This window comes from Sphingobacterium thalpophilum, assembly GCF_038396785.1.
In the GTDB taxonomy this organism is placed as follows: Bacteria; Bacteroidota; Bacteroidia; order Sphingobacteriales; family Sphingobacteriaceae; genus Sphingobacterium; species Sphingobacterium thalpophilum_A.
Genome location: NZ_CP151087.1, coordinates 1 through 115,343 on the forward strand (window position 1 = coordinate 1; position 115,343 = coordinate 115,343).

Consider the following 115,343-nt stretch of genomic DNA (forward strand, 5'->3'; position numbering starts at 1 on the left):
CGTTCCTTAACAAAACCCACTATTTAATTTATATTTAAAAACAGGATTAGAAAACAGCATAATTTGTATCTTATAAAATAAGAAAATAATTTTCTGTTTCAGTAGTTCCATCATTTTCTTCATGTTCCAAGCGGTTGCAGCTAGTAATGCATTGATTTGTGGTCCCGTTTCTCCCATGAAGTAATTTTTTGCCAGCCTAAAATCGGTTTTTAAATGTCCGATGATAGGTTCTATTGCCGCTCTGGTTCTAAATTTTTTGCGCTTTGTCTGCTTTTGATAAGCAGTGTCTTTTTTTCTTGGAGTGCTTGGGATGGAGATTTTCACGCCCTTTATTTCTGATTTTCCTCTGCCACCTCTATCGTAAAGGAGTTCTTTTGGGAGCTTTTGACCACCGGTTTCCATCTGTTCCAAAAGTGGTTCTATGGTGTGACCATCGTAAGGAGTTTGCAAAAATGCTTTAATCCCGAGAATGATTTTCTTGCCTTTGTTGGCGGTGGTTATCAAACCTACCTTATTCCCAAATTCATACTGACTATGCGCTTTTCCTTTGGCAATACATCGGGTAAAAGGCTTGTGAATGCTGTAAATTTTATCGGCATCGTTTCTTTTTTGTGTGACAACCTTGGTGTACAATGTCATTAAATCTTTATAAAATTCTTGCTGTTCTGAATTAAAATTCCGTTGCAATTCACGAATCAGTCTCATGGCGATGGTTTTGAGCTGTCTTTGAGATTTCCTTGCCGCTTTTGCCCGCTTGGGATGTTTTCCGTTGTAGGTGTTGCGCACCATTTGTTTGCTGACTTTTGTGTAGCGTTGTCTTTGTTTTATGCCTTCATTTCCGGCTATTTTGTTGCAATAATCAATCACTTTTTTGCACAATTTTGCATCGGTAGGAAAAGAGGTATTATTCTCCTGAACGGTAGTATCGGACAAAACAAAATTTGAGGTGTTCGTCTTGGCATCGTGCATTCTTACGCTGTAGGCAAAGATTTTTTCGATACCTTTTTCGCCAATTCTTTTTCGGAAATGAACAAAATTACTCGGGTCACAAGGAAATTCGTGTTCAAAGAAAACCCTGCCACAAAAATGCTGCATATAAGGATTCATGATCCAGGCTTTTTCCAACGTCTCATCGCCCAAATTATACAAATGTTTCAGTAGCAAACAACCCACCATAAACCGAATCGGATGGCTCGGATTGCCCACTTTGGAATACAAGGGCGAAAATTCTTTCTCAAAATAATTCCAATCTATTTTTTCTGAAAGTAGAACAAGTTCATGCTCGTGGTCAATAAAATCCACCAACATTGGGCGAAATAATTCTGGCTTCTTTTCTGGATTTTTCCCCAACATATTTGCAAGGTTTTAAAGCTCTAAGATACAAATTCTTGCAATAAAAAACAAGCTATTTTAAACCCAAAATACTAATAATCAGTAAATTATAGGTGGTTTAAGGAGAGACTAGCTAAGGTATATGGCAATGAAAAAACCTGGTTAGATCCATTGTTTCAACCATTGGAACGATTTTTTTATCGGGTGACAGGAATTAATCCTAGCCTCCAGATGACTTGGAAACAGCACCTCGTTGCTCTTTTGACAATTAATCTACTGTGGTTCCTATTGAGCATGGCTATCCTGATGAATATGGGACATTTGCCTTTAAATCCAGATGGGAATCCTGGAATGACTGCTGATTTGGCCTTTAATACCAGTATATCTTTTTTGGTCAACTGTAATCTCCAGCACTATTCCGGTGAATCAGGAGTGAGCTATCTAGGACAAATTTGGCTCATGTTTCTTCAATTCGTTACCGCAGGCGTGGGAATGGCTGCTGCAGTGGTTATTTTCAAAGCTTTTAGGGATAAGACAACAACACAATTGGGCAATTTTTACGATTTCTTTGTGAAGTCTTGCACCCGGATTTTACTGCCTATCTCTGTCTTGGTTGCTGCCATCTTCGTATTCCAAGGCATGCCGATGACTTTCGAAGGTAAGGACAGCATGATTACTGTCGCTGGAGATACCGTACAGGTAAGCCGAGGACCAGTAGCTGCCTTTGTCCCAATTAAACATCTTGGTACAAATGGAGGTGGTTTTTTCGGTGCGAACAGTGCGCATCCATTTGAAAATCCCAATTATTTGACCAATATGGTGGAAATGATTGCCCAGTTTATTATCCCGATGGCGATGATATTTGCATTCGGCTTTTTTATTCGCAAGCGTAAATTTTCATGGATGATGTTTGGTGTGATGACCATTGGGTTTATCATCCTGACAATACCAAATATAAAAATGGAGATGGCTGGAAATCCAGCGATCGCACAGATGGGTATTGACACGTCTATGGGCGCCATGGAGGGAAAGGAAATACGTATTGGTGCAGCGGCATCGGGGTTTTGGAGTATTGTTACAACGATGATTTCGACGGGTTCCGTCAATTCTATGCATGATAGTTACATGCCCTTATCTGGTATGAACGAACTTATAGCGATGATGGTGAATGCTTTTTATGGCGGTGTAGGCGCGGGAATACTCAATTTCTTCATTTTTATTATACTCGCCGTTTTCATTAGTGGCTTGATGGTAGGGCGCACACCAGAGTTTATGGGTAAGAAAGTTGAAGCGCGGGAAATGAAAATTGCTATGATTGTTGCTCTTGCCCATCCTTTTCTAATCCTTGTCGGTACAGCACTTGCTACAGCGTTTCCAGCCCAAGGTGCTTCTACATTGAATAACCCTGGATTTCATGGTTTTAGTGAAATATTATACGAATATACTTCATCCGCAGCTAACAATGGTAGCGGGTTTGAAGGTCTTGGAGATAATACAATTTGGTGGAACATTTCGACAGGTATCGTATTGTTACTCGGCCGCTTTATACCGATTATAGGCCCAATTGCTATTGCGGGATTATTGGCTGAGAAAAAATTTATACCTGAGGGTGAGGGAACGCTAAAAACAGATACAAGTACATTCGGTTTAATGGTATTCGCTGTGATCGCGATTATTGCAGCACTCTCTTTCTTCCCTGCGTTGGCATTGGGTCCAATTGCGGAATATTTTTCCATGTAGTACTTAAAATTAAAGAATTCTAAAAATGAGCGATCAACAAACATTGTTTCAGAAAGAACTTGTACAACAAGCTTTAAAGCAATCTTTCGTGAAGCTAAATCCTAAAATAATGTTCCGTAATCCAGTGATGTTTACCGTGGAAATCGGGACGCTGATTATGGCCGTCGTTTGTCTTTGGATAATGACTGGGGAAAAATCACAAGGTACACTTGGTTATAATTTTACGGTATTTCTTATTCTATTTTTAACCTTATTGTTTGGAAATTTTGCTGAGGCAATTGCCGAAGCCCGCGGTAAGGCGCAAGCAGATAGTCTTCGGAAAACTAGGGAGGAAACTCCAGCAACCCTGCGTGATGGTCGGGTAGTTTCGTCCGCTCAACTGAAAAAAGATGATGTTTTTGTTTGCCAGGCGGGAGATGTAATTCCATTGGATGGGGAGATTATTGAGGGATTGGCAACCATAGATGAGAGTGCAATTACCGGAGAATCAGCACCGGTGATCCGCGAGGCTGGAGGTGATAAAAGTTCAGTTACCGGTGGTACCAAGGTTTTGTCCGATCGAATTCTCGTGCAGGTAACGACAGAACCGGGGGAGAGCTTTTTGGATAAGATGATCGCATTGGTTGAAGGGGCAAGCCGCAAAAAAACACCTAATGAGATTGCATTAACAATCCTTCTGGCAGGTTTTACACTTGTATTTATTATCGTAACGGTGACCTTAAAACCATTTGCGGATTATGCCAATGTTGGTATCACCATTGCTTCGTTTATTTCACTTTTTGTCTGTTTGATTCCAACAACAATAGGAGGTCTTTTATCGGCAATTGGTATCGCGGGAATGGATCGTGCACTTCGTGCAAATGTCATAACAAAAAGTGGCAAGGCAGTTGAAACGGCAGGAGATATTGATGTCTTGTTGCTTGATAAAACTGGAACTATTACGATCGGAAATCGTAAGGCGACAAATTTTTACCCCGCAGATGGCGTCCTGAAGGAAGCTCTGGTACGTGCAGCCACATTGAGCTCCATGGCGGATGAAACACCGGAAGGGAAATCAATTGTTGAATTGGCTGGTGTCGACCCATCGAGCTATAAGATCGAAAACCCTGTATTCATTAAGTTTACCGCTGAGACCCGTAGCTCAGGAATAGACTTTGCACAGACACGTATTCGTAAAGGTGCAACAGATGCTATTCGGAATATCATTGTAAAGGCTGGAAATCTGTTCCCTCAGGAAATAGATGAACGCGTAAAGCTTATCTCTCAAAATGGGGGAACCCCATTGGTCGTTGCAGAGAATGAACAGGTTCTCGGTGTCATAGAATTGCAGGATGTGATAAAACCCGGAATTCATGAACGCTTTGAAAGGTTGCGAAAAATGGGTATCAAGACTGTTATGGTGACGGGAGACAATCCGTTGACGGCCAAATATATTGCGGAAAAAGCTGGAGTGGATGATTTCATAGCCGAAGCGAAACCTGAAGACAAGATGAACTATATCAAAAAAGAACAGCTTGATGGACGATTGGTCGCCATGATGGGGGATGGTACAAACGATGCTCCGGCACTTGCACAAGCCGATGTTGGTGTAGCGATGAACAGCGGTACACAAGCTGCAAAAGAGGCCGGAAATATGGTCGATCTCGACAATGATCCAACCAAATTGATAGAGGTTGTGGAGATAGGCAAACAATTGTTGATGACCAGAGGTACGCTAACGACGTTTAGTATTGCAAACGATGTCGCCAAATATTTTGCTATCATTCCGGCCTTGTTTATTGCAGCAATACCCGCACTTCAAGGTTTAAACATTATGCAGCTCAGTAGTCCACAAAGTGCCATACTATCAGCTGTCATCTTTAACGCAATTATTATCCCATTACTGATTCCTTTGGCATTGAAAGGAGTCGCATACAAACCTATAGGTGCAAGCGCACTGTTACGGAGAAATCTGCTTGTTTTTGGACTTGGTGGAGTACTCGTTCCATTTATTGGTATCAAGGTCATAGACCTACTGGTTTCCCTATTTATCTAATACATTTTTAATAATAAAAGCAAAGATGAAAACTCATATATATCCGGCAATAAAGATTACAATTGTTTTAATGCTCCTGCTCTCAGTGGTATATCCAGCCCTCGTATGGGCAATAGCTCAAATAGCACCCAATCATGGAAAAGGGGAAATGCTTGAGTACAATGGGCAAAAGTATTACAGAAATATTGGACAGGCCTTTACGCGGGATGATTACTTCTCGTCGCGTCCTTCAGCTGTTGGTTATAATGCTGCTGGATCGGGTGGAAGTAACAAAGGACCCTCTAATGGGGAATATCTTTCGGAAGTTAGGGCCCGTATCGATACTTTCTTAGTTCACAATCCTACTGTAAAACGCGAACAGGTACCGGTAGACATTGTTACAGCCAGTGGTAGTGGTTTGGATCCAGATATCTCCATCGAGGCCGCAAAAATACAAATTGATCGTGTTGCGAAAGCGAGAGGTATATCGGTAAATAGCCTACAGTCTCTTGTTGATGCCCACGTTCAGACGCCTTTATGGAATATGTTTGGACCTCGCAAAATCAATGTCCTTGAACTAAATATTGCTTTGGACAAGATGGTTGAAAAATAAAATTGACCTAAAGGGTTATCGATATACATTTTATAAGAACAATTTACATGAAAAAACTAGCGATGTTGGCCTGTTTACTCGCAGGGGCAACACAATTATTTGCACAGCAAGATACGACTCAAAATACCCGATTGTCTATCAGTGGTTACCTTGAAGCATATTACCTTCGGGACTTTAACAATCCACTTGGAAATACACGTCCAGGCTTTGTATATAGTCACAATAGGACGAATGAAGTAAACATAAACTTGGCACTTTTAAAAGCTGCATACGAAACAACAAATACCCGTGCAAATCTTGCTTTAGGTGTTGGTACATATATGAATGCCAACTACGGTGCGGAACCCGGAGTCTTAAAAAATATTTACGAAGCGAACGCCGGTATACGTATCTCGAAAAAACATAATTTATGGATCGATGCTGGCATATTTTCTTCCCATTTGGGCTTTGAAAGTGCTATAGGAAAGGATAATTGGACTGTAACAAGGAGTATTTTTGCGGATAATTCACCTTATTTTGAAACAGGAGCAAAAATATCCTATACATCCGCATCGGGAAAACTATTTTTAAGTGGGCTGATTTTAAACGGATGGCAGCGGATTCAACGTGTAGATGGTAGCAGTTTACCAGCATTTGGGCATCAATTGGTCTATAAACCGACAGATAAATGGACCATCAATAGTGGTTCTTTTATAGGCAGTGATAAAGCGGATAGCGTCAGACAGATGCGCTATTTTCATAACCTATATGCAATTTATCAAATGAACGAAAAGCTGGGAATCACATTCGGATTTGATATTGGAGCTGAACAAAAAGCAAAAGGTAGTTCGAAGTACAATGTATGGTACACCCCAGTGTTAATTGCACGATACGCGACGACCGAAAAATTTAGCTTAACAGCAAGAGGAGAATATTACAACGATAAGCATGGTGTGATCGTTTCTACGACTACAGAGCAAGGTTTTCAAACGTTTGGCTATTCTTTAAATGCAGATTATGCCATTCTTCCCAATGTTCTTTGGCGTACGGAACTACGTAATCTCACGAATAAAGATGCTATTTTCCTTGATCGGACAAATAAGTTGGTGAAAAATAGTGTAACGGCTGTAACAGCACTTACCGTTAGTTTTTAAAAACAATCGTTCCTGCCGTGTGTTGGATCGGCAGGAACCTTCTGAAATGAAAGGCAATAAAAATGGAAGAGAGGAAAAGCGCTGAACACTTTTTGGACCTTATTCGGAAATCGAGAAGAGGTCGCTTCAAACTTTATATCGGTATGAGTGCAGGCGTAGGAAAAACATACCGTATGTTACAGGATGCACATACCCTTTTACAGGGAGGAATCGATGTGCGTATTGGCTATATTGAGACACATAATCGGAAGGAAACACATCAATTGCTCGACGGTCTACCCCTTATCGCCCGACGCCATCTTTTTTACAAAGGCAAACAGTTGGAGGAACTGGACCTTTATGCTGTCTTGAATTCACATCCCGAGGTTGTTATTATCGATGAGTTGGCACATACAAATATTGAAGGCAGTAAAAATACCAAAAGGTGGCAGGATGTTATGGAGATTCTTGAAGCGGGGATTAATGTGATCAGCGCTGTTAATATCCAGCATATTGAGAGTTTAAACGAAGAGGTCAAAGCGATTACAGGTGTTGAAGTACAAGAACGTGTTCCCGATAGTGTTATTGATTCCGCAGATGAAGTCGTTAATATTGACCTTACTGCAGAAGAGCTTATCATTCGCCTAAAAGAGGGCAAGATCTATGACGCGTCAAAAATTCAGGCAGCGCTTCAAAACTTCTTTAAAAGCGAACATATCTTACAATTGCGTGAAATGGCTTTGAAGGAAGTTGCCTCCCAGGTTCAACGCAAAGTAGAGATTGAAGTTCAACCCCAACGATGGGTGCGAAAGGAGCGTTTCCTGGCTTGTATAAGTTCTAATGAAATAAAAGCAAAAAACGTCATCCGAAAAACAGCACGTTTAGCAGGATATTATAATAGCAGTTGGTTTTTGCTCTATGTACAGTTGCCAAAAGAGCGCGGAGATCGGATAGCCTTAAACAAACAACGACACCTGATCAATAACTTTAAACTGGCGACAGAACTTGGTGGAGAAATTATCAAAGTAGAAAGTCACAGTGTGGCAAAAGAGATCATCGCTTTGTGCGAGCTCCGCAAGATCACCACAGTTTGCATTGGAAAACCACGATTATCTCTTTTAAGGATGTTACTTGCTAAGGATACATTTAGCAAACTGCTGGCACAACTGTCGACCGAAGACATCGACCTGATTATATTGTCTTAATGATAAAGACAAATTGTGAATAAGATGAAAATAAAAACGAAACTTACCTTTGGTGTAGGATCACTTTTTCTCATGATCTTTCTACTTGCCGCACTAAGTGGTTGGTATGTAAACCGGTTAAAAAAGGATACCGCAAATATACTGACAGCGAACTACAATACGCTGCTGTACGCCAAGAATATGTTATTGGCATTGGAGGAAATTCCTGTTGAAAAAGCTGCTTTTAATAATTTCCAGATTAATCTTGACAAACAACGGAAAAATGTTACCGAAGTCGGAGAGCAGCAAACAACAAACGCAATTGCCAAACATTTTTTAAAACTGCGAGATAAGCCCTTAGATGTTACTATTGTCTCGTCTATCAGAAAGGATATTGCCTTGTTAATGGAACAAAATATGACGGCAATTTCTCGGAAGAGTATTATTGCGGATCGCACCGCCGAACATGCAATTTTGGTCATTTCATTTGCCGGGGCGCTCTGTTTTATCATTGCTTTTATATTGCTGGTCAATTTGCCGTCCAATATAGCTGACCCCATTGCAAAATTGACAGCGAGTATTCGACAGATTGCAGGACAGAACTACAAAGAGCGTATTCAGGTGCAGAGCGGAGGTGAGTTTGCCGAACTCGTCGCTTCATTTAATTCCATGGCAGAGAAACTTGAAGAATACGCTGAAAGTAAACTTGAAAAAATTTTAAAGGAAAAAAGACGAATTGAGTCTCTTGTTGATCATATGCATGATCCGGTGATAGGCTTCGACGAAGAGCGACGTGTCATTTTTGTCAACGAGGAAGCACTTCGCATCACAAATCTACATAAAGATCAACTTCTCGGAAGATCTGCTTTAGCGGTTTCAGATGAAAATGATCTTGCTAAGGATATTTTTAAAGATCTTTTTCTTCCTGTAGAAAAACGTGAAAAAAATGCTGTTAAAATTTATGCAGATGATAGAGAAAGCTATTTTGAAAAAGATGTTATCGATATCAATGTTTTGCCTACGGGTGAACTTGAGCCAAAGTTTATCGGGCAGGTGGTTATCCTAAAGAATATTACGCCATTTAAGGAACTTGATCTTGCAAAAACAAACTTCATCGGTACTGTTTCGCACGAGTTCAAAACACCTATTGCGGCGATTCAGATGGGGGTTCAATTGTTGGAAAACGAGCAAATAGGTCATCTGAATACCGAGCAGCTCACGTTGTTAAATGGAATAAAAGATGATTCTAACCGCTTGCTTCAAATAACCGGTGAACTGTTAAATATGACGCAGGTTGAAAGTGGTTCTATTCAAATTAACTTACATACGACAGAAATACAGCCTATTATTGAATATGCTATCATGGCAAATCAATTTGCTGCGAATCAAAAAAATATCCACTTTGTTATCGAGGTAGGACCTAATGTGAAAGCTATATTTGCTGACAATGAGAAAACGGCCTGGGTTCTTACAAATTTTCTTTCCAATGCAATACGTTACTCCCATGAGGATTCGCTTATTCGTATCGCAGTGGAAAACAGCGAACTTAAAACAAAATTTATCGTTACCGACAGTGGGCAAGGGATCGAGCCGAAATATCTGGATAAAATATTTGCGCGTTACTTCCGTGTGCCAGGGTCAAAAAAGGGTGGAACAGGACTTGGTTTAAGTATTAGTAAGGAGTTTATAGAAGCGCAAGGTGGCGAAATTGGTGTTGAAAGTGATTATGGCGCAGGAAGTTCTTTCTATTTTTCATTGCGTACTGCGATTTCCGATAATTAATACCATATTAAACGATTCGTATCTGTTCATACAGCACATTATGACAACATAATAAGGACGGATGAGAGGAGAACAATTTTTGAGATTATAAGTGGCGCCGGCAAGCCACTTATAATCTCAAAAATGGATTAATGGTTGACTAAAGCCATAGCACCTTCACTGTATCGTGCTCCGATATTGGGGTATTTAAGAAGTATTTCATCTATTTTTTTTAAATCATCATTCGATAATTGTACATCAAGGGCACCAACATTTTCCTCCAGGTATTTTCTTTTTTTAGTTCCTGGAATAGGAATGATGTCATTTCCCTGTGCCAGTACCCAGGCTAAAGCGAGTTGTATTGGACTACAGTTTTTATCTTTTGCCACTAGGGAGAAGTTGGCGACTAAATGTGCATTGTTCAATGCATGTTCACCTTGATTTCGAGGTAAGGTTCTTCTAAAGTCGTCCGAAGCAAGATCTTCTAAATTTAAAGAATTGGAAAATAATCCACGCGCTAGAGGCGCATAAGGAATTAAACTTATCCCCAATTTCCTTACGGTATGTAAGATTTCTTGTTCTACATCACGTGTAAGGAGCGAATATTCGCTCTGTAAAGCAGCTATAGGGTGTACGGTATTTGCTTTAATGATTGATGCGGGAGATGCTTCGCTTAAACCCAAATACCTCACTTTTCCTTCTTTAACCAATTCTGCCATAGCGCCTACGGTCTCTTCGATAGGAATATTGGGGTCTACGCGGTGCGCATAATAAAGATCTATGGTATCGATTCCAAGGCGTTTTAAACTTTTTTCTACCGCTAATTTTATCCATTCGGGCGAGCCATCGAAATAGGTGTTTGCCGTACCACTTGGACCTGCTATTTCATCTTTAAAGCGAAATCCAAATTTTGTTGCAATAAAAACTTTGTCACGGTTGGGAACAAGCACTTTTGAAATAAGTTCCTCATTGGCACCGTTGCCGTACATATCCGCGGTATCCCAAAAATTAATGCCGAGGTCCAATGCTCTTTCCAATGTTGCAATGCTCTCTTTTTCGTCCGTAGGTCCGTAAGCAAAGCTCATTCCCATACAACCTAATCCAATCGCAGAGAGTTTTTCATTTGTTGTTCCAAGATTTCTATATTTCATAATGATTACATTTTGTTCAATACAAAAGTACATATGGAACAAACGAAGCGAGTTAAGACAATCAAACAGATTGTTATACAATTCAAACAGTATTGCTTCGGACTTGGTTTGGAGACATCCCGGTTTGCTTTTTGAAGAAATTGGTAAAATAGGATGGATATTCAAATCCTAGGCTGTAGGCAATATCCGATACATTCCAATTGGTATGCAGCAACAAAGCTTTGGCTTCTTGGACCACACGGTTTGCAATATGTGTACTGGTGGTTTTGCCTGTGGCTTCTTTTACCGACCTATTGAGGTGATTGATATGAACCGAAAGCGCATGCGCATAATCTGCTGGGCTTTTCAATTGCAGGCTAAGTTGAAAGGTATTGATTGGAAATTGTCTTTCTAACAGCTCAAGAAATAGTCCCGATACCCTGGTCGATGCATTGGTATATGATCCAAAACTCGCTGCGGGACTCGATTTCATCGTTTCATGAATTAGAAGATGTAGATAACTTCGCAACATATCATCTTTATGGATATAGCTCGAGTTCATTTCAACCATCATCTTTTGGAAGATTGTAGAAATTTCTGCTAATTGTGTTTCATCCGGAAAATAAATCGGATTGCTACCTATCTTGAACAGGGGAGAGTCTTTTAGACTTTCTATCCGTTCACTATGCTGTATAAATTCTTCTGTAAATACACAATACCATCCGGATTGTTCTGAGGATTCGGGTTCCCAAGCATATGGAACAACCGGATTCGCAAATAACATGGCAGGTCTATCGATTTGTATCCACTTATCTGCGTAATATAGTTTTCCACGCCCTATGATAAGGGAGGTTTTATAAAAATCGCGGCGATTGTACGGAGAGACGACAGTACAGGATTCCCTGCTGAAAACATTGAAATGCCCAATTCCCGTATTATTTAGCGGCAAATCCAGATGAGTTAAACCTGGTTGCCTTTTGTAAAAATCTGTCACACTTTCGGCTGATTTCATATTACTAAATTAAAAAAAGAGAAACAATCCTACGTCATAAACGGATCAGTTTCTCGAAAATGAATTCGAATATTTAGTTAGCCAATGGCATTTTATTTGAACTGTTTGTGATTTTGTTACTATTTTTGAGGGTATCCAATAATTGATTTTTTATCACAAGGATATCCTTTACATATTGCGACCATGATTAAAATTTATCATAATAAAAATTGTAGTAAGAGTTGTAATGCATTGGAGCTGCTACAGCATCAAGCTGTGGATATAGAAGTACAGGAGTACTTAAACGATGTTCCGACGAGAGGCCAATTGATTGAATTATTGGGTCAACTTGCTTTAAAACCTTTGGAACTTATCAGAAAAGGAGAACCGGTCTTTCAGGAAAAATTCCAAAATCTTCACTTGACAGATGAGCAATGGATCGATGTGATGCTGGAGTATCCGATCTTGATTGAGCGCCCTATCGTTGTAAAGGACGGTGTAGCAGTAATTGGTCGACCTATCGAAAAAGTTTTAGCACTCATTGGTGCTAAGTGATGATGCTGGCTTGATTGTTGTGTTTTCCGTTGTATGAAACATTTTTTGAATATAGCTGCAGCCGTGTTGGATGTACTTAAATTTTTTTTCTAATCACTAATTTTGGCTTTTTTTTGAACGGTTAAAGATATCTCCTATGATATTATTTTAATCGACATGATTTAGTGGGTTATTTTTTTAAAGAGGCTATTTATGCTTACACCGACTTTATCAGGGTCTTGTTGGTGTATCCCATGGCTGTATCCTGGTAAAAGAATCAGTTCACAATTGTTATTTTGTTTGATTAGATTTGCATAGTGTTTGATTCGAAGCTGGTCATAGGCATCAAACCAAAATCTATCATTTATTCCCAATTTACTGTTCATTTCTTTTTCATATCGCTCGATAGGTCGATTGTAGGCGATGAATACGGTAACAGGGATATTTTTTAGAAGCGGTAAATCGGCATATTCTTTAAAAAAATGTTTTTCGCTGACTGCCAGCTCTCTTTTCATTTCCAATTTTACACCCTCACCAAGGTTTTTGTCGTTTATCATATCTGAAAGCATTTTTACCCAGAGTTGTTGGTAACCTATCTGGCTATTTGATGTTTCAGTAGCAATTGCGTCTTCTGTTTCTGTTAACATAAAATCGGTAGGATCGATGAGGACTAAGCCGGCAATTTCATCCGGATATTTAGCTGTAAACAGCCTAACAAAAGCTCCGCCCAGCGAATGCCCGACGAGTAAATAGGGCGGTTTAATTTCTAAAGCGGATAGGATTAAATGTAATTTGTCCACGACATCTTGGTCAGATTTTAAGGATGGATCAGGATCCGAATTTCCTAAGCCATTTCTGTCATAACTGAAATACGGTATATTACTCATTAATTTGGGAAAAAGGACGGAAAAATTGTTCCCGCTCATGCCGATGCCACTTTCAAAAATGACGATTGGCTCGTTGGCTTTTCTTTTTTCCAACCCCTTTACCCAATAGGATGTTCGTATACCTTTAATATTAGCCGTTTCCTGCGCATACGTTTGTATGCCCCCAATGGAAACGAAGAATAGCATGATCGTCCAGGTTTTCATATTTATTTTAAAGTTCAAATGAAAGGATGAATTTTCGCGTTTACCGTTTATTTATTAGTCCTGCAATATGTTCTTTAAGGTCATTGGTTGATTGTAGTCCAATGTCCGAAAATTGGTAATCATTTAGCATAAATTGGTGGAAGGTATCTTGTTCCAACAATATGGTTCTACCTTTTGAAAGGTTGTAAATTTTAGTGTTAATTACGCTAATATCATGGTTTTCTTGCGTAAATGCTATAAAATCAATACGATAATCATCCCGTATTAAAGTGCCCTGACCAAAATAGTCGGGGTGGTTTCTTGAGACATTTCCAGCGTAAATTTTATTCGTTTGAGCTAAAGTCATCATAGACTCCTGCGGGGTTAATTTAACGACAATATTGCAGAAAGAATAATATTCCTTGTCATGAGGAGATTTGGTTACGCTAAATGTATAAATGATATAATTATCTGCTCCGAGCGATAATGAATCTACGATCACTTTGGTTCCTAAAGCCTGATAGGGTTTGACGTGGAAGTTGAAATTTTGTAGCGGTAAAATGTTGGCCTGCGGCGGTACCTTAGTATTATCTTTTTCGAGAAAATAGTTTGAATCTTTTACTTGTCCAATACTATTTTGAGAAAAGCAAATCAAGAAGACGATCCATATTCCTATAATTCTATGCATTGTTTTTATTTTATTGGTTATCTGATCCTGTCTAAAATAAATACATAATCATGTATCATGATAGTGCTATTCGGTCAATATAGGGTTTACCTCGGTTAGTCAATATTATTTGTCGGTAAGCCCACATGCTTTTGGTGTATATGGCGTGGGCTTCTTTAGGACCCTATTTTAATGTGTTGTAGTTAACGATAAGATATTCTTTATTTGTACAATATGCCTGGTATTGTGATGAATAATAAAGCGAAATATATCTCCTAAACGGAGCTGTATCCAGTTGCTGAAAGATAGCCTAATGCGAATTTTAGTTAAATCTTTTGACCTTGCCTTATCGAGTAGATGAAGTAGTCTATTTTGCTGTTCTAAAAAAACTGGAATCGGTTCGGCGCTCTGCATAAGATTTCTGGGATCCATTTTTCGAAAAGTTTTGATCTTTTTTTCCTTATCATTTGGTAAAATAGAATTAGCAAAATAGTTTCCTAAAAAACCGCTTTTGAAATCAACATTGTGGCCAAGATTGCTTTCGGATATTTTTTTTGTGATTTCAGGTAAATAGAAACTTCCGTACAGATTCAGGTGCTGTATGCATTCGAGGATATTCCAGGACCCTTCATGAGGTCTTTTACGTAATGTCTCCTGAGAAAGGGCTTCTAGGGAATTGACAAATGACATATGTTCTTGTACTTGCTTTTCCAGTTGATCAAGTAGTTCTAATGATTTACATTTCATCTTTTTTTTGATAAAATACTCGAAAATAAATTGGAAAAAAATTGATTTAACTCAAGATTTACTGATTCTTGATAAAGTTTCGGGACTCATTCTAAGATAATTGGCGATATGCTTATTAGGAATTAGTTGAAATAATCTAGGATTTCGTTTAATGAGTCTTTCATACCTGTTTTTTGGGGAGTCCAGCAATAGATCTCGTTCTCTTTCAAGCTGCTGTAACACCAACTGTTCCAAGATAGTTATATATAAATTTGTGTTTTCTGAAGTGGAATAGATAAAATTCATAAAATCTTCCTTCTCGGCGATTAGCATATCTGTTTTCTTTATTGCCTGAATTGCATAATCCGAGTAGCTACCATGAATAAAAGAATCCATAGCTACAATGAGATCTCCATCATATCCAAAGCGAATAATCTGTTCATGATCTTCCTGAAAAATAGAGATTTTGATGCTGCCTTTTTTTATGAAATAAATCTTTGAATCAATCGAACCATTCATTTTAATGTATTCGTTCCTCCTAAAAGAAATTTCTTTTTTAAAGATGCGAGGTGATATGAGATCTAACAGCTTATGCATACACGTTGGATTTAATTGAATCATTAAAGGTCTTCGAAATTAGCGATTGTATTGCTGTTTTCAAATATTGATTATTGAGCTACAAATATCGCCAAGTTTTGACCTAATATGGGTTCCAGATTTACCGGTTGAATAATTATGTGCAGATTTACGGTATTAAATGAAAACATGGAATATGTTTTCACGATTTTACAGATTTAAATACTTAATTAAATAATTTTAGTGTGAAAAGAGTCCTTGTTATCCTGTTCATTTTGCTGGTTTCATTTTTAATAGCGGCGTTTTTTATCAAAGTCAATAAGAGGGAAACCTTGCTCTATAAGATACAGCAGTGGGTTACCTACGATACAGCAGATTGGGAAAATTATGAAAACAATAAACAGCTACTTGCCGCTGGGGCTACCGAAGTAACGACGACTGAAGTGGCAGCTGTAGAAGATGATCTATACCCGATTGATACAAATCGCATATCGCCAGAATTTAGGGCTTTAGAAATCGAAAAAATTAGAAAGACAGATTTTGGACGATTAGTAATAGCGAAGTTACCACCGGATCATGAGGATGCACAAATCGCATTAATTCATCTCACGGATCGTAAATTGACCGATGTGATAATCAATCAGAAGATTAATATTAAAGTTGGAACTTGTTTTGAAAACCCGAAAACAGCAGGTAATTATCGTTGCGTGAGTTGTATGATTTTACTTTACAATCGAGCGAAGAAAAGTTGGGTGGAGGCTCCAAACGGTGAAAATTTCTTGAAAAATGCCTATGATTTCTACCAGGTGTCTGAAGGAGATATTTGGCAAGCACGCGACTTGTCCATGAGAATCCCTTATGATTATGCGCTTGTGGAAAAATATAGTAAGTAAGATTTCTTTTAAGTAGTTAATATCAATACCGTTATGTTTAAATTTTTAAGAGAATTATTGAATACGGCAAAGGAAGGTGTGCATGAAGCCAAAGATGAACTTACTTTGAAAGCCGAAGAGGAAAAAAGGGCGGGGAGTTTAGCAAATGATAACAATATACTTCTGGATATTCCTTATGAAGAACAGTTTGGTAATGCATTAGGAGCTGCATTTAGAGTCATTGTTTTTGGGGACTGGTTTACGGTATTCGGAAGTACGGGAGATGATGGAAGTTATCCGATTCACTTATATCAATTTGGAAATTATCCCAAAATTGATCAATATAGAAGTGATTTTATCAAATTGTTAAAAAGAGATTTTGGTATAATAGATACAGACAGCTGTCTTGAATTGTTGAGTTCATATTTTACATTACTTGGAATAGAAAAGACAGGGACCGCATTGGAAGGAAAAAACAGCAAGATCGATACAGCCGTTTGGGATATCTCCAAAGTTGGGGTAAATGCCTTTGTTGTTGCTGTAGCAAGTCATATTACGACATCCGCAACGGACGTTGGATATCTATCAAAACCTGTGGCATTAGATGTTCTCAAAAAGTTGTCAGTATATGCGAAAAAGCATTTTAGTGATTGGTTGCTATTTTCCGATCAATTTATGGAAGGAGAAGATCAGGTTGGGTTAAATAGTAAAATTGGGAAATCTTACTTGAAAAGGTATATTGGATATCTTAAAGAAAAGAAAGGAAGTCCCTGGAATAATGTCGCATGGTGGAATGGTAATCATTCCGTCTGAGTGTTATCTTATGTGGCCTTCACATCCACTACATCTTACGGCTATTGATTTACGCTATCAATTGGAACAACAAATCGCTCAGAAAGGACTCCGCGACCATAGCTATCTCGAAGGATTGGATGCTATCGAGAAAGATGAAGGGGAAATTCCTATGTTCTATCTGATTTTGTGTCAGTTAATTTTTTTTGCGAAATAAATGAATTCTAAAGGCATTGTTTTGGTTTTCAGTGGTGTGTTGATCGTTGTCGTGTTGACAGAAGTCTATAAGAAAAATGTGGCTGAAAATTATTTATACGGTGTTAAAAAAAGCTATGAGATGAATGATCATTTTGAAACAGATAAATTAAGAAAACTGTCGTCACGACCCTTTCTATTTGGTATAGAAGATAATCTGTTAAATGACGAAGATTATTTTTTTGATGAAAATTATTTTTATGCTGTCGGTGGAAAGGCGGGGCAGGTAGATCCTTTAGGTTAGTGGATATCATTGAACTTCGTAGGACATCGACTCAAATTAATAATCACTATATCTGGCAAGTTGTCGTTCAATTGGATGGTAAGGGACAGTCCATTTTCAGTTTTACGCATAACTATTCCCTCTGGAATAGAAATTTCTATGTTTTTTATCAAAAAATACGAGAACTAAATCCACATGCAATCAAATCAAAATGGAGTTTGTGGACGATGTAACAAATTCAATATCAACGGTTGGATATATAGAAAAAGAAAAATGGCTAAAACTGTAATCTAATTGCTTTTGTTATCTTAAGTAAAACGTTATGGGTAAATTACGATTATTGATCATGAATGTGTTGATAGTTTTTTTTTACGGAGCTTGTCAATTCCCCCAAAGTCCAACACAATCCAGTACAAATGAATCTAAGCGCAAGGCAGAAGAATTACCTTCTAACGTAACTTTTTTTGGTGGTGGAAGATCTAAGGAAATGAATATGGTATCAGGGAAAACGGATACTATTTTTATTTCAGTCCATCAGGCGGATTCGGTTCTTATCAAAATAAAAACTCCCACGGATACAGCCAATGTACGAATTAGTCAGCTTTTTCTGCCCAATGGTTCGGCTGATGGCCCCTTTGGCCAAGAACTTGCCTATAGATTTAAAGATGTTGGCCAATATCATATTACTGTGAATGAGAATAAAATGGTAGGGAATCATTACTCAGGGCCATATGTCGTGCAAATTGTGCCAATAGTTCAATAGTGCACTTGAAATAAAAGAATAGAACAATAGTTATTCCGAGTGAAATGGATTCAGAATAACTATTGTCGCATTCAGAAATTTATTACAGCAGCCCTTCTGCTAGTATAGGATTAAAACGAGATCTTCTTTCTAGGCTACTCAACATCACCTGTGTACTTAATCGTATTATCCACGTAAAGAGCTGATTTTTTACCATCATATTTATAGTTATCCTTTTGGTAAATGTCGTTTTCGACTTTATCCAGGATAATGGTTTTTTTACTGTCATCAGGTAAAAATAATTCTACCTTTGATTTATCCTCGCTAAGGACAACAAAGGCACTAATGACAGCTTTCCTTTCTTCTTTCTCCGTTGGATTCAGGCGTAAGCCAACATTAAAGACCTGGATACATCCTTGTTTGATCTCACTCCAAGTTTGTCCCGCCGCGACTAAACAACCGTGCACATCCTTGCTGCCGCCGATCGACGGAGTTGCTTCCTTGCTTTGATCAGTTGTTTCTTTTGATTCGCTGTTCTTGGGAGCATTGTTACAGGCTGTAAAAGTAACAAGGCTCATGACTATAAATGCTAATTTTCTCATTTGAATCGGTTTTTTATATGTTCTCTCATGTTCACACAATAAATATACCATAGTCTTCTGTTTATTCATTAATCGACTTATTACGGTAGGCTTTCATCCTTTTCTTAAATATAGAGTGAAGCTCCGCTGTATAGCAGAAAAATGTGTGTAGCGTAAATCAATATTGTCATAGGACAAGTCGAATTGCTGTATAGTTTATTAATATTGTGGTGCCGCTCGATGCAATCATTTATCTCAATATATTGAACGGAATGATTTTAAGCCAGTGTAGATAGACAAAAGTATTCTTATCATTTAAAAACATCGTATTAAACGTAAAGATCGTCCTGTCAAAAATTTGGTTTCGGTTATTTTAGTTGAAAAGCCACTAGCCCATGTTTGGAAATACTGGAATGATGCTGATGCAATTATGCAATGGAATATTCCATTTGACGATTGGCACTGTCCTGCTGTTCATATTGACTTTAGGGAAGGCGGGATGTTTAATTTTAGAATGGAGCAAAAAAATAGCCGGGGGGGATTTGATTATGTAGGCGTTTACGATGAGATTATTTTGATGGAATACATTGGAAGTATCAGTGGAGGGAGAACCTGTGTTGTTGAATTTCAGGCGATTGATAACAATACGATTATCCGGGAAACTTTCGAGCCTGATACATTTACACCTTTGGAACTACAACAGTCTTTTACCGATGGGGTCTTGTTAAGTTTTAAAAAATTTATAGAAAACAAATCGCTGTAGAAGCGTGTAGCTACTGACAGAAATATAGACTTTATAGGATAAATTATGCGTGAAATAGAATCGAAAAGCGGTTATGCACCTGCAAATGGAATAAAACTTTACTACGAAATATTCGGCACAGGAAAGCCTTTAGTATTGATTCATGGCGGAGGTTCCTCTGGCTACACTGATTTTGAAGAGACAGTAAAAAGATTGCATGATCAGTACCAGTTGATTGCGATAGACCTGCAAAATCATGGAAGATCCGAACACAGAACCACTCCCGAAACCTTCGAGCAGGATGCGAAAGATATTTCGGCTGTTCTTGACTTCTTTTCTATAGAAAAAGCGTCATTTTTCGGTTTTAGCAATGGAGCGACAACACTTTTGAAATTTGCGACGATGTATCCGCACAAGGTGGAAAAGCTGATTGCTGCATCGGGAAATACCAAAAGAGAGGGGCTTTTAGATGGTTTTTTCGAAAGTATGGAAGCTTCAACGATTAACGATATACCTCCTTTTCTCAAAGAAAATTTTATGAAGCTGAACCCAGATCCAGAGAAATTTCGAAATATGTATGAAAAAGATAGCCAGCGCATGATAAACTTTAAAGATTTCGAAACGGAATCCTTAAGCCTTTTGACCTGCCCGGTATTTTTGATAGGTGGAGATCAAGATGTTGTAAAAACGACACATCTAGCTGCCATGCAACAGCAGATTCCTCATGCTCGACTGCTTATTTTACCGGCTAATCATGGGAACTATATGATGGCTGATTTTAATGGCGATGTAAATGACCAACTGATCGATTTTACACTAGGACAAATACAGCATTTTTTGGCACCCAATTGATCCCTGTTCAATCGAATAAGCTCGCGCCCAAGGTTTATCGATAATTACGCATATTACGTTCCATCTTACGTATGCGCTGTTCGTTTTTTCCGTCAACACGAGATGCAACCGCCCAAATGGCTGCGGGTATCCAACCCAGTATAGTCATCTGTAGGATCAAACAGAGAATGCCACTTAGAATCTTACCGCGTAAGAAAAACGATAACCAAGGAAGTAAGACTGCTATTAATATCATAAATAATAGGGTTATAAACATTAAAATACAAAAGTACGGTATTCACCATTAAAAATCGCGAATAATATCAACTAAAGCAAATTAAATTATTGATCTATCCTTTTGCTAAATAATTTAGTTTTCTTATCTTTAGGTGATTAAATTTAGGTATGGTAGGCAATAAAGAAAAAGAGTTGAGTTTGTTCGATTTTCAGTCGCAATTTAGCAGTGATGCTGATTGTTTAGCTTATTTATCGGCTTTGAAATGGCAAGATGGTTACAAATGTAAGAAATGTGGTTACGGGAGTTTTTGCAAGGGAATAAAAGAGCATGACCGTCAGTGCAATCGCTGCCGTTATTTGGAATCTCCTACAGCAGGCACCCTATTCCATAAGGTTAAGTTTCCTTTAGTTAAAGCCTTTTACGCAGTATACTTCATAAGTACAAACAAAAAGGGTATTGCCAGTACCGAGCTTGGCAGGAAGTTAGGGATCAAGCAAAAAGTAGCATGGTTATTCAAACGCAAAGTGATGAAAGCGATGGAGAGCAGCGGTAAATTTCCTTTGCGTGGAGTTGTGGAAGTTGACGAAACATTTGTTGGCGGTCAGGATGAAAATTCCAAAGGACGTAAAAAAGGAAAGAAGAAGCTTGTGGTGGTTGCTATAGAAAAGAAAGGCAACGGAGTTTCGCGCTTTTACGCCAAGGTGATAGACAAAGCCGATGCGATCAACTTAGGTAGCTTCATGAAGCAAAACATAGAGCCACAGGCTAAGGTGACCACCGACAAATGGACAGGTTATAAGCCGATATTGAAAGATTTCGAAAATATGGAGCGTGTCAAATCTGGTAAGAAAGGTGAGAACTTCCCAGAACTACACAGGGTTATCATGACCTTTAAAAGCTGGTTGAGAGGAATGTACCATCACGTTGGAGATCTACAGGAATATATTAATGAATATACCTATCGATTCAACAGAAGTTTTATGAAAGGGAATATTTTTGACAACCTAGTATATCGGATGATCTGCCATAAACCAGAACAATATAATATGATTATTGCTTAAAGGAATAGGTCAATTAAATTATTTTTTGTTTGTTTGTAATCTATTGATATTTAATGTGTAATGGTTTTTTCGTTGCTAGAATAGGGAAATGTTAAGAAAACTTAAAATATGCCTTCCGACAGATGATTTTTAAAATTTTGAGGAGGTGTGGCACCAATGTTGATATTCCCCTGTCGAATATTTTAGATGCAGATTACATAGAATAAATGACGGAAAACATGGGAAACAACAATAGTGTTATTGAAAATTTAGACAGCAAATATCGTGGATATCTAGAGGATGAGGGGAAATGGCTCAATGAAGGTTTTAAGAATATTTTCATCGATGGGGTACCGAGTAAAGAAAACCTGAAAACATCGGTTTATCTTATGTTACCACAAGAGATCAGAGAATATGTTGATCAGTTGTTACTCAACGATTGATTATAAAATTATAGGAATAAGTAATTCAAAGTAAAAGTTTACTAGAATCAGTTTTTTCTGATTTTAGTAAGCTTTACTTGTTTAAACGGGAGAGGGCAGACCACGTCTCCATTAAATGCCATATTCTTTCACGGTTTGGCAAATTTGCTCTTTTTGCTTTCGGCTTAATACGTTCAACATGGTAAGGATTTCTTTACCTTGAAAAGTCTCAAGCTCAAGTCTAGGCCCCAACCAATTGCTTTCAATAATACGGATATTAACGATTTGAATGTAGGGCACGAATACCAGCGCATCCAAATCTGCTAAAGCCCACATACTCCCGGTGTCCTTTTTAATCCGTTTAAAATACAATCCTTTTTTATCTGTCCGGGCTCGGATGACCTTCCTGTTGCTCTTTAGAAGAAGGAAGCCGCCGATAATAAAAGATAAGTGGAGTAACAGCATAAATAATGAAACTAAAAAGCGAAATACGTCTTTAAAGTCAAGTACCATGGCACTGAAATTCTCTTTAAATGAATCATTCGGATGATAACCGATGAAACATTTAGATATCCCCATTAAAATCAAGATACTACCGATGATAATGGATCGCCAATTGGGTAGGTAATAATTAATAAAGGTTTCACTGTCTGTGGCTGCTAATTTTCTCCTTTTCATATCTAAATATAGGGGCCTTATAAATTGACCGTATAGAAGACTTACAATTCGTTCAAAAGCATTTATAATTCGATAACTACTGTTATAAAGGCATGAAGTCTGTTTTTGAAATTATTATGAACTTGTTTATTGGTCGCGTCGAAATCCATGTTACGGAAGATTGGACCACTGCACATCTGCTATCTGGATGAGGTCGATACGAAAGAGTTGCGATACATTTGCACTATAAATCAAACTATTTAATGAAATGAATTATAACATTAGAAAGGCAAGTCTTGAGGATCTTGATCAAGCAGCGGCGTTATTCAATCTTTATCGAATTTTCTACAGACAGGAATCGGATTTGGAAAAAGCCAAAGAATTTTTGAGGGAGCGATTTTTGTACGGAGAGTCAGAAATCTTTTTGGCAATTCAGGGCGAACAAGCTGTTGGTTTTGTTCAGCTTTATAAATTGTTTCATTATACTAAATTGCAGCGACAGTGGTTGTTGAGTGATCTATTTGTGCATCCTGATCATCGGAGTAAAGGTCTTTCGGTTCGGCTTATCGATCGTAGTAAAGCCTGGTGTGAAGAGACTGGAGCTTGTGGTCTGATGCTTGAGACTGAGAAAACAAATGTTATCGGTAATAGTCTTTATCCGAGGTGTGGATTCGAATACGACGGCATGCATAACTATTATCATTGGTGGCGATAACCTTAACTGGATCGCCAGGGCACTGCTGCGCCTGGCGATCCAGTTGGCTACTGAGATTAATTAGACGGCAAATTGTGTCAAATGATGATCCAGGTGTTTATAAAACATGTTGTTCCACTCCCAGCTTTTCAGCTTGCCGAAAGAATGGGACTTCTTCCCATCAAAATAGTTTTCGCCCAATTCAAGCGTTTTTTTAATGTAATCGATTAACCGACGTTGCTCGATCTCGAAATCACGTCTGGATGTTACCAGAAATTCTGTAGCTGATGATAACGTACGAAATAATAATCTATATTAATTGAAGTATAATATCACATGTAAAGGCTCATCTTTTACAGTTACTTTCTTTTCGGTAGGCCCATTTTTATTGCTGTACCTCAATGTATAAGACTGATTTTTTTTCACGATAAATGTTAAATAGTCATTCGCATCCTGCAGTTTAGTTGCGGTCGAACCACCGCCAATTTGATCATTTCCTTGAAAGATATCTACATTACATTTTGTTCTACCTTCCGGTTGACATTGATCGTTACTGAGATACATGGTTACGTTTAGACGGGTGTAAGATTTGTCGTTCAATTGTTGACTATACTGCTGATTGAATAGATCAATATAGCGCTGGGAAACATTCTCTGCATATACTTCTGTTTCGCTCCATGCTGGGAATGAGGTAGCTGCCGGTTTGTAGGAAGCCGCATAAATGGAATGTTCCTTGCTATTCGGATCGGCTTTCCCTGCGTCGGCCAAGAACCAGCTATAATTTAGATCTTTGTCCGGATAATATTCAGTAAAATACCATTTACCATTAATCCATACCTCGACCCAACTGTGGTTACCGCGATTGTCATGCCAGTTTGGTGTACCTGCAATCCGGGCCGGTATACCTACTGATCGCAATGCATCGATCAGTAAAATGGATAATCCGGTACAAGATGCCATTCCTTGGCTTATCGATTCAGAAGGATTTTGATCAGCTTTTTTTCGTTGGGTATTGTAATCGACTTTTACTTCATCTCTGATATTCTTATTTATGGCTACAACGGCATCTTTTAACGTGTTGCTATTTGTTACATATTTTGAGAAACGATCGTAGAAATCGCCACGCCTGTCGTCTAGATCTTCAGAGAATACACGATAGGGCAATACCTCATTTAGAAAAATAGAATCTGGAATTTCCTTTGCCCAGGAAAATGTTGATTTTGCCTGGTAAGCCTTTTCAATATTATGGATAAGATGATCACTCTTAATCGTCGTTAAGTCATTTTTAGGCATATAAGCTATGAGAAAAGCCGCGCCTTCACGCATTTCTTTGGGCAGTTTCTCTAGTACTTTCTCCAATTCATTACGATTCATGCCGGCAGCTTTTAGTGCGTTTTTGACCGGTTTTTGATACTGACTTGGTAAAGAGGAAAGCTTGAAATCTTGTGCAGATGCTTTGAAAAAAATGGCTGTAGATAAACAGCAGAAAACTAAAGAAAATACCTTTTTGAACATAATAATATACGCTTGCTTGTTCTTTATCTATTTAAATTAATACGATTTGTATATTTCAAACATAGATAAATTGATTTTTATAGGCAAAAATACGTTTTATAGTCTGGCTCGTAACTTAGAAGCCCAATTTGCATAATTTCTTCTTTGACAGCCTGTGAGCCTCTGTTCTAGCCCGATAGCTGCTTGCATTGGGACAGAGCAGTATCACAGTCCCTGTGAATCCGAGATGAATCCGACATTCTCTTGGAGTGACAGCCCTTTATTAAGGTGGACTCAACGTGGACCCAACGCGAACGAAGTACGACGATGTACTTTTGGATTGCGCTGCACTTCTAAAAAGTCAAAAGGTGTTAATCCCGCACAATTTCATTTGCAAATGAATACAAATTTATTTTAGTTTGAAGATCTTTACGGCAAAGTAAAGATCATAACCCAAAAAATAATTTGAATGACAATTCCGATGAAGCCGTTTCATTTTCTATATTATAGTGTATGCTGTCTGATCCTTTTATCTGGTATGCTGTATTCCTGTCAATCGCAAAATCCGGATCGGGTGATACTTGAAAAATTGGATAGGACCTTTAATGCATCCAAATTTTATGGACCCAAAATAAAAAGGAGTGAAGAGTTGCTGCATGCGGACGTTAAAAGTATGAATAAGAAAGAGTTGAAAGAAGTCTTTGAAACCGCCATATTTAAAAAGGATACGCTTGCTATTTTTAATTCAGAGGGGAGTCTGCCAACGTTATTTTATATCGAATCTACCGCAGCTTGGGGAACACGGAAATTAAAGCCAGTTAAAGATTTCGGTTATCGTTATACAACTGTTTCTTATAATGAAGAAAAGGATACCGTAGCGATATTAAACGGAATTTCTTTTCCAGCCTTGACTGTGGCAGAGGATAAAAATGGTGAATTTGCTTATCTATATGCACTGAAGACTTCAAAAAATAAAGATGATTTTCAAAATATCTACAACTATCTACAGAAGACGTTTACAAAATTGAAGCTTCAAGATGATGCGGGAAGTGGTATAAAAGGTTGGGAAAATAAAGACTTTTACTATTTTTTGCATAAAAAAAATAGAAGGGAAGAACAGATTTTTTCATTTGGAGAAGATGAAGACGACAAGCCGACGACTACAGACATCACCGATATCCGTTTGGAAATTTATTCTAAAATTTACATCCAAAATATGCAAAAAGAGCAGGTTTACTTACCGGATTATATTCCCATTATCAAATGACAGATGTAGATAATGGGTAACCGTCAAACTTGTTACAAACCTGCATAAGCGAATTTGTTTATATTTACTTCCTTGTAAAAAAATCAATCAAATCGTTTTATTTTTATGTCAGATACTCAAATACCGACTTCCGCTTATGCAGATACCAAACCACATTATGCTGTACTTGATGGGTTACGTGGGGTCGCAGCTATTACCGTCGTTTGCTTTCATATTTTTGAAGCCTTTGCAACGAGCCATTTAGATCAGCGAATTAATCATGGTTATTTGGCGGTCGACTTTTTCTTTATCCTTTCAGGATTTGTCGTGGGCTATGCTTATGATGATCGCTGGAAGACGATGACAACAAAAGAATTTATAAAACGAAGAATAATACGTTTACATCCGATGGTTGTTATGGGAGCGATCATCGGAGCAGTTATGTTCTATTTTCAGGGGTGTTCTGTTTGGGATGTGACAAAAGTGACATTTTCTTCGCTGGCAATCGCAACCCTATTGAATGCTTTGTTAATTCCTGCGATTCCGGGACATGAGGTGAGAGGGCTTGGGGAGATGTTTCCATTAAATGGACCAAGCTGGTCGTTGTTTTTTGAATACATTGGTAATATCCTGTATGCATTGGTTATTCGAAGATTTTCGACCAAAGCATTAGCCGGACTCGTTATTTTATTCGGAATAGGTTTGGCTGCATTTGCTATATTGGGCCCCTTGGGAGATATCTGTGCAGGTTTTTCACTCACAGGAACAGAATTTACGGCAGGTTCACTTCGACTTTTATTTTCTTTTACAGCGGGTCTATTTCTATCGAGGATATTTAAATCTTTACAGATCAAGGGAGCATTTTGGATTTGTAGTTTAATCCTAGTACCACTTTTAGCCATGCCGCGCATTGGTGGGGCCGAGCATTTATGGATGAATGGTCTGTACGACACGTTATGTTGTGTTGTTGTTTTCCCTTTGCTTGTTGTTTTAGGAGCATCTGGCAAGGGAGAAAGCGGTATTACAAGTTGGCTTTGCAAGTTTTTAGGCGATATATCCTATCCCTTATATATGTTACATTATCCCTTTATTTATCTATACTATGCTTGGGTCAAGAATGAAAATCTGAGTTTTGAAGAATCTCTGCCGGGAGCAGCAGCTGTTGTGATCGGAAGTATAGTGCTTGCATACGGCTGTTTGAAGTTATACGATATACCCGTACGGCGATATTTGTCAAAACGATTTCTAAGATCAAAAGGGAAATAGCCGCCGGCAAACTAATCCTATATTTATTATAAAATAAAAAAACACCATAAATTGGTGTTTTTTTATGCATATTACGTAGGACAGTGGCCTGTACATAGAGAAAATATCTTGTCATTTTAAATAACGCTTGAATGTCAGTCTTTTTCAAAAAAAACGTTGTTATATTTCGACGAATAAAATACCAAATAGAAGCCTAAAGGACTTCGGTACACCGTTGGATCTGATTCAAGAATATGATGAGTGGGAGAGTCCATCCACAGCTTTAAGCGTGCGGATTCATAAGGACTAACTGTTTCGATCTTGCCCTTGTAAACTTTGGATACTTTACCTGCACTTACGACGTTGAAATAAATCGAATCGTTATCCTTTATGACAAAATTGTACCTATCGTATTGCCAGTCAGTTTGTTTTCCTGGGAATAGGTCACGTTTTATATGATAAGTCCCATAATAATCTTCTTTTTTTAAGATTTTTGGGCTAGCGATCCATTGAAAAAGTTGAGACAAAGAAAAAAGTAAAATTGCGCCACCGATGAGAGATAAAATTGCGTAACCAAAGAAGCGTCTTTCTGTGAAAATTCCGCATAACATTAAAATTACCAGCAGTGGTAGAAAAATAAAAACAATGAAAAAATTGGCCCCAAATCCCATTTTATAAATTGTTGTGGCTTCGAAGAAAACCAAATGGATTTTCTTTTACTCCTCTTATAGAAACCTACTTTCTAAATTGAAAGTTTTAACTAAAGTAGCCCCATAGCTACCAAATCCAACACCGTATGCCTTCTATTGTCCAATTTATTCTTGACACATGCTTCAAGGATTTTTTTGACACCATTTGAATAAGAATCATGTCCGAGGACCTTGGTCTCAATTTTAATTTCATCATTTTTATCTTTGATCACAATCTGATGGTAGGCATGCTTTTCTAAGTAGGCAACGGGAATATTGATTTTATAAGCCTGCGTTTTCGCATCGCGAATAGAGACAACACGCTCATGAGCGACCTGTAAAGAGTTGGCGATATGATAAGCTGTACCTGGTTCAGTATTCTTGGAGGCCTGATGAGACTCTATAATAGATATTTCATAGTCTTTGAAATTATGTCCAAATTGTTGAAGCATATGGAGCGTTTTTAGCAAAAGTATGGAGGTATTCGGGCAAATGACAAGTGGAAAAGCTGTCTCGAGCTTTTCGGTCTCTAGGCCCGTCGACAGTTCAATTAATACCGAACCCGTACGTGCGCAAAAATCAAGACAATCTTGTAACTCCCGGCCCGATCCGGCATGTATAACAATAGATGGAGATGTCGTTGTAATGGATGGTTGCCAAGGTGAAATTTCTACATTGGGAATGGAATAATCTGCTTCCAGTATTGCGTTTGCAAGTTTTCCTGATCCTACTACAAAGGCTTTTTTTGTATTCATATTGCTTGTTTTATCAAAATATCCGCTATCCTTCTGACTATGAATCGATAAAATGATACCGGATGAATTTGTAATGAAGTAAAGGTTGTGCTTGAGCTAGGTAAGTTACAAAAATAGACGGTAAAATTTAGTCTTTGCTATTATGGAATTATTCTTTTTTCACGCATTTCGTCAAAGAGCTGATAAAACATTTGTTCAGTATCGATAAATTCATGGAAACCGAGCCGCCTTGCCTTTGTGCCGTCGGCAAAAAAATCATAATCCCAAGAAAAGACAAAGTCGCCAAAAGGCCAAGCTGAAACCTGCGCATAGTTATAGCTTAATGCATGCTCTTCTTTTAATTTTTGCCATACAGGCTCCTTATCTGCCATCATTGTTTCGAGCGATAGCGGGATCGGGTCAGCACTTTTCATATCAAAATAGGCTGCTAATTTGGGCCATAGTTCCTTCCAGCGGAAGAGATCGCCATTGTTAATGTTGAAGGCTTGATTGGCCGCTTGTGGATTGGTCGAGGCCCATACCGTTGCTTTGGCTAATAGTGTTGAATCGGTCATTTCCATCAATGTCTGAAAAGCGCCAATTTTTCCTGGAAACCGAAGCGGAATACCGAGTTCTTTTGAGATAGAAGCATATACAGCAATGAGCAACGCTAGATTCATCGGATTATTGGGAGCCGTTCCACCAACAACTGAGGGACGGATCGCTGACCAAGTCCATTTCTTACCTTGTTGCAGTTGTTCGAGGTATTGCTGTTGGCTGGTATTGAATTCAGGTGGCATATGTCCGGCATCTGATTCTTTGGCCGGCGTCTTGAAAGGGCCCAGGTGAGCACCGTATACTTTATACCCCTGCATTAAGCTGATGTGTTGAAGATTACCTGCTATTGGTTCCACCACAATCAAAACATTGCTTAGCATTCTCATACTGGGCTCTACCAGCTCAGCCCAGGTCGGCCTATCCTGATATGCAACATAGTAAATATGAGTGACTGAATCCAAGTTGCCTAGTTTTTTGATACAATCGGCTATATCTAATAAATCTACAGCGATAAAACGAATCTTATTCCGATCGGCATTTGTTCGTCGTGATAAACCTATAATTTCCCATTCTTCAGTTTTTTCAAGGTAGTCTATGAGATTGTTGCCTATGACTCCATTGGCGCCCACAACTAAAGCGGTGTTTTTACTAGTCTTCATCTTTTTCTATTATTTATAAAGCCAAAGTTAGTTAGAAGCCTAGTGGGGTTTAATGTAAAAATCCAACATAATTATGTATATTTCTGAAATGAAACGTTATCGTCAGTTTGAACCAGTGCTTATTTCAGGATTTAAGATGCTCGAATGGAACCATCCCGAACACAATCACAATCATTACGAGTTTATTTTTATTCGGGAGGGTGTCGGACGACATATCGTTAATGGACATTCATTTCCATACGAGGCTGGAACGATCTTTCTACTTGGGCCAGATGATCAGCATTATTTTGAAATCGAACAACTCACACATTTTGTTTATCTTAAATTTACCGACGCCTACCTTGGTCGTGACACTTCGGGTGCTACGCCCGCAATACAACAGCTGGAATATATCATAAAAAGTAGAGAAACCCATCAGATGGGGTTTCAATTAGCGGGGGAAGATAAGATGGTGATAGAACAGATCTTTGATATACTCCTTTTATTTAAGAAAGATCAAATCGGAAATCAGGAACTTATTTGGTTGCAATTATTCAGCATTGCACATGTTCTGCAGCGAAATATGCCTGAATTGCGTCGTAGTAGTACCAAAAGTCGCGATCTGCAGGCTATGTTTTGCTATATTCATAAAAATATTTACGATCCCAACTGTCTGCGGATACAAATGATGGCGGAGCACTTTAATATTGCCAACGATTATCTCGGTATTTATTTTAAACGTCAGGCAGGGATTACCTTACGGGACTATATTCAAAACTACCGCAGTACATTAATACGTCAACGAATAGCAGTAGGAAGAGTTACCTTAAAGGAAATTGCTGCTGAATTTGGGCTGACCGATGTAAGTCACCTGACTAAGATTATACATAAAACGTAGTCTATTCCCGTCGAAAGAAGTAGTTGAGATTAATAGCTTATGAATATAATGGGTTACCGGCCCAGGCGGAAAGGATTTAGAGAAGTAAAATACGTAGTAAAGATTTTAGAAAATTGAGATGTTATATAGAAATATTGCGGAAGAGATTATCCGATTAGCGCAGGACGACGAATCAATGCGGGAAAAGTTATTACAGAGGGGAGAGCTTCATGGTCGATATCATGCGGAGATGGAAACAATTCACCAACGGAATGCAGAAAGACTACGTGAAATCATTGCCGAAATAGGTTATCCAACTATTTCAAAAGTCGGCGAAGCGGCTAGCAATTCAGATTGGCTGATTGTTCAGCATGCGATAGGAGAACCTCAATTTATGCAAGATTGTTATCAGTTGCTTCTTGATAATATTATGGACATCAATCTCGCAAATCTGGCTTATTTGCACGATCGAATTCAGGTTTTCAAAAGTAAGCCGCAACGTTATGGGACACAGTTAAGCAGCGGTGGCAGTATTTATCCCGTTGAAGATAAAAGTGCAATAAACAGCTTGAGGAGCCGAATGAACCTTTTACCCCTTAATCCTATAGAAATGAATAAAATTGAACATGTGGAGCGAATTCAATTACTGGATCAGGAGAATGACACCTACAATGAGTGGCGAAAAAAAGTTGGCTGGGTGAATTGATTTTTCGACATTTTTTGTAGATTTGTCGAGTAATGACAGGTCAACAGGAAAATATTAAAGAGGAAATTATCTTATCATCCATGAAAGTGTTTGAAACATATGGATTTGCAAGGGTTTCTATGCAGGATATTTCAAAAGCTTGTGGAAAGGGGCGGAGCACCTTATATTACTATTTTACCAGTAAAATGGATGTCTTTGATGCGATTGCAGAGTATCTATGTCAGCAAGTGTTTGAGGTCGCTAGTAGAACTTATAACAGGGACGCTTCACTGGAAGATAATTTAGTCGGTTTTTTACAAGCAAAACTACGTCAGATTAATTTAATTACGAAACGTTTTCATCTCGCATTCGAAGATATGAAATCCGATCCGGCCTTGATGGTTTCGAAAACACGTTATATGCTGGACGACGAGATTAAGTTGATTCGTGAAATGATTGAATTAGCCGTTTGGAAAAAAGAAATTCAGGCCTTAGAGGAAAAGGATATCCTGTTTTTATCCGAAATGTTAGTGACAACATCACGTTGTTTTGAGCAGGAAGTTTTACTTTTTGATCGTTTTCCAGATTTTGAAGCTAGGCTTTCCTGGTTGACAAGTATATGTGTTAAGGGACTACGCTAGCAATTCGGAGGGTAGCGCGAAGTAATTATTTTGAACAGTAAGGATGTAGATTTATTGTTCTTTTTTTTGAAGCTTGTTTCGACAAAAATACAAAATATGTCTATTTTGATTGGTCGATTCTTTTTATACAGACAATAAACAGGATTACAACTATGGTGTTAAATGCGAAAGTAGGAAAGTCGGTGGATAGCTTTGCATCAGAAAGATGCGTTTTGGTTATGGTGGAGACAGAGGAAACAATCCGCCCTGAAATGATGGGGTTGTTGGATCCAGATATTGATTGTTATTTATTAATACACAACGATGTGGAGCGCTTGGATAGCCTAGCTCTTGCGCTGGAAAATGAAAATAAAAAGGTTCGACTAGCCCGAGATTTTGAGGAACTGAAACAGATGCGTTTTTTGAACCACCACTTACAACAAATTGCCGTTAAAATTTTGAAATAATCTAAATATGTATAAAGTTGTTTATTCTTTATCTCGTAAGCTGAAGTGGAAAGCTAGCGAGATTTATCATTTTCTCTATCAGAGTTTCCCGGAGATAAAAAATATTGATTTATTGTTGGATGATCAGCAATTTTTGCTTGTTCTGCGGATTAGTACCCGACTGGAATTTTCTATTCTGAATATATGCCAGAAACAGGGCTTGGCAATGCAATTTGTGCAAGTCGAGGATACTGATTAGTCTGTCCGCTTTACAAAGCTAGCCTATTAGAGATGTTCAGGCATGATGCGATGAGCCGTAAAGAAATATCAATTTGAGCTTTATAGCAAAATCATTCTGAAAGTTACTTTTTACTTTTGATATTGTTCCTTCAAAACATTTTTCACATCCATTGGTTAATTTTATCGTGCGGATGGAATCTGTGTTGTATCATGGGAATTTTATGCATTTATTTAAAACAGAAAACAACAATTTTATCAAGTATGAGTACATTTTCAATTAGAGCTTTTGGAACAAGCGCACCAACGGCTGATCTAAAACAGATGGATATTGAACGCCGTGAAGTGAAGGATAAAGATGTCGAGATTGATATCTTATTTTGTGGAGTTTGCCATTCGGATTTACATACAGCGCGAAATGAATGGGGCGGAACCGTTTATCCGAATGTACCCGGTCATGAAATTGTGGGTCGAATTACTAAAGTTGGATCCGCTGTAACCAAGTTTAAAGTTGGTGATTTGGCCGGTGTAGGCTGTATGGTAGATAGTTGTCGCGAATGTGAAAGTTGTAAGGAAGGATTGGAACAGTATTGTGAAAATGGAAATATCCAAACATACAACGGACACGATAAGCACCTTAATAAACAGACATTTGGTGGTTATTCTGAACGTGTTGTAGTAGATCAGGATTTTGTGCTCCACATTCCTGAAAATTTGGCTCTCGCAGCGACAGCACCTCTATTATGTGCTGGAATTACCACTTATTCACCTTTGAGGCATTGGAATGTGGGACCAGGAAAAAAAGTTGGTATAGTGGGTATCGGTGGCTTGGGACACATGGGAGTCAAAATCGCAAAAGCAATGGGAGCGCACGTCGTTGTTATTACAACGTCTGCTTCTAAAGTTGATGACGCCAAACGTTTAGGTGCCGATGAGGTGATCTTGTCAACTGATGCAGAACAAATGAAGGAACATGCAGGAACATTACATTTCATTTTGGACTGTGTTTCTGCACAACATGACATCAATGCCTATTTAAGTTTATTGAAACGAGATGGTTCCTTGACTCTTGTTGGCGCTCCGGAACATCCACTTCCTGTGGCTCCTTTTAGTCTGATTCCAACACGTAAGAGTTTTTCAGGTTCTATGATCGGTGGGATAGCCGAAACACAGGAGATGCTTGATTTTTGTGGTAAACACAATATTATCTCTGATATAGAGCTGATTAAAATGCAGGATATCAATCATGCTTATGATAGACTATTGAAAAGCGATGTTAAATACAGGTTTGTTATTGACATGGCGAGTTTGAAAAACTAACGCAATAAAATTATTCAATGGTGAACCATCAAGGGGAATTTCGAGTACCTTTGATGGTTCAGTTTGTTTATATAGGTATTTTACACCTAGATTATCGAGCTAACCTTTTGCCCTTTAAAATTGTTAACATGGGGTAGTGAATTCAACTATTAGTCGTTTTTATGGAAAAAGATAAAATTATTGTGTTTTGGTTTCGTCGGGATCTACGTCTGAATGATAATGCTGGGCTTACTCGCGCCTTAGCTTCGGGCTATCCTGTATTACCTATATTCATATTTGACGAGGATATTCTAATGCAATTGGAGGATAAAAAAGATCGACGTCTTCATTACATCCATCAGGCTTTAATCCGTATCAATACCATACTCGGAGAAAGCGGTGCAACTTTGAATACGTTCTACGGTAAACCTATTACTATCTTCAGGGAGCTGATTGAAAAATTTGATGTGCAGGGAATCTATTGTAATCGGGATTATGAACCGAAAGCAATCCGTCGGGACAAAGAGATTTTCGAGCTTTGTACAGCTATGGGAATTCCTTTCAAAGCTGTGAAAGATCAGGTTATTTTCGATAAAGGAGATATTTTAAAGAACGATGGAACACCCTATACGGTTTATACGCCGTATGCAAAAAAATGGCGGGAGAAATTACGTCCTGAGGACCATCTTTCCTATACCTGCACAACGGGATTTTTCTTTCAGCAAAACCATCAGCAGATTATTTCTTTGGCGGACTTGGGGTTTCTGGAAACTGACCTTATTTTTGAAGAACCAGAGCTGAATGCGACGATTATTGACCATTATGATACCACCCGCGATTATCCGGCATTAATGGGTACAACCAAATTGGGGATTGCACTTCGCTTTGGAACAATCAGTGTTCGTCGATGTGTTACTTTTGCTTTAAAACACAATGCGACCTGGTTGTCTGAATTGATCTGGCGTGAATTTTTTATGCAGATCCTCTACCATTATCCGCATGTTGTTACGGAATCTTTTAGAAAGCAATACGATGCCATACAATGGCGCAATGACGAGGTAGAATTCCAGCAATGGTGCAACGGAGACACTGGATATCCTTTGGTAGATGCGGGTATGCGCCAATTGAATAGTTCGGGTTATATGCACAATCGCGTACGAATGGTCGCAGCCAGTTTTCTCTGTAAGCACCTTTTGATCGACTGGAGATGGGGAGAGGCCTACTTTGCACAAAAGCTAAATGATTATGATCTCTCGGCCAACAATGGTAACTGGCAGTGGGCCGCCGGTAGTGGTTGTGACGCAGCCCCGTACTTTAGGGTTTTTAATCCGACGCTTCAAGCTGAGAAGTTCGATAAAAATCAGGAATATATAAAACAATGGGTTCCTGAATTAGACACTTCAGACTATTGTGAGCCTATTGTTGACCATCAGTTTGCCCGTGATCGCGCGATAAAGACCTACGCAAAGGCGTTGAAATAATAGTATTGAATGTCTACTCCTAACTAAAGGTTGTAAGAACCAATAGATAAGAGTGGACATTCGATGTAGCTAATTTTTATTGATCTAAAAACTCGGCAACAAATGCGTCAAATGCCTGTGGATTTTCGGCTTGAACCCAGTGACCGGCATTGGGAATCGTCTTAAACACGGCATTTGGAAATTGTTCCCTGATCTTAATTTTATCCTCAGGTAATATATATCTTGATTTCTCTCCAGGTAGAAATAATGTGGGACCGTTGAATATTCCTGATTTTACCCCGACAGTGATGAACTCCGTATATTTATTTTTTAAAACATCCAGATTAAAGCGCCAATCTAATTTCCGATCTTCTCTGATATATACATTTTTTAATAAAAATTGGATCACTCCCGGATCACTCAAATAGTGTTCAATCTTTATTTGTACATCTTTCCTATTTTCCAGTGTTGTGATATCGACAGCAGATAGCGCATCGAAGATATCCTCATGATGTGGAGGATAAGCTTTAGGGGCTATATCAGCGATGATCAGTTTTTCAATTTTTTCGGGATGATCAATAGCAAATTGCATCGCTACTTTTCCGCCCAAAGAATGGCCCAATAGGAGTACTTTATCTGCTCCAATGGATGTTATATAGGCCAGCAGATCTTCTACCATAACTTCCACCGACATATCTTCACTATGGAAACTTCGTCCGTGATTACGAAGATCGAGTAAATGTACCTGTCTTTTCTCTCCGAAACTACGACCAAAGGATCCCCAGTTGTCTGCCATACCAAAAAGCCCATGCAGAACAATTAATGGAGTGCCACCGTTATCTGCGCCATATATTTTGCTGTGTTGTAATTCTTTCAATGCCATGCTATCTATTATTGCAATTATTACCTCTCTGTGATGTGTATATGCAGCGAAGTTAGCTTTTGTTGGTGATTTTTTGATCGAAATTATGTAAAACATTTATATAAATCCCACTTGATCCCATCTTGTCGCTCTTATCAAAATGGTAGTATTTGGTGATTTATTGGTAGTTCATCGCCGCCATGTCCACCTTAATTTTGTGTAAACTTAATTCATAAAATAGATGAGCAATCCCAATGTTTATTAAGACAACTAAGCAAGAAGTAAAGGATAGTAAAAGTCTTTCCAATGTTTGGTGTCTCTCAAAATAGTTATCAAAACAGTTAACAGAGCATAGATGAGTTGGAGAGCATGTTAAGAAAGAAGCTGAATTTTGAAAATGGGAATAAAATTTTTAATAAAAGTGATTTTCATCACTTTTTTGTTGGGAAGAATACGCTACTTTTACTGCTGTAGCCATTTATCCGGTAAGGTTAGTCTTTGGTATTGACAAAAATTATTTAGCCATAAAAATATATTATTTGGGGGTTTTCTCGTTATGAGAGGCCCCTTAATTTTTTTACAACCTCTAGTTCTGAGATGAAGGGACTATACACTCCACCGCAAGCTTGAAGTCTTGTTGCAAAGAAAATAGGTCTTTTCGATAGCTTTCAATAACTTGTTCGAAAAGACCTATAGGTGTCTTCCTATTCCTGCTTAGTAAATTGCATTCTGTGCCGTTAATATAACAGGAGCGCCATCGGTAATGAGAATTGTATGTTCATGTTGGGCCATGAATCCACCTTTGTCCCCAACCATTGTCCAGCCGTCGTTGAGTTCGGTCGCGTATGTGGAGGTTGTTGAAATAAAGGTTTCAATAGCAACAACGGTATTTTTTCGAAATCTTCGTTGGTCGAAGCGATTTTTATAGTTAAGCAATTCATCGGGTTCCTCGTGTAGACTTTTTCCTACACCATGTCCGCCAAGGTTCTTGATAACTTTATAGCCTCTTTTTTTCGCTTCAGTTTCTATTAGATGCCCAATATCGGCTATTTTCACACCACCACGAATATTATTGATTGCTTTTTGAAGAATTTCTTTTGAAGCTTTTACTAATTTTTCGTGTTGAAATATGTCCTTTCCTATAACAAAGGAACAACCATTATCGGCCCAATACCCATCCAGTTCGGCAGATACATCGATATTGATCAAATCACCTTCTTGCAATAGTCTTTCTGCAGTAGGTATTCCGTGGCAAAACTCGTTGTTTATACTGATACAGGTGTAGCCTGGGAAACCATAGGTAAGAGCGGGAGCAGAATTCGCACCCATGCTTTTTAATATTTCGGCTCCATATTCGTCAAGCTCTTTCGTGGACATACCCACTTGAGCATGTGCTATCATAGCTTTTAAGGTGATGGCAACGGCATCGCTCGCTTTTTGTATGCCTGTTAGTTCTGTTTCATTCGTTATAGACATCGCTGATGTTTTTATTGTGGAGCAGGTGAGCTCTGTTTTTTATTTTGTTATTTATAACTACCGGGAACAAATGATTGAAGGTCATTTTGTTTTAATCGGATATAAACCAGTACAAAGGTCTTAATAAAATTGAATAAAATAGGCATTTGCTTGCGATTACAAGTAAATATACTGTGTTTGGGCGTTAAAAGTCTAATAACAAATGCCGAAAAGCAATGTGTTTTTGCCCTAGTTTTTATTGTTTTAGTCCTTTGTTTTGATGTTTAGACATTTATTTTTTTATGTATCTTTACATAACTTTATGATGTTGCTATTGATCATTTAAATTAGAATAAAATGGCTTTATTAGATACCCTAGAATGGCGTTATGCCACAAAAAAATACGACCCTACAAAAAAGGTCGCTCAGGAAGATTTGGATAAGATTTTGGAGGCAGCACGTATGGCTCCGAGCTCGTCTGGACTTCAACAGTTCCGTGTGATTGTGATTACGAATCAGGAATTAAAAGAAAAAATTGTACCTGTGGCTTGGGGGCAACAAATTGTTGCTGATAGCTCACATTTATTGGTCTTCGCAGGATGGGATAGCTATACGGACGAACGTATTGATAATACCTTCGACAAGATGAATGCGTTGAGAGGTTTACCTTTAGACACCACTGACGAGTATAAAAATAGATTAAAAGCACAGTTATCGAGCCTATCCGTTGAGCAACAAGCAGCCCATGCGGCTAAACAAGCCTATATTGCTTTTGGTCTGGCAATTGCTCAGGCTGCAGAATTAGGCGTTGATGCGACTCCAATGGAGGGTTTTTCAAATGCCGAATTGGATGAACTTCTTGGTTTAGATAAACTGGGATTGAAGAGTGCAGTCATGCTTCCTTTAGGCTATCGGATGGAAGAACAAGATTGGTTGCTGAAGCTGAAAAAATTTAGACTTCCGAAAGAGGAATTTTTGATTGAACTCGCATAAATTGCAGAACTGATTAGTCCTGAAAAATCGATACAGGTTTTCAGTGAAAAAAAAGCGTTTCAACACTTGGTTGAAACGCTTTTTTTGTCGACAGGCCGACTTAGACAGGTTCCGTCTTTAGACACTACATAAGTTTACTGTTTGCCCCTTTTTTAGTTTCACATATTGTATACTGTTATCTTTCTGTAAGGTCTTTTTCGTGCTGACATGCATGAGCGTTTTGGGTTCAAAAATTCGAAAGGTACCCTCTTCGGTCGCAGTTATTTTCAGCGTAACGATTTTATCTCCTTTTTTTTCAGCGCTTACGATAAATCCGCCCATCGTCCTTAAATTTTTGAAAGATGCTGTTGTCCATTCAGCAGGTAAGGCTGGAAAGATTTCTACATAGTTATTCTTGCTCTGAATGAGCAATTCGTGTATTCCCTGTGCAAACGCAAAGTTACCTTCCAACGTAAATGGTCGATATGTAAAGTCTGAATATTGCCCACCTTTCTGGTCACCGTTCAGATGAAAGGAATTGGTAGAACAAAAGTTCTGTGCAAATTTTTGAAGATTGCTAACGGCTTCCTTTCCTTGTTTAGCCCGCGCGTGCAAACAAGCCATCCATGCAAAGGAATAACCGACCCACGCCCGTGTACCCAGCTTTTCAATATGATCTAGGGAACTTTCAATGAGCTCTTTTTCCTGCGGATTATTGATGTCTAATAAATCCAATGGATAAATTGCCATATAGGGAGACATATGACGATGGGAATGTTTCATTGGAAGATTTGCAGCAACTTGTAGTCCGGTTTCATCCGTCGCATAATGAGGTAGTTGGGTCTTACATTTTAACCAAGCCTGCGCTTCTTGCGGTTTTCCCATGGCTGTGCTCACCTCAGTAGCAGCCTGGAAAAGAAAATGCGCTAAGCTAAGGTCGAAATTGGTCCAATTGTCAAACCATGCTGATACACTGTTGTCGTTGTATTCGGGACTGCTGCTCAAAGGCAGGTAACGGAGTCCATTTTTTAATGTGGTTATATTCTTAAGGTAAGTCGCAGACGCAACGATATAGGGATAGGCTTGTTCTCTTAGAAAGGTTTTATCCATACTATATTTCCATTGCCAATAAAAATGTTGGGCCGCCCATGCACCAATCGTTGGAGAAAGAGAATACTGAATCCAACCACCCATAGGGTCTCCATTTAAAGTAAGGACACCGGGTACATTCAGCCCATCGACACCGAAATATTGCTTTGTAAAGTCACTATTCTTTTTACGGATCTTCCAGAGCCAATCCGTATAGCTTTTGGCTTCGGCCAATCTATTCCCCGAATAGGCTGGCCAATAGCTCAATTGGGTGTTAAGGTCATTGTGAAAGTCTCCTTTCCAAGGAGGGAGGCCACCATTATCTGCCGTCCAGACGGCCTGAAGTGTAATTGCTGGAGCGCCTTCTCTTGCGACAGCACCGAGCTTGTACATATCAAGATAATATTGCTTTTCAAGATTTTTTTCAGGAATAGTTATACTTGATTTGGACCAATAGTTTGACCACCAGTGCAAATGGCTTGCTTTTTCTTCGGTGTATTTTTTGAGGGAAAGTTCAGAAGGGTTTGCCCTTTGATCGTTAACGATTGTCCAATATCCAATCAGTTTTTTAGCTGATATTTTTTCCCATCTCAATACAACTTCAAAAAAATGATTGTGATAAGTTTTTTGGTGCAACACTTCGTAATTGCTGGTTCTGGTTATATTTCCTTGCTGATATCCTAATCTTGCTAAATCTTGACCTTCAACAACGCTTTTGTTTTCATCTTTGTTTGCACTATTTTCATATTGATGGGGAATTAATTGAGGGACAAGGTCACTCACATTGTTTCCTGTAATTTCAAAATAGCCAAAGGGTTTATAGGCGTGTATGAAGGTTCTTAATATCCGACCATCTTTGAATTTAAGAATATTGGTGGCCTGTTCCAGGTCAAGTACGTTCGAAACGACAGGGCCAAATTTCGCTAAGTCAAAGAACAGCGATGCTGCTGGAAGCTTGGTGGGATAGGGGGATCTATCGTAAGGAGCGTCTCCCCACTCCTGTACAATGCCATAGCTGTTGTTTTTTATTTGTTGTTGGACCCAATTGAAATTGTGGTTTTCTATTGCAAAGGCCTTTCTTTCATCCCATAGATCTGCGCGATCAAGTGAAAATCGAATCGTATTATCTTTTTTCCAAATCAATGCACCCAATTGACCATTTCCCAACGGAATGGCTTCATCCCACCGCGAAGCCAACTGATCGAAATGGAGGTTGTTGTCCGGTGTCGGTTGACCGAAAGAGAACACTGTAAACGAACAGAAGAGTATTAAATAAAGATATTTCATAATTTAAAAGGTTTGCTTGTAAATTTAAAACTCTGGAAGGGGAGATACTGACACTATTGTTACTTTTTTGCATACTATTTTATCTATGCGATGGCCTTGAACCTGTTAAAACCACTTTAAAAGCAGTTTTAACAGTGATTGTATGCAGTGCTGAAAACTAAATAAGTTAATTCGTATCGAAATTGTTATACTTTATGATTCGAAGGAATATGTTGCAAAAATGATGTTGTATTGTCTACAGTTTAACCAAAGAAAGTACGTTATGCTGTCTTAAATCAACCTTTTGAGCAGGTGGGTCTATAGTGTCCAGAAAATCTCGCAAGGGCAAGGGGTAATATTGTTTATGTTTCTGTTAATCTAGTTTTAGTATAATCCAGTGTTGTTCTCTAATTTTATCCTACTCGAAACGAGCACATTTATGGAATAGTTTCGGCTCCACTTAACGAAGAAAATAATCATTATTCATTTCGTTTAGTGCATAAACCTAAAATAATACAGAATAGATATATCCCCAGGCTATGAAAAAAAAGATTTTGGTGCTAATATTATTGGCGCTTGTGCTTATTGGTACAAGCATTTTGACTTTTGGAAAAAAAGAGCCAGTTGATTTTAGCGCTGATGTTAAACCGATATTGAATAAACATTGTATCACGTGCCATGGTGGGGTTAAAAAAAATGGTGGTTTAAGTTTTCTTTTTGAAAATGAGGCATTCGCCAAAGCCGAGTCAGGCAAATCAGCAATTATTCGTGGCGATGGCGAACACAGTGAACTGGTAAAGAGACTGATTTCCGATGATCCTGAATTGCGTATGCCTTACAATGCCCCTAAACTGAATGACGATGAAATTGATATACTCAAAAGATGGATCGATGAAGGAGCTAAGTGGGGAGAGCATTGGGCCTATACAACACCTAAGGAAACGGAGGTCCCTAAACCTTTTTCGTTGCTCAGTATATTTGGTGTAAAGCCCAAAGGGGTGAACAATACGATAGATTTTTTTGTTTTGGATAAGATGAAGGAGAAGAAATTGTCCTTTGCAGATGAAGCCGATAAAGCATTGTTGCTCCGAAGAGTGTATTTGGATCTAATTGGTATCCCACCCTCGTTGGCGGAGATTCAAGCCTTTGAAGCAGACCAGCGTGATGATGCTTATACCCGGCGGGTAGACAGTCTGTTGGCTTCTCAGAAATATGGCGAAAAGTGGGCGAGTTGGTGGTTGGATATGGCACGATATGCCGATACGAAGGGCTACGAAAAGGATGGCTCGCGCACGATATGGACTTATCGGGACTGGGTCATCAAGGCCTTAAACAAGGACATGCCTTATGATGAATTTACGATTGAACAGCTTGCCGGGGATTTGCTGCCGGAGCCAACCAAGGATCAGCTTATCGCAACCGCCTTCCATCGCAATACCATGAATAATGATGAGGGTGGGACCGATAGTGAGGAATTTCGGATGGCTGCGGTTTTGGATCGTTTAAATACAACTTATCAAGTATGGTTGAGTACGACCTTCGAATGCGTGCAATGTCATAGTCATACTTATGATCCGTTTAAATTTGAAGAATATTATAAATCGTTAGCTATTTTTAACAACACCGGAGATGAAGATACCCAAGGTGATCATCCTAAACTGCGTTTTTATACTACACAGGATGAAAAGCGAATTGACAGTATAAAGAGGTGGTTGTCGACGACAGGAAATGCAAGCTTGGTAAAATCAACAGATCTATTCCTTCACACCCTTGAGCCCAAAGTCCATGCGCATTACAGCGACCAAATCGTAGATGGTGCGCTTTATGATACGAAATGGTTGGGGGTGCGAACTGGAGGATCGGCTCGATTAAGGGCAATAAACCTGGATAATAAACAGCAATTCTTCATGAATTTCTGGACAGGTGCGGTAGGTGGAAAATTGGAAATTCACTTGGATAAACTTAGCGGACCAATACTTGCCGTTATTGATTTGCCGAGTACGAATGGAAGACAGGTTATTCAGTCTCCCATAAGTGCGACTCGTGGTGTACATGACTTATATCTGGTTTTCAAGAATCCATCTGTCGCTCATGGACAGCCGATCTGCATGATTGAATGGTTTGCATTTCGCGAGAACTTTCCACATGAAAAGTCACTGGATAATATGAATTTTCAAAAAACTTTTCTCCAGTTGGTCAATATGCAACCTGAGGGGGTACCAATCATGATTGAAAATCCCAAAGACATGCATCGTAAGACCAATGTATTTATACGCGGTAACCGCCTGTCGCTAGGTGCTGAAGTGCAGCCCACGGTTCCGGCATCACTGAATAGTTTCCCTAAGGGGGCTCAACGTAATCGCTTGGGTTTTGCGCAGTGGATTGTCAGCAAGGAAAACCCATTGACAGCGCGAACTTTAGTTAATCGCGTATGGGCTCAACTATTTGGTCGGGGGCTTGTTGAACCATTGGGAGATATGGGCACACAGAGTATTCCACCGATTCACCGAGAATTACTAGATTATCTTGCCCTAGATCTGATGAATACCAAAAAGTGGAGTATAAAAAAATTGATCCGCGAGATGGTATTATCCGGAACTTATAAGCAGTCCTCTAGCTTGAACAATTCCAATTTTGAAAAGGATCCACAGAATTATTATTTGGCAAGGGGACCTCGCTTTAGATTATCTGCCGAACAGATTCGTGATCAGGCTTTAGCCGTAAGTGGATTGCTCAGCAATAAAATGTACGGACCAAATGTAATGCCATACCAACCGGATGGGGTATGGATGACTGTATATAGCGGTGAGTCCTGGGTGAAAAGTGCTGGAGAAGATCAATACCGAAGAGGCATCTATACGTTTTTAAAGCGTACGAGTCCCTATCCTTCCTTTGTTTCTTTCGATGCTTCTAGTCGGGAGGTTTGTTTGGTCGACCGTATCCGTACCAATACACCGCTACAAGCGCTCGCTACATTAAACGATCCTGTTTACCTCGAAGCGGCTAAACATTTGGGGGCTATTATGGAAAAGGAGGGAAATGGAAACCTTAGAAATGGTATCCGTGTCGGTTATAAACGTGCAATGTTGAAGGATGCCGATGAAAAGAACCTCAAAGAGCTGGAACATCTTTATCAAAAAGCGTTGATTGATTTCAGCAAAAAGCCTGATTCGGCAGCCAAGTTTTTGAATGAAGATTTAGCAAAAAGCAATGTAAAGGTCCTGCCTTCAAAAGCTGCCTACATGCTTGTTGCCAATGCCGTGTTGAATCTGGACGAATTTTTAACGAAATCATAAATATGGACTGAAACTTCTGAATAAGGGCTTTCGTATGAAAACGAAGTCTTTTGTTAAGAAGGTTAAGGACTATGAAATAATAAGAATATAAACCGAAATGAGCTAAAGCTGCAGACTAAAAATTTAGCGACACAGCCCGTTCATATGTAATGATAGTCAGATGAAAGATCTAAATAAGCTAATAAAAGAAGCGCAACAATTTGAATTGCAGGCTGTCACAAGAAGACATTTCCTAAAGGATTGTGTGGCAGGTATCGGAGGTATTGCTTTGGGTAGTTTGCTGACGAGTTGTAATGGATGGGGACAGTCAAAATCAGCAGAAAAGTTGGATCTGAATGCTCTCAATCCGCTGGTACCCAAACCTCCTCATTTCCCAGGTAAGGCTAAAAGTGTAATTTATCTGCATATGGCCGGTGCTCCGTCGCAATTGGAGTTATTTGATTACAAGCCTGCATTACAGAAATTACATAATCAACCTTGCCCGGAATCCTTGCTCGCAGGAAAGAAATTTGCCTTTATTCGTGGGGTTCCAAAAATGTTGGGGCCACAGGCTACTTTTAAACAGTATGGAGCAAGTGGAGCTTGGGTATCAGATCATTTGCCTCACTTTAGTAAAGTTGTTGATGAAGTGAGTTTTCTGAAGGCCGTGCATACCGATCAGTTCAATCACGGTCCAGCGCAATTGTTTATGCATACGGGAAGTGCCCGTCTCGGCCGGCCAAGCATTGGTTCATGGGTAACTTATGGCCTGGGATCTGAAAATAGCAATTTACCCGGATTTGTTGTGTTAACATCGGGAGGTAAAACACCGGATGCAGGAAAAAGTGTCTGGGGAAGTGGATTTTTACCATCGGTATACCAGGGCGTTCAATGTCGTTCAAAAGGTGATCCCGTATTATATATTGCCGATCCTGAAGGGATGGGAAGGGATATGAAGCGTGATTTGATTGATGCCATAAATAACGTCAACAAAACAGAATACGATACCTTTAGAGACCCAGAAACCTTGTCGCGGATTGCACAATATGAGATGGCTTATAAAATGCAGGTTGCAGTTCCTGAAGTGATGGACATCAATAATGAACCTGCTTATATTCACGAATTGTACGGAACTGAGCCGGGTAAAGAATCGTTTGCCAATAATTGCCTCTTGGCTCGGAAACTCGTAGAACAGGGGGTACGATTCGTTCAGTTATTTGATTGGGGTTGGGACAGTCACGGTACAAATCCCGCAGATTCGATTGATCTTGGCTTTAAAAATAAATGCCGGGAGATAGATCGACCAATGACCGCATTGATTATGGATATAAAACAACGTGGTTTGCTGGAAGAAACACTAGTCGTGTGGGGAGGGGAATTTGGACGTACACCGATGCAAGAAAATAGGGACAACAGCGATATGCCATTCCTGGGACGCGATCATCATACAGACGCCTATACCATCTGGATGGCAGGCGGGGGAGTTCGTAATGGCATAAGTTACGGTCAAACCGATGATATCGGGTTCGCGGGGGTGGAGGGGCGCAGTTCTGTACACGATGTCCATGCGACTATGCTCCACCTTTTGGGTTTTGATCATGAGAAATTTACTTACGATTTTCAAGGAAGGCCATTCCGATTGACAGATGTGGAGGGTGAACTTATTCAAGCTATAATTTAAAAATATGAAACAATTTCTAGTATTAATTTTATTTATGAGCAGTTTTCTATCCATGACTGCCCAGCAGTTACACATTAAATATTATTGCACCAATTGGGGAAATAGCGATTCCTGGGATGCGTTCTGTCTCCGGGTGAAAAATGCTGGTTACGATGGTGTTGAATCCTGGTTGCCTGGTAGTCCAAATGAGCGCAAGGAGATGATTGATGCATTACATAAATATGGATTGAGTTTAGGATTGCTTTCAGGCGGATCAGGCGGAACTTACGAGGAATATAAACAAAGTTTTAAGCGTAATTTGGATGAAGCAGCACAGCTGAAACCCGATTATATCAATTGCCATACAGGTAAAGATTATTACTCGTTTGAGCAGAATAAAACATTGATTGAGCTTGCTGATGCAGCTAAAAATAAGTACCATATCCCCGTTTATCATGAGACTCATCGCGGAAGATTTAGTTTTGCAGCTCATGTGACAAAGGAATATTTAGAGAAGATTCCGACCTTACAACTTGCATTGGATATCTCGCATTGGTGCAATGTGCACGAATCAATGCTTTCTGATCAGCCCGAGGCTGTAACAAAAGCGCTTTCCAGAACGGAGCACATTCATGCACGAATTGGGCATCCTGAAGGACCGCAAGTCAATGACCCTGCGGCTCCTGAATGGAAGAGTATTGTTGCGCAACATTTGACCTGGTGGGATAAAGTTGTTGCTAAGCACAAGGAAAATGGGGTGAAGTTATTGACCATAACGACCGAGTTTGGTCCAGCGGGTTATTTACCCACATTACCATTTACACAACAACCGGTGGCCGATCAATGGTCAATCAATGTTTATATGTTGCATTTACTCAAAGACAGATATAAAGAATGATAGTTTTCTTTGATGAATTATTGGGCTTTTTGGGACGATTTCACCCGCTTTTGGTCCATTTACCGATCGGCATATTATTGTTGGCTTTTGTTATGGCAATTAGGACTCGGTTTAAAGGCGGTGATATGTATTTGCCTGCTATTAAGCTCTCCTTATTCCTAGGGACTATCGCTGCTATAGTAGCTGCTTTATCGGGTTATCTGCTTTCACGAAATGGAGGTTATGAGGAGGATGTCCTGAGCTATCACAAGTGGCTGGGAATTGCCGTGGCTATCAGTGGTTTATGGCTTTGGTTTCTTTATCGTAAAGAATCTTCTGGTGCATTTCGCTTTTGGCTTTTTTTCATCCTGGTGCTCTTAATTGGGGTGACCGGACACTACGGTGGAACACTGACACATGGAAAGGGTTACTTTGTGGAAGCGATGCCAGTAGCACTTAAAAAGCTGTTTAAAACGGAGGAAGCTAAAGAGGAGGTTCTTATCGTTCAAAATGCGCAGGAAGCAGAAGCCTATAAGAGAATTATTCAACCTATTCTAAAACAGCGTTGTCAAAGCTGCCACGGGCAAAGAAAGCAGGAAGGGGGGCTGGCATTGGATACAAAAGAGAATTTGTTAAAAGGAGGAGAGAACGGTACAGTACTAAATGCAAATGATTCGAAAAAGAGTGAATTATATGCCCGATTGGTGTTGCCCGAGGGACATAAGAAACGTATGCCCCCTAAAGGCCGTACACCGATAACTGCTGATCAGATAAAATTGATTGCCTGGTGGATTGATCAAGGAGCCAATTTTGATAAAAAAGTGCATGAAATACCACAAACGGAGGAAATAGCTCATTTGTTGAAAAAATTGGAAACAGGAGAAAAAGAGGAGTCTGCTGTATTGTATGCTGATCTACCAGCAGCACCTTCTTTGCCAAAAGATAAAGTTGATGCTTGGCAGGCTAAGGGTATTAAGATCATCCAAGTTGCAAGAGATAATAACTTCGTGTTGGTTAATGCGATTAATTATCCTCAATTTAATGACAAGGACCTACAGGAGTTGTTGGCCATTAAGGATAATATTGTACAGCTGAAATTAGGAAATACGGCTGTTACAGATCTTGCTTTTTCAACACTTTCGGCAATGCCAATTCTTTCCCGTCTACATCTGGAAAATACAAAAATTTCCGATGCTGGATTGAGCCAGCTGAAAGGCCTGTCAAAATTAACGTACTTGAATCTGACAGGCACAAAAGTTACATCAAAAGGTCTATCAAAACTGAACGAGCTTCCGAGTTTAAAGAACCTCTATCTCTATAAGACGCTAAATCAGGAAGTCGCTGCAATAAAGCAGTTGAATGCTAAGATTAAGGCAGATACTGGTAATTATAGTTTGCCTTTTATTGAAACCGATACAATCAGGTTTTGAGCTGTTATTGGACCTGGCGGCTACACGATGAAAATCCGCGATCCAAATGGAATGCTCTTGTACAATTTAACAACTTGGCGACATAGACAAGTAATTTAAGGAAAATAAACAGGATATTTTAGCGGATAGGAAACGAGTATACAAAGGAGAATGCGGAAAAGGCTTTAGCGTAATATAAAATAGGAATGCTAAGGTGACGATTTCAAATAAAACCTTCATGACTTCGTAGACACCAACAGCAATGAAAGCAAACTGAAGGTTCTTTCTGGCCAATAAGATTAGACACTTTCAGAAAAAAGAGCAGCAGGAAATTTCCTGCTGCTCTTTTTACATCGCGATAAGCTGTTTTTATTTCGTGCCAGCATGTTCTAGTAATTCGATAGCATCGTAAAGCACGCCTGCTTCACCTCTAAAAGTTCCTGAACCTTCTGGTTTATTATCTTTTGTGTACCATTCATAAAAACCTTTATTTTTGATAACACGGGCAAGCATCGGCTGTATTTGCTCATAAGCTTCCTGTTGAAAACCATTTTTAACGAGCTGCTGAATCATACGCCCACCGAACCAGGTCCAGTCCCCACCATTTTGATAACCATACGGATACATGCCCTTGTTTTTAAATGAACCTGCAGGATAAGTTGGGTACACGGTGAGTCCAATTATTGCCGCACCAGCGTCTTTTACATTTTTAATCATTTTATCCAATGAAACTTTTATTTGCTCTTTGCTGAGTAAATTTGCCTCAATAGCGATAGCTGTTCCTCCATGATAATAGATTTGATTTTCATCAAAATCAGCCGAAAATGGAGAGCCTTTGATATAAATATGGGGAATAAACTTTTGGTTCTTTTCATCCCAAAGGTGTTTCATGGTGTTACTTGCTATGGAAGCTCTGATTTTTCCCCATTTTTCTTTTTTCTCAGGAAGTAGATCCATGTAGTTGTCAAGGGCGATCAAAAACATCGCATTGTCGTAGATGTCCAAAGCAATATGCGAATTTTCATCTAGATGTACACCCCAGTCATGCTCGGGTTGAACGTCGCCCCAATCAACCGTGGTTGCACCCCAAAGTAAACCATAAGTATCATTATAACGTTTGTCCAATAAAAATTGCAAAGCATGTTCCATGCGATCCTTTACAGTTGCATCACCAATTTTTTCATTGAGAAAAGCTTTGTCTTTAGTAGCAACGATATATTTGTGTACCGCTTGAATTAAAGAAGATTCCTGGTCTGTTTCAACGGTGTTTTTATGTGCAGCATAATCAGGAGCCAAGGAGCTGGTGATTGTGTAATAGTCCGATACGCCATTTTTTAAGCTGGACTTTTTGACAAAACCGTCGGCAATATTACCATCAGAACCTTGTAGTTTAAAGAACAAAGCCAATTGATCTTTGATCTGTTCATGGGGATGTACTTTTGTTGCTAAGGTGATAAATGTGTTGTAATCTCTAATCCATACCTCACTGTATCCATCCCCCGCATTGAATCCGCTTTTGATGATGTTCGTAGCCATATCTTTGACAATATGGAAACTGCTATCTTTTTGGATGCTGTCTTGTAAATTGTTCGTAGAAACTTTACTGCCCGCGTTTTGGCAGGACAGTAATAGGAGCGATGAAGATAATGCAAAAAATATAGTTCTCATTGTGCTGTTTGTTTATAATAAATGGTTTGATTAACATTTGGATTCTTTGACAAAAGATTGGATAACCTTGGCCTTACCGTTTCCTAAATTACGCAATGTATAGGACCCAGCAGCAGCAGGAACGGCAAAAGTCTCGGCATAATGGAAGACCCTTTTCATGCCATTTGCTGTCGTCAGCTCAATTGCCTCGCCCTCGACAAGCATCATGATATGACACTGTCCCTGCGTTTCAATCGAAACATTCTGATCGAATTCGTATCTAAAAACATCGTAGAAATGATCTTCATGCGTTGGCAAATGTATTCTTGTTGTTTGCGCATCAAGGACTTTTTCACTGGGCTGAGATAGCAGTGTGTTTTTTACGACATCACCTTTCCGGCTAAAATTGAGGTTAGCGAATGCTCTATCGATATTTAATGGACGTGGTTTCCCATCTAAATCGGGACGCACCCAGTCGTACATTTTAAAGGTATAATTATAAGGTGTTGCACTGATTTCGAGTACGAGATTGTTCACGCCGGAAGAATGTACGGTACCATGTGGAATCAAATATAACTGGTGTTTCTTGGATTCGAATTTTTGAACGTATTGCTCGATATCCATAGCTATTCCGCTATGGAAGCTCTCTTCTAAAGCTGAGCGAAATTTGTCTGCATCAATTGTTTGCTGAAAGCCCAGATACACTTGCGCGTCTTCTTTTCTATCAACGATATAATATGATTCGTCCTGTGTGAAGTTTTCTCCAAATTCTGCTTTTGCATAAGCTGGACTGGGGTGACATTGAATGGATAGGTTGCCGCCATCAAAGGTATCCAGGAAATTGAAGCGTATTGGGAATTCAACATCGAAACGTTGCTGTGCATGACCGAGTACATTGGCACTTTCTTGAAACATCAATTGATCGAATGAAATTTCGAGAGTATGTCCATCTGCTTCGAGCAAAATACCATTTTCTGGGACAATCATTTCGAAGGACCACGCATAGTTTTTGACATCCTGATCGATGCCTGTAAGGTGCTCTTTCATCCATTGTCCACCCCATACTCCGGGTTCAAAAGTTGGTCGTACGCGGAAGTAATTTTTGGACATGGCTTGCAAAGTATTGTGTAGATCTTTCCCTGTAATCCATGGTAAGTTGTGTGATGATTGTTGATCGGCAAGAATTTCGACACGGGACAAGATGGATCTTTTATGTCGGTTCAATATTTCCCAGTCGACAAAATAATAACGCTTATAGGTTTCCTTTTGATTGGTTTGTGTTGAACAGCCTAAATTTAAAGCTTCGCCCGCCCGCATGCGTTGAATAAGCACATTTTTGGGCAGATCAATAAACATCAGTTGACTAGACGTATCGACTAATGATGCGCCAGGACCATAAAAGATGGTATATTCACCTTGTTTTGAATTGGAGTTCGCTAATATTGTTTGAAAATCTGTTAGCTTTTTAGTATCAAAGTATTCAATGAGCTGAATCCCGGCCTTTTTTCCGAACAATGGGTCATTGCCGCCTAGGTAGGGGGAGACAATATCCTGGATGGCTGATTCCGATTTTAAGGCAGAATCCATCGCAATAAATCGTGTGGCTATGCCCTGTTTTTCAAATTCTTGCTCCAGGTTGGGGATGATTGTGTCCCAGTTAACACCTACAAAACCATCAATGCTATGTATATTATGTGTAATGAGATGTGCAACAAGATCTTGGTAAGAATTTGATAAGGATCCTTGAACTGGAAACGTCGGTGCGATTTCGTACTGAAAAGGTTTTGTTTGAGTATTAGAATACATATTGATGTAATTTTTTATTGCAAATGAATGATGTTGAAGTAAATAGCTTTTTGCTTACTTGTCTGTTGATTTTTTGTTGTGTTTTTCAATCCAGAATTTTTCGATCTCCTCCAAAGGTTTGCCCTTCGTTTCTGGAAGAAATCCAAGTACAACAAGGAATGCGATGGCACAGAAAAATGCAAACAACCAGAACGTATAGCGGGCGCCCCAGGAAGCGAGAAGAATAGGCGTTAGTTGCCCCACGATCGCATCGGAAATCCACATCACCATAATACTGATACCCATGGCACGAGCCCGGATGGCATTAGGGAAAATTTCGGCTGCGACGACAAATTTTAGTGGGCCAATGGAAAAAGCAAAGAAAAATAAGAATGAAAGTATGGCGATAATCAATGCGATATTATTGACTTGACCTTGATTAAAAAGATAACCAGTAACCAGCAAACTCACGGTAGCACCTACAGTTCCCAAAAGATATAAGGGACGTCTGCCCCAATTATCAACCTTCCAGATTGCGAAGAAAGTAAATAGCACATTGGCGGCTCCAAAGAATAACTGGGCATGATAGGAATTGTTTAATGAAATACCTGATTCAAGCAATATGCTCGGACCATAATAAACAATTGCGTTGATTCCACTGAGCTGTGAAAATAAAGGGAGGAATAAGCCCAATAGAAAGGCCTTGCGATAAATAGGAGAGAACAGATCACGTAGATTTCCTTTCGAGGAAACATGGCTGACCTCTTGCATATCCGATAGTCCTAATGTGGCACTGATCGCTGCAACTTCAGTGTCTCGTCCATTTTTAGAAAGCCAACGCGGACTTTCAGGAATAAAGTAAACTCCAATGCATAACAACAAAGCCGGTATTGCGCCAACTAAAAACATAGTTCGCCACAGTTCATTTTGCTGGGCGGAGGTATATTCAAGAATCAGGTAATTGCTGATATAGGCAAATAAGATACCGAATGTAATAGCGAGCTGGTAACAGGTGACTGATCTTCCTCTAAATTTGCTTGGCGATATTTCCGCGAGATATAAGGGCACAACAATTGAGGCTATTCCAACACCCAGGCCCCCAATGCTTCTACTCGCAATCAATATGCTGTAAGAAGGACTGAATCCACAGCCAATTGCTGAGAATAAAAAAAGCAGGGCCGCAGTAACAAAGGCTGGTTTTCGGCCGTATTTATCTGTTAATGGTCCTGTGAAAAATACACCAACAATACAGCCTAGCAAAGCTGAACTGACAAAAACGCCCTCTTGAGCAGGAGATAGCCCCAAAAATTGCTTCACCAACGGCAAAGCACCGGCAATTACAGCCATATCGAAACCGAAAAGGAGTCCTCCAAGTGAAACGATACATAAAATGATGATAAATCTCTTTGACATCTGCGGTTTATATTAATATGTATATACATACAAACATATATCTATTTTTTTAATTATGCAAAAAATCTTATTTTAGCACAAGCAATCCAAATGATGAATTTAAAAATAGATCATAAAAGTCCTGTTCCGCTGCATATACAAGCTGAGAATTTGTTACGCGAATTAATTAAGCAGCCTGAATATATAGAGGGGAAATTATTACCCAATGAAATTGAATTAGCAAAAAGATTGGCAATTTCCCGTTCTACTTTGCGTTTAGCGATCAATAAACTGGTATATGAGGAGCTGCTAATTAGAAAGAAGGGGATAGGAACGAAGGTGGCTAGTTCTAAATTCAGTTCAAAATCCAAAAATTGGTTGAGTTTCTCACAAGAGATGAAAAATCGTGGGATTGAGGTGAAGAATTTTGAACTTCACGTCAGCTGGGTTGTTCCGGATAAAGCTGTTTCGAAGTTTTTTAATGTAGATGAGGATCAGAAGCTGTTAAAACTAGAACGTCTGAGAGGAAAGAAAGATGACCCATTTGTTTATTTTATCTCTTATTTCCATCCGCGTATAGGTTTAAACGGCGATGAAGATTTTAAGCGACCTCTATATGAAATCTTAGAAGCAGATTATCATGTCGTTGCAGATCTTTCTCAGGAAGAACTGGATGCAATGGCTGCAAATAAATTTATAGCGGATAAATTGGAGATTAATATCGGTGATCCTATTTTGTCCCGCAAGCGGTTTGTATTTGACCAATCTGGAAAGCCAATTGAATATAATTTAGGGTTCTACCGTGCGGAAAGTTTTACCTATACTGTTGAAAGCAGAAGAGATTATTAAGTAATTCACACATCCTATCATCCCTTTTTGAATGGATAATAGGATGTGTGAATAGCTCATTTATTTATTCTTTTCTTTTAATGATTCTTTTCTACGGTAGTTTCTGCCCAGCTTTCTAGGAGCGCTATTGCTTTACTGAGCACTCCTGCTGAACCTTTGAATTTCCCTGATCCGCTAGGGATGTTATTTTGACCATACCATTCGTAAAATCCTTTGTTTTTCACAACCCGATCGATCATCGGTTGGAGTTCTGCATAGGCTTCTTGATAAAAACCGTTTGAAACGAGTTGCTGGATCATCCGTCCGCCGAACCAAGTCCAATCACCACCATTTTGGTATTGGTAAGGCTGAGCCATTCCTCCGATGAAAAATTCAACCGGATAGGTCGGGTATAAGGTCAATCCAATACTCGGCATGCCAGATAACCGCACGTTTTCCAGCATTTGCGTATTAACTGTTTTTATTTCTGAAAGGGAAAGTAACCCGGCTTCTATCGCGATGGCGGTGCCCCCATGATAATGAATCGTATTTTCATCAAATCCTTTTGGGATAGGAGATGTCTTAGGGTAGATATGAGGGATGAATTTTTGTTTTTTCTTATCCCATAAATGACGTCTACTGTTTGTTTCGAGACTCTTTTTTAATCCCTTCCATTCTGTCACCTTCGGAGAGTTGGGCTGAATATCAATCAATGTCTGCAATGCAATAATAAACATCGCATTGTCATAAATATCGATCGCCTCATTGGAGAGCTCATTCCAGTCACAACCAAAGCTATCGTTGGGTTGTACATCTCCCCAATCTGCCGTCATCGCACCCCAAAGCAATTGATACTTGTGGTTGAACCGTTCTCTTTTCAAATAATCCAACATGAGTTGGATGCGATCTTTGACAGAAATTCCACCGATAGACTCCTCCAGAATACTGTAATCCTTTGTTTTCAGGATATATTTACCGAGCAGTTGGATGAGTGACGTTTCCTGGTCTGTTTCTACTGTATTTTTAAATCCAACATGGCCTGGCGCATTTTCTGAATAATAAGGTGTGTCATCGTGCCAGGTAAAATCCTTCTTAAGGACATAGCCGTCTACCATTTCACCATTAGGCTGTTGCATCTGAAAGAATACTAAAATGGCCCCTCTAATGTCCGCTTGGGACCGCTCTTCCAAGGCGGTTTCAATAAATGTATTGAGATCCCTGGCCCAAATCTGTGAGTAGCCACTTCCAGCATTGAAACCTTCTTTGATGACCTCTCGGGCAAGGCTGTCGACATATTTTAAGTTTTGATCCGCGAGAATGCTTTTTGCCAACTTAAGTTGAGTTATACCGTCGGGTTTTGTTTGTTGTGCAGCTAGTTGGGTTCCGAGTAACAGAAGTATTAGACTAAAAAATAGGGTGTTTTTTTTCATTGTGGTTTTATTGTAATTTTCATCTACTTCAGGGCTTTTGATCGAAGATCAGCCGTCCAATGTGTGTTTTTTGAATTTATTTACTGGTTATGTTTTTAGTATGTATGTACAATCAAAGTTATGGAAAAATGTCAGTATTTAAGCTTTAATAACGTTTTATTTGGTTAGTATTTAAAATTTTACAAATTTGGGCAGTATGGTGAGGCCGTTTTCGTAGTTAAATCGCGTAAGAAAATAGATCTCATGTTTATACATACTCGATTTTTTTGTAAGTTTGCTGTAGAACCTAATTGAGAACAATGGTAAAGCGTATCATTTATTATTTTTGTAGTTTATTTGTTAGTACGACGGCTGTTTTTGCACAGCAAAAAACAGATTTGACCGTTTTTGTAAAACCTAATATTGGATCCGTTCATAGCCGGTATTTCTTTTATACACCAGCAGCAGTACCTTTTGGAATGGCTAAGCTCGCTCCGAGCACAAATGGAAGCTATGGGAACAAGTCAGGCTGGGAAGCTGTGGGGTACGATGATAGGCATGGGTCAATAGAAGGATTCGCTAATTTTCACGAATTCCAAATAGGCGGAGTGGTATTTGCACCGTCCGTTGGAAAATTGAAGACAACTCCTGGTCAACTTGATCGTCCACAAAGCGGCTATCGTTCTGCTTTCGATAAGAAAGATGAGTTTGCTACTTCTGGCTATTACCGCGTCAAGTTAAAAGATTATAATATACTTGCGGAGCTTACTGCAACCAAGCGCGTCGGTTTTCATCGGTATACTTTTCCAAAAACTGAAGAAGCCAACCTTATTTTCGATATTGGCCATGTTATGGGGGAAAGTGGCCCGGTCGTTGATGCTGAAGTGAATTATGACAAAAAGCACGTCTGGGGATATGTGGTTACCAACCCTGTATACGTACAAAAATATCAGCAGGGCGCTCACGTTAAGATGTTTTTCTTCGCGGAGATAAACAAACAGCCTAAATCTTTTGGGACATTTAGAGATTCCACAACTTTCGATCAACATAGTCGTATAAAGGGAAAAGGGGCTGGCTTGTTCCTGAAATTTGATACCCAGGTAGGGGAATCTATCGAAGTCAAGACCGGTTTGTCTTATACATCTGTGGAAAATGCGCAACTGAATTTGCTTAAAGAAGCAAAAGATATGTCGTTTGATACGGCAAAGAAAAATGCCTTGCAAACCTGGAATAGCGAACTGGGAAGAATTTTGGTGGAAGGGGGCAAAGTGGACGACCGCATTAAATTTTATACTGGATTGTATCATGCTTTACTTGGTCGTGGGCTTGCAAGCGACGTCAATGGTGCATACCCCAAAAATGATGGCTCGGTAGGGCAGATTGCTCTAAATAAACAGGGGAAACCTATTCATCATCATTATAATACCGATGCGATCTGGGGTGCATTTTGGAATTTGACACAGTTATGGTCCATTGCTTATCCGGACTATTACAACGACTGGATTCAGAGTCAATTGTTGGTTTATCGCGATGCAGGTTGGTTAGGAGACGGTATTGCCAACAGTAGATACGTTTCGGGTGTAGGGACTAATTTTACAGGTTTGGCAATTGCAGCGGCGTATAATGTGGGTATTCGTGACTATGATGTGAATCTTGCCTATGCTGCGGTGCGTAAAAATGAATTGGAAGCGAAGGACCGCCTGCCTGGAGCGGGAAAGTTAGATGTAGGAGTTTTCGTTCGCAAGGGCTATTCCCCCTATATAAAAGATGATAATGGTAGTCCCGAATTAATGACGAATGGATCTCCTTTTGGTGCTTCGCATACCTTGGAATATGCTTTTTCTGCTGCTGCCGCCGCACAATTTGCAAAATCATTGGGGCATCAAAAAGACTACATTAAATTTCAGGAATTATCCGATGGATGGCGCAATCTGTACGATACCACGACGAAGTTTATGCGACCAAAGGATACTACTGGACGATTTATTTCAAACTTTAACCCTTATGAACCATGGCGTGGATTTCAGGAGGGAAATGCTTGGCAGTATACCTTCTATGTTCCGCATGTCCCACAAGAATTGGTTAAACTGGTTGGAAAGGACCTGTTTAATCAACGGTTGGATAGTATTTTTACGGTGTCGCAGAAGAATGTGTTTGGAGGTGGTACACAAATTGACGCTTTCGCAGGGATTGAAAGTCTTTATAATCATGGTAATCAACCAAACCTGCATATCTCCTGGCTATTCTATTTTTCTGGTAGACCTGACTTAAGTCAGAAATGGGTACGGGCAATTTGCAATGAGTTTTATGGTAATGATGCAATACATGGCTATGGCTACGGACAAGACGAAGACCAAGGACAGCTTGGAGCATGGTATGTCTTGTCGAGTATTGGTCTATTCGATGTGCGAAGTCTCACCACCGAGAAGCCCGCGCTTCAGATTGGCTCGCCACTTTTCGATCGGGTAACGATACAATTACCGGAGAAATTAAGAAAAAATAAATTTATCATTCAGGTGAAGAAGGAGCAACCCAATAGTTATATTGTTGATCAGGTTCGGTTGAATAATCGCCTGTGGAAAGGTTGGCAGCTTCCTTTTGAACGCCTGGTAGAAGGTGGGGTTTTAGATGTCAAGTTGAAAGGCAACTAAATTTAAGCAATAAAAAAATAGCCCCATTCGGGGCTATTTTCAAGGTAGCTTGGTTTGTTGATTGCCTACGCGATTTCAGCAATAAAATTGCCCTCTTGATCCAAATCGGCTTTGTGAGCTGCGATTTGTTGAAGATTAATATGTCCTATGACATATTTGAAATCTGGTGCGTAATATCGTTCTGTGATTTCACTGAAATTTAACTTTTCAATCAGTGTATCATCGGTGTATCTCAAATAAACCTTAATTAAATAATCTTGGCTATAATTTAATGTGCTGGATTCTAAATGTTTTTTATATTCATAACGGTATCCATAGCGAAGGGCAGCGATATCCGATAGCACAGCAGAGCCCGTCGGGTGGCCACCGGCTCCTTTACCATAGAAAAATTGCTCGTCTGCAAAGGCCGCTTTTACCAATACACCATTGTTCTCATTTTCTACATTATAAAGCATGCTGTCTTTGCCTACTAGGCGTGGTAATACATAAAGTACAACTTTGTTGCCGTCGATCTCTTTTGCTGTTGGTATCAATTTGATCTTGAGGTTCTTTTCTTTAGCAAAACGAATATCTTGTTGTCCCAATTTGTCAATACCAATATTAAAGACATCGTCTGGTTTGACATAGATCCCGTACGCATGGGAAGCAACAATACATACTTTAAATTTTGGGTCAAATCCGCCTACATCAAGGGTTGGATCTGTCTCTGCAAAACCAAGTTCTTGCGCTTTCTTTAAAGCGTCTGTGTATTGCTGGTTTTCATTGAAAACTTTAGATAAAATATAGTTAGAAGATCCATTAAAAATACCGCTGACAGAATGAAGTAATTCATTGTCATAGTACTCTTCTAAATTCCGTATAATGGGAATACTTCCGCAAACGGCACCTTCATACAATAAACTGGTGCCGTATTCCTGTTGGATATCAACCAGCTCTTCCAAATGGCTGGCAATCATTTTTTTATTGGCAGATACCACATTTTTTCCCGATTTCAAGGCACGAACAGTTAGTTGATAGGCTGCTTCGGCATCATCTATTAGTTCGACAACAGTATTAATTTCTGGGTCACCTAAAATTGTTTCGGCATCGGTAGAAAATAGATCTGCTGGTAGCGAGCGCTTTTTATCTCCGTTTTTAATGACAAATTTTTTGATTTCCAGATTAAGATTTTTGGTTTTGATGATATCGTAAAGACCTTGGCCTACTACACCAAACCCAAACATCCCTATTGTTAATTTATTACTCATATCTCTTCTTAAATTCTCTTATATATTATTTATTCTCTTATACTAATTCGTTGAAGTATTCTTTTTGTTTCCGCAGAAAGCTGCTGATGATTTTCGTGAGTTTTTTTGTTTCGATCAAAAACCCATCGTGGCCATAAGTAGATTCGATCTCCTGATAGTGGGCATTCGGAATATGTTGAGCGATGAATTGTTGCTCTTGTGGAGGAAACAACAAATCTGTATTGACGCTCAGCACTAAAGTTGGACAGTCGATGCTCGCTAAAGCGGATTCGATAGATTTTCTTCCACGACCTAAATTATGGCTGTCCATTGCTTTGGTTAGGAAGTAATAGCTGTACGCATTATAGCGTTTTACCAATTTTTCACCCTGATAGTTTTGATAGGAGGATGCTTTATAATGATCGAGTTTTTCGTTATCATCCTCCTTTTGTGTGTTGGCATACGTTGTATAGTTGCGGTAAGACAACAGTGCCATAGCGCGTGCAACTTTTAGACCCTTAGCTCCGCCATCGGGATGATTCGCATAAAAGGTTCGATCAGTAGTAATGGCAAGACGTTGACTTTCATTGAATGCAATACCCCATGGTGAATGGACGGCATTTGTTCCAACGACGATTAGATGGTTGGTGGCTATACTGCGTGATACGGCCCATTCCAATGCTTGTTGACCGCCCAATGAGCCCCCAATAAGGATCTCTATTTGTTTGATATCCAGGTGGTCTGCAAGAAATTGATGTGCGTTGACCAAATCCCTTACTGTAAATTCAGGAAAAGATAGGTAATAGGGCTGTCCAGTAGCTGGGTTTACAGATAGCGGATTACTGCTATTATATGCTGATCCTATGACATTGGCGCAGATAATATAATAATCGTTTGAATCAAACAATTCACCTGTTCCAAAAAGACCTGACCACCAATCCAGTACATCTGCATTGGCCGTTAGTGCATGGCAAACCCAGATCACATTACTGCGATCAGCGTTGGGTTTGCCAAATGTTTCATAACTGATTTGTAAATCAGTAAGCTCTCTTCCATTTTCAAATACAAAAGGCTCCGGGTGCAGATAAATATGCTTACTCATTTTACGTTTAAGTTTAAGCCGAAAAAATCTGATTATTTAATTTTATCAAAAGCTTGTTGTAAATCAGCTTTGATGTCATCAATATGTTCTATTCCTACAGAAAGACGTAATAAACCTTTGAATACTCCAGCATTGGCTTGATCTTCATCACTCAATTGTTGGTGAGTAGTCGCTGCTGGATGGATAATCAATGACTTTGTATCACCGACGTTGGCCAGGTGACTGATCAATTCTAAGCTGTCGATAAAGCTATTGGCCTTTTGTGCTGCGTCACCTTTGAGCTGGAAAGAAAGCACTGCACCATAGCCATTTTTAAGGTATTTTTGTGCGTTAGCGAAGCTCGGAGAGCTTTTTAAGCCCGGATAGTTTACTTTTTCTACCTGTGGATGCGCCTCAAGCCATTTAGCTACCTCTAAAGTGTTGTCTACATGGCGTTGCACCCGTAAAGACAGGGTTTCAAGCCCTTGTAATAATAAGAATGAATTGAAAGGAGAGAGTGCTGGCCCGAAATCCCGAAGCCCTTCCACACGTGCCCGAATGGCAAATTGAATATTTCCAAACGGTCCGCCTTCACCGAAAACTTCGGAAAAAACTAAGCCATGATAGCCTTCAGATGGTTCGGAAAATTGAGGGTATTTTCCATTGCCCCAATTGTAGTTTCCGCCGTCGACGATGACACCACCAATGCTTGTACCATGTCCACCGATCCATTTAGTAGCCGATTCAACCACCACATTCGCACCATACTCCAAAGGTTTAAATAAATATCCCCCAGCTCCAAAAGTATTATCGACGATTAACGGTAAGTCATATTTTTTTGCTACTGCAGCAATTTTCTCAAAGTCTGGAATATTGAAACTTGGGTTTCCAATTGTTTCAACATAGATGGCCTTTGTTTTATCATCAATGAGGGCTTCAATTTTATCTGCCTCGGCGTCCGTTGCAAATCGAGCTTCGATGCCCAGACGTTTAAAAGAAACTTTAAACTGGTTGAATGTACCGCCGTATAAGTTGGATCCGGCAACAAAATTGTCACCACTTTCCAAGATATTATTTAATGCAATAAACTGTGCCGCCTGGCCAGATGCAACAGCAACAGCCGCGACTCCACCTTCAAGTGCCGCAATACGTTGTTCGAAAACATCCGTGGTAGGATTCATAATCCGTGTATAAATATTGCCGAACTGCTTTAATGCAAATAAGTTTGCGCCGTGTTCGGCATTTTCAAATACAAAAGATGTTGTTTGATATATAGGAACTGCTCTAGATCCCGTAGTAGGGTCAGCGACTTGGCCAGCGTGAACCTGAAGAGTTTCGAATTTTAAATTTTTGTTTGAAGACATAATATATCAGATTTTAAGGGTTCAAAAAGAAATTGCTAAGTAAAAAGAGAAGCATACACACCTCCTTGAAGGGTCTGTTAAATCTTTATCCAAGAAAAAGGAAATGATTCTTAACAAGCGTGGAAGTGCATATGCGTACGCATTCGCATCAATACAGTTGTATGATGGCTTACACTTTCGCTTATCGTGCGGCTCACTTGTGTTGAACCTGAATTTTTAATGGACTTCAGTAGTTTAATAATCATTGTCTTATGTTATTTATATGCTCCAAAACGATATTGTTTTGGACAGGAATTGGCACCTTTTCAAACAAATTGAAGGTTGCCAGTGGGTCATTGAGCCAGTCTCTCGCCACTTCTTTATAAATCAAGACCTACTGATTAAGGGAGGTGTTGATTAGAAATCTTCTTTCGAAGACGATACAAATATAAACTCTTTTTTTATTAAAGCAAAAGAAAAGCTGTTTTTTAGTTAAAGGAATTTTGAATAACATACCGATCGGATCGCATATTGTCCGATGAAACTTGATAAGTAACTGCCAATCGGGTATTATGATTTCTTTAAGTTGATCCGTTCTGCAATTTGATTTAAATCTGTTAAAAGAGGTTTAAGTGCATCAATTCTACTATGGATATCATACGTCAGGTGGTGATTCGTCTTTTTGTTTAACGATAGCGAAAGACCCACCAAATGGGAGTTGACCTGATAAGAGAGTGCCTGAAAATGGTGGATATGTGACCAATCCATCCATTTGTGTTCGGGTTCTTTTTTCATTTGATTGATAGCGTCTGAAAATAGCGCCATGGCAGTCTGCGCTTTTTTTCTAGCCAGTCGTATATCAAACGAACTTTGTCTCTCGTCCGACAGACGGTTATTGATGATCTGGAAATAATGTTCGTTGTAAAGGGATACTTCTTTTGCCAGCTGAACCATGCCTGTGCTCTGGCGTACGGGGATCAAGAAATAACCTGCTATAGCCAAGAATGCTCCAATGAGTGTGAAAAGTATTCGGCTGCCTAAAATGAGATTGATATTGCCTTCAAACAAATTGAGCGCAATTACAATTCCCAAGGTAATAAAGATGACACTGACCATATAATTAGATCGATTGAATAAAAAGAATCCGAAAAGACCTAATGCAGCTATGGTAAGAAGAGCCGGGAGAAAATGAATAGCAATTAAGCAGAATATGCCAACGATTATACCCGAGAATGTGCCTACAATACGCTCTATATTACGCTTTTTTGTCATTGAAAATGCTGGTCTGGCAACAATAGCGATCGTCAGTAAGATCCAATAGGTATATTTAAAATCCAAAAATAAAATACCGATCAATGCGCCTGTTCCAAAAAGAAGAGCCATCCGAACGGCAAATCGAAAAAGCGGGTTATTCAGATGGAGTTTACTTTTTAGATCAGCAAGATTGCGCAAAGGTCGATTGATAAATTGTTGGTACTCACTGCTGTCAATCTTATCCTGGATTTCCTGATTTTGATAAAAAGCCACCTGAATTCGGTTGAGCACTTCAATAATTGCTTCGATGTTGCTTATGATCGAACATAATATACTTTTTGCTTGACCGGCCTGCTCTTCTTGAATTTCTTTTAAATCCTGTAAGAGGGCATTAATTTTAAAGTTATTGTGATATAATTGATGTGCATACCGAAACCTCTTGTTAGGTTGTGAAAAGCTATCAATTTCTAAAGCTAATAATTTGATTGTTTGACGGATTAAAGGGAGGCTGCCCGTGTCTGCAAGGTTTTTGCGAATCGCATCATAGTCGTGATCAAGTGCAATAATTAACTCATGGAGGTCAATTAACCCATAAACTTGACTGAGCCAATAATTGCTTTTATGCCACTGTTGGCTTATGATTTTTTTTTCTCGAAAAAGAAGGGACCTGATTTGTTCCTGCTGTTCGCTGATCTGGCCATGAATTTTGCCTACGCGACTGTACGTTATATTCAAAGGAATATCGGGATCGTAAGACTGGGATCGTATCAATAGAAATTGGGATAATCCATGAAAACCATTGGCCATCGCATGTTTTAGCGAGCGATAAGGTTGTATATAGGCCTGTAAAAGGCTAAAAAAGTAATATATAATGGATCCTGTTGTAATCTGTAAACTAACTGCAAGGGGGTGTTGCGGGGCCATTCCGATCACAAAACTCATGAGAATCAATGTCATGTTTCCAATTGCAGCATAACGAGCTCCAAAAATACCGTATAACGTACATATAAAACCGGCCGCCGCTAGCAATATAACCAAGGGCCAATGATACGGAAATACAATCGCTGTAAACAATGATGCAACGAAAAAGGTGGGAATACATACGAGAGCAGAAGAAAGTTTATCCTTTCTGTTTCCAGGAGGATCTGTGAGTGTTGTTAATAACGATCCGACACCGATTCCAATTGCCGTGCTCGCTTGCGCTCCCAATAAGTAGATCGCTAAACTTGGCAAGATGCTGATGGAAACATTACGTAATGCGTCTCCAGAATGCTCGCCATGCATAAATCGTATCATAAGGATATAAATACGGTAGAATCTTTTCTTCAATGATACAGTGCTCATTAATCAGTTTACTAATTTTCTGTGTAAAAATACAAATATTATGCTTAATATTTTTTGTGTACAATTTATTTGTTTTGATTTTTGTTTATTTTTTGAATTTTTATTTTGATTCGATGTGCTTTTCTTGCGCTGTGCTTTTTGGAGATTCAAGATTAGCTGGGATGATTGTATCGGCTTTAGCATCGATCAGTGAGGGATATGGTTTACCGATGTTATTTGGTTGTCTACCGAGTGAATCGGACGATCTATCTATTTCTACTAGTCAACGTGTAATGAATACACGAGGTTTGTTGTCATTATTATGAAGTTGACTATCTAATCGATAGCCTAAAGAAATTACATTATGAAACCACAAAAAATTAAATTGCTCTTATTTTCTCTTATTTTATTCCTGTTTTCTATTGCCGGACCCGTTTCAGCACAGTCTGACGGCGGAAGATTACGTACAGTCGTTGTTGGACAAGACAACCAGCCTATTGTGGCTGCAAATATTTCACTATTTCGGAAGCCCAATGATATCTTGTTAAAAGGAACTTTATCCAACGAAAATGGAGAAATTGTGTTATCTGCGATTCCCGAGGGCAAGTATAGCCTACAGGTGTCCACGGTAGGGTATGCTATTTATCGTTCTGCTGAAATGGTTGTAAGTACGGGAGATCTCAAGGTGCTGGATACGATTCGTTTACAAATGGAAAGTAAAGTGTTGAGTGAGGCACAGGTGATCGGTAAGAAGCCATTGATTGAAAGTCATCTCGATAAAGTTGTCCTCAATGTCGAAAACAGTATTTTGGCAACAGGGAATAATGCATTGGAGCTCCTGCAGAAGGTTCCAGGAGTAACTTTAGACAACAAAAAGATCAATCTACGTGGAAAAAGTAATGTGATTATCATGATTGATGGTAAGCCTACTTGTCTTTCTGCTGATGAAGTATCGCGATTATTGGAAAATACGGCTTCCAATGCAATAGCGTCGATCGAAGTACTGACCAATCCACCCGCAAAATACGATGCCGCAGGGAATGCAGGAATTATTAATATTAAGACAAAGAAGAATACGCAATTTGGAAGTAATGTTAGTTTCAACCTCAATTTAGGGCAGGGTAAATATACAAAGGCGGATGGTGGTTTTTTAATAAACCATCGTAACAATTGGGTGAACTTATTTTCTTCCTATAACTACGCAAATGCCTTAGGATTTAATGATTTAGATATCGATAGGGCTGTAGATACCAAAACCGGGACGACTTTTTTTAATTCGGATTCTTATTCGAAATTCCGTTATCGAGGCCATAATTTCAAATTTGCGGCAGATTTTAACCTGGGGAAAGAGGAGGTCATTGGATTTGTGGTTAACGGTAACGTAAGTAATGGCCATTCAACACGCGAGGGAAGCAATCTGATCGCCTCTCAAAAAGGAAAGCTTGATTCGATTGTATTAGGAAGCAATTTGTCAGATTTTAAATACCATTACCTCACTTATAATCTTAACTATAAAAAGACATTTGATACCTTAGGGACTGAATTGACCGCTAATGGGGATTATTCATATTCGAAAAATAATGACAATAGCACTGTTGGAAACCGTTTTTTTGACGCAAATTGGGCGGAATTTAAATCACCGAATATTTTCCGGAATGACATGCTTTCTAAGACAAAAATATTAGTTTTTAAAACCGATTTTGCGCATCCTTTTAATAAAACGACGAAACTTGAGGCGGGCCTAAAATATAGCCGCGTAAAAACAGATAATAATTTGTTGTATGAAGATCAGGATCAGCAAGGCGAGTTTGTGCAAAATAATGGTCAAAGTAATCAGTTTTTGTATAATGAAAATATAGCTGCAGCTTATTTCAGCCTAAATAAATCGTTCGGAAAGTTTTCGGTACAAACTGGACTACGTGTTGAAAATACGAGCTCCCTGGGAAATTCAGTTACGCTAGGGCAACAAACAAAACGGACCTATACCGATTTTTTCCCATCCATATTTGTACAGCAACAGATTAATGATAATCACAAGCTTGGTGCGAGTTATAGCAGGCGTATTGACCGCCCTGATTATGGGTCATTGAATCCCTTTGTGTATTATTTGGATCAATACACGTATCAGTATGGCAACCCTTATTTAAATCCACAATATACTAATTCGTATGAAGTAAATTATACTTTTAAAGATCGCTATTTATTGAGTTTGGGCTACAAGAGGACCAACGATGCCATCACCCAGGTCATAGAAAGCAATTCGGAGACCAAAGCTATTGCACAGACAGACCGAAACCTGGCTTATTTTGATTATTACAACATGAATGTCAATATACCAGTTAAGCTTTTTAAATGGTGGAGTATTTCTAACAATGCCAGCGCTTTTTATAATAAGTTTAGTTTTGATGAGCACTCCGGAGCGCAACGCCAATTGGAAAAGTTATCTTTCCAGGTAAGTTCCAATCATGATATTCGAATTGGGGAAACAACAAATCTGGAGCTGACAGCCAATTATTTTTCGCCAGCAGTTTATGGGGTATTTAGTTTTCAGTCTTACTATGGTATCGATCTAGGGGCTGGAAAAACATTTCTCGACAAAAAATTGAATGTGAAGTTGGCTGTAAATGATGTGTTGAATACAAGAGGTCAGCGCAGATTGTCGAGTTATCAGGAAAATGGATACTATCGTATACGAAATGGATATGATAGTCGGGTTATCCGATTGTCAGTTTCTTATCGTTTTGGTAATATGAATATTAAGTCAGTCAATAAGAAGGCTGGTAATAATGATGAAGATAATCGATTAAAAAAATAGGAGCTACTGTTGTATGGGGAGAGAAGGAGCGAGAGATAGCGAACGTTTCCCTAAAACAAAAAGAGCCTGCGATATCGCAGGCTCTTTTTGTTTTAGGGAAGTTATCTTAACTTAAAAATAAGATCTCTCTCAATTTTGGAAGAGGCCATTTTTTGTCATCAACAATTTTCTCCAATTTGTTGACATGATAACGGATCACATCGAAATATGGTTTAACCGATTCATCGTAAGCGATTGATCTTTCACGTACGTCATCAATTTGGTTTGCTTTTTTACGTTCCTGACGCATTGCTTCAGCTTGCTCCAGAATGGTATTTACGTGTGTTGAAATACGTTCTACAAAGTTCAATTGAGAGCTGAATGCTGCCTGCGCTAGACCAAGGTCTTTTAATCCTTTGACGTTTTCAATCAATTCGTTTTGATAAATGAAACATGCAGGAGCAATTTGGTTGTTAACCATCTCTTCGATGACACGTGCCTCAATCTGTAATTTTTTATAGAAGTTTTCAAGCAAGATTTCGTGGCGAGCTTCTGATTCACGTTTGGTATAAATACCTAGTGATTCAAACAGGGCTAAAGATTCTTCTTTTACATAAACATCTAATGCTTTAGGCGTAGATTTGATGTTAGAAAGACCACGTGCCTCAGCTTCTTTTTCCCACTCTTCGCTATATCCATTGCCTTCGAAACGGATTGCTTTTGAATCTTTGATGTATTTGCGGACAACATTTAAGATCGCAAGATCCTTTTTAATGCCTTTTTTGATTTGTTTATCTACTTCCGTTTTGAACTCGATCAATTGTGCTGCAACGATTGCATTCAACACGGTCATCGGTAAAGCAGAGTTTGCAGAAGAACCAACAGCACGGAATTCAAACTTGTTACCAGTAAAAGCAAATGGTGAGGTACGGTTCCGGTCTGTATTGTCCAATTTTAACTCAGGAACTTTAGGGATACCATGCCATAAGTTTGCCTCTGCTTTTACTTTTTTAGCAACACGAGCAGATTCAACTTCTTCCAAAAGCTCATCCAATTGAGAACCTAAGAAAATTGAAATAATTGCTGGTGGAGCCTCATTTGCACCTAGGCGGTGATCGTTGCTTGCACTAGCGATAGAAGCGCGCATCAAATCAGCATATTCATAAACAGCTTTAATGGTGTTGACAAAGAAAGTCAAGAACATCAAATTGTTTTTAGGCGTTTTTCCAGGAGATAATAAATTTACACCGGTATTTGTGATTAAAGACCAGTTGTTGTGTTTACCAGATCCGTTGACACCGGAGTATGGTTTTTCATGCAACAATACTTTGAAGTTGTGTCTTAAAGCAACTTGTTCCATGACATTCATCAACAATTGGTTGTGATCGATAGCCAAGTTGATTTCTTCGTACATTGGAGCACATTCAAATTGAGAAGGTGCAACTTCGTTGTGACGAGTCTTTAAAGGAATACCTAATTTTAAAGCCTCATTTTCCAAATCCACCATGTAAGCTAATACGCGCTCTGGAATAGCACCAAAATAGTGGTCTTCCAATTGTTGGCCTTTTGCCGACATATGGCCAAATAACGTACGGCCAGTTAACTGAAGATCTGGACGAGCATTATATAAGGAAAGGTCAACCAAGAAATACTCTTGTTCAATACCAAGAGAAGCGTTTACTTTAGTGACCGATTTATCAAAATATTGAGCAACATCTGTTGCAGCTTTATCTACTGCGTTGATCGCTTTCAATAAAGGAGCTTTATAGTCTAATGATTCACCCGTATAGGAAACAAAAACTGTTGGAATACATAATGTTTTACCAGCGCCTGTTTCGTAAATGAAGGCAGGAGAAGATGGATCCCAAGCTGTATAACCTCTAGCTTCGAACGTATTACGGATACCACCATTTGGGAAAGAAGATGCATCGGGTTCTTGTTGAACTAATGCGTCAGCTGTAAATTTTTCAATTGCTTCACCGTTTTCGTCTGGCTCAAAAAAAGCATCATGTTTTTCAGCAGTCGAACCTGTCAGCGGTTGAAACCAGTGTGTGTAGTGAGAAACGCCGTGGTTAAGTGCCCAAGTTTTCATGGCCTGTGAAATGTGTTCAGCCAAATCTCTTGAAATAATCTGTCCCTCTTCAATGGATGCAACTAACTCCTTGTATGAATTTTTAGGAAGGTAGTCTTTCATTTTGTTTACGGAAAAAACATTCTTTCCGTAGATGTCAGTTGCTTTTTTAGTTTCAACTTTTTCAAATGAAGCAATTTGGCGTGAGCCTGCTGCTTCTACTGCTTTGAATCTTAGGTTCGACATTTGTATTTTGTAGTTAAATTACAGTTTTGTTGATTTTGTTTTTCAAAAATATTGTGTTTTTATTGAAAACTGAAATTTTTTTTGATGTTTTTTGTGAAATAATTCAAAAATTATGGTTTTTGGCTAATAAAAAAGGTGCGATTTGTATAAATCACACCTTTTTTATTGTTTTGTATTACAATTCGAATCCCCAGTCTATTCCTTTTTCGGTGGCAGGTACTCCTTTCTTCATCCAAGCAGGGGCGGGGGCACCTTTTAGGAAATGATCGAAGAATTGCTGTTCCCGAATTTGTATATCCTTGCGGTTTTGTCGGAGTATGAGGTTATGTTCGTCACCATTATAATTCAGCATCCATACAGGTTTGTTTAATCGGCGCAATGCAGTAAACATTTCAATGCCTTGATACCATGGCACGGCCCCATCATTGTCATTGGCCATAATGACAACAGGAGTTTTAACTTTATCTAAATGGAATAAAGGTGAATTTTCGATGTACAGTTCCGGAGCTTCCCATAGCGTTTTTCCGATGCGGCTCTGTGTATGTTCGTATTGGAATTGACGCGACATACCGGTCTGCCAGCGTATTCCGCCATAGGCAGATGTCATGTTGACAACAGGAGCACCAGTCCAAGCTGCAGCATACATATTGGTCCGTGTAATGAGGTGAGCAACTTGATAGCCGCCCCAACTTTGACCTTGTATTCCCATCTTCGTACTATCAACCCAGGCATTCTGAGCGAGGTATCTCATCCCCGAATTGATGTATTCTTCAGCTGATTGACCAGGGTGACCTGTTTTGTAGCTTATATTTGGTGCAAATACAAGGTATTCGTTACTTACAAAATAGGGGATGTTCAAACGTGATGGCGTAGGAGCAGGAGGTTGATATGTATATAATCCATCGGAAAGCTTTTCATAGAAATAAGCTATAATGGGATATTTTTTTGCAGGATCAAAATTTTCTGGTTTATAAAGAATTCCCTCAGCCTGATTTCCTTCAGGCGTTGTCCAATGAACAAGTTCTGCTGTACCCCAATTGTAATTAGCCTGTTGGGGGTTAATATTGGATAGCTGTAATTCGTCTTTGAACTTGATGGTATTGGTATAGATATTAGGTGAATTCATATAATCCTCTTTACTGTACAGGATCGTTTGTTGATCTGCAGAAGAGCTGATATTCTTGAACGCTTTTGCCTCTACCAAAAGACTTTTAGGATCGCTATGCTGTCCCTTGAACTGGTAGAAACCAGACTCTTTGGTTTTATTGTCAAAAGACGTTAGAAAACCACCCTTTTTATAGTCGAGTGTTGTGGCTTGTTCGCGATCCTCTTCTCTTTTTAAAGGCAAGTAGCGGAAAGTTGTCTGTGATGCAGCTCCATAGCCGTTCGTCAAGATGGATTTGCTGGAACCGTCCAAGTTAAAATACCAGATATCATATCTCGAATTGACGTAAATCCCTTTAAAGTCTGGGCTCCATGCTGCCATGCCGTATCCTTGTGCGGAGGTAGGCATATCATTTTCTTCGTCCGCAAAGGATGCAGGTATACCGTCGTTTAGAACTGTCTTTTTCTTTGAACTAACCTGATAGGAATTCCAGGTTCCTTTATCTTGGTCGAAATATACGATGTATTTTGCGTCAGGACTTAAGATTGCATTTCCCGAAAAGTCTGAAAGGATTAACTCTTTATTTCCTGTTTTTGTCGAAACCAGATAGATGTCATCTCTTGTTCTACCTTCCCATTGGCTTGCGATGCGCTTGCCAAAATCAGTACGCGCTAAGATATACTCTTCATTTCCGTCCGGTGTAAGTGCGGTGGAGTTGAATGTTTGATCCGTCAGGGGGATAATTTTACGGTTGTATTTGGGGTAGGTGACCGCTAAGAAGTTTCTTGCAAGGTCTTTCTTTAAATTGACCAACTGCATGGGTTGTAAATAATCGTCTTGCCAGTTCCAAACGTCTACTTTAGCATGCTCAAAATCAACCAAAGTGGTGTCTTTGACACGCGGTATTGGTGCTATGCCGAAAAATAACTTCTCTCCATTTTTGCTGAAACGGATATTCCCATCTCCACTAACGGCCCAGTTTTTAGGTATACCATTGCTGGTTTTTGTTGCGAGGTATTGGGCTGTATCTATACCATTTGTATAGTAATATAAATTATAGTTTTTTAGCAATGCTTTTTCATTGGAGAGGTCTCCTAGGTAAGCGAGCTGATTGCCTGATTCATCAAATTTGAAATTTTTATAATTGCCCTTTCCATTTGATATCTTTTTGAGCTTTTTAGTTGCTATTTCGTAGAGGTAGACTCCAGAATCTTTTGACAGGCTATCTTTAGAATCTGTTTTTTTTGAAAAAACAATTTTTGATCCGTTTTTATTCCATTCGTATTGGTCTACGGATGAAAATTGTACCGAATCACCAGAATTTAAATCATATAAAGCAAGAGTTGCAACCGTTTTTTTCTTTTTATCGCTGCTTTTCTTTGCTGATGGGGCATCAGTGGCCGTCTTTGTTTCAGATTTTTCATTTATTTCCTTGTCGAAAAGAAAAGAAACGAAATTGTTGTTTTGATCGGCAATTTTGTAGGATTTTACCTGCGCAAATTTGACAAGGGATGAAGTCGTTAAATTGTAGATCGCCAATGAATCTTTTGGGAGTTCTTCGGCTTTCTTCTTTTTGATTTTGGCTTCGCGGGTTACGGCAAATGGCGCTTTTACCAAACTTAGCAGATGGTTTTCAGTATCTGTCAGTTTTCCATTATATCCGCGGGGAATTTGAATGAGTTCTTTGTTTTCTTTGGTTTTGAGAAAAAGCTGATTATCGCCTTCTTGTGGTACGACCTGGAACAGGACAAATTTTCCCGATTTACTGATATAGGGCGATGATACGCTTTGCCAACTATCATATACCGTATGATCCAATGGTTTCTTTTGTGCATGGGCAGCGAATGCTGCCAGAAAACAAAATGGAATACAGATAATTTTCTTATTCATATTTTAAACCTTTTTGTCGCAATTTATTCATAAAAAATAAATAAACATCGATTTTTTGGTATATTCATTGTTACGTAAACATAAAAAACTGGTTATGAAATCATCATCCGCTGTTATTATTTCGATTATAATGGGCGCTGTGCTCCTGCTTGGCACCTGGATATTGGGTACAGCTTATCGCTATAAGTTTAAATCCACGCAGACAATCACTGTTAATGGTAATGCCAAAAAAGATTTCGAATCCGATCTAGTCAAATGGAGTGCTACTTTTAGCCGAAAGAATTATGAATTGAGTGCCGCTTCAGCACAATTGGCCACTGATCGTGATTTGGTGCGGGATTTTTTAGTACAACAGGGGGTTAAAGCCGACGAGATCCGTTTCGAGGCCGTTAATATTGCCAAAGATTTCGAATATCATACAGATGGAAAGGGGAATGGTTATAATACTTTTTCCGGTTATACCTTATCGCAGGCCGTAAGTGTCGAATCAAAAGACTTAAATAAAGTGGACAATGCCTCACGAGAAATATCGACATTAATTTCCAAAGGGATAGAACTTAGCTCCAGCACCCCCAATTATTATTACTCCAAGCTAGAGGATCTGAAATTGGAACTTATTTCACAGGCTTCAAAAAATGCACATCAACGTGCAGACAATATTGCAAAGGAATCGAATGCCGGATTAGGTAATCTGGTAAAGGCCGATCTCGGAATTTTTCAGATAACAGGACAAAACGACAATGAAGAGTACTCTTCTGGCGGTGCATTTAATACAAGCTCGAGAAAAAAAACAGCTAATATCACGGTTAAAGCAAGTTTTTTGAGTAACTAATGAAAAATTATTCGACTGAATTTCAGTTCTATATTGGTTTTCATTGAAAATTTGTTCAAAAAGTTTTCTCCTTTTCAATAAAAAACCTACTTTTGCATCATCCCAAACGGATATGCCCGGATGGCGGAATTGGTAGACGCGCTGGTCTCAAACACCAGTGGGAAACCGTGCCGGTTCGACTCCGGCTCCGGGTACTAAAAGCCTCTTTACTTACTGTAAAGAGGCTTTTTTTGTGCGCCTATGTTGCATCTGACCTGAAGATTGCGGATCATAGGATCATGTACAAAAGTTGGGATCATGGGATCATACCGAAAGTTTGGGGGGTAATCATTTTTAAGCATACAATTTCATCACTCTGTACAGGAAGAATGTTGTATCCCTTACTCCACGGAAGACGCTCCTGAAAGCTTTGAGTTTTGCATTGAAGGACTCTGCGGATGCATTGGTGCTTCTATTGTCGAAGTAGTGGAGAATGTATTGATGATGTGCTGCAATGGATCTTGCGACACTCTCGAATGAAGCAATACCCGCGTTCTCAACCTGGTTGTGCCACAGTCCTAACTTTGTGAAAGCAACTTTTTTATCCCTGCATTTATTGAAGATGTCACCTAAGGCAACTCCAAGATCATAAGCCTGTTTTAGCTTGGGAAACCTGATGAACAGCAGTTCTGCACGGCGTTTTTGGCTTTCCGACCATCGACTTGGATGCTTGAACAGGAGGTGTCTCGACCTAGCTAATAGCTGTTTGAGCGTATCACCATTAGGCAACAACTCGGGGTCATATGGGATACCCCGTTTTCGCGATTCCATTATTTTTTTGCTTTCTGCATCTAAGACTTCCCATCGGTATTTGATACGGAGTTCCTGAACAGCATCATAAGCAAGTTTTTGTACATGAAACCGATCGATAACCCTTCTGGCATTTCTGAAACACCTACGGATAGCCTTTGCCATATTGGGGGCCATATCCATCGTTACTTCCCTAACTTTGTTCCTTAGTTTAAGTGGAATGCGCTCTAATACAGCAATAATATCTTCCGCCTTTGTCCCTCTTATGGTAGCCAATATGGTTCCCTTCCTGCCCTTTGCTGATTTACTGCTTACGATCGTGTAAAGTTCACCGTTGCTAAAGCTGGTCTCATCGATGCTCAGGTGTTCCGATATGTTATCAGGAAAAAGGGTCCATTGCTCTGCGTGTGGCTTTTGGTCCCAGTCCTGGAAGTCACTGAGATGGTTCTTGTATTGATCCTGTAGTTGCTTACCGTCCATTTGGAAGAACAGACCTACCAATTGGGCGCTTACAGGATGATTATCCAAATATCTTCTTTAAAAAAAGCCCGAATTCCGTAGTCATTCGAGCACCCTCACGCACCAGATTCCAATCTCTTGTGATGATCTCTCCGGTATCCAGGACCGTCCAGCGACGACGGCGGATATGTAGCGTAACTTTCTGGCCTCGAATGGGAAAGTCTGAAATCTCAGTGGAAGGCATGAAGCCCTTTGACTCCAACTTGCTGTTCTGATAGCCTGTCGGAGCAATATTAAGCTCATCTAAATAAATGTGGAGCTGATTGTCAACCTGATCGACTTCTAAAATCTGAAAGTATTCCAATAGCCCTTCGGGCATCAATAGGGACAGTAATTTACGTTCGGCTTCTTGCAAGGGATATCTGTATTAAGGATGCTAAACTAAGAAATTTTTGACATTCCCCCCAAGAATTCAGCTTGATCCGGATCGGATCATACCGAAAGTTTGGGGGGTAATCATTTTTAAGCATACAATTTCATCACTCTGTACAGGAAGAATGTTGTATCCCTTACTCCACGGAAGACGCTCCTGAAAGCTTTGAGTTTTGCATTGAAGGACTTTGCGGATGCATTGGTGCTTCTATTGTCGAAGTAGTGGAGAATGTATTGATGATGTGCTGCAATGGATCTTGCGACACTCTCGAATGAAGCAATACCCGCGTTCTCAACCTGGTTGTGCCACAGTCCTAACTTTGTGAAAGCAACTTTTTTATCCCTGCATTTATTGAAGATGTCACCTAAGGCAACTCCAAGATCATAAGCCTGTTTTAGCTTGGGAAACCTGATGAACAGCAGTTCTGCACGGCGTTTTTGGCTTTCCGACCATCGACTTGGATGCTTGAACAGGAGGTGTCTCGACCTAGCTAATAGCTGTTTGAGCGTATCACCATTAGGCAACAACTCGGGGTCATATGGGATACCCCGTTTTCGCGATTCCATTATTTTTTTGCTTTCTGCATCTAAGACTTCCCATCGGTATTTGATACGGAGTTCCTGAACAGCATCATAAGCAAGTTTTTGTACATGAAACCGATCGATAACCCTTCTGGCATTTCTGAAACACCTACGGATAGCCTTTGCCATATTGGGGGCCATATCCATCGTTACTTCCCTAACTTTGTTCCTTAGTTTAAGTGGAATGCGCTCTAATACAGCAATAATATCTTCCGCCTTTGTCCCTCTTATGGTAGCCAATATGGTTCCCTTCCTGCCCTTTGCTGATTTACTGCTTACGATCGTGTAAAGTTCACCGTTGCTAAAGCTGGTCTCATCGATGCTCAGGTGTTCCGATATGTTATCAGGAAAAAGGGTCCATTGCTCTGCGTGTGGCTTTTGGTCCCAGTCCTGGAAGTCACTGAGATGGTTCTTGTATTGATCCTGTAGTTGCTTACCGTCCATTTGGAAGAACAGACCTACCAATTGGGCGCTTACAGGATGATTATCCAAATATCTTCTTTAAAAAAAGCCCGAATTCCGTAGTCATTCGAGCACCCTCACGCACCAGATTCCAATCTCTTGTGATGATCTCTCCGGTATCCAGGACCGTCCAGCGACGACGGCGGATATGTAGCGTAACTTTCTGGCCTCGAATGGGAAAGTCTGAAATCTCAGTGGAAGGCATGAAGCCCTTTGACTCCAACTTGCTGTTCTGATAGCCTGTCGGAGCAATATTAAGCTCATCTAAATAAATGTGGAGCTGATTGTCAACCTGATCGACTTCTAAAATCTGAAAGTATTCCAATAGCCCTTCGGGCATCAATAGGGACAGTAATTTACGTTCGGCTTCTTGCAAGGGATATCTGTATTAAGGATGCTAAACTAAGAAATTTTTGACATTCCCCCCAAGAATTCAGCTTGATCCCAAGTTCCGGATTATAACTAATCAAGGTAGGTACTAAAACAGATACATCCTAATATCAATTTATATCTAATAACAATTTTCAATCAATCTTTAGACAGTGATCATTCAGTGCTTATTCAATTTGCACTGAATGATCACTGAACAATCACTGAACGAGCACTGAGCAAGCACTGAATAAGCACTGTCTTAAGATCTAATTTGGTCACTACTTGATTCTAAGTTGCTGCAGCTATTGCTTGTTCTTTGCTGTTTCTTCGCTTATTGTAGCTACTTTCATTAGACCTTCCTCGGTATTCGTTTGCCGTTTCTTTGCCGTTTCTTTGGTGTTTCTTTGGTATTTTAACAATAAAACAGCAATAAAACAGCAAAGAAATAGCACAGAAACGGTAAAGTAGGTGTAATCTTGAACCAGACTTGTAGATAAGAAGGATAAATTAACTACCGTCGAAATGGCAATAAGAAATGGGCTTTTTTTTATAAACGTTCTTTAATCTGAATATTCTTGTTTAAATTGGAAATACCAAATATAAACTTGGATGAAAACAGTTTTTTTATCGCTGGCACTGCTGTGTTTTTTCATTACTCATGGGCAAGTGGGGTTTGTCTTAAACGGAAAAAAGAATGTTAAAATTCCTTTTCTTTTCGTACATAACCTGGTGATTATACCTGTACAGGTAAATGGATATATGATGAACTTCCTGTTGGATACGGGGGTTAAAGAAACCATGATATTTGGCGAAACATTAAAGTCAATTGATAGCGCTGTTTTTGTTAATAAATTTCAGGGACTGGGCAGGGAAGAGGGGTTGGATGGCTATTTATCCATACATAATCAGGTGAATATTGCTGGGGTATATGAAGATTTAGACCAACCGATCTATATTCTTCAAAATGCGCATATTGATATCTCTACCCGGATAGGCGTGGAAGTTAATGGAATTATGGGAAGTCGCTTTTTTGAAAACCAAATGATGGAAATGGATTTTCAAAAACATCGTATTACCTTATATGCCAAGGCGAACCGGCCCAAGGGACTTGACAAGATGCAGCGTTTGCCGCTGGATATTTTAAATAGTCGTCCCTATACTTCGGTTGCTTTTAAACAGGGGGATGTTTCTATTGATGGTCGTGTATTGATCGATATGGGAAATAGCGATGCTTTGATGCTTATTCCTTCTAAATTAAACAATTTTGATATTAAACCCCCATTTATCGATGACTACATAGGGCAGGGGTTTAACGGTGAGATTTATGGAAAGAGAAATCGAATCCGATCGCTCGAACTTGGGCCATTTACAATGAATTACCCGCTTGTGGCATATCCTGAGCTGAGCTCGTTACAGCATGCAACATTTGTAAGTGGTAGGATAGGTTCCATTGGCAACGAGTTGTTGCGCCGATTTAAAGTCGTATTTGATTATCCCAACAAGTCGATATATCTTCATAAGAATAAAGATTTTGACCGCTTTTATTATCTGAATATGAGTGGCTTGGAGATTATACATGATGGCATTAAATACGAAAAAGAAGAAATACCCGTCGTTTTGCAAAAAGATGGTGGTACAGAGGTAAGAATGGGTAACAGCGTACAGTATCGCTTTGTACTTCGAAATATGTACAAAATTGCGACCGTTCGTGATGCTTCGCCTGCGGCAATCGCAGGACTAATGCCTGGAGATAAGGTTGTACGGATCAATGGTAGAGCTGCATCGTCATTTTCCCTGGAGTCAATTCACAATCTTTTTAAATCAGAAGAGGGAAAGGAAATGCATTTTCGAGTGACCAGAGGCGAGAAAACACTCGATTTTAAATTTGTGTTAAAGGATCCGCTTCCATTTAACTCGGATTAAATTTTTGCGAATTTTTCCATTTTAAACTGAACTTGCTTATATTTGCACTTGATAATACTATTTTAATAATTTATACACGAAAAGATATGTTGGTCGCTAGAATAATAACACAGCAAGCTTTTAAGGCAAATGGATTTGCCGAAAGCAATCTTCGTGCTTTTCGTCCTATTTAAGATATTCTTCGAAATAGGAGCGCATCGTGTCTGTTCAATCCGCTGGAGTGAATAATCAGGTCGCTTTACTTCTTTTGAAAAACCAATTTATACAGATGAAAAAGCCGAAGTTCATTCGGGCTTTTTAATTTTCCGGATTTTCGTTTCTATTTAGCTATTCAAAGCTCTTCAGGGCTGCAGCGTTTTTGAAAAACAGGTGCGTTCGACTCTATAGGAGTAATTGACTGTGCATTAAGAAAAAATGCTTAATAGAATCGTAATCCCCAAAAGAATATTCCCGAAATTTTTTCAAAAAGGCTGCCGATTTCCAAGAGGAAATTGATGGCTAATTATTTATATTTTTTATAAAGATGGGAAGTAAATTAGCGGGAAAAGATCTAGTAAAAATAGGTTTTCCACAAAATAATATAGTTAATACAGCTTTAGGGCTGATCACAAGGTATCGAAAGAAGGAAAATAAAGAAAACATTCTTCTTGAACTTACTGAATTGATAGAAGCTCCGGAGCGATTTATGGGGCATAAAATATGGGGAAAGGTCTCTGAAGGACTTGTTAAACCTGTTGAAGTACGCATGCAGGAGCTTCATTCACATTGTGCTCCATTTAGCATATTTGGTGAAAATGAAATTGATGAGAAGGCAAAAAGACAGTTGTATGATGCACTGAGATTGCCTATTTCAAGGCAAGGTGCACTGATGCCGGATGCACATACAGGGTACGGACTTCCCATCGGCGGAGTACTGGCCACAGAAAATGCCGTTATACCGTATGGTGTAGGCGTAGATATTGGTTGTCGGATGAGCCTGTCGATATTCGATTTACCAGGCAGTTATTTCAAAGGAAGGGAATTCCAACTGAAAAATATATTGAAGGAAAATACCAAATTTGGTTTAAATGACACACATCGTGATAAGCATGACCATGTTGTTTTCAGTAGAACTGAATTTCAGGAAATCCCACTATTAAAATCCCTGTTGGGTAAAGCTTACAGACAATTTGGGACTTCTGGTAGTGGAAATCACTTTGTCGAATTGGGCATTGTTGAGCTTCAGACCGTGCGGGAGGAATGGGGGATAAATCCAGGACAGTACTTGGGGATCTTATCCCATAGTGGCTCTCGGGGTTTGGGGGCGAATATCGCTAAGCATTACACAAGCCTTGCGGCGCAACAATGTCCATTACCGCGTCATGTCCAACATTTGGCCTGGTTGGATTTAGCAAGCCAAGAAGGACAAGAATACTGGATGGCAATGAATTTGGCTGGAGAGTATGCCCAGGCCTGTCATGCAGACATCCACCGACGTTTGGCGAAAGCACTTGGCTGTAATCCCGTGGTAAAGATCGAAAATCATCATAATTTCGCATGGAAGGAATTTGTGAATGGGGAGGAATGCATCGTTCATCGGAAGGGAGCAACACCTGCAGGCAAGGGCGTGCTGGGGGTGATTCCCGGCTCGATGACAGCACCAGGGTTCATTGTGGAGGGAACGGGAAACCCCTTAAGTTTACAGTCTGCTTCCCATGGAGCGGGGCGTGTCATGTCGAGATCTGCCTGCAAAAATAATTTGACAAAAAGCGCTATGCTGAAAGATCTGGAAGTACATGGTGTGGAATTGATTGGCGGCGCATTGGATGAATCACCCCGTGCGTATAAAGATATTCATCGGGTGATGAAATTACAGCAGGAGTTGGTAACTGTTCTCGGAACGTTCAGTCCGAAGATTGTACGTATGGACAAATAAGGTTATGAATGAAAGGTATTTACAAATTTCTTCGGGACGAGGTCCTAAGGAATGTAATATGGCCGTTAGGTTGGTAGTCGACAGAATCTCTTCTGAATGTAGTAGAGTAGGAGTTGAGGTCACGGAAATAGAAAAAGAAGAAGTGGATGGACTTCCTTGTTCGTTAATCGTCAGATTGAGAGGAAAAGATATGGATCAATTGATTGATCATTGGATTGGTACAATCTGTTGGGTGTGTAAAAGCCCTTTTCGTCCTTTACACAAACGGAAGAATTGGTTTGTCGAAGTTAAAACGTATCATCCGGGTGAAAAGAAAAAGGTGTTGGATGTGAAGGATGTAAATTTCCAAACGATGCGAAGTAGCGGTGCAGGTGGACAGCATGTCAATAAAGTAAGTTCTGGCGTTAGAGCGACGCATGCTCCGACAGGGATAAGTGTTCAGGTGATGGATACGAGATCACAATTGCAGAATAAAGAGATCGCAATGCTGCGCTTGGCTGCACGTCTGCGGGATTTGGAAAGTGTTGAGTTAAATACAGCCAAAGAAGAAAAATGGAAAAACCAAATCGAGGTGGCGCGGGGACAGGCGAAACGGGTGTTTGTTGGACAGAAATTTATTGAAAATTAAGTAATTTGTATTGTTTTTACTGAAGCGAAAACCCTTGTCAATATGTTGGCAAGGGTTTGTTTTTTTAGTGGTATTGTCTTGTTTAATAGGTGCTTGTGGTTTGTTTGTTCAAGCTGGGTGATATGGGTTTATTGTTTGGAGGTTGTAATATTTTAACATTTGAGGTTAAAATATGGGTAATATTGGTCAATATCATAGCGAGCTCTGTTTTAACATTTGCATAAATTAGATTTTATAAAAGCATTTTAAACTAACTAACAGAGACTAGCTTATGAACAAAAGAAGTATTGCAATACTAGCATCCAATATACTAGTATGTTCTGCGCTTTATGCCCAAACAGCACTTAAAGGCAAAGTGTTGGATCAGGACGGCAAACCAATACCGGGAGTATCGGTAACCATTCGAGGCGGTGCCGGCACGCAGACAGGAATTGATGGTGGATTTTCATTAACATATACAGGTGGAGGAGTTTTAAATGTCACTGCAGTTGGTTACAAATCCAAGCAGTTTCAACTGAATAATCAAACGAATTTAAACGTTACATTAGAATCTTCAGCAGAGAATTTAGATGAAGTCGTGGTTACCGCATTAGGTATCACAAGAGAGAAAAAATCCCTGGGTTATGCCACGCAGGAGGTCAAAGCGAAAGAATTGACAGATGCCGGGCAACATAGCCTAACAGGAGCATTGGCGGGTAAAGTTGCAGGTGTACAGGTGAACCAATTTGGTGGAGCGATAGGTTCTTCAGCGCGTATTTCAATTCGTGGAAATACATCGTTGCAGGCAAATCAGCAGCCGCTTATTGTAGTGGACGGTATTCCTATTACAAATAATTCTCAGCGTAGTGGTGATAATACGTATACTGGGGTGGATTACGGTTCGGGTTTAAACGACATTAATCCAGATGATATCGAAAGCATCAACGTACTGAAAGGTGGGGCTGCAGCATTATATGGTATGCGTGCTGGTACAGGCGTTATTATGATTACGACAAAATCTGGAAAACGCGCCGAAAACGGAGTGCAGATTTCGTACGACGGAAATTTTTCCATCGACAGGGCGGCCAATTTACCGAAGTACCAAAATTTATACGGTCAGGGATCACGTGGGGATGAATACAGTTTTAAGAAATTTGGTGGAAATCTGTCCTATCAGGATTATGTAACGCAGAATTCATTCAGTTATGTTGATGGTACAGGAAACATTGGGGTTAATGATAATATCGATGAATCTTGGGGTCCTCGCATGGACATTGGCTTGTTGATACCACAGTTTAACAGTCCGGTTGTGAATGGTGTACGCCAGGCAACCCCATGGAATTCACATAAAAACAATGTTAGAGAGTTCTTTCAAACCGGTTTTTCTCAAAACCATAATGTTTCATTACTTTCCAAATCAGATCGATCGTCTACACGCGCATCTATTTCCTTTAGGGATCAAAAGGGAACGGTTCCCAATACAGATCAGAAAAAATATACCGCGCAGCTGAACAATGAATATAAGGTCAGTGATAAAGTATCTTATGATATCATGAGTAATTTTACGCGTACAGAAAGTAACAATTTGGTCACGCAGGGATATGATGCTGCCAATCCAATGAATGGCCTGATCTGGTTTGGCCGTCAGGTGGATATGCAGGACCTGAAAAAAAATTGGGATCAAAAAGATGCACAAGGGAATTATACCTATTACAATTGGAATTCCGCTTACCATATGAATCCTTTTTATACGATGCACGAATCGCGCAATGCAATGAAGATGAATCGTGTTTTCGGTAAGACCTCCTTATATTATCAACCTTTTGATTTTTTAAAATTCGAGGGGCGTGTAGGATTGGATTACTATAATACCCATATGTTTGAAACGACGTATTTTAACTTTGATAACCAAGATGGTAAGTTCAATGAAATAAAAAATAGCAATTCTGATTTTAATGCAGATTTTATTGCAAATTTTAATAAACAATTTGGCGATCTGAGTTTAACCGGTATTTTGGGTGCCAACTACCGGGATTATCAATTTGAAACAAATACAATAGGCGCAAAAGGATTAAATGTATTGGGTGTCTATACCATTTCGAATAAAATTGGTGATGCTTACACCTTTATGGACCATTCAAAAGGCCGCTCTAATTCGGTATATGGACAGGCTAATTTGGGCTGGAAAGATCAATTGTATTTAGATTTGACCGCACGGAACGACTGGTCTTCAACGTTAAAGAAATCCTTTTTCTATCCTTCGGCAAGTTTAAGCTGGATCCCAACAGCTTCATTTGAAGGTCTGAAAAGTGATTATTTGAATTTTTGGAAAATGCGATTTAATCTGGTGAAAGTGGGTAACGCTACACAACCTTATCAAAATGGAAACTATTATTATGCACAAACAGACGCTTATAATAACCTGGCGCAAATGTATAAAAGCATGGTCTATGCGATTGAAGGCCTAGAACCTGAAGCCATTACTTCTTATGAAATTGGTACTGAGCTGGGTTTATTCAAAGACCGTCTTCATTTGGACCTTACCTATTATCAAAAAGTAAATAAAAAACAATTACTTTCTGTACCTACCTCCAATGTGGTTGGGTTTAGCAGTATCTTCTTAAATGCCGGAGAAATTCGGAGCAAGGGGATTGAAGTTCAATTACGCGGTGATATCCTGAAGCGTGAAGATGGGTTAAATTGGACAACGACTGTCAACTTTTCAAAAGATAAAAATAAGATTATAGAACTTTACCCGGAATTAGGCTTGGATGATTTGAGGCAGGGTTGGACTTGGGGTATTTCCAATATGGCTTCTGTTGGGCATCCTTGGGGTAGTTTGGTAGGGCCAGGTTATGATCGTGTAACAGATGGACCGATGAAAGGTGCTATTAAAGTGGGTTCCAACGGTCTGGTTTCTACACCACTTGATGGTCAAGTGATTGGTAATGCTGTGCCGGACTTCTTGGCTTCGATGCGTAATGACTTCACCTTTAAAGATTTTAGATTCGGCTTTATGCTCGATTTCCGTAAGGGGGGAGATATTTGGTCACAAACAATGTCCCATGGTTATGCGACGGGTATAGCGGAAATTACTGCTGCAGATGGCATTCGTGAACGTGCTATTCTTGCCGGTCGTGACGTGATGAAAAACGAAAGGTTTGCAATGTCGGACGGAAAAGGAGGCTGGGTTGCAAATACCATTGAGACTTCAGCACAAGACTGGTATGAAAATGGAGGCATTGCCCAAATGTATGTTTTTGATGGTTCTTTTCTGAAATTAAGAGAGGCCTATATTTCTTATAATTTACCCAAACATTTGTATAGTAAAATAAAGGGGATTAAGCGTGCTAATATCTCTGTTACAGGAACCAATTTAGCGTTGCTTTGGGTGCATAAATCGAATACGATGCGATTAGATCCGGAAGGCGGAGGTGTATCTAGCGATTCTAGAGGTGTAGGATTTGAGCAAGCCAGTGTTCCAAACTCAAGAAGTATAGGTCTTAAACTTGGTTTTACATTTTAATCGACAGATAGAGTTTAAGATATAGAACCCTCAAAAAATTATGATTATGAATACTTTTATTAAAAAATTAAAATACACGCCTTTATTAGCCGTTCTTTTGGTGACAGGTTGTACCAAGAATTTTGAGAAAATTAATACCGATCCGGATGCATTAAATGATGTTCCACCACAAAATATGTTGGTCAACGTGATGCGAAATGCTGGAGACCAATTTGGTGGCGACGTTGATGGTTATGGTACATTTGCTGGATATATTGTCAAAATTCAATATCCCGATAACCTGAGTGGATTGATTCCGACAAATAATACTTATGGCAATCGTTGGGCCGCTTGTTATTATAATATCACCCAAATGAAAGACTTGCTTAAAAAGACAGATGATAAAGCTGAAGGGTATAAAAATACTAGGGCTATAGCAAGAATTTGGAATAACTATATGTGGTCCTATTTATTGGACGGATGGGGTGATATTCCATATTCAGAGGCATTTAAAGGTCGGCCAGAAGATGGTTCGGTATTGAAAGCCAAATACGATAAACAGGAGGACGTTTTTCCTGCAGTATTGGCGGATCTTAAATCCATTGCTGATGAGTTGGCCGCTGGTATTGGAACGGATGATGTTGGTAACTATGACGTGATCTATGGACAGGCTAATAGTGGTAGTCCAGATGTAAAAACACAAATGTTAAGGTGGCAGAAGTTTTGTAATTCGCTGCGCTTACGGATGGCAATACGTATTTCTTCTGTTGCCCCGGCTTTGGCTAAATCTACGATTGAAGAAATTGCTGGAAATAAGACGAAATATCCAATCATTGAAACCAATTCGGAAAGTTGTCAAATGTTTTTCCCTGGAACACTGCCCTATATGGAGCCTTGGTATGAGTCTGGTATTTACGGTAAACGCATCAATAACTGGGGAATGTTCGATATTTTTATCAATCATTTAACGGAAACGAACGACCCTCGGATTGAGTCGATCGCTCAGAAAAATAATGCCGGTAAATATGTTGGATTTGTTAATGGTTCGTTAACCAATCCTTCGCCATCAACGTCAATTTCATGGATTGGATTACATTACATCAATAATCCTGCTGGGGCAGTACCTTTTTATAAAGCCTGTGAAACTTATTATATGTTGGCGGAAGCCGCATTATTAGGTTATAATGTTGGAATTACGGCTAAAGCAGCCTATGAAACAGCCGTTAGGCTTTCTATGGAAGATAATGAGGTTGCTGAATCAGCTGTGAATGCTTATCTAGCCGGAGCGGGAAAATTTGATGGAACAAAGGATCGTATCTATTGGGATATGTGGGTCGCTTTATTTAAAGAAAATTTTGAAGCCTGGAGTTTGTATAGAAGGACGGGAATTCCTAGCACCAACTATCCTTCAAAAATTCAAAATTCAGCAACTCCACATACAGATCAACCATTTCGACTGCCTTATCCGAATAATGAATACCTATATAATACGGATAACGTTACAGCAGCAGCAGCAGGGACTATGGATTATAATTGGGGAAAACGCTTATGGTGGGCTAAAAATAACGGTAAAAACTAGTTTAAAATGCTTTATTGAGCGGGTATCGAAAGATCCCGCTTTTTTTTACTCGTTTAGATAACATTTTGCTACCCTTTGTAGCAAGGAGTCCTGTTAACATTTCGGATAGAGCCTCAACATCAAAAGCTGAGGCTTTTTAATTGATCATGTATCCTCCCTTAGAAAAAATAGTACACGGTTGTAAGGCCATTTAGCAGACTGAGGGGAAGCTTTACCACTGAAATAATTTATTTATAATTAATAGGGGCTATTACCGTATTTTCTTCTGTTATTGACCTTTAATGTAGAAAATAATTTGTTTTATTGCGGTGATAATTAGTATCTTTAAGAGGAAGGGCCTCAAAAGAATTCCTTCAGACTAAGTAAACTTAAGTAGTCGCTGTAACCTGCATCTAAAGGAGGTTATAGGGCTTGGAATTTCAAATTCGATATTATGATAAAATCCCCGGGCTTCCTTTTTAAGGAAGCGATCAAGAATGAAAAACCATTACAAATTGTTGGAGCGATTAATGCTAATCATGCGCTTTTGGCTGAGCAGGCTGGTTTTAAAGCTATTTATCTTTCTGGAGGCGGTGTTGCAGCAGGTTCACTTGGAATTCCAGATCTTGGGATTACAACACTTCAGGATGTTTTGATTGATGTGGATCGCATTACAAATGTGTGTAAGCTTCCTTTGCTGGTGGATATTGATACTGGCTTCGGTCCTTCGGCATTCAATGTGGCACGTACAATAAAGTCTTTAATTAAAGTGGGCGCGGCGGCAGTTCACATGGAGGATCAGGTGGGGGCTAAACGTTGTGGTCACCGGCCTGGGAAAGAGCTCGTCTCGCGATCTGAAATGGTTGACCGCCTAAAGGCGGCCGTGGATGCACGAACGGACGAGCATTTTGCCATTGGTGCACGTACGGATGCACTTGCTTCTGAAGGCCTTGAACTTGCTTTGGAAAGAGCGGTGGCTTATAAAGAAGCTGGAGCGGACTTTATTTTTGCTGAAGCAGTACATCATCTGGAGCAATACGTTCAATTTAGTGCAGCAACTGGCCTTCCCATTTTGGCGAATATCACCGAATTTGGACAAACACCGTTGTTTAGCCTGAATGAACTACGTCAAGCCGATGTTTCTATTGTTCTTTACCCACTCTCTGCTTTCCGCGCCGCTAATAAAGCGGCTACAAATGTTTATCGTCATATTCGGGAAGACGGCGGGCAGGTTAATGTAATCGACGACATGCAGACGAGAGAAGAGTTATACAGAAGTATCGATTATTATGCCTATGAAAATCGATTGGATCAATTGTTTAACAAATAATTATATTCAGATGGAAGAGACAAACAGCACAGGTTTTAAGCCCAAAAAAAGTGTAGCACTCTCTGGTGTAGCAGCTGGTAATACGGCTTTGAGCACTGTCGGAAAAAGTGGTAATGATCTGCATTATAGGGGTTATGATATTTTAGATCTGGCGCATCAGGCAAGTTTTGAAGAGGTCGCTTATTTACTTATTTATGGAAGTCTACCAACACAGGCCCAGCTCGTCACTTATCAAAGTCAGCTGATCAGTCAACGTGGTCTGCCTATTACTGTTCAACAGGTCCTCAAGCAGTTGCCATCGACGGCACATGCCATGGATGTTTTACGGACTTATGTTTCTTTTTTCGGCAGTGTTTCGCCCGAGAAAGACAGTCATCCCATTGCTGGTGCCCGTGACATTGCAACTCGCCTGATGGCTTCGATGGCCTCAGCACTCTTGTACTGGTATCATTTTAGTCAGCATGGACGTGAGGTGCAGGTAGAGACATCAGATGCAACGTTGGGCGGGCATTTTTTGCATCTGCTACACGGAAAATCGCCGTCGTCTTCTTGGGTAAGAGCGATGCAGATTTCACTCAATTTATATGCCGAACATGAGTTTAATGCATCTACATTTACAGCTCGGGTAATTGCCGGTACAGGATCAGATATGTATTCCTGCATCGCTGGCGCAATAGGTGCGCTACGTGGACCTAAGCATGGCGGAGCTAATGAGGTCGCTTTCGAAATTCAGAGTCGTTATGCAAATGCTGATGAGGCGGAAGCGGATATCCGGAAGCGATTGGCAAACAAAGAAGTCATTATTGGTTTTGGCCATCCTGTATACACAATCTCGGATCCAAGAAATCAAGTGATAAAACAAGTGGCAAAAGAGCTGTCGGAAGAAGCGGGCGACATGACGCTCTACCTGATCGCTGAGCGGTTAGAAAAAGTCATGTGGGAAGAAAAGAAAATGTTTCCGAACCTGGACTGGTATTCTGCGGTGTCCTATCATATTATGGGCATTCCAACGGAGATGTTTACGCCATTATTTGTTCTCTCGCGTATTACTGGCTGGTCAGCGCATGTTTTCGAACAGCGTCAAGATGGAAAAATTATCCGGCCGAGTGCAAACTATGTTGGTCCCGATGACAGACCGTTTGTACCGCTTTCCGAACGGTAAATTCGGGTCGGGAAAAGGCGTTAAAAGGTGCTTTTTGAACAGGGGGCTCTGAGGAAGAATTTAGCGCAGGAAAAAACGAATTATATTAATAAATAGAACGAGAGTCTTATACGAAATACACGAATGAGTTCAGCAATATCAAATGAAAGACCACAACCAGATCAGGTTTTAGTGGACATTGTGGACTATGTCCTAAATTATAAAATTGAGGAAAAAGTCGCTTGGAATACGGCCTTTTACTGTTTTCTTGACACCATTGGCTGCGGCTTGGAAGCATTGACCTATCCTGCCTGCACCAAATTGTTGGGGCCAGTTGTGGCCGGGACCATTGTGCCGAACGGTGCTCGGGTGCCGGGTACAGATTTTCAATTGGATCCCGTTCAGGCAGCATTCAATATCGGCACGATTGTTCGATGGTTGGATTTTAATGATACCTGGCTGGCAGCAGAATGGGGACATCCATCCGATAATCTAGGGGGAATTTTAGCAGTGGCAGATTGGTTGAGCCGAACGAATATTGCGAACGGGCAAAAACCGCTGAAAGCTAGGACGGTTCTTGAGGCAATGATTATGGCCCATGAGATACAAGGTGTCTTAGCACTTGAAAACTCGTTTAATAAAGTGGGGCTAGACCATGTTATTTTGGTGAAGGTAGCTTCAACAGCGGTCGTAGGTAGGCTCATTGGCCTCACAAGAGAAGAGCTGCTCAACGCGGTTTCTTTGGCTTTTGTTGATGGACAAGCCTTACGGACTTATCGGCATGCGCCAAATACTGGTAGCCGAAAATCATGGGCAGCCGGCGATGCAACTTCGCGTGCTGTCCGATTGGCCTTGATCGCAAAAACTGGAGAAATGGGCTATCCATCTGTTTTGACAGCACCAATATGGGGATTTTATGATGTGTCTTTTAAGGGGAATCCATTTAAGTTTCAGCGGAGATATGGATCTTATGTGATGGAAAATATTCTCTTCAAAATTTCATTTCCCGCAGAATTCCATGCACAGACAGCTGCCGAAGCGGCAATGCAGCTCAATCAACAACTGAAAGAATTTGGAAAAAGCAGTTCAGATATCGCCCGTGTAACCATTCGTACACATGAAGCTGCTATCCGGATTATTGATAAAAAGGGGCCTTTGCATAATCCTGCCGACCGCGATCATTGTATCCAATATATGGTTGCTGTGCCTCTAATCTTTGGACGTTTGACGGCTGATGACTATGAAAATCATATCGCTTCGGATCCAAGAATTGATATACTGCGCGATAAGATCTCCTGCGTGGAAGATGCTCAATTCACCGCTGATTATCACGATCCACAAAAGCGGGCGATATCAAATGCTTTGACCATTGAATTGACTGATGGGACCTTATTGCCTGAGGTAGTTGTCGAATACCCAATAGGTCATCCAAGAAGGAGGGCAGAAGGAATACCTAAGTTAATTGAAAAATACAAAACAAATCTTGCTCGGGTATTTTCTGAAAAACAGCAAAAGGAAATACTTGCAGCTACCTTGGACTACGATACTTTCCTCGAACAGGATGTTTCGCGTCTCATGGATTTGTTTGTGCGCTAATGATATAGCTAGGGCGACTCAGCCTATTTGTCGCCCTAGCTTTTGTTTAGTACTTTATAACATCATTACGCAATTATATAGAATATTTAGTTTTAAAGATGTAATCCTTTGTTTGGTAGTTTTTTAACCCTTTAATGGTTATCTGTTAGGGTAGCATTTAATAGGTGCTAGACAACTTCTTCAGTTGAGCACAGGTCGGTTTTAAGACCAGTTTGAGTCGAAACCATTATAAAATCTGAAATCTTTATCTGCCAGCTCTCTTAAAGATGCTGGAATATCCCATTGTTCACCGTAGGGCTGAAATAGTTGACATTCCGAAACGAATAGAGGAAGTGTTGTGAGATCGATGTGACCGAATACCCCCCCTGTATGGCTTGCATAACCAACCCCTAAGATGGAACCAATATCGCCATCGATGGGTTGATGAAGTACACCTTCTGCGAGGCATCGGTAACTATCCAATGCCATAACATGCAATAAACGCTTACGGATAATTGTAGCCGTTATATTTTCCTTTACAGATGCAATTATAGGGTTTTTCCAAATTTTCTTCTTTTTGGTTTCAGTGTCATAATCGTAGAATCCGGCGCCTGATTTTTTTCCTTTTCTTCCTTGATCCACCATACCTTTGAGGTAATTGTATGCGCGCTTTTGGCTGGCATGTAGTTGTGGAAGTTGATCATATACATGGAGCATTAGCTCCAAGGAGATTTCGTCTAATACCGCTAAGGGACCTACGGCAAAACCTGCAGCTATCGCTTCCTCTTCAATAAGAGTTGGAGAGATTCCTTCCAATACCATTGTAATACCCTCCAGTAAATAGTTGAAGAAAATACGCGAGGTGAAAAAACCTGGAGCGTCTTGTACGACTATCGGAATTTTATTGAGGCGTAAAGCTGTGGCGAGTGCTTTCTCCAACGTTTTTTGCGCGGTTAGTTTACCACAGATGATTTCGACAAGGGGCATGCGGTCAACAGGAGAAAAGAAATGCATGCCGATAAAACTCTTAGGTTCGGTGCTTGCTTTCGCAAGCTCCGTAATGGGCAATGATGTCGTATTTGTCGCGAAGAACCCATTTTCACTTAAATAGGGTAAGCTTTCTTGTGTGACATTAGCTTTTAGGTGGAAATCTTCAAATACAGCTTCAATAATACAGTCAGATCCATTCAGATCACTGACTTGTTCCGTTGGTTTTATGCGTGCAAGCAATTGCTCCCCTTGGGATGCGGTCATGGCCCCTAAAGCCAGTGATTTTTCACAAACCTGCTTAGCATAAGCTTTGCCGCGTTGGGCTTGGGAAATTGTAACGTCTTTTAAAGCAACTTCTATTCCCGCCCGGGCCGCCTCATAAGCAATCCCCGAACCCATCATTCCGGCACCCAGAATGCCTATTTTTTTTAGGCTATAATCCTCAAAATGGCTTATACTTTTGGGTGATTTCGCCAATTGGACACCATAATGAAGTGTACGGACCATGCTGAGTGGCTCGGGACGTTTTAATACGTGCAGGTACAAGTTTGCTTCCTGCTCGGCGGCCTCAAACGGTGTAGATAATTGTTTTTTTTGTAATAATTCAATAACTGCATTTGTACCGGGGTATAAGCCGCGTGCTTTTTTTTGGATAGCGAGAATTGCTTCAGGCCCCAGTTCGTCCATTTGTTTTGTGTGCTGGTTGGCATCAATGCTGGGAGGATGAAGAATCCAGTTTTTTGCTAAAGATAGGCAATCGTCCGGCTTCTGCGCCAATTCATTGATTAACCCAAGTTGATGTGCTTCTTTACTGCTCACAGGTTTGTTTTGTGTCAGCAGACTTAGGGCATTTTCAGTACCTATCAATGCTGGCAAATAGATCGTTGCACCAAAAGCCGTAAACAAACCATACCTACTTTCCGGAAAGCCAAACTGAAGTTTTTCGGAGGCGATACGATAATTAGACCATAGCATAGTCGCTAGGGCAATCGCAGTACAATTGTTAGTGAAAAGAGAGACAATTGGCTTTTTAAACGTTTCCCAACGCAAAACTTTTGATGTAAGCTCGAATAAGTCCGAAGGGCTCGAGCGGCTCGAAGAAAACTGCCTAAATAATTGCGCATACTCAATTTTTTCGTCTTGAATCGGGCAAGTGTATACGACGCCTACCGTATCTTCCCGTTCGAGAATGAACGTAACCAAATCGACAAATTGTGTGAGATAGCCTATCATATCCAACTGCTCTGGAGCTGCTGCCGATAGAGGTTGGATTGTAATGATATGATGATTATCCTGTTCTACACGAAAGAGAGGGTGTGTCCTATAAGATTTATTTTCATCCATTGTATTGGTCCTGATTTTTAAAAGCTTTCTATTGTTTGGACTTTCCGGATTGATAAGTCACATGATCTATTGTCATTTTCGCGATAATTTCGAGCATGATTTCTGAGGTTCCTCCGATAATGGTGCCGACACGGACATCGCGATATAAACGTGCGATTTTATAATCTTCTGTAAAGCCATAACCGCCAAATAATTGGAGACATTGGTTTACGACATTGACGGCGAGCTCACTTGCTTGTAGCTTCGCTATGGAACATTCTTGGACTGCATATTCGTTTTGGTCTTGGAGATCACAACAATGGTAGACAAAGGCTTTCGTGGTAGCAATATTGGCTGCCATTTGTGCGATCCGGTGCCGTATGGTTTGAAATTCCTGGATCTTTTTTCCAAAGGCTTCGCGTTGTGCGATATAATCAAGCGTATACTGAAATGCGGATTCTGCGGTAGCGAGACTATGAACAGCTGCGGTAAGCCTTTCCAACTGAAGTCCATCCATTAAATAGCGAAATCCTTCTCCGGCAATGCCAACAAGGTGAGAAATAGGGACTCGCACATTATTAAAACCTAGTTCGGCAGTGTCCGAGGCGTGCCAACCTAATTTATTGATTTTGTTTGAAGAGACTCCGCTTGCATTTCTGTCAATAATTAACAAGCTTATTCCTTTTGTTCCTTGGTCAGGAGCCGTTTTGACTGCTGTAATGAAAAAATCACCGTAGTAACCGTTGGTAATAAATGTTTTAGATCCGTTGACAATATAAAAATCTCCGTCGCGGACAGCTGTTGTTTTGATCTGCTTTACGTCAGAACCAGCCCCAGGTTCAGTAATAGCAACAGCGCTGATCATATCACCAGCAATAACCGGTTTAAGATAGCGTGCTTTCAGATCTTCTGATCCATATTTCAGTAGGTATGGAGCCGACATAAACTGAATGACAAGCGCGGAAATGGTAAATCCGCCAGAAAAACAATACGATAATTCTTCGCAGAGTATCAAGGAATAATAAAAATCGAGTTCTAGTCCGCCATACACTTCTGGATAATTGAGACCCATAAATCCCATATCACCCATTTTCTTCCACACTTTCCGGTCGATCTCCCCCTGTTTTTCCCAATCATCGATGTAAGGTGTAATCTCTTTTCGAATAAATGCGCGAAGTGTATCGCGAAAAATCTGATGTTCAGCTGTAAACCGGATTGTCTGCATAATCGTTTATCTTGCTTCTGGTTATCTTATGTAAGGGGGCCTCTTGAATGCCCGTCCATTAGGATGTTATCTAAACGAATTTAACGAAAAGGCTTGGCTTTTTGCAAATTTTTATTCTTTATTTTTCGTTTAATAGTTTAAGTAGGGAAGTTTTTGGGTTGTTTTTTTTCTATTTATTCTGTTTTTATAAAAAAAATAAAACCGACTTGTTGTGGGGTATCTGTTATATTTTTTATCTTTAAGATGAGGAAGGGCTGTTGCGGATACGCTTAGGATAGGCCTCCTAATTTTAGCAAAACAATTATAAATTTTTATATCATGTCAAAAAGCGTATTTATCGTTGCAGCGAAACGTACACCAATTGGAAGCTTTGGTGGAGCGCTATCGTCAATTTCAGCCACGAAGCTCGCAGCCCGGGTTGTCCGAGCGGTTGTTGATGAAGCTGGAATTGCCAGTGATTTAGTCGACGAGATTATTATGGGGGCTGTTTTGCAAGCTGATTTAGGACAAGCACCGGCTCGACAGGTTGCTCGTTTCGCCGGTTTATCAGATCATACAACTGCAACAACCATCAATAAGGTATGTGCAAGTGGCATGAAAGCCATAGCGGTTGCTGCGCAGAGTATTCTATTGGGAGATGCGGATGTTGTGATTGCAGGGGGGATGGAAAGCATGAGCAGGGTACCTTACTATGCAGATGCTATGCGCTGGGGTGCTAAGTTTGGTGCTCAAAGCCTGAGTGATGGCTTGCAACGCGATGGCTTGAGTGATGCTTATTCAAATGATGCCATGGGAGTCTTCGCGGAACTATGCGCCGAAAAATATCATATTGGTCGTGAAGAACAGGATAATTATGCAATAAGTTCCTATAAAAGAAGTCTCGATGCTTGGCAAAAAAATAAGTTTTTGAGCGAAGTCCAACCTATAACGGTACAGAGTCGAAAAGGAGAGGTGCTTGTTTCGCGGGATGAAGAGTTTTCTCAGGTTAATTTTGACAAGATACCTGAGCTTAAACCCGCTTTCAAAAAAGAGGGGACTGTAACTGCAGCGAACGCATCGACGATAAGTGATGGAGCTGCTGCGGTACTGCTCATGTCTGGTGAAAAATTGGAAGAACTGGGACTTGTCCCCTTAGCCGAGATTATTGCTTATGCTGATGCTGAACAAGTGCCAGAATGGTTTACGACAACGCCTAGTATTGCCACAAATAAAGTATTAAAAAAAGCAGGCCTTACCATTGATGATATTGATTATTTCGAATTTAATGAAGCCTTTTCTGTTGTCGCTTTGGCAAATGCACAAATTTTAGGCTTACCCTTGAACAAAGTAAACGTTTATGGGGGGGCGGTATCTTTAGGGCATCCATTGGGAAGTTCGGGAGCTAGAATTGTGGTAACACTTAGTAGTATCTTAAGACAGGAAGGGGGATCATTAGGACTGGCTGCGATATGTAATGGTGGCGGTGGTGCCTCTGCAATGATTATTAAAAAGATTTGATGCTTCTTCCAGATAAGATTGCTTTAATTTTATCTGGAAGAAGCTCACGCTTATTGAATTCGGGTGTTTTTAACCACATAGCTTCCTGGAAACTTATTTTATTTGCTATACAGGGTCGTACTTCTACTCCTCATATAGACGGCTTGCCTCGACTCCATGGAGCGCCAGTTCTGATTCGATTTCCGTTGGGTTGAGTCGAATGCCTTCTATGGTTAACAGATTATAAATAGAATCCAAGTCGATCTTCCATTCGTGGATGCCATTCAGTTTTTCAACAGCTTGTTTGATTTTGTCTACAAGACTGGGATGTTGTGCATTAGTTTCGAAAATGAGCTTTTCCATAGTGTTTCATATTAGGCCTGATTAAAAATCAGGCGGGTTTAACCAAAATAGCGTAGACAATCATTTGATCGGCTAATTACAATAGTCTCAATATAAGGATAATAATCTTAAATTAATGCTTTGAAATGACTAAATTGTAATGAAACTGTTAATTTTTGTAATAAATATATGGAAATTTTATAGTCGTTAGATTGCCTTTAAAACACCGGATTTTATTTTATTGTAATCGAACAAGTCTATATGTGGATTTCGGATTTTCTAATACGACGTTTTCATTGGTATAGAAATTTTAAGTAAGTTTGAAATGAACATGACGACTGAGACCTCGAATATAATCATCCTGTTATTGCTGGCAATTGTTGCTTTAATATCGGGTTTGTACCTCTTGTTAAGACAAAAATATAGGAAACTTGAGGTAGAAAATAAACGACAAAAGGAGCTTTTTAATCGTATGGACAATCAGAAGATTGACGATTTCCATCGGGCCCAATTAAATCCCCACTTGCTTAAAAATTCATTGAACGGAATACTTTCACATGCCTATCAGACCTATTATACCATGGACAAGTTGGCCATGGTATTGGACTACGTTTTGTATGAAAGTGAAGATGAACTCGTTTCACCTAAAGCAGAGATTGATTTTGCGCGTAATCTCATTGAGATTAATAGGGTAAAACTGAGTCCCTTATTTGATATACGCGTTAAGTTTGATATTGATGAACTAAATAGTTCCTTGTTGAATACACCTTCATTGGTTCCTTTGATTTCTGTGGATTTAATTGAAAACGCATTTAAAAATGCAGATTTCCATGGACCTGATTCTTTTATTTCTATCATGCTGACCTTTAAGAATGGTTTGCTGGAGCTCATTGTGAGCAATCGAATTTCAAAACGTTCGCCCCTACAAAAGGCCAAAAGTGGAATAGGCAGCAAAACGTTGGAAGAACGGCTCATGTTGTACTATCCAGGTAGACATCACCTGCGCAGGTTTGTAGAGAATGATGTATATAGTGCCCACCTTCAAATCAGATTGTATGCGGATTGAAAGAAGTTTGAAATGTGTTCTTCTGGATGATGAAATACCAAGCTTGAGGTTCTTGAAAATGCTCTGTGAGCAAATTCCAGGGGTAGAGGTGGTGAAAACCTTTAATGAACCAGCAACATTGTTGAGAGAATACCGTTCACTAAGTTTTGATTTTTGTATTCTGGATATTGAAATGCCGGAATTTAATGGATTTGATGTAGCCAGAGAACTCAAGGGTTTTCCGATTGTGTTTTCTACCGCATATAAACAATATGCGAGCGATGCTTTTGATATTAATGCTGTAGATTACATGCGTAAACCAATATCTCTGCAACGTCTTCAGCAGGCCATTATGAAAGTAGGACAAATAATCAATAATAAAGCTGAAATTGTCTCGTTTGCACAGTTTAATACGAATAAAGGAAAAACGGTATTGTATTTCGATCAGATTAACTATGTTCAAATAGCTGAAGTAGACAGCCGTGATAAAACAGTTTATTTGGCTGATGGTTCGTTCATTTTGTTGAAAAATATAAGCTTCGATAAGTTGATGGAGATTTTGCCTGAACATGACTTTATACGCATCAATAAAAAAGAGATCATTGCAACCAAGATCGTTAAATTTTTCTCCGCTGATCAAATAACAAGCAACTTGTTTGACGAACAAGATATGCCTCTTTTGTTTAATTTGGGGGAATCGTACAAGAAAATGTTTTTCGAGAAATTCAGTTGATTACATTTTTTTTTTGTTTCATTACATATTTCCTTCCACCTAGCAGCTGAAAAGCACTAAAACTCTTACAGAATTATATTTTTGTTGAGACTGTATTTTATCCCTCCTTGTTTAGAGAATATTGGTTGGGACTTAGTATGCTATTGTCATTATATTTATTTTAATTGCTATTGAAGATGAGGAAATATAGGAATACAATTTTCTATGTAGTTTTAGTTGGTACATTACTTGGGGTGATGTATTGGATGATTCATTTGGGGGCACAGCTAGAGGCTCCAGAGCTACTGCGTGGGGAGAAAACAAGTCAAGGTGCCTGGAAGGATTTTACATCAACTTTATTCAATAGTCTGCAGCATCCGCTAGCGATATTATTGGCTCAAATCGTGACGATCATTATCGCGGCACGTATTATGGGCTGGATTTGCATTAAGATTAAGCAGCCTGTGGTAATCGGAGAGATGCTCGCAGGTATCATATTGGGACCATCATTGCTGGGGCTCTATTTTCCTGAATTTTCGCATACACTTTTTCCTGTAGAATCGCTCAGTAATTTGCAGTTTTTGAGTCAAATTGGGCTAATCTTATTTATGTTTATCATTGGAATGGAGCTGGATCTGAATGTGCTGCGAAATAAAGCGCATGATGCTGTTGTCATTTCTCATGCAAGCATTGTGATCCCATTTACGTTGGGAATTTCATTGGCTTATTTTTTATACCTATTCCATCCACCTACAAATGTAGAGTTTCTATCCTATAGCTTGTTTATTGGTATTTCCATGAGTATCACAGCATTTCCTGTCCTTGCCAGAATTATACAAGAAAGAGGATTGCAAAAAAGTAAGCTAGGTGCAATGGCGATTACCTGCGCGGCTGCAGACGACATTACGGCTTGGTGTATACTCGCTGTCGTAATTGCAATCGTCAAAGCCGGTGATTTCGCTAGTGCGTTGTATACAATAGGGCTTGCTGTTGCTTATGTGCTCATTATGATTAAGATCGTGCGCCCATTTTTGATGCGCGTAGGAGAGGTGAAAGGTAGTAAGGAAGCTTTGAGTAAACCTGTTGTTGCTATTTTCTTTATTGTGCTGTTATTGTCTGCTTATGCAACCGAAGTAATCGGTATCCATGCACTTTTTGGTGCATTTATGGCGGGAGCAATCATGCCCGAAGGAAGTCGATTCCGAACAGCATTCATCGAAAAAATCGAAGATGTCTCTACTTTGTTATTGTTGCCTTTATTTTTTGTCTATACTGGACTGCGTACGCAGATCGGTCTACTTAATGATCCTCAGTTATGGATGATTACCATTGGTATTATTTTGGTCGCGGTTATTGGGAAATTTGCAGGTAGTACGTTGGCGGCGCGTTTTGTCGGTCAAAGCTGGAAAGATAGTTTGAATATCGGCGCGTTAATGAATACGCGGGGTTTGATGGAACTTATCGTCCTCAATATTGGATACGATCTTGGCGTTTTAAGTGCTGAATTATTTTCGATGATGGTCGTTATGGCCTTAGTGACCACCTTTATGACAGGGCCATCCTTAGATCTTATCAATTTTCTCTATCGACCAAAGAAGAGTTTATTGCAGGAAGATATCCAGGATAAATCGAAATTTAAGATTCTATTGTCTTTTGCGAAAAGTAATACTGGGATTTCGCTACTGTATCTAGCTGATGCTTTAACGTTGAAATCGAAAAAGAATGCTGAAATTACTGCATTACATATTGAACCTTCAAACGAATTACATCATTATGAGGTGGAAACCCAGGAACTGGATAGTTTTCGTGAAATCAAGCAGGTCGCTCAGCAACTCGAACAGCCTATTCAGACAGTATTTAAAATTTCTAGTGATATCGATAGTGAGATTGTTCAAACTTCCAATGAACGCGATCAGGATTTATTACTTTTGGGTGTCAGCGAATCCATCTATGAGGGGAGTTTATTGGGGCGATTTTTAGATTTTACTACGCGGATTGTAAATCCTGAAAAGTTATTCCATACGGTTACAAATGCCGAGTCTCCCTTTACGACATTTGATAGAAATCAGCAGATCAACGCCAAAGTGAATGCAATGGTAGGCATTTTAATTGATAAAGACTTTGTGAAGGCGAAGCGAGTGATCGTTCCTGTTGTTTTGAAAAATGATGAATTTCTATGTGAAATCATACAGCGCCTTATTCAGCATTCGGATGCTCAGATCATCGTATGGGATCTGAATCAAGTGCTGAAAACCAATGAAAGCTTCAAGGAGAAATTGAGGCAATTGGAACAACTTGTTCCCAACCATCTCACAATAACGGAAAAAGAGTTAAACAGTGATACCTGGCGGGACCATGACTTAATGTTGATCAGCCTGCCCAGCTGGAACAAAATTGTCAATAAAAAAGTACATTGGCTTCCTTTTACGCCATCCACACTGTTGATGGCGGATCGCAAACCATAAATAAAACGTAAAAAGCCCCTAGGGGCTTTTACTTAAGGTGTTATCAAGATCTATTTATTGATCTTTTCTATCTTGATTTTTAGTCCGATCAATTTTTCGATATCAGCCAAATACGGTCTTTCTTCTACATCGCAAAAAGAGATGGCTTTTCCTTCCTGACCAGCTCTTCCTGTTCTACCAATGCGATGAACATAGGTTTCCGGTACATTTGGGAGATCATAATTAATCACAAGCGGTAGTTGTTCGATATCGATTCCTCTTGCTGCAATATCGGTAGCGATCAAAATTTTAAGATGACTGTCCTTAAATTCACCTAAAGCTTTTTGTCTTGCATTTTGCGATTTATTTCCGTGAATGGCCGCTGCTCTTAAGCCATTTTTCGCAAGCAACTTGACGATTTTATCCGCTCCGTGTTTTGTTCGGGAGAATACAATGGTGCGCTCATGCTTCAGCTTTTTTAATATGCTCGTCAATAATTTGATCTTCTCCTTCTTTTCAACAAAAAATACAGATTGATTTACTTTCTCGGCTGTTGAGCTTACCGGGGTGACGTCAACTTCAATAGGCTTGTGTAATATGCCATGCGCGAATTTACGGATATTAGGAGGCATTGTCGCCGAGAAAAACAATGTTTGTCGCTTTGAAGGAACCTTGGCGAGGATCTTCTTGATGTCATGAATAAAGCCCATGTCCAGCATGTTGTCCGCCTCGTCTAATATCAAGATCTCGATTTTATCTAGAGAAACTATCTTTTGATTCATTAAATCCAGTAAGCGGCCTGGGGTAGCAACAAGAATATCAATACCTTTTTTAATTTCTTTAACTTGCTTTTCTTGGCTTACTCCACCAAAAATAGTGCAATAGTTTAGTTTTAGATATTTTCGGTATAAGTTGATATTGTCTCCAATTTGAATGGCTAGTTCACGTGTTGGTGTAAGAATCAAAGCTCTAATGGGAACGAGTTTACCTGATGTCTTAGTTTCTTCAAGACGTTGTAAAAGCGGAAGTGCAAAAGCGGCCGTTTTACCGGTTCCCGTTTGTGCACAGCCAATAAGATCGTTTCCTTGCAATACAATTGGAATGGCTTTTTGTTGAATTGCAGTAGGGTGTGTATAGCCTGTTTCTGTTATTGCTTTTAAAAGCGGAGCGATTAAACTGAGTTGTTTAAATTCCATAAATAGTATGTTCGAATTTGTCTTAAATAAAACCTTTGAGAATCCTTTTTATGCTTTTTATTTGAAAACTAAAAGTCTTCAACGGAAAAGTAAAAGATTGCTAAAAAATTGTAAAGGAAGAATAGGAAAAAGAAATGGGATAAGTCATTAAGAATTACCCCATTAACAAGAAAGTGTATTTTTTGGATTACGCCAATTTTACATTTGTAGCGCTGATCCCCTTTGGAGTTCTTTCTACATCATAAGTAACAACGTCGCCTTCAGATACTTGGTTTTTAAGCGCAGAAACGTGTACGAAAACATCTGCACTACCATCCTCTGGTGTAATAAAACCAAAACCTTTAGTTTCATTGAAAAATTTAATTTTACCTGTATTCATTATTTTTAATTAAGTGCGGCAAGGTAGGCATAATAAATGATTAATCTTTTATTTTTTTTAATGAATTATAAAATGGGTTGTGTAACTGAGCGTTTTTTTGAACGAGATGTTGATTGAAACAGCGTTAGAAGGAGGAATTTATCGAACAAAAATGTATAATAAAACACGATCTCGCCAACCAATGTAACATGGTCAACTCATGATGCTGTTGTTAATGGTATTATTAATTATTTAGATAAATATTTTTTCTGAATGTTTGTTCTTAGTGAAATTAGTAGTAACTTCAACCGCCCCTCCCAAGGGCATGTTTTTCATAGGTAGATGTATGGTCGAGTGATTCTAACTCGACCATTTTTTGATAGGGGTACGCTAGGTTTGTCTATATATATTTTACAATGCTTTTTGCGAGCACCTAGATTCATTTTTGTATTTTCATCGAAGCAATTTGTTTTTAATAATAAAGAAAGCATTCTTATTTAGGGCATTCATCTAAGCATATGTATTCTGTTCGTTTTGACAATTTAGATGATATCCAGTAAAAACAAAACTTAAACCAATATCCAATGAATAGAAAAGATTTTATCAAAACGTCCACTGTTTTAGCTGCATCGTCATTTTTCTTAAATGCTAAAGGTTCAAACTTTTTAGATCGATCCATCCGGGTTGGATTAATTGGTGTAAATGGTATGGGCTGGTCTGATTTGAATGCATTGTTAAAGAATGATGGCTTGGTGTGTACTGCTCTTTGTGATGTGGATGAAAATATTCTTAAAAAGAGAGCTGAAGAACTTCAAAAAAGAAATATACAGGTCGAAACGTTTGTAGATTATAAGAAGATGCTCAATAGCTCGATTGTAGACGCGGTCATCATTGCCACACCCGATCATTGGCATTGCCTGCAAATGGTAGATGCCGTAAATGCTGGAAAGCATGTATATGTCGAAAAGCCCATTGGTAACTCCATTGTTGAATGTCAATTAATGGTTCAGGCAGCAAAAAAGAATAATGCTATTGTTCAAGTCGGGCAATGGCAAAGAAGTCAGCAACATTTTAAGGACGCCATTGATTTTGTTCATTCCGGTAAATTGGGCAAAATAAGATTGGTAAAAGCTTGGTCTTATCAAGGGTGGAAAAGTGCTATTCCCATCGTGCCCGATGAACCGGTTCCCGCAGGTGTACATTATACGGAATGGCTAGGTCCGGCACAAAAAAGACCATTTAATTCGAATCGATTCCATTTTAATTTTCGATGGTTTTGGGACTATGCCGGAGGTTTGATGACAGATTGGGGCGTGCATATGTTGGATTATGCGTTACTTGGGATGAAGGTTTCCGATCCAAAATCCATTATGGCCTCTGGAGGTAAGTTTGCATTCCCGGACGATGCAGGCCAAACGCCTGATACGATGACTGCTGTGTATGAGTTTGATGGCTTCAATATCCAATGGGAACATGCCAAGGGGATCGATCTCGGTCCTTATAACCGCAATCACGGTGTCGCATTTATTGGTAACAATGGTACGCTGGTCTTGAACAGGTCGGGCTGGGAGGTTATTCCAGAAAAAGGGAGGATGGAAGCGGTCACTATCCAACCTTCTTTAGATAATGGACTGGACAAACATATGGAAAATTTTGTAGCAGCAATTCGCCAACGTAATCCAGAAGTACTGCATGCACCAATTGAAGTGGGGGCGCATATTGCCATCTTTTCCCAGCTCGGAAATATTGCATTCAGGACCGGACAAAAACTCTACTGGGATAAAGATAAACAGCATTTCACCGATCAGAAAGCAAATAAATACTTAGCTTCGGTTTATCATAACGGCTATAAATACCCAAAAGTATAATGCCTTAAAATTGGTTGTTGATTAATCATTATAATCAACAACCAATGGATCACTGTTTACCAATGGATTATTTCTATATTCCTTGAAGAACGAATTCGTTTGCGAGATTGATCTCTTCGCGATTGATGGTGTGTCCCGCGTCTTGATATACCATGAGCTTTACATTGGCATTCATTTGTGCTAAGATGGATACCGTAGCTTCAACCCGCTCAAGAGGAACATGGAAATCGGGATCGCTCGTGCCAATAAAAATAGGCGTTTGTGCAAAGTCCCCCGTGTAATTATCCCTGTTAATTTCTTCACCGATTACCCCGCCTATAATTGCTATAGCCCCACCATAGCGCTGCGCATGCCGTGCAAGGTATTCTAGTGTTAAACAGGCACCCTGAGAAAATCCAAAAAAATAGATGTTTTCGGCGAGTATCCCACTCTTTAAAGCTAGTTTAACCGTATGATCGATCAGATCAATTGCGGAACTCAACCAGGGTTCGTTCTCTTGTACGGGAGCAATAAAAGAATAGGGATACCAAGTGTGATTTTCTGCCTGCGGTTCAAGTAGTGCAAAATTATCGACATGAAGATAGGATGACATGCCAAGGATGTCTTCTGCACTCCCCCCACGACCATGGATCATCACAATGGCTTTTTCTGCCTGTTCTAAATTTTTACCAGCTGTTTTAATATTTATTGAATGACTCATTTTATCCTTTCATGTAGGGTAGTTTATACCGTTTTTTTAAACCAAACGTCTTGATATAGTTCTGGATGACGATGAAACTGCGCATTTACATAAGGACATAATGGAACAATTTTCATGTTGTTTTCGCGCGCATGAGCTACTAATTTCTCGAGCAGTATTTTTGCAAATCCTCTTCCCTCATAGGCTTCGTCCACCTCTGTATGGTAAACAACGAGATTACCGTCAATGATAGCGATACTCATTAAACCTGCTTTGCGTTCATCGGAGAATAATTGAAGCTCTCCACGTTGATTTTTGTCTAATACAATTTCAGTTCTTTCCATAACTTCCTCGTTTGTATAATGATGTTTATATATTTTAATTAATCGATTTTTGGCAATGTCTGTTCAATCTGCGAACGGTAGCTTTCATATTGCTTTGGCAATTTGAGTGCAGATCCTAAGCTGGATAGCGGTTCGTCTACCGTAAATCCGGGATTGTCCGTGGCGATTTCAAATAAGACACCACCAGGTTCACGAAAATAGAGTGAGAAAAAGTAATCTCGATCTATTTTTGGTGTGATATCTAACCCTGCTGAAAGTACCTTTTCACGATACTCCATCAAAACATTGTCGTCCTTTACCCGAAATGCGACATGATGATTTGTACCGGCTGCATTTTTGCCGTATGGCAGATTTTTATCCGCTATTATGTCAACAATGTTAGCCGTATCAATGCTATCCGTTGTTAACCTATAACGATTATCATGCTGTTGTTGGAGCGAATAACCCAAAATATCGGTCAATACTTTTAGCGTCGGATCTGCTTCTTTTAAAGAAAGCGTGATATTATGGAAGCCTTTTAGTGCATGTTCGCTATTGATGTCAGTCGTTGTCCATGCTTTTCTATCATCTTTTGTTTCAATAAACTGAAGCTGCAATCCATCGGGATCATTAAATGAAATTAGCTTCTCTCCAAAAATTTCACTTTCCTGTAAACTAATCTGATGTTCCACTAAGCGATTTTTCCAAAAATCCAAACTCCCTTGAGGTACGGCATAGCCAATATGAGTCGCCATTCCTGCTCCTGCGGTACCTTTTCCGATACCCTCCCATGGGAAAAAAGTGAGGATCGTTCCTGGTTCGCCCTGTTCATTGCCGAAGTAGAAGTGGTATGTGCCGGGGTCGTCGAAATTAACTGTTTTTTTGACAAGGCGTACACCCAGTACTTTCGTGTAAAAATCGAGATTTCGCTTTGCGTTGTCTGCTATCGCAGTAATGTGGTGTAACCCTAATATTTTATTTTCCATATCTGATAATTTTATTTTCTTAACTAATGTAAAGTTACGCCGACCAACAGGGAATTTTATTGAACTAGATTAATAAAAGCTATAATTGACATTTTTGTTTTTTAGGGAATAGTGATTTTCGAAAATATATAAAAAAACACCTGAAGTTGGGGACTTCAGGTGTTTAACCTAACCAATTATTAACCTAAATTTATGAAATGTATATTTCTGAATATTATACTACAACATCAATTCCAATTATCATGCCACTATTTAATAGTGTAAATGAACTCAGATAAAAGCCTTATATATGGTATAATTTAGGTAAATTGGATTGTACTAATATGAGGTGGGAATCGAAGACTTCAATTAAAAATAGATTAAAAGATGAAAAATAGAACAATAGTTAAGGTCATGACTTTCTCTGTTTTATTGCTAACGCTGGGCTGTCAGCAGCCACAGACAAATGAATCAAAGGAGGCTGCACAAAAACAACTTGACGAAAACAAAGAGAATAAAAGAATCGTTTTAGATTTTTATCAGCAAATGTTTGGTGATAAGGATGTTTCTGCAGTTGATAAGTACATTTCTCCCGGATATATCCAACATAATCCCTCTGTTGCGGATGGAGCAGCAGCATTTAAGCTCGCTGCGGCGAAATGGTTTGAAGGGCAGCCTAAAACGAAGATTGATGTGCAACACATTGCTTCGGATGGAGATTTGGTCTTCATACACCTAAAGAATAAGAATCCAGATGGTAGTCTTAAATCGACTATTGATATCTTCAGGCTAGAAAAAGGTAAAATTGTGGAGCATTGGGATGCACAGCAAGATGTGCCTAAAAATGAAGCAAACGCACATCCTATGTTTTAAGGATAGTAAAAAATTACATTTCCTTTTTCCGTTGCGTTTTAGTCCCTCTTAATTGTTCGGGAAGCTGTCAGGTATGGTAAATTATATATACATTTAGACCTAAATCATTTTTCTGAGCAAACCATTAATTTTAATCATGAAAAGAGTCTTCGGCCTAAGTTGTTTTTATCTGTTGTTTTCTGCATGTAGTGTTCATTATAGTCCCAAAGATCATCCTTATGTATATGTGCAAAAGAAAGATCGAGAGATTAAGGAATGGAAGCTGGTATGGGAAGAGCACTTTAATTCCCCTAAGCTAGACAGTAGTAAATGGTCCCGGATTCCAGCAGGCGGAGCCGACTGGAATCGACACATGAGTACAGATGACGCCTGTTTTGGATGGGAAAATGGAGAGTTGATTCTTAAAGGAATTAAAAATACAGACAAAAATAGAGATTCAAGACCATTTTTGACAGGTGGGATATGGAGTAAGGGAAAGTTTGCTTTTCAGTACGGACGCATAGAAATCCGAGCTAAACTTGGAAGTGCAAAAGGGGCATGGCCTGCCATGTGGATGCTGGCGGAGTTAGATAAGTATGGGAAGTATCCAAGAAATGGTGAAATTGATATTATGGAACATCTTAATTTTGATCATATCATTTACCAGACAACACATTCATACTATACCTTAGATTTGGGGCAAAAGGAGAATCCCAAACATTTTGGTACCGCTTCGATCAAATCAGAATAGTACAATACATATGGTATAAGCTGGTATCCCGATCGTATCGTATTTCAGTTGAATGGTGTTGACACTTTTACTTATCCAAGAGTTAATGGGGTAGATCCTTCTCAGTGGCCTTATGATCAGCCTTTTTATCTATTGATTGATCAACAGTTGGGCGGGAGCTGGGTTGGTGAGGTAAATCAAGACCAACTGCCTGTTGAGATGCGTGTTGACTGGGTTAAAGTTTACCAATAGTGCTTACCAATTCTGAGAGGGATAAGAGACGAAAAAAATCGCCTATTGATGAACTGCAGTTTTCTGATAACAGTTAAATATCCTAATTTTAGAGGTGACCTATGATTAGGTGACAAAAACTTAATATACACGACATAGGAAAAATGTTTACTTTTGGCCAAATTATGGAAGATAATACGATATTCAAGATTAGCAATAAGATTAAGGAAATTCGAAAAGAAAAAGGAATTACCATACAGGAAGTTGCTGATAGAGCGGGGGTAAGCAAGGGACTTATTTCGCAGATTGAAAATAACAGAACAATACCCTCCCTACTGGTATTGATTAATATCATCAATGCACTGAATATTGATCTTAATGAGTTTTTTAAAGATTTTAATTCTGAATTGGATTCAGGCCCCGTGGTCGTTCGGAAAAAAGATACTTATAGTCCGTTTGAAAAAGAGTCGGCTATTGGTTTCCATTATAAAAGGATTTTTACATCTGCGATGGATAGTTCGACCATGGACATTGTTCTTTTGGAGTTGCTTCCGGATGCACAGCGACCAATGGTTGAGACCGAAGCTTATGAATATAAATATATCATTAGCGGGCAGGTTGAGTACATTTTCAATGATCAAAAAATTAGCTTAGAAGAGGGCGATTCGATCTTTTTTAATGGCCGATTGTCACATACACCGCGTAATGTTGGAAGTGAAAAGGCCGTCATGCTAATTGTATACTTTTTTGAAAATAAGAAATAGAGGATAACATGTTAATTGTCAGGGCATCATTGAATCATTCAGTGATGCTTTTTTTATTTTATACTTTTCGTATCGCAAAGGGATGCTTATATTTGTTTATAAATACTTAACAAAAGTTTAGTCTTTTGTTAGTTTCCAAAATTTACTTTTGATTGCGGACAATGAGGTCTGTTAACAAGTTTAAATGATGGAGTTAAACCAACGAATAAAAAGAAGCATAAATAGACTGGATGAGAAATCTGTGGCTATTGTTCTGGCTGTTACAGCATTTTTATGTTATACGAGTATGTATTCATTTAGAAAGTCATTTACGGCATCTGCTTTTGCAAATGATACTATTTTTGGTGTCGATTATAAAGTCTGTATGGTGGTCATTCAAATGCTGGGGTATTTGTTGTCCAAGTTTTATGGCATTAAATTTATCTCTGAAAGTAAACAGCGTAGTAGAGGGCGGTATTTGATCGGTTTGATTTGTATTTCATGGATAGGTCTTTTGGTATTTGCAGTTTGTCCGAGACCTTGGAATGTTGTCTTTCTTTTTATCAATGGTTTTCCATTGGGAATGGTTTGGGGTTTGGTATTTAGTTATTTAGAAGGAAGGCGGTTTACAGAGATTATGGGGGCAGTGATGTCTGTGAGCTTGATTTTCGCGTCAGGACTGATAAAAACGGTTGGACGGTGGTTGATGTCTTCTTTTCATGTTAACGAGTTTTGGATGCCATTTTTGACGGGTTTACTGTTTTTTCTGCCCTTTGTTTTGTGTGTATGGATATTGGAAAATGCTCTAGGGCCAACAGAAGAGGATAAGAAGCTACGGACGGAACGCATTGCGATGGATAGTAAAATGCGAAAACACTTTTTTAAAACCTTTATGCCGGGTATCGTTTTGACTATTATCGTTTACACCATGCTTACTATTTTACGTGATGTACGCGATAATTTTGAGGTTGAAATCTGGCAGATGTTACATGTGAAAGGGGCGGGCATTTTTGCAAAAGTTGATGAGACTATCTCCTTGATTGTACTGCTGCTGGTAAGTTGTCTAATCATGGTTAAAAATAATCTTAAAGCATTTAAGTTGATCCACTATATGATCATTATAGGTTTTCTGACTGCAGGTATTTCTACCTATTTGTTTACGAAACAATGGATTGACGGTTTAAGTTGGATGTTGCTCGTCGGTTTGGGCTTGTATGTGGCATACATCCCTTACAATGCGATATTTTTTGAGCGAATGATCGCAACATATCGTATGAAAAGTAACATCGGTTTTGTTATGTATATGGCTGACTCTATCGGTTATTTGGGTAGTTTTCTGATATTGGTAAACAAAGAATTTATGCCAAATTCTGTTACTTGGGGAAATTACTTTATTCAATTGGTCTTTTTAGCCTCTATTATCGGAGCTATTTTGGGTATCTTCTCTCTACTCTATTTTATTCGAAAAAAAGAACAGATGAAAGGAAGTGATGGTGAGTTGTTGGCCCCTTGGCATACCACAAAAGGAGAAGTGCAAATTAGTTAACTATACTTTTTTATGATATTCTATTTATAAAGATGAAAACAAATACATATGATTTAATTATTGTTGGGGGGGGGATTTTAGGGACCTTTCATGCCTATCATGCGTTACAAATGGGATTAAGCGTGCTCCAACTCGAAAAAGATAATTTCCCCGTGGGATCTACTGTTCGTAATTTCGGACAGGTAGTGCCATCGGGGATGGCAGGCGAATGGTTTGATTATGGTGTGCGAGGACTTGAAATATATCAGTCTATTCAGAAAGAGATGGATATATCTGTTAGAAATAACGGCAGCATCTATATTGCTTCGGATAGTGATGAAGTTCAGGTGCTTCACGAGCTATCTAAGCACTATGAGGGAAAAGGATATGATCATGAACTTTGTTCAAAGGAACAGGTTTTATTGAAATATCCCGTAATGAATGCTGATTATGTTAAAGAAGCTATCTTTTTTCCGCAGGAACTCAGTGTAGAACCCGAGTCAATGATTAGACAACTGCATATTTATATGCAAAATAAGTTTGTGGACTATACGTTGAAATACGATACGACAATTGTGGCCTGCGAGGATAAAAATGATGCTGTTGTTGTCACAAGCAGCACGCTAGAAAACTTTGAAGGGAAGAAATTGCTTATCTGCAATGGATACGAGTTTAAAATTTTATATCGTTCCTTGTTTGATAATAGCGGGCTTGAAATTAGCAAGTTGCAAATGATGCGTACAAAGCCTTTGGCTCATATACATCTTCCGGGGAATATCTTAACTGGGTTGACCATTCGTCGATACGAGAGTTTTGAAGAATATTGTCCATCGTTTCAGACAATTCCAATGCCTTATCACTATCAGGAGCTGCGCAATTATGGAATTCATATCCTATTTAAACAGGCCACGGATGGTAGTATTATTATCGGTGATTCGCATGAATATGCAGCGGGCAACAGACTGGATGAACTGGGCTTCTCAGTAAGCTCCTATATCAATGAATTAATGATTGCGGAAGCCAACCGTATCATGCCAATGGAGCGTACCTGGATTTCATCTTCTTGGGCAGGTTATTATTCGCAGCACAAAGATCATATTCTTGAAATCGACGTTAGCCCAAGAATACATGTCAGAACCGGCATTGGAGGGAAGGGAATGACAGCAAGTGCTGGCTATGCCGAACAGAGTATTGGAAAACTTTTTTAATTTAAACATATTGAAGAGCCCCGCCATCACATCTAGCGGGGCTCTTTCGTTTTTAAGCTATTTATTTGATCAGTTTGTACAGACTTCATAAAATATACAGTTGTCTTTCTTAATAAGGTCAAGCTTTATAAAATTCAATTAGTAAATAACTAAATTATGAAAACGATGTCTGGTAAATCTTTTTATTGCATCAACTAATTGACCAGTTGTTTGTTCTTTATAAAACATTATCTGATCAATATTTCCTTATTGTTTAGGCGTTAAACAATGTTTTTATTAACTTCACGGTCACAATAAACCAGATCTAAATATTAGAAGTGAATGGCAAATAATGTTTTTCCTGAAAATGAGTTAAGAAGGATAGAAAAATTAAAGTCCTATGAGTTAATGGGACTCGGGAAAGACCCTGAGCTGGATGTTTTTGCGCAGGCAGCCTGTCTGATTACAGATTGCCCTGCAGCTTTAATTGCCATGATGGAAGAAGAAACACAACGTATTCAAAGTTGTGTTGGGATGGAGCTGGATACCGTTGAAAGGAAGAATACGGTCTGTCAATATACCATAATGAGCAAGGAGGTCCTTGTTATTAAAGATACTTTTGAAGATCCACGCTCGTCTTCCAATCCATTAATTCGCGAAGGAAATATTCGTTTTTATGCCGGAGTTCCTCTTTTGGATGATGATGGCGATGCTCTTGGAACAATCTGTGTCATTGATTTCCATCCGAAAAAGCTTTCGGATAAGCAAAAAGACTCATTGGAGGAGCTAGGTAAGGCGGTGACCAAAATATTATTGGGAAAAAAACGAAAAGTACAGGCTGGTTATTTTTCCGAAATTTTTCACTTGACGAACAATATTATTTGTGTATTGGATGAGACGCGCAAGGTAAAAGAAGTTAACCCTGCATTTAGTAAAGTCTTGGGATTGTCCAGATCGAATAGTTTAGGCAAATCTATTTTTACATTATTGGGGGACACTGAAAGGGAGTTAGTGTCGGACTTAGGTCGAGTTGAGGAAACAAAGTACGGCGTTCAATCTACGAGTAGGACTAAAACAGAAAATGGTCAAGTTGTCGAAATTGAATGGCATTTCAAATATGATCCGATAAATCATGATATTCTGGCCTTTGGCAGAAACGTAACAAAAGAACGCGAAGAAAAACTCAAGTTGGAGAATTCCGAACGTAGATTTCGTAGCTTTTTTGAAAATGCGATTGGCCTCATGAGTATGCATGATTTGGACGGTAATATTCTATCCGTCAATGAAAAAGGAAGAGAGGTGTTGCGGTATGCCAAAGAAGAGGTAAAAGGACTTAACCTCAAGAAATTGGTTCCGTCTCATCATGTGGGTCTGGTTGAAGAATATCTCAAGCGCATTGCCAGCAATAAAGAGGATTCTGGAATGATGGTTCTCCAAACAAAAGATGGTGAAGATATTTCTTGGCTATACCACAATATGTTGGAAACGGATGAAAATGGGCGATCTTATGTTGTCAGTACAGCCTTGAATATGACGGATCGATTGCGACTTGAAAATGATCTTTTGCATACCAAACAGATCCTGGAGCAGACCAATGCTGTCGCTCAGGTTGGCGGATGGGAGGTCAACTTAGTTGAAAACAAGGTCTATTGGTCCGAGTCCACGAAGCTAATTCATGGTGTGGCTTCTGATTTTACACCTGATTTTGAACATGCAATCGGATTTTATGAGCCGGAAAGCCAGGTTATTTTGCGTGGAATTTTTGAAGATGCCATTACATCAAGAACACATTACGATACGGAATTGCGCCTATTAAAGCAAAATGGTGAATCAATTTGGGTACGGGTAAAGGGTATTCCAGAATTTGAAAACGATGTGTGTAAACGTGTTTTTGGAATTATTCAGGATATCGATCAAAGTAAATCGCTATTCTTGGAGCTGGAACGCAAAGAATCGATGTTACGTGCGTTTGTGGATTATGTTCCTGCTTCGGTTGCTATGTTTGACCGAGACTTTAACTATATTTCGGTCAGTAATCAATGGTTAGAAGATTTTCACGAAGGGGTAAGCTTGCCGCCAAGTAGTAACTTTTTCAATCTGTTTCCAAATATCCCAGAAAATAGAAAAAAAATCTACCTTGATGCGCTGGAGGGAATACCTTATAAGAATACGGATGAGGTCATACAGGCTGGCGGACTTGCCGAAGCGCAACATTTCAATTGGGAGGTAAGACCTTGGCATCTTGCTGATGGAAGTATAGGTGGGATCATTATTTTTACACAAAATATCACGGATTCGGTAAAAATAAATGATGAATTAAAGTTAGCGAAGGAACTGGCCGATCTGGCGAGTAGAGCAAAGTCCGAATTCCTCGCCAATATGAGTCACGAAATTCGAACGCCTTTAAACGGTGTGATCGGATTCTCCGATTTGTTGTTAAAAACACCATTAAATGATACACAGGTCCAATACCTCGGCTATATCAATGAATCAGGAAATAGCTTACTCAATATTATTAATGACATTTTAGACTTTTCAAAAATTGAATCGGGTAAACTCGAACTATTTGTTGATAAGTATAACGTATATGATGTAGCCAATCAGGTTATTAATGTTGTTCTCTATCAAGCACAACGAAAAGATGTCGAACTGCTTTTGAATATTGAGCAGGGACTGCCAGCTTTTGTTTGGATTGATGAGGCACGTATTAAGCAAGTGCTGGTGAATTTATTAGGTAATGCAGTTAAGTTTACGGAAAAAGGCGAAATCGAATTTAAGATCAGTAAACTTCGCAATGATGAGAATAAATTAACCTTACGTTTTGCGGTTAGAGATACGGGGATAGGAATTCCGCCAGAGAAGCAACAACGCATCTTTGATGCCTTTACGCAAGAAGATAGCTCGGTAAGTAAACGATATGGGGGCACGGGACTCGGTTTGACAATCTCCAACAACCTCTTGAAATACATGGGGAGTAAATTGAATCTGGAAAGCGAACTGGGTGTCGGGTCGACGTTCTATTTTGATATCGAGGTCCGATGTGAAGAAATGGAGGATGAAGATACAGCTTTACCTTTAAATCGTGTCCTCGTTGTCGATGACAACGCTAATAATCGGATCATCCTGCAACATATGCTGGCCTATAAGAACGTCGAATCTGTCCTCGCAGAAAACGGCATGGAAGCCTTACAGTTACTGATGAAAGGGGAACGTTTCGATGTTATTTTAATGGACTACCACATGCCGATCTTATCGGGACTCGAAACGATAGAAAAAATCAAAGAACTCTTTAAAAAACAGGAAGAAGGTATCCCTTTGATCGTGTTGCACACTTCGTCTGAAGAGCATGAGGTAATTTCAGCATTTAGACAAGAGGAGCGGTCATTCTGTCTACTTAAGCCGATTAAATCTGAGGAGTTGTATTCGACTTTAAGAAGGGCGATACAACAAAATAGGGAGGATGCCGCGCAATTAAAGGCGAATGCAAACTTATCGTTATCATCGGATTCGTACGGTCAAGACGTTCAGGTGTTGTTGGCAGACGACAATGCCGTTAATATGGCCCTTAATTTACGCATGATGGCAAGCATAATGCCTGGAGCACATTTAACCGAAGTTTCTGATGGAGCACAAGCCATTCAAGCTTGCAAAGAAAAACAATTTGATTTTATTTTGATGGATGTTCAGATGCCCGAAGTCGATGGGATCGAAGCAACCAAACAGATCCGGCAAATGGCAGCTTATGCTGAAACACCCATTATCGGTGTTACTGCAGGTAATATTTCTGGCGAAAAGGAACGCTGTCTCGATGCGGGGATGTCGGACTTTCTCGCTAAACCTATTCGACAACAGGATTTGTTTAAGGCCCTGGAAAAGGCGATGTTATCGGTAAAACCTAGTGCTGCCGAAGCTTCGGATCTAGAGGATTTGGATGAGCATTTGGATATGCAGCGCCTGGAAGAACAGGCCGGTGATGATCCTGCATTTTTAACCTTTTTTCTGGATTTGGTCGTCCGGGAAATAACGGGGTCTAGAAAGCAGTTAAAGGAGGCAATTGATACAAACGATATTGTACGCATCAAAGAACTCCTTCATAAGTTGCGGGGAACTTCATCGACAGCCGGACTTATCAAGTTGGCTCAGATGACCAAAGACTTGGAGACCAGCCCAACAATTGAAACAGACCTTGCGATCGCTTTTGTGGCAATCGAACAAGAAATGGATATAGGATTGGAATTAATTGCAAAAATCTTAAATAAATAATGATATGTTGATTTTAATAGCGGAAGACGACGAATTGATACTACGTACTGTTGAACACAAATTAGTGAAAGAAGGACACGAAGTGGTGCTGACCAGAAATGGCCGTGAAGCCATCGAGAAAATTAATGAGCTGGATTTGGATTTAGTTGTAACGGATATTATGATGCCTTTTGCTTCTGGTATTGAAATTCTTTCGGCAATAAAGAGTATTGGAAAGAAAATCCCGGTCATCGTATTATCAAGTATGGGGCAAGAGGAGGTCGTGGTCGATGCATTTGATCTAGGCGCATCTGATTTTATGGTTAAGCCATTTAGTCCAAACGAACTGATTCTTAGGATAAAACGCCTAATAAATAAATAAAACTAAATTATGCATCACCATATCGAGCTACATGAGCTTATTTTGGCGATTGTTATCGTATTGATTTTAGTACTATTGCTGATTATCACGGTACTGGGATACAGCTTCTATAGCTATAGAATCCTTCATAATAGGCAATCGTGGCGACAGATCATCGAGTACAAAATTATGGAGACTATTGTCGGTGGCGATGAGAATGGCGATCGAGACCTGCAGTTTGCAGAGTATTTGAAAGAACCTTCTTTTCGAGCTCTTTTTTTGGATGTATTAGTTGATTCTGATAGAAAATTTTCTGGTGGGGCTAAACAATCGATCAATAGGTTGTTTCATGATTTTAAATTGGAGG

General features: G+C 39.5%; 94 protein-coding genes, 1 tRNA gene, 1 pseudogene and 1 riboswitch (1 of these 97 running past the window's edge). Of the genes and pseudogenes, 57 read left to right on the plus strand and 39 right to left on the minus strand.

The window, feature by feature from the left end:
• Window positions 1-6 precede the first annotated feature (6 nt).
• On the minus strand, window positions 7-1,353 hold the full coding sequence (locus AACH28_RS00005; protein ID WP_341831578.1) for an IS5 family transposase: 1,347 nt from the start codon (window positions 1,351-1,353) through the stop codon (window positions 7-9).
• A 108-nt stretch (window positions 1,354-1,461) separates the two neighbouring features.
• On the opposite strand from AACH28_RS00005, the pseudogene kdpA reads away from it, so the two are divergent.
• From kdpA to AACH28_RS00035, 6 genes and pseudogenes are all read left to right on the plus strand, one after another.
• Window positions 1,462-3,072: pseudogene (gene kdpA / locus AACH28_RS00010) on the plus strand (potassium-transporting ATPase subunit KdpA); the annotation flags it as partial.
• A gap of 25 nt (window positions 3,073-3,097) precedes the next feature.
• Window positions 3,098-5,107, plus strand: coding sequence for a potassium-transporting ATPase subunit KdpB (gene kdpB / locus AACH28_RS00015; protein WP_145327077.1), 2,010 nt, complete (start codon window positions 3,098-3,100; stop codon window positions 5,105-5,107).
• Between the two features lie 25 nt (window positions 5,108-5,132).
• Window positions 5,133-5,699 carry a K(+)-transporting ATPase subunit C gene (locus AACH28_RS00020; RefSeq protein WP_145327078.1) on the plus strand — a complete coding sequence of 189 codons (567 nt, stop codon included), beginning with the start codon at window positions 5,133-5,135 and terminating at the stop codon, window positions 5,697-5,699.
• A 47-nt stretch (window positions 5,700-5,746) separates the two neighbouring features.
• Window positions 5,747-6,832, plus strand: a complete 1,086-nt coding sequence (locus tag AACH28_RS00025; RefSeq protein WP_088162077.1) for a porin — start codon at window positions 5,747-5,749, stop codon at window positions 6,830-6,832.
• 62 nt (window positions 6,833-6,894) lie between these two features.
• A complete protein-coding gene (locus AACH28_RS00030; RefSeq protein WP_075993224.1) occupies window positions 6,895-8,016 on the plus strand; it encodes a histidine kinase in 1,122 nt (373 codons plus the stop codon).
• A 24-nt stretch (window positions 8,017-8,040) separates the two neighbouring features.
• A complete protein-coding gene (locus AACH28_RS00035; RefSeq protein WP_075993223.1) occupies window positions 8,041-9,777 on the plus strand; it encodes an ATP-binding protein in 1,737 nt (578 codons plus the stop codon).
• A gap of 128 nt (window positions 9,778-9,905) precedes the next feature.
• On the opposite strand, the gene AACH28_RS00040 is transcribed toward AACH28_RS00035, so the two are convergent.
• Both AACH28_RS00040 and AACH28_RS00045 read right to left on the minus strand, forming a co-directional pair.
• Window positions 9,906-10,907, minus strand: a complete 1,002-nt coding sequence (locus tag AACH28_RS00040; RefSeq protein ID WP_088162076.1) for an aldo/keto reductase — start codon at window positions 10,905-10,907, stop codon at window positions 9,906-9,908.
• Window positions 10,908-10,989: 82 nt separating this feature from the next.
• Complete coding sequence (locus tag AACH28_RS00045) at window positions 10,990-11,898, minus strand: AraC family transcriptional regulator (RefSeq protein ID WP_088162075.1); 909 nt, start codon at window positions 11,896-11,898, stop codon at window positions 10,990-10,992.
• Window positions 11,899-12,081: 183 nt separating this feature from the next.
• On the opposite strand from AACH28_RS00045, the gene arsC reads away from it, so the two are divergent.
• The gene (gene arsC, locus AACH28_RS00050) at window positions 12,082-12,432 is read left to right on the plus strand and encodes an arsenate reductase (glutaredoxin) (RefSeq protein ID WP_088162074.1); all 351 of its coding nucleotides are present in this window, start codon (window positions 12,082-12,084) and stop codon (window positions 12,430-12,432) included.
• Between the two features lie 161 nt (window positions 12,433-12,593).
• On the opposite strand, the gene AACH28_RS00055 is transcribed toward arsC, so the two are convergent.
• The 4 genes from AACH28_RS00055 to AACH28_RS00070 form a co-directional block, all read right to left on the minus strand.
• A complete protein-coding gene (locus AACH28_RS00055; protein ID WP_145327079.1) occupies window positions 12,594-13,502 on the minus strand; it encodes an alpha/beta fold hydrolase in 909 nt (302 codons plus the stop codon).
• Window positions 13,503-13,542: 40 nt separating this feature from the next.
• Window positions 13,543-14,169, minus strand: coding sequence for a hypothetical protein (locus AACH28_RS00060; RefSeq protein ID WP_088162073.1), 627 nt, complete (start codon window positions 14,167-14,169; stop codon window positions 13,543-13,545).
• Window positions 14,170-14,337: 168 nt separating this feature from the next.
• A complete protein-coding gene (locus AACH28_RS00065) occupies window positions 14,338-14,895 on the minus strand; it encodes a DinB family protein (RefSeq protein WP_088162072.1) in 558 nt (185 codons plus the stop codon).
• A 51-nt stretch (window positions 14,896-14,946) separates the two neighbouring features.
• A complete protein-coding gene (locus AACH28_RS00070; protein WP_088162071.1) occupies window positions 14,947-15,471 on the minus strand; it encodes a Crp/Fnr family transcriptional regulator in 525 nt (174 codons plus the stop codon).
• Window positions 15,472-15,695: 224 nt separating this feature from the next.
• On the opposite strand from AACH28_RS00070, the gene AACH28_RS00075 reads away from it, so the two are divergent.
• The 5 genes from AACH28_RS00075 to AACH28_RS00095 all read left to right on the plus strand — a co-directional run bounded on the left by AACH28_RS00075 (window position 15,696) and on the right by AACH28_RS00095 (window position 18,355).
• Window positions 15,696-16,343, plus strand: a complete 648-nt coding sequence (locus tag AACH28_RS00075) for a hypothetical protein (protein WP_341831862.1) — start codon at window positions 15,696-15,698, stop codon at window positions 16,341-16,343.
• A 33-nt stretch (window positions 16,344-16,376) separates the two neighbouring features.
• Window positions 16,377-17,135, plus strand: coding sequence for a DUF1266 domain-containing protein (locus AACH28_RS00080; protein ID WP_317665811.1), 759 nt, complete (start codon window positions 16,377-16,379; stop codon window positions 17,133-17,135).
• A gap of 10 nt (window positions 17,136-17,145) precedes the next feature.
• Window positions 17,146-17,331, plus strand: a complete 186-nt coding sequence (locus AACH28_RS00085) for a hypothetical protein (protein WP_341831863.1) — start codon at window positions 17,146-17,148, stop codon at window positions 17,329-17,331.
• The gene (locus tag AACH28_RS00090; protein WP_341831864.1) at window positions 17,332-17,613 is read left to right on the plus strand and encodes a hypothetical protein; all 282 of its coding nucleotides are present in this window, start codon (window positions 17,332-17,334) and stop codon (window positions 17,611-17,613) included.
• Window positions 17,614-17,914: 301 nt separating this feature from the next.
• On the plus strand, window positions 17,915-18,355 hold the full coding sequence (locus AACH28_RS00095; protein ID WP_341831865.1) for a hypothetical protein: 441 nt from the start codon (window positions 17,915-17,917) through the stop codon (window positions 18,353-18,355).
• Window positions 18,356-18,489: 134 nt separating this feature from the next.
• Here the strand turns inward: AACH28_RS00095 and AACH28_RS00100 are convergent, their stop codons facing one another.
• Window positions 18,490-18,936, minus strand: coding sequence for a hypothetical protein (locus AACH28_RS00100; RefSeq protein WP_341831866.1), 447 nt, complete (start codon window positions 18,934-18,936; stop codon window positions 18,490-18,492).
• A 337-nt stretch (window positions 18,937-19,273) separates the two neighbouring features.
• On the opposite strand from AACH28_RS00100, the gene AACH28_RS00105 reads away from it, so the two are divergent.
• Window positions 19,274-19,678 (plus strand): SRPBCC domain-containing protein, encoded by a 405-nt coding sequence (locus tag AACH28_RS00105; protein ID WP_341831867.1) that lies wholly within the window; start codon window positions 19,274-19,276, stop codon window positions 19,676-19,678.
• A gap of 45 nt (window positions 19,679-19,723) precedes the next feature.
• On the plus strand, window positions 19,724-20,509 hold the full coding sequence (locus AACH28_RS00110) for an alpha/beta hydrolase (protein WP_341831868.1): 786 nt from the start codon (window positions 19,724-19,726) through the stop codon (window positions 20,507-20,509).
• 34 nt (window positions 20,510-20,543) lie between these two features.
• Here AACH28_RS00110 and AACH28_RS00115 read toward each other — a convergent pair whose 3' ends face one another.
• The gene (locus AACH28_RS00115) at window positions 20,544-20,744 is read right to left on the minus strand and encodes a YqaE/Pmp3 family membrane protein (RefSeq protein WP_075994862.1); all 201 of its coding nucleotides are present in this window, start codon (window positions 20,742-20,744) and stop codon (window positions 20,544-20,546) included.
• 149 nt (window positions 20,745-20,893) lie between these two features.
• On the opposite strand from AACH28_RS00115, the gene AACH28_RS00120 reads away from it, so the two are divergent.
• The gene (locus AACH28_RS00120) at window positions 20,894-21,787 is read left to right on the plus strand and encodes an IS1595 family transposase (protein ID WP_286736520.1); all 894 of its coding nucleotides are present in this window, start codon (window positions 20,894-20,896) and stop codon (window positions 21,785-21,787) included.
• A 218-nt stretch (window positions 21,788-22,005) separates the two neighbouring features.
• Complete coding sequence (locus AACH28_RS00125) at window positions 22,006-22,209, plus strand: hypothetical protein (protein ID WP_317665825.1); 204 nt, start codon at window positions 22,006-22,008, stop codon at window positions 22,207-22,209.
• A 111-nt stretch (window positions 22,210-22,320) separates the two neighbouring features.
• On the opposite strand, the gene AACH28_RS00130 is transcribed toward AACH28_RS00125, so the two are convergent.
• A complete protein-coding gene (locus tag AACH28_RS00130; protein ID WP_341831869.1) occupies window positions 22,321-22,866 on the minus strand; it encodes a hypothetical protein in 546 nt (181 codons plus the stop codon).
• Between the two features lie 247 nt (window positions 22,867-23,113).
• Between AACH28_RS00130 and AACH28_RS00135 the strand changes: the two genes are divergently transcribed.
• Window positions 23,114-23,560 (plus strand): GNAT family N-acetyltransferase, encoded by a 447-nt coding sequence (locus AACH28_RS00135; protein ID WP_333574815.1) that lies wholly within the window; start codon window positions 23,114-23,116, stop codon window positions 23,558-23,560.
• 294 nt (window positions 23,561-23,854) lie between these two features.
• Here the strand turns inward: AACH28_RS00135 and AACH28_RS00140 are convergent, their stop codons facing one another.
• Window positions 23,855-24,913, minus strand: coding sequence for a transglutaminase-like domain-containing protein (locus AACH28_RS00140; RefSeq protein WP_341831870.1), 1,059 nt, complete (start codon window positions 24,911-24,913; stop codon window positions 23,855-23,857).
• A 793-nt stretch (window positions 24,914-25,706) separates the two neighbouring features.
• Between AACH28_RS00140 and AACH28_RS00145 the strand changes: the two genes are divergently transcribed.
• On the plus strand, window positions 25,707-26,300 hold the full coding sequence (locus AACH28_RS00145) for a hypothetical protein (protein ID WP_341831871.1): 594 nt from the start codon (window positions 25,707-25,709) through the stop codon (window positions 26,298-26,300).
• Between the two features lie 105 nt (window positions 26,301-26,405).
• Window positions 26,406-27,545 carry an acyltransferase gene (locus AACH28_RS00150; protein WP_341831872.1) on the plus strand — a complete coding sequence of 380 codons (1,140 nt, stop codon included), beginning with the start codon at window positions 26,406-26,408 and terminating at the stop codon, window positions 27,543-27,545.
• 134 nt (window positions 27,546-27,679) lie between these two features.
• Here the strand turns inward: AACH28_RS00150 and AACH28_RS00155 are convergent, their stop codons facing one another.
• From AACH28_RS00155 to AACH28_RS00165, 3 genes are all read right to left on the minus strand, one after another.
• Window positions 27,680-28,051, minus strand: a complete 372-nt coding sequence (locus AACH28_RS00155) for a hypothetical protein (RefSeq protein WP_341831873.1) — start codon at window positions 28,049-28,051, stop codon at window positions 27,680-27,682.
• Window positions 28,052-28,284: 233 nt separating this feature from the next.
• Window positions 28,285-28,968 (minus strand): dihydrodipicolinate reductase C-terminal domain-containing protein, encoded by a 684-nt coding sequence (locus tag AACH28_RS00160; RefSeq protein WP_159730851.1) that lies wholly within the window; start codon window positions 28,966-28,968, stop codon window positions 28,285-28,287.
• 140 nt (window positions 28,969-29,108) lie between these two features.
• Window positions 29,109-30,164: an SDR family oxidoreductase gene (locus tag AACH28_RS00165; RefSeq protein WP_341831874.1), complete on the minus strand. Its 1,056-nt coding sequence runs from the start codon at window positions 30,162-30,164 to the stop codon at window positions 29,109-29,111.
• A gap of 73 nt (window positions 30,165-30,237) precedes the next feature.
• On the opposite strand from AACH28_RS00165, the gene AACH28_RS00170 reads away from it, so the two are divergent.
• The 6 genes from AACH28_RS00170 to AACH28_RS00195 all read left to right on the plus strand — a co-directional run bounded on the left by AACH28_RS00170 (window position 30,238) and on the right by AACH28_RS00195 (window position 35,788).
• Entirely contained in the window at window positions 30,238-31,041 is an 804-nt protein-coding gene (locus tag AACH28_RS00170) for an AraC family transcriptional regulator (protein WP_341831875.1), read from the plus strand.
• 118 nt (window positions 31,042-31,159) lie between these two features.
• The gene (locus AACH28_RS00175) at window positions 31,160-31,726 is read left to right on the plus strand and encodes a DUF6624 domain-containing protein (RefSeq protein ID WP_341831876.1); all 567 of its coding nucleotides are present in this window, start codon (window positions 31,160-31,162) and stop codon (window positions 31,724-31,726) included.
• Between the two features lie 32 nt (window positions 31,727-31,758).
• Window positions 31,759-32,346: a helix-turn-helix domain-containing protein gene (locus AACH28_RS00180; protein WP_341831877.1), complete on the plus strand. Its 588-nt coding sequence runs from the start codon at window positions 31,759-31,761 to the stop codon at window positions 32,344-32,346.
• A gap of 152 nt (window positions 32,347-32,498) precedes the next feature.
• Window positions 32,499-32,792, plus strand: a complete 294-nt coding sequence (locus AACH28_RS00185) for a hypothetical protein (RefSeq protein ID WP_317665843.1) — start codon at window positions 32,499-32,501, stop codon at window positions 32,790-32,792.
• A gap of 480 nt (window positions 32,793-33,272) precedes the next feature.
• The gene (locus AACH28_RS00190; protein WP_341831878.1) at window positions 33,273-34,328 is read left to right on the plus strand and encodes an NAD(P)-dependent alcohol dehydrogenase; all 1,056 of its coding nucleotides are present in this window, start codon (window positions 33,273-33,275) and stop codon (window positions 34,326-34,328) included.
• A 161-nt stretch (window positions 34,329-34,489) separates the two neighbouring features.
• Window positions 34,490-35,788 (plus strand): deoxyribodipyrimidine photo-lyase, encoded by a 1,299-nt coding sequence (locus AACH28_RS00195; protein ID WP_075993198.1) that lies wholly within the window; start codon window positions 34,490-34,492, stop codon window positions 35,786-35,788.
• Window positions 35,789-35,864: 76 nt separating this feature from the next.
• Here the strand turns inward: AACH28_RS00195 and AACH28_RS00200 are convergent, their stop codons facing one another.
• Together AACH28_RS00200 and map are read right to left on the minus strand one after the other, a co-directional pair.
• On the minus strand, window positions 35,865-36,650 hold the full coding sequence (locus AACH28_RS00200; protein WP_075994860.1) for an alpha/beta fold hydrolase: 786 nt from the start codon (window positions 36,648-36,650) through the stop codon (window positions 35,865-35,867).
• Between the two features lie 693 nt (window positions 36,651-37,343).
• Window positions 37,344-38,105, minus strand: a complete 762-nt coding sequence (map, locus tag AACH28_RS00205) for a type I methionyl aminopeptidase (RefSeq protein WP_088162047.1) — start codon at window positions 38,103-38,105, stop codon at window positions 37,344-37,346.
• A 336-nt stretch (window positions 38,106-38,441) separates the two neighbouring features.
• On the opposite strand from map, the gene AACH28_RS00210 reads away from it, so the two are divergent.
• The gene (locus tag AACH28_RS00210) at window positions 38,442-39,077 is read left to right on the plus strand and encodes an NAD(P)H-dependent oxidoreductase (protein WP_341831879.1); all 636 of its coding nucleotides are present in this window, start codon (window positions 38,442-38,444) and stop codon (window positions 39,075-39,077) included.
• 117 nt (window positions 39,078-39,194) lie between these two features.
• Here AACH28_RS00210 and AACH28_RS00215 read toward each other — a convergent pair whose 3' ends face one another.
• Window positions 39,195-41,432: a glycosyl hydrolase family 95 catalytic domain-containing protein gene (locus tag AACH28_RS00215; protein WP_341831880.1), complete on the minus strand. Its 2,238-nt coding sequence runs from the start codon at window positions 41,430-41,432 to the stop codon at window positions 39,195-39,197.
• A gap of 518 nt (window positions 41,433-41,950) precedes the next feature.
• Between AACH28_RS00215 and AACH28_RS00220 the strand changes: the two genes are divergently transcribed.
• The 4 genes from AACH28_RS00220 (at window position 41,951) to AACH28_RS00235 (ending at window position 48,653) form a co-directional block, all read left to right on the plus strand.
• Complete coding sequence (locus AACH28_RS00220; protein WP_341831881.1) at window positions 41,951-44,707, plus strand: DUF1553 domain-containing protein; 2,757 nt, start codon at window positions 41,951-41,953, stop codon at window positions 44,705-44,707.
• Between the two features lie 160 nt (window positions 44,708-44,867).
• A complete protein-coding gene (locus tag AACH28_RS00225) occupies window positions 44,868-46,367 on the plus strand; it encodes a DUF1501 domain-containing protein (RefSeq protein WP_341831882.1) in 1,500 nt (499 codons plus the stop codon).
• 4 nt (window positions 46,368-46,371) lie between these two features.
• Entirely contained in the window at window positions 46,372-47,244 is an 873-nt protein-coding gene (locus tag AACH28_RS00230) for a TIM barrel protein (RefSeq protein WP_341831883.1), read from the plus strand.
• Entirely contained in the window at window positions 47,241-48,653 is a 1,413-nt protein-coding gene (locus tag AACH28_RS00235; RefSeq protein ID WP_341831884.1) for a c-type cytochrome domain-containing protein, read from the plus strand. Before AACH28_RS00230 ends, AACH28_RS00235 begins: the two co-directional genes overlap by 4 nt.
• Before the next feature lie 348 nt (window positions 48,654-49,001).
• Here the strand turns inward: AACH28_RS00235 and AACH28_RS00240 are convergent, their stop codons facing one another.
• Genes AACH28_RS00240 through AACH28_RS00250 form a run of 3 tightly spaced genes read right to left on the minus strand, consistent with a single transcriptional unit; the run spans window position 49,002 to window position 53,477 of the window.
• The gene (locus AACH28_RS00240) at window positions 49,002-50,300 is read right to left on the minus strand and encodes a hypothetical protein (RefSeq protein WP_341831885.1); all 1,299 of its coding nucleotides are present in this window, start codon (window positions 50,298-50,300) and stop codon (window positions 49,002-49,004) included.
• 30 nt (window positions 50,301-50,330) lie between these two features.
• Window positions 50,331-52,085: a class I mannose-6-phosphate isomerase gene (locus AACH28_RS00245; RefSeq protein ID WP_341831886.1), complete on the minus strand. Its 1,755-nt coding sequence runs from the start codon at window positions 52,083-52,085 to the stop codon at window positions 50,331-50,333.
• A 54-nt stretch (window positions 52,086-52,139) separates the two neighbouring features.
• The gene (locus tag AACH28_RS00250; RefSeq protein WP_341831887.1) at window positions 52,140-53,477 is read right to left on the minus strand and encodes a sugar porter family MFS transporter; all 1,338 of its coding nucleotides are present in this window, start codon (window positions 53,475-53,477) and stop codon (window positions 52,140-52,142) included.
• A gap of 90 nt (window positions 53,478-53,567) precedes the next feature.
• Here AACH28_RS00250 and AACH28_RS00255 point away from each other — a divergent pair, with 90 nt between their 5' ends.
• Window positions 53,568-54,305 (plus strand): GntR family transcriptional regulator, encoded by a 738-nt coding sequence (locus AACH28_RS00255; protein ID WP_232475551.1) that lies wholly within the window; start codon window positions 53,568-53,570, stop codon window positions 54,303-54,305.
• A 77-nt stretch (window positions 54,306-54,382) separates the two neighbouring features.
• Here the strand turns inward: AACH28_RS00255 and AACH28_RS00260 are convergent, their stop codons facing one another.
• The gene (locus tag AACH28_RS00260; RefSeq protein WP_341831888.1) at window positions 54,383-55,714 is read right to left on the minus strand and encodes a hypothetical protein; all 1,332 of its coding nucleotides are present in this window, start codon (window positions 55,712-55,714) and stop codon (window positions 54,383-54,385) included.
• A gap of 299 nt (window positions 55,715-56,013) precedes the next feature.
• On the opposite strand from AACH28_RS00260, the gene AACH28_RS00265 reads away from it, so the two are divergent.
• Window positions 56,014-58,344, plus strand: coding sequence for a GH92 family glycosyl hydrolase (locus AACH28_RS00265; protein ID WP_341831889.1), 2,331 nt, complete (start codon window positions 56,014-56,016; stop codon window positions 58,342-58,344).
• A 65-nt stretch (window positions 58,345-58,409) separates the two neighbouring features.
• Here the strand turns inward: AACH28_RS00265 and AACH28_RS00270 are convergent, their stop codons facing one another.
• From AACH28_RS00270 to AACH28_RS00285, 4 genes are all read right to left on the minus strand, one after another.
• Window positions 58,410-59,591, minus strand: coding sequence for a homoserine dehydrogenase (locus AACH28_RS00270; protein WP_341831890.1), 1,182 nt, complete (start codon window positions 59,589-59,591; stop codon window positions 58,410-58,412).
• Window positions 59,592-59,628: 37 nt separating this feature from the next.
• Window positions 59,629-60,672, minus strand: a complete 1,044-nt coding sequence (gene metX, locus AACH28_RS00275; RefSeq protein ID WP_341831891.1) for a homoserine O-acetyltransferase — start codon at window positions 60,670-60,672, stop codon at window positions 59,629-59,631.
• A 32-nt stretch (window positions 60,673-60,704) separates the two neighbouring features.
• The gene (locus AACH28_RS00280) at window positions 60,705-62,015 is read right to left on the minus strand and encodes an O-acetylhomoserine aminocarboxypropyltransferase/cysteine synthase family protein (protein ID WP_075993185.1); all 1,311 of its coding nucleotides are present in this window, start codon (window positions 62,013-62,015) and stop codon (window positions 60,705-60,707) included.
• Between the two features lie 255 nt (window positions 62,016-62,270).
• Window positions 62,271-62,383, minus strand: a riboswitch (SAM riboswitch).
• A 181-nt stretch (window positions 62,384-62,564) separates the two neighbouring features.
• On the minus strand, window positions 62,565-64,592 hold the full coding sequence (locus tag AACH28_RS00285) for an FUSC family membrane protein (RefSeq protein WP_341831892.1): 2,028 nt from the start codon (window positions 64,590-64,592) through the stop codon (window positions 62,565-62,567).
• Window positions 64,593-64,935: 343 nt separating this feature from the next.
• Between AACH28_RS00285 and AACH28_RS00290 the strand changes: the two genes are divergently transcribed.
• Window positions 64,936-67,386, plus strand: a complete 2,451-nt coding sequence (locus tag AACH28_RS00290) for a TonB-dependent receptor (RefSeq protein ID WP_341831893.1) — start codon at window positions 64,936-64,938, stop codon at window positions 67,384-67,386.
• Window positions 67,387-67,492: 106 nt separating this feature from the next.
• On the opposite strand, the gene AACH28_RS00295 is transcribed toward AACH28_RS00290, so the two are convergent.
• Together AACH28_RS00295 and AACH28_RS00300 are read right to left on the minus strand one after the other, a co-directional pair.
• Window positions 67,493-69,682 (minus strand): glutamine synthetase III, encoded by a 2,190-nt coding sequence (locus AACH28_RS00295; protein WP_088162032.1) that lies wholly within the window; start codon window positions 69,680-69,682, stop codon window positions 67,493-67,495.
• A gap of 175 nt (window positions 69,683-69,857) precedes the next feature.
• Entirely contained in the window at window positions 69,858-72,677 is a 2,820-nt protein-coding gene (locus AACH28_RS00300; protein WP_341831894.1) for a prolyl oligopeptidase family serine peptidase, read from the minus strand.
• A 94-nt stretch (window positions 72,678-72,771) separates the two neighbouring features.
• On the opposite strand from AACH28_RS00300, the gene AACH28_RS00305 reads away from it, so the two are divergent.
• Complete coding sequence (locus tag AACH28_RS00305; protein WP_075993180.1) at window positions 72,772-73,509, plus strand: SIMPL domain-containing protein; 738 nt, start codon at window positions 72,772-72,774, stop codon at window positions 73,507-73,509.
• Between the two features lie 114 nt (window positions 73,510-73,623).
• A tRNA-Leu gene (locus AACH28_RS00310) sits at window positions 73,624-73,703 on the plus strand.
• Window positions 73,704-73,842: 139 nt separating this feature from the next.
• Here the strand turns inward: AACH28_RS00310 and AACH28_RS00315 are convergent.
• The 4 genes from AACH28_RS00315 to AACH28_RS00330 all read right to left on the minus strand — a co-directional run bounded on the left by AACH28_RS00315 (window position 73,843) and on the right by AACH28_RS00330 (window position 76,609).
• Window positions 73,843-74,826 carry a transposase gene (locus AACH28_RS00315; protein WP_286767918.1) on the minus strand — a complete coding sequence of 328 codons (984 nt, stop codon included), beginning with the start codon at window positions 74,824-74,826 and terminating at the stop codon, window positions 73,843-73,845.
• Window positions 74,819-75,172: a transposase gene (locus AACH28_RS00320; protein WP_286767917.1), complete on the minus strand. Its 354-nt coding sequence runs from the start codon at window positions 75,170-75,172 to the stop codon at window positions 74,819-74,821. The genes AACH28_RS00315 and AACH28_RS00320 overlap by 8 nt, the downstream gene beginning before the upstream one ends.
• Window positions 75,173-75,279: 107 nt before the next feature.
• Window positions 75,280-76,263: a transposase gene (locus AACH28_RS00325; RefSeq protein ID WP_313262116.1), complete on the minus strand. Its 984-nt coding sequence runs from the start codon at window positions 76,261-76,263 to the stop codon at window positions 75,280-75,282.
• Window positions 76,256-76,609: a transposase gene (locus AACH28_RS00330; protein ID WP_286767917.1), complete on the minus strand. Its 354-nt coding sequence runs from the start codon at window positions 76,607-76,609 to the stop codon at window positions 76,256-76,258. Before AACH28_RS00330 ends, AACH28_RS00325 begins: the two co-directional genes overlap by 8 nt.
• A 605-nt stretch (window positions 76,610-77,214) precedes the next feature.
• On the opposite strand from AACH28_RS00330, the gene AACH28_RS00335 reads away from it, so the two are divergent.
• From AACH28_RS00335 to AACH28_RS00370, 8 genes are all read left to right on the plus strand, one after another.
• Entirely contained in the window at window positions 77,215-78,528 is a 1,314-nt protein-coding gene (locus tag AACH28_RS00335) for a PDZ domain-containing protein (protein ID WP_341831895.1), read from the plus strand.
• A 523-nt stretch (window positions 78,529-79,051) separates the two neighbouring features.
• Window positions 79,052-80,443, plus strand: a complete 1,392-nt coding sequence (locus tag AACH28_RS00340; RefSeq protein WP_341831896.1) for an RtcB family protein — start codon at window positions 79,052-79,054, stop codon at window positions 80,441-80,443.
• A gap of 4 nt (window positions 80,444-80,447) precedes the next feature.
• A complete protein-coding gene (gene prfH, locus AACH28_RS00345) occupies window positions 80,448-81,071 on the plus strand; it encodes a peptide chain release factor H (protein ID WP_341831897.1) in 624 nt (207 codons plus the stop codon).
• Between the two features lie 271 nt (window positions 81,072-81,342).
• Window positions 81,343-84,576, plus strand: a complete 3,234-nt coding sequence (locus AACH28_RS00350; protein WP_341831898.1) for a SusC/RagA family TonB-linked outer membrane protein — start codon at window positions 81,343-81,345, stop codon at window positions 84,574-84,576.
• A 46-nt stretch (window positions 84,577-84,622) separates the two neighbouring features.
• Window positions 84,623-86,134 carry a SusD/RagB family nutrient-binding outer membrane lipoprotein gene (locus tag AACH28_RS00355; RefSeq protein ID WP_341831899.1) on the plus strand — a complete coding sequence of 504 codons (1,512 nt, stop codon included), beginning with the start codon at window positions 84,623-84,625 and terminating at the stop codon, window positions 86,132-86,134.
• 433 nt (window positions 86,135-86,567) lie between these two features.
• Window positions 86,568-87,443, plus strand: coding sequence for a methylisocitrate lyase (gene prpB, locus AACH28_RS00360; RefSeq protein ID WP_341831900.1), 876 nt, complete (start codon window positions 86,568-86,570; stop codon window positions 87,441-87,443).
• Window positions 87,444-87,453: 10 nt separating this feature from the next.
• A complete protein-coding gene (prpC, locus tag AACH28_RS00365) occupies window positions 87,454-88,605 on the plus strand; it encodes a 2-methylcitrate synthase (protein WP_201667913.1) in 1,152 nt (383 codons plus the stop codon).
• A gap of 123 nt (window positions 88,606-88,728) precedes the next feature.
• Window positions 88,729-90,180, plus strand: coding sequence for a bifunctional 2-methylcitrate dehydratase/aconitate hydratase (locus tag AACH28_RS00370; RefSeq protein ID WP_341831901.1), 1,452 nt, complete (start codon window positions 88,729-88,731; stop codon window positions 90,178-90,180).
• Between the two features lie 201 nt (window positions 90,181-90,381).
• Here AACH28_RS00370 and AACH28_RS00375 read toward each other — a convergent pair whose 3' ends face one another.
• Together AACH28_RS00375 and AACH28_RS00380 are read right to left on the minus strand one after the other, a co-directional pair.
• Window positions 90,382-92,493 carry a 3-hydroxyacyl-CoA dehydrogenase NAD-binding domain-containing protein gene (locus tag AACH28_RS00375; RefSeq protein WP_341831902.1) on the minus strand — a complete coding sequence of 704 codons (2,112 nt, stop codon included), beginning with the start codon at window positions 92,491-92,493 and terminating at the stop codon, window positions 90,382-90,384.
• Window positions 92,494-92,521: 28 nt separating this feature from the next.
• A complete protein-coding gene (locus tag AACH28_RS00380; protein WP_204991081.1) occupies window positions 92,522-93,697 on the minus strand; it encodes an acyl-CoA dehydrogenase family protein in 1,176 nt (391 codons plus the stop codon).
• A gap of 318 nt (window positions 93,698-94,015) precedes the next feature.
• On the opposite strand from AACH28_RS00380, the gene AACH28_RS00385 reads away from it, so the two are divergent.
• On the plus strand, window positions 94,016-95,194 hold the full coding sequence (locus tag AACH28_RS00385) for a thiolase family protein (protein WP_341831903.1): 1,179 nt from the start codon (window positions 94,016-94,018) through the stop codon (window positions 95,192-95,194).
• Window positions 95,195-95,317: 123 nt separating this feature from the next.
• Here AACH28_RS00385 and AACH28_RS00390 read toward each other — a convergent pair whose 3' ends face one another.
• Window positions 95,318-95,536 carry a hypothetical protein gene (locus AACH28_RS00390; protein ID WP_046672939.1) on the minus strand — a complete coding sequence of 73 codons (219 nt, stop codon included), beginning with the start codon at window positions 95,534-95,536 and terminating at the stop codon, window positions 95,318-95,320.
• Between the two features lie 304 nt (window positions 95,537-95,840).
• On the opposite strand from AACH28_RS00390, the gene AACH28_RS00395 reads away from it, so the two are divergent.
• From AACH28_RS00395 to AACH28_RS00405, 3 genes are all read left to right on the plus strand, one after another.
• On the plus strand, window positions 95,841-96,581 hold the full coding sequence (locus tag AACH28_RS00395) for a histidine kinase (RefSeq protein ID WP_341831904.1): 741 nt from the start codon (window positions 95,841-95,843) through the stop codon (window positions 96,579-96,581).
• Window positions 96,571-97,293, plus strand: a complete 723-nt coding sequence (locus AACH28_RS00400) for a response regulator (RefSeq protein WP_341831905.1) — start codon at window positions 96,571-96,573, stop codon at window positions 97,291-97,293. Before AACH28_RS00395 ends, AACH28_RS00400 begins: the two co-directional genes overlap by 11 nt.
• Before the next feature lie 176 nt (window positions 97,294-97,469).
• On the plus strand, window positions 97,470-99,737 hold the full coding sequence (locus tag AACH28_RS00405; protein WP_341831906.1) for a cation:proton antiporter: 2,268 nt from the start codon (window positions 97,470-97,472) through the stop codon (window positions 99,735-99,737).
• Window positions 99,738-99,787: 50 nt separating this feature from the next.
• Here AACH28_RS00405 and AACH28_RS00410 read toward each other — a convergent pair whose 3' ends face one another.
• Complete coding sequence (locus AACH28_RS00410; protein ID WP_088162020.1) at window positions 99,788-100,912, minus strand: DEAD/DEAH box helicase; 1,125 nt, start codon at window positions 100,910-100,912, stop codon at window positions 99,788-99,790.
• A 187-nt stretch (window positions 100,913-101,099) separates the two neighbouring features.
• On the minus strand, window positions 101,100-101,291 hold the full coding sequence (locus tag AACH28_RS00415; protein WP_046672944.1) for a cold-shock protein: 192 nt from the start codon (window positions 101,289-101,291) through the stop codon (window positions 101,100-101,102).
• Window positions 101,292-101,854: 563 nt separating this feature from the next.
• Here AACH28_RS00415 and AACH28_RS00420 point away from each other — a divergent pair.
• Window positions 101,855-103,138 (plus strand): Gfo/Idh/MocA family oxidoreductase, encoded by a 1,284-nt coding sequence (locus tag AACH28_RS00420; RefSeq protein ID WP_341831907.1) that lies wholly within the window; start codon window positions 101,855-101,857, stop codon window positions 103,136-103,138.
• 73 nt (window positions 103,139-103,211) lie between these two features.
• On the opposite strand, the gene AACH28_RS00425 is transcribed toward AACH28_RS00420, so the two are convergent.
• From AACH28_RS00425 to AACH28_RS00435, 3 genes are read right to left on the minus strand one after another with little or no spacing between them, the layout of a single operon-like run.
• Window positions 103,212-103,838: a dienelactone hydrolase family protein gene (locus AACH28_RS00425; RefSeq protein ID WP_341831908.1), complete on the minus strand. Its 627-nt coding sequence runs from the start codon at window positions 103,836-103,838 to the stop codon at window positions 103,212-103,214.
• Between the two features lie 23 nt (window positions 103,839-103,861).
• Complete coding sequence (locus AACH28_RS00430) at window positions 103,862-104,218, minus strand: GNAT family N-acetyltransferase (RefSeq protein WP_336877058.1); 357 nt, start codon at window positions 104,216-104,218, stop codon at window positions 103,862-103,864.
• Window positions 104,200-105,126, minus strand: a complete 927-nt coding sequence (locus AACH28_RS00435; protein WP_341831909.1) for a ring-cleaving dioxygenase — start codon at window positions 105,124-105,126, stop codon at window positions 104,200-104,202. Before AACH28_RS00435 ends, AACH28_RS00430 begins: the two co-directional genes overlap by 19 nt.
• Before the next feature lie 366 nt (window positions 105,127-105,492).
• Between AACH28_RS00435 and AACH28_RS00440 the strand changes: the two genes are divergently transcribed.
• The 9 genes from AACH28_RS00440 to AACH28_RS00475 form a co-directional block, all read left to right on the plus strand.
• The gene (locus tag AACH28_RS00440) at window positions 105,493-105,978 is read left to right on the plus strand and encodes an ester cyclase (protein WP_341831910.1); all 486 of its coding nucleotides are present in this window, start codon (window positions 105,493-105,495) and stop codon (window positions 105,976-105,978) included.
• A 136-nt stretch (window positions 105,979-106,114) separates the two neighbouring features.
• A complete protein-coding gene (locus tag AACH28_RS25445) occupies window positions 106,115-106,708 on the plus strand; it encodes a glycoside hydrolase family 16 protein (RefSeq protein WP_407073627.1) in 594 nt (197 codons plus the stop codon).
• 48 nt (window positions 106,709-106,756) lie between these two features.
• Entirely contained in the window at window positions 106,757-106,939 is a 183-nt protein-coding gene (locus AACH28_RS25450) for a hypothetical protein (protein WP_407073628.1), read from the plus strand.
• A gap of 164 nt (window positions 106,940-107,103) precedes the next feature.
• Complete coding sequence (locus AACH28_RS00450) at window positions 107,104-107,682, plus strand: helix-turn-helix domain-containing protein (protein ID WP_075994857.1); 579 nt, start codon at window positions 107,104-107,106, stop codon at window positions 107,680-107,682.
• A 184-nt stretch (window positions 107,683-107,866) separates the two neighbouring features.
• Window positions 107,867-109,207, plus strand: coding sequence for a DUF5690 family protein (locus AACH28_RS00455; protein WP_341831911.1), 1,341 nt, complete (start codon window positions 107,867-107,869; stop codon window positions 109,205-109,207).
• A 32-nt stretch (window positions 109,208-109,239) separates the two neighbouring features.
• On the plus strand, window positions 109,240-110,394 hold the full coding sequence (locus AACH28_RS00460) for a TIGR03364 family FAD-dependent oxidoreductase (protein ID WP_341831912.1): 1,155 nt from the start codon (window positions 109,240-109,242) through the stop codon (window positions 110,392-110,394).
• A 321-nt stretch (window positions 110,395-110,715) separates the two neighbouring features.
• Entirely contained in the window at window positions 110,716-114,636 is a 3,921-nt protein-coding gene (locus AACH28_RS00465; protein WP_341831913.1) for a response regulator, read from the plus strand.
• Window positions 114,637-114,640: 4 nt separating this feature from the next.
• Window positions 114,641-114,997, plus strand: coding sequence for a response regulator transcription factor (locus tag AACH28_RS00470; RefSeq protein ID WP_120332802.1), 357 nt, complete (start codon window positions 114,641-114,643; stop codon window positions 114,995-114,997).
• 9 nt (window positions 114,998-115,006) lie between these two features.
• Window positions 115,007-115,343, plus strand: partial view of a hypothetical protein gene (locus AACH28_RS00475; RefSeq protein WP_341831914.1) — the start only. The gene runs 731 nt beyond the window's last position; the window shows 337 of its 1,068 coding nt (coding positions 1-337); it begins with the start codon at window positions 115,007-115,009; the stop codon falls past the right edge of the window.

Bases quoted from the DNA above. Each gene is read 5' to 3' on its own strand.
- AACH28_RS00295 (WP_088162032.1), bottom strand. From the start codon at position 69,682: ATGTCGAACCTAAGATTCAAAGCAGTAGAAGCAGCAGGCTCACGCCAA.
- AACH28_RS00200 (WP_075994860.1), bottom strand. From the start codon at position 36,650: ATGGCATTGAAAGAATTACAACACAGCAAAATATATGGCGCAGATAAC.
- AACH28_RS00340 (WP_341831896.1), top strand. From the start codon at position 79,052: ATGGGAAGTAAATTAGCGGGAAAAGATCTAGTAAAAATAGGTTTTCCA.
- AACH28_RS00085 (WP_341831863.1), top strand. From the start codon at position 17,146: ATGTGGCCTTCACATCCACTACATCTTACGGCTATTGATTTACGCTAT.
- AACH28_RS00285 (WP_341831892.1), bottom strand. From the start codon at position 64,592: ATGAGCACTGTATCATTGAAGAAAAGATTCTACCGTATTTATATCCTT.
- AACH28_RS00280 (WP_075993185.1), bottom strand. From the start codon at position 62,015: ATGTCTTCAAACAAAAATTTAAAATTCGAAACTCTTCAGGTTCACGCT.
- AACH28_RS00225 (WP_341831882.1), top strand. From the start codon at position 44,868: ATGAAAGATCTAAATAAGCTAATAAAAGAAGCGCAACAATTTGAATTG.
- AACH28_RS00400 (WP_341831905.1), top strand. From the start codon at position 96,571: ATGCGGATTGAAAGAAGTTTGAAATGTGTTCTTCTGGATGATGAAATA.
- AACH28_RS00210 (WP_341831879.1), top strand. From the start codon at position 38,442: ATGGCTTTATTAGATACCCTAGAATGGCGTTATGCCACAAAAAAATAC.
- AACH28_RS00235 (WP_341831884.1), top strand. From the start codon at position 47,241: ATGATAGTTTTCTTTGATGAATTATTGGGCTTTTTGGGACGATTTCAC.
- AACH28_RS00215 (WP_341831880.1), bottom strand. From the start codon at position 41,432: ATGAAATATCTTTATTTAATACTCTTCTGTTCGTTTACAGTGTTCTCT.
- AACH28_RS00170 (WP_341831875.1), top strand. From the start codon at position 30,238: ATGTATATTTCTGAAATGAAACGTTATCGTCAGTTTGAACCAGTGCTT.
- AACH28_RS00385 (WP_341831903.1), top strand. From the start codon at position 94,016: ATGTCAAAAAGCGTATTTATCGTTGCAGCGAAACGTACACCAATTGGA.
- AACH28_RS00020 (WP_145327078.1), top strand. From the start codon at position 5,133: ATGAAAACTCATATATATCCGGCAATAAAGATTACAATTGTTTTAATG.
- AACH28_RS00095 (WP_341831865.1), top strand. From the start codon at position 17,915: ATGGGTAAATTACGATTATTGATCATGAATGTGTTGATAGTTTTTTTT.
- AACH28_RS00335 (WP_341831895.1), top strand. From the start codon at position 77,215: ATGAAAACAGTTTTTTTATCGCTGGCACTGCTGTGTTTTTTCATTACT.
- AACH28_RS00240 (WP_341831885.1), bottom strand. From the start codon at position 50,300: ATGAGAACTATATTTTTTGCATTATCTTCATCGCTCCTATTACTGTCC.
- AACH28_RS00425 (WP_341831908.1), bottom strand. From the start codon at position 103,838: ATGAGTCATTCAATAAATATTAAAACAGCTGGTAAAAATTTAGAACAG.
- arsC (WP_088162074.1), top strand. From the start codon at position 12,082: ATGATTAAAATTTATCATAATAAAAATTGTAGTAAGAGTTGTAATGCA.
- AACH28_RS00185 (WP_317665843.1), top strand. From the start codon at position 32,499: ATGGTGTTAAATGCGAAAGTAGGAAAGTCGGTGGATAGCTTTGCATCA.
- AACH28_RS00055 (WP_145327079.1), bottom strand. From the start codon at position 13,502: ATGAAAACCTGGACGATCATGCTATTCTTCGTTTCCATTGGGGGCATA.
- AACH28_RS00390 (WP_046672939.1), bottom strand. From the start codon at position 95,536: ATGGAAAAGCTCATTTTCGAAACTAATGCACAACATCCCAGTCTTGTA.
- AACH28_RS00460 (WP_341831912.1), top strand. From the start codon at position 109,240: ATGAAAACAAATACATATGATTTAATTATTGTTGGGGGGGGGATTTTA.
- AACH28_RS00230 (WP_341831883.1), top strand. From the start codon at position 46,372: ATGAAACAATTTCTAGTATTAATTTTATTTATGAGCAGTTTTCTATCC.
- AACH28_RS00465 (WP_341831913.1), top strand. From the start codon at position 110,716: ATGGCAAATAATGTTTTTCCTGAAAATGAGTTAAGAAGGATAGAAAAA.
- AACH28_RS00195 (WP_075993198.1), top strand. From the start codon at position 34,490: ATGGAAAAAGATAAAATTATTGTGTTTTGGTTTCGTCGGGATCTACGT.
- AACH28_RS00005 (WP_341831578.1), bottom strand. From the start codon at position 1,353: ATGTTGGGGAAAAATCCAGAAAAGAAGCCAGAATTATTTCGCCCAATG.
- metX (WP_341831891.1), bottom strand. From the start codon at position 60,672: ATGAGTAAGCATATTTATCTGCACCCGGAGCCTTTTGTATTTGAAAAT.
- AACH28_RS00220 (WP_341831881.1), top strand. From the start codon at position 41,951: ATGAAAAAAAAGATTTTGGTGCTAATATTATTGGCGCTTGTGCTTATT.
- kdpB (WP_145327077.1), top strand. From the start codon at position 3,098: ATGAGCGATCAACAAACATTGTTTCAGAAAGAACTTGTACAACAAGCT.
- AACH28_RS00470 (WP_120332802.1), top strand. From the start codon at position 114,641: ATGTTGATTTTAATAGCGGAAGACGACGAATTGATACTACGTACTGTT.
- AACH28_RS00110 (WP_341831868.1), top strand. From the start codon at position 19,724: ATGCGTGAAATAGAATCGAAAAGCGGTTATGCACCTGCAAATGGAATA.
- AACH28_RS00270 (WP_341831890.1), bottom strand. From the start codon at position 59,591: ATGAGTAATAAATTAACAATAGGGATGTTTGGGTTTGGTGTAGTAGGC.
- prpC (WP_201667913.1), top strand. From the start codon at position 87,454: ATGGAAGAGACAAACAGCACAGGTTTTAAGCCCAAAAAAAGTGTAGCA.
- AACH28_RS00440 (WP_341831910.1), top strand. From the start codon at position 105,493: ATGAAAAATAGAACAATAGTTAAGGTCATGACTTTCTCTGTTTTATTG.
- AACH28_RS00150 (WP_341831872.1), top strand. From the start codon at position 26,406: ATGTCAGATACTCAAATACCGACTTCCGCTTATGCAGATACCAAACCA.
- AACH28_RS00375 (WP_341831902.1), bottom strand. From the start codon at position 92,493: ATGGATGAAAATAAATCTTATAGGACACACCCTCTCTTTCGTGTAGAA.
- AACH28_RS00435 (WP_341831909.1), bottom strand. From the start codon at position 105,126: ATGGAAAATAAAATATTAGGGTTACACCACATTACTGCGATAGCAGAC.
- AACH28_RS00025 (WP_088162077.1), top strand. From the start codon at position 5,747: ATGAAAAAACTAGCGATGTTGGCCTGTTTACTCGCAGGGGCAACACAA.
- AACH28_RS00370 (WP_341831901.1), top strand. From the start codon at position 88,729: ATGAGTTCAGCAATATCAAATGAAAGACCACAACCAGATCAGGTTTTA.
- AACH28_RS00260 (WP_341831888.1), bottom strand. From the start codon at position 55,714: ATGAAAAAAAACACCCTATTTTTTAGTCTAATACTTCTGTTACTCGGA.
- AACH28_RS00145 (WP_341831871.1), top strand. From the start codon at position 25,707: ATGAATAAGAAAGAGTTGAAAGAAGTCTTTGAAACCGCCATATTTAAA.
- AACH28_RS00350 (WP_341831898.1), top strand. From the start codon at position 81,343: ATGAACAAAAGAAGTATTGCAATACTAGCATCCAATATACTAGTATGT.
- AACH28_RS00255 (WP_232475551.1), top strand. From the start codon at position 53,568: ATGATGAATTTAAAAATAGATCATAAAAGTCCTGTTCCGCTGCATATA.
- AACH28_RS00045 (WP_088162075.1), bottom strand. From the start codon at position 11,898: ATGAAATCAGCCGAAAGTGTGACAGATTTTTACAAAAGGCAACCAGGT.
- AACH28_RS00135 (WP_333574815.1), top strand. From the start codon at position 23,114: ATGAATTATAACATTAGAAAGGCAAGTCTTGAGGATCTTGATCAAGCA.
- AACH28_RS00100 (WP_341831866.1), bottom strand. From the start codon at position 18,936: ATGAGAAAATTAGCATTTATAGTCATGAGCCTTGTTACTTTTACAGCC.
- AACH28_RS00125 (WP_317665825.1), top strand. From the start codon at position 22,006: ATGGGAAACAACAATAGTGTTATTGAAAATTTAGACAGCAAATATCGT.
- AACH28_RS00250 (WP_341831887.1), bottom strand. From the start codon at position 53,477: ATGTCAAAGAGATTTATCATCATTTTATGTATCGTTTCACTTGGAGGA.
- AACH28_RS00140 (WP_341831870.1), bottom strand. From the start codon at position 24,913: ATGAATCGTAATGAATTGGAGAAAGTACTAGAGAAACTGCCCAAAGAA.
- AACH28_RS00190 (WP_341831878.1), top strand. From the start codon at position 33,273: ATGAGTACATTTTCAATTAGAGCTTTTGGAACAAGCGCACCAACGGCT.
- AACH28_RS00405 (WP_341831906.1), top strand. From the start codon at position 97,470: ATGAGGAAATATAGGAATACAATTTTCTATGTAGTTTTAGTTGGTACA.
- AACH28_RS00130 (WP_341831869.1), bottom strand. From the start codon at position 22,866: ATGAAAAGGAGAAAATTAGCAGCCACAGACAGTGAAACCTTTATTAAT.
- AACH28_RS00415 (WP_046672944.1), bottom strand. From the start codon at position 101,291: ATGAATACAGGTAAAATTAAATTTTTCAATGAAACTAAAGGTTTTGGT.
- AACH28_RS00180 (WP_341831877.1), top strand. From the start codon at position 31,759: ATGACAGGTCAACAGGAAAATATTAAAGAGGAAATTATCTTATCATCC.
- prpB (WP_341831900.1), top strand. From the start codon at position 86,568: ATGATAAAATCCCCGGGCTTCCTTTTTAAGGAAGCGATCAAGAATGAA.
- AACH28_RS00355 (WP_341831899.1), top strand. From the start codon at position 84,623: ATGAATACTTTTATTAAAAAATTAAAATACACGCCTTTATTAGCCGTT.
- AACH28_RS00245 (WP_341831886.1), bottom strand. From the start codon at position 52,085: ATGTATTCTAATACTCAAACAAAACCTTTTCAGTACGAAATCGCACCG.
- AACH28_RS25445 (WP_407073627.1), top strand. From the start codon at position 106,115: ATGAAAAGAGTCTTCGGCCTAAGTTGTTTTTATCTGTTGTTTTCTGCA.
- AACH28_RS00165 (WP_341831874.1), bottom strand. From the start codon at position 30,164: ATGAAGACTAGTAAAAACACCGCTTTAGTTGTGGGCGCCAATGGAGTC.
- AACH28_RS00070 (WP_088162071.1), bottom strand. From the start codon at position 15,471: ATGCATAAGCTGTTAGATCTCATATCACCTCGCATCTTTAAAAAAGAA.
- AACH28_RS00290 (WP_341831893.1), top strand. From the start codon at position 64,936: ATGAAACCACAAAAAATTAAATTGCTCTTATTTTCTCTTATTTTATTC.
- AACH28_RS00115 (WP_075994862.1), bottom strand. From the start codon at position 20,744: ATGATATTAATAGCAGTCTTACTTCCTTGGTTATCGTTTTTCTTACGC.
- AACH28_RS00380 (WP_204991081.1), bottom strand. From the start codon at position 93,697: ATGCAGACAATCCGGTTTACAGCTGAACATCAGATTTTTCGCGATACA.
- AACH28_RS00420 (WP_341831907.1), top strand. From the start codon at position 101,855: ATGAATAGAAAAGATTTTATCAAAACGTCCACTGTTTTAGCTGCATCG.
- map (WP_088162047.1), bottom strand. From the start codon at position 38,105: ATGTCTATAACGAATGAAACAGAACTAACAGGCATACAAAAAGCGAGC.
- AACH28_RS00265 (WP_341831889.1), top strand. From the start codon at position 56,014: ATGGTAAAGCGTATCATTTATTATTTTTGTAGTTTATTTGTTAGTACG.
- AACH28_RS00090 (WP_341831864.1), top strand. From the start codon at position 17,332: ATGAATTCTAAAGGCATTGTTTTGGTTTTCAGTGGTGTGTTGATCGTT.
- AACH28_RS00410 (WP_088162020.1), bottom strand. From the start codon at position 100,912: ATGGAATTTAAACAACTCAGTTTAATCGCTCCGCTTTTAAAAGCAATA.
- AACH28_RS00030 (WP_075993224.1), top strand. From the start codon at position 6,895: ATGGAAGAGAGGAAAAGCGCTGAACACTTTTTGGACCTTATTCGGAAA.
- AACH28_RS00395 (WP_341831904.1), top strand. From the start codon at position 95,841: ATGAACATGACGACTGAGACCTCGAATATAATCATCCTGTTATTGCTG.
- AACH28_RS00450 (WP_075994857.1), top strand. From the start codon at position 107,104: ATGGAAGATAATACGATATTCAAGATTAGCAATAAGATTAAGGAAATT.
- AACH28_RS00455 (WP_341831911.1), top strand. From the start codon at position 107,867: ATGATGGAGTTAAACCAACGAATAAAAAGAAGCATAAATAGACTGGAT.
- AACH28_RS00120 (WP_286736520.1), top strand. From the start codon at position 20,894: ATGGTAGGCAATAAAGAAAAAGAGTTGAGTTTGTTCGATTTTCAGTCG.
- AACH28_RS00060 (WP_088162073.1), bottom strand. From the start codon at position 14,169: ATGCATAGAATTATAGGAATATGGATCGTCTTCTTGATTTGCTTTTCT.
- AACH28_RS00065 (WP_088162072.1), bottom strand. From the start codon at position 14,895: ATGAAATGTAAATCATTAGAACTACTTGATCAACTGGAAAAGCAAGTA.
- AACH28_RS00080 (WP_317665811.1), top strand. From the start codon at position 16,377: ATGTTTAAATTTTTAAGAGAATTATTGAATACGGCAAAGGAAGGTGTG.
- AACH28_RS00040 (WP_088162076.1), bottom strand. From the start codon at position 10,907: ATGAAATATAGAAATCTTGGAACAACAAATGAAAAACTCTCTGCGATT.
- prfH (WP_341831897.1), top strand. From the start codon at position 80,448: ATGAATGAAAGGTATTTACAAATTTCTTCGGGACGAGGTCCTAAGGAA.
- AACH28_RS00305 (WP_075993180.1), top strand. From the start codon at position 72,772: ATGAAATCATCATCCGCTGTTATTATTTCGATTATAATGGGCGCTGTG.
- AACH28_RS00160 (WP_159730851.1), bottom strand. From the start codon at position 28,968: ATGAATACAAAAAAAGCCTTTGTAGTAGGATCAGGAAAACTTGCAAAC.
- AACH28_RS00300 (WP_341831894.1), bottom strand. From the start codon at position 72,677: ATGAATAAGAAAATTATCTGTATTCCATTTTGTTTTCTGGCAGCATTC.
- AACH28_RS00175 (WP_341831876.1), top strand. From the start codon at position 31,160: ATGTTATATAGAAATATTGCGGAAGAGATTATCCGATTAGCGCAGGAC.
- AACH28_RS00035 (WP_075993223.1), top strand. From the start codon at position 8,041: ATGAAAATAAAAACGAAACTTACCTTTGGTGTAGGATCACTTTTTCTC.